Origin of the sequence: Bordetella bronchialis, from assembly GCF_001676705.1 — a bacterium.
In the GTDB taxonomy this organism is placed as follows: domain Bacteria; phylum Pseudomonadota; class Gammaproteobacteria; order Burkholderiales; family Burkholderiaceae_B; genus Bordetella_C; species Bordetella_C bronchialis.
This window is the reverse complement of the sequence record NZ_CP016170.1, coordinates 1649467-1763887: the sequence shown is the minus strand read 5'-3', so window position 1 is coordinate 1763887 and position 114421 is coordinate 1649467. Positions and strand designations below refer to the sequence as shown.

Annotated in this window: 98 protein-coding genes and 1 tRNA gene (2 of these 99 running past the window's edge); 48 read left to right on the top strand and 51 right to left on the bottom strand. The window is 67.3% G+C overall.

Features of this window, described 5'->3' with window-relative positions; translation table 11 throughout:
* From msrP to BAU06_RS07820, 3 genes are all read right to left on the bottom strand, one after another.
* Positions 1–58, bottom strand: the 5' end (the start) of a protein-coding gene (msrP, locus tag BAU06_RS07830) for a protein-methionine-sulfoxide reductase catalytic subunit MsrP (RefSeq protein ID WP_066346660.1). The gene continues 908 nt to the left of window position 1, outside the view; only the first 58 of its 966 coding nucleotides appear in the window; the start codon lies at positions 56–58; the stop codon falls past the left edge of the window.
* A gap of 172 nt (positions 59–230) precedes the next feature.
* A complete protein-coding gene (locus tag BAU06_RS07825) occupies positions 231–884 on the bottom strand; it encodes an HAD-IA family hydrolase (protein ID WP_066346657.1) in 654 nt (217 codons plus the stop codon).
* Position 885: 1 nt separating this feature from the next.
* Positions 886–1956, bottom strand: coding sequence for an RluA family pseudouridine synthase (locus tag BAU06_RS07820; protein ID WP_231934016.1), 1071 nt, complete (start codon positions 1954–1956; stop codon positions 886–888).
* 604 nt (positions 1957–2560) lie between these two features.
* On the opposite strand from BAU06_RS07820, the gene BAU06_RS07815 reads away from it, so the two are divergent.
* The gene (locus BAU06_RS07815; protein ID WP_066346654.1) at positions 2561–5812 is read left to right on the top strand and encodes an Rne/Rng family ribonuclease; all 3252 of its coding nucleotides are present in this window, start codon (positions 2561–2563) and stop codon (positions 5810–5812) included.
* A gap of 128 nt (positions 5813–5940) precedes the next feature.
* Here the strand turns inward: BAU06_RS07815 and BAU06_RS07810 are convergent, their stop codons facing one another.
* On the bottom strand, positions 5941–6864 hold the full coding sequence (locus BAU06_RS07810) for a LysR family transcriptional regulator (RefSeq protein ID WP_066346648.1): 924 nt from the start codon (positions 6862–6864) through the stop codon (positions 5941–5943).
* A 133-nt stretch (positions 6865–6997) separates the two neighbouring features.
* Here BAU06_RS07810 and BAU06_RS07805 point away from each other — a divergent pair, with 133 nt between their 5' ends.
* From BAU06_RS07805 to BAU06_RS07795, 3 genes are read left to right on the top strand one after another with little or no spacing between them, the layout of a single operon-like run.
* Complete coding sequence (locus BAU06_RS07805) at positions 6998–7738, top strand: SDR family oxidoreductase (protein ID WP_066346645.1); 741 nt, start codon at positions 6998–7000, stop codon at positions 7736–7738.
* Positions 7739–7750: 12 nt separating this feature from the next.
* Positions 7751–8254, top strand: a complete 504-nt coding sequence (locus BAU06_RS07800) for a DUF1097 domain-containing protein (protein ID WP_066346642.1) — start codon at positions 7751–7753, stop codon at positions 8252–8254.
* Between the two features lie 14 nt (positions 8255–8268).
* The gene (locus BAU06_RS07795) at positions 8269–8748 is read left to right on the top strand and encodes a DoxX family protein (RefSeq protein WP_066346639.1); all 480 of its coding nucleotides are present in this window, start codon (positions 8269–8271) and stop codon (positions 8746–8748) included.
* Between the two features lie 107 nt (positions 8749–8855).
* Here the strand turns inward: BAU06_RS07795 and BAU06_RS07790 are convergent, their stop codons facing one another.
* The 6 genes from BAU06_RS07790 to BAU06_RS07760 all read right to left on the bottom strand — a co-directional run bounded on the left by BAU06_RS07790 (position 8856) and on the right by BAU06_RS07760 (position 16319).
* Positions 8856–9404 carry an acyloxyacyl hydrolase gene (locus BAU06_RS07790; protein WP_066346633.1) on the bottom strand — a complete coding sequence of 183 codons (549 nt, stop codon included), beginning with the start codon at positions 9402–9404 and terminating at the stop codon, positions 8856–8858.
* 282 nt (positions 9405–9686) lie between these two features.
* The gene (gene accD, locus BAU06_RS07780) at positions 9687–10565 is read right to left on the bottom strand and encodes an acetyl-CoA carboxylase, carboxyltransferase subunit beta (RefSeq protein WP_066346629.1); all 879 of its coding nucleotides are present in this window, start codon (positions 10563–10565) and stop codon (positions 9687–9689) included.
* Positions 10566–10595: 30 nt separating this feature from the next.
* Positions 10596–11453, bottom strand: coding sequence for a tryptophan synthase subunit alpha (gene trpA / locus BAU06_RS07775; RefSeq protein ID WP_066346627.1), 858 nt, complete (start codon positions 11451–11453; stop codon positions 10596–10598).
* A gap of 21 nt (positions 11454–11474) precedes the next feature.
* The gene (trpB, locus tag BAU06_RS07770; protein ID WP_066358394.1) at positions 11475–12674 is read right to left on the bottom strand and encodes a tryptophan synthase subunit beta; all 1200 of its coding nucleotides are present in this window, start codon (positions 12672–12674) and stop codon (positions 11475–11477) included.
* 131 nt (positions 12675–12805) lie between these two features.
* Positions 12806–13957, bottom strand: a complete 1152-nt coding sequence (argE, locus tag BAU06_RS07765; protein ID WP_066346624.1) for an acetylornithine deacetylase — start codon at positions 13955–13957, stop codon at positions 12806–12808.
* Positions 13958–14069: 112 nt separating this feature from the next.
* Positions 14070–16319, bottom strand: coding sequence for a RelA/SpoT family protein (locus BAU06_RS07760; protein WP_066346622.1), 2250 nt, complete (start codon positions 16317–16319; stop codon positions 14070–14072).
* A 188-nt stretch (positions 16320–16507) separates the two neighbouring features.
* Between BAU06_RS07760 and BAU06_RS07755 the strand changes: the two genes are divergently transcribed.
* The gene (locus BAU06_RS07755; RefSeq protein WP_066346619.1) at positions 16508–17341 is read left to right on the top strand and encodes a M90 family metallopeptidase; all 834 of its coding nucleotides are present in this window, start codon (positions 16508–16510) and stop codon (positions 17339–17341) included.
* Between the two features lie 31 nt (positions 17342–17372).
* On the opposite strand, the gene BAU06_RS07750 is transcribed toward BAU06_RS07755, so the two are convergent.
* Entirely contained in the window at positions 17373–17726 is a 354-nt protein-coding gene (locus BAU06_RS07750) for a RidA family protein (RefSeq protein WP_066346616.1), read from the bottom strand.
* Positions 17727–17915: 189 nt separating this feature from the next.
* Positions 17916–19112, bottom strand: coding sequence for a nicotinate phosphoribosyltransferase (pncB, locus tag BAU06_RS07745; protein ID WP_066346613.1), 1197 nt, complete (start codon positions 19110–19112; stop codon positions 17916–17918).
* Positions 19113–19439: 327 nt separating this feature from the next.
* Here pncB and fdxA point away from each other — a divergent pair, with 327 nt between their 5' ends.
* The 11 genes from fdxA (at position 19440) to acnA (ending at position 31884) form a co-directional block, all read left to right on the top strand.
* The gene (gene fdxA, locus BAU06_RS07740) at positions 19440–19763 is read left to right on the top strand and encodes a ferredoxin FdxA (protein ID WP_066346610.1); all 324 of its coding nucleotides are present in this window, start codon (positions 19440–19442) and stop codon (positions 19761–19763) included.
* A gap of 120 nt (positions 19764–19883) precedes the next feature.
* Complete coding sequence (locus tag BAU06_RS07735) at positions 19884–20708, top strand: ferredoxin--NADP reductase (protein ID WP_066346604.1); 825 nt, start codon at positions 19884–19886, stop codon at positions 20706–20708.
* A gap of 348 nt (positions 20709–21056) precedes the next feature.
* Complete coding sequence (locus BAU06_RS07730; protein WP_066346595.1) at positions 21057–22280, top strand: polyhydroxyalkanoate depolymerase; 1224 nt, start codon at positions 21057–21059, stop codon at positions 22278–22280.
* A 69-nt stretch (positions 22281–22349) separates the two neighbouring features.
* The gene (gene rsxB / locus BAU06_RS07725; protein WP_066346588.1) at positions 22350–23096 is read left to right on the top strand and encodes an electron transport complex subunit RsxB; all 747 of its coding nucleotides are present in this window, start codon (positions 22350–22352) and stop codon (positions 23094–23096) included.
* Between the two features lie 81 nt (positions 23097–23177).
* Positions 23178–23822 carry an endonuclease III gene (gene nth, locus BAU06_RS07720; RefSeq protein ID WP_066346582.1) on the top strand — a complete coding sequence of 215 codons (645 nt, stop codon included), beginning with the start codon at positions 23178–23180 and terminating at the stop codon, positions 23820–23822.
* 133 nt (positions 23823–23955) lie between these two features.
* Positions 23956–24729, top strand: a complete 774-nt coding sequence (locus BAU06_RS07715; protein WP_066346580.1) for an ABC transporter ATP-binding protein — start codon at positions 23956–23958, stop codon at positions 24727–24729.
* Positions 24726–25439, top strand: a complete 714-nt coding sequence (locus BAU06_RS07710; protein WP_066346578.1) for an ABC transporter ATP-binding protein — start codon at positions 24726–24728, stop codon at positions 25437–25439. Before BAU06_RS07715 ends, BAU06_RS07710 begins: the two co-directional genes overlap by 4 nt.
* Before the next feature lie 54 nt (positions 25440–25493).
* Complete coding sequence (locus BAU06_RS07705) at positions 25494–26711, top strand: ABC transporter substrate-binding protein (protein ID WP_066346577.1); 1218 nt, start codon at positions 25494–25496, stop codon at positions 26709–26711.
* A 97-nt stretch (positions 26712–26808) separates the two neighbouring features.
* Positions 26809–27693 carry a branched-chain amino acid ABC transporter permease gene (locus tag BAU06_RS07700; protein WP_066346575.1) on the top strand — a complete coding sequence of 295 codons (885 nt, stop codon included), beginning with the start codon at positions 26809–26811 and terminating at the stop codon, positions 27691–27693.
* Entirely contained in the window at positions 27690–28667 is a 978-nt protein-coding gene (locus BAU06_RS07695; protein WP_066346567.1) for a branched-chain amino acid ABC transporter permease, read from the top strand. Before BAU06_RS07700 ends, BAU06_RS07695 begins: the two co-directional genes overlap by 4 nt.
* A gap of 511 nt (positions 28668–29178) precedes the next feature.
* Positions 29179–31884: an aconitate hydratase AcnA gene (acnA, locus tag BAU06_RS07690; RefSeq protein WP_066358392.1), complete on the top strand. Its 2706-nt coding sequence runs from the start codon at positions 29179–29181 to the stop codon at positions 31882–31884.
* Between the two features lie 731 nt (positions 31885–32615).
* Here acnA and BAU06_RS07685 read toward each other — a convergent pair.
* Complete coding sequence (locus tag BAU06_RS07685; protein WP_066346565.1) at positions 32616–33593, bottom strand: Bug family tripartite tricarboxylate transporter substrate binding protein; 978 nt, start codon at positions 33591–33593, stop codon at positions 32616–32618.
* Positions 33594–33804: 211 nt separating this feature from the next.
* Positions 33805–34575, bottom strand: a complete 771-nt coding sequence (locus BAU06_RS07680; protein ID WP_066346563.1) for a DODA-type extradiol aromatic ring-opening family dioxygenase — start codon at positions 34573–34575, stop codon at positions 33805–33807.
* Between the two features lie 242 nt (positions 34576–34817).
* Here BAU06_RS07680 and BAU06_RS07675 point away from each other — a divergent pair, with 242 nt between their 5' ends.
* From BAU06_RS07675 to BAU06_RS07650, 5 genes are all read left to right on the top strand, one after another.
* Positions 34818–36020 carry a DUF2863 family protein gene (locus BAU06_RS07675; protein ID WP_066346561.1) on the top strand — a complete coding sequence of 401 codons (1203 nt, stop codon included), beginning with the start codon at positions 34818–34820 and terminating at the stop codon, positions 36018–36020.
* 48 nt (positions 36021–36068) lie between these two features.
* A complete protein-coding gene (gene earP, locus BAU06_RS07670) occupies positions 36069–37265 on the top strand; it encodes an elongation factor P maturation arginine rhamnosyltransferase EarP (protein ID WP_066346557.1) in 1197 nt (398 codons plus the stop codon).
* A gap of 89 nt (positions 37266–37354) precedes the next feature.
* Positions 37355–37915, top strand: coding sequence for an elongation factor P (gene efp, locus BAU06_RS07665; protein WP_066346555.1), 561 nt, complete (start codon positions 37355–37357; stop codon positions 37913–37915).
* A 221-nt stretch (positions 37916–38136) separates the two neighbouring features.
* Entirely contained in the window at positions 38137–39558 is a 1422-nt protein-coding gene (locus tag BAU06_RS07655; RefSeq protein WP_156770179.1) for a hypothetical protein, read from the top strand.
* Between the two features lie 631 nt (positions 39559–40189).
* A complete protein-coding gene (locus tag BAU06_RS07650; protein ID WP_156770178.1) occupies positions 40190–41227 on the top strand; it encodes a hypothetical protein in 1038 nt (345 codons plus the stop codon).
* Positions 41228–41235: 8 nt separating this feature from the next.
* Here the strand turns inward: BAU06_RS07650 and BAU06_RS07645 are convergent, their stop codons facing one another.
* From BAU06_RS07645 to BAU06_RS07615, 7 genes are all read right to left on the bottom strand, one after another.
* Positions 41236–41694 carry a DUF1178 family protein gene (locus tag BAU06_RS07645; protein WP_066346546.1) on the bottom strand — a complete coding sequence of 153 codons (459 nt, stop codon included), beginning with the start codon at positions 41692–41694 and terminating at the stop codon, positions 41236–41238.
* A 113-nt stretch (positions 41695–41807) separates the two neighbouring features.
* Complete coding sequence (locus tag BAU06_RS07640) at positions 41808–43472, bottom strand: ABC transporter ATP-binding protein (protein WP_066346544.1); 1665 nt, start codon at positions 43470–43472, stop codon at positions 41808–41810.
* Positions 43469–44992 (bottom strand): ABC transporter permease, encoded by a 1524-nt coding sequence (locus tag BAU06_RS07635; RefSeq protein ID WP_066346541.1) that lies wholly within the window; start codon positions 44990–44992, stop codon positions 43469–43471. The genes BAU06_RS07640 and BAU06_RS07635 overlap by 4 nt, the downstream gene beginning before the upstream one ends.
* A 5-nt stretch (positions 44993–44997) precedes the next feature.
* Positions 44998–45975, bottom strand: coding sequence for an ABC transporter permease (locus tag BAU06_RS07630; protein WP_066346536.1), 978 nt, complete (start codon positions 45973–45975; stop codon positions 44998–45000).
* Entirely contained in the window at positions 45972–48209 is a 2238-nt protein-coding gene (locus tag BAU06_RS07625; RefSeq protein ID WP_066346534.1) for an ABC transporter substrate-binding protein, read from the bottom strand. The genes BAU06_RS07630 and BAU06_RS07625 overlap by 4 nt, the downstream gene beginning before the upstream one ends.
* 120 nt (positions 48210–48329) lie before the next feature.
* Positions 48330–48944: a thermonuclease family protein gene (locus BAU06_RS07620; RefSeq protein WP_231934015.1), complete on the bottom strand. Its 615-nt coding sequence runs from the start codon at positions 48942–48944 to the stop codon at positions 48330–48332.
* 5 nt (positions 48945–48949) lie between these two features.
* The gene (locus BAU06_RS07615; RefSeq protein ID WP_082993565.1) at positions 48950–49984 is read right to left on the bottom strand and encodes a magnesium and cobalt transport protein CorA; all 1035 of its coding nucleotides are present in this window, start codon (positions 49982–49984) and stop codon (positions 48950–48952) included.
* Positions 49985–50169: 185 nt separating this feature from the next.
* Here BAU06_RS07615 and BAU06_RS07610 point away from each other — a divergent pair, with 185 nt between their 5' ends.
* The gene (locus BAU06_RS07610; protein WP_066346528.1) at positions 50170–51096 is read left to right on the top strand and encodes a DUF72 domain-containing protein; all 927 of its coding nucleotides are present in this window, start codon (positions 50170–50172) and stop codon (positions 51094–51096) included.
* Positions 51097–51271: 175 nt separating this feature from the next.
* On the top strand, positions 51272–51520 hold the full coding sequence (locus BAU06_RS07605) for a hypothetical protein (protein ID WP_066346526.1): 249 nt from the start codon (positions 51272–51274) through the stop codon (positions 51518–51520).
* A 130-nt stretch (positions 51521–51650) separates the two neighbouring features.
* Here BAU06_RS07605 and BAU06_RS07600 read toward each other — a convergent pair whose 3' ends face one another.
* Positions 51651–53735, bottom strand: coding sequence for an ATP-dependent helicase (locus BAU06_RS07600; protein WP_066358379.1), 2085 nt, complete (start codon positions 53733–53735; stop codon positions 51651–51653).
* A gap of 196 nt (positions 53736–53931) precedes the next feature.
* On the opposite strand from BAU06_RS07600, the gene BAU06_RS07595 reads away from it, so the two are divergent.
* On the top strand, positions 53932–54381 hold the full coding sequence (locus tag BAU06_RS07595; RefSeq protein ID WP_066346524.1) for a PA2169 family four-helix-bundle protein: 450 nt from the start codon (positions 53932–53934) through the stop codon (positions 54379–54381).
* A 137-nt stretch (positions 54382–54518) separates the two neighbouring features.
* A complete protein-coding gene (locus BAU06_RS07590; protein WP_066346521.1) occupies positions 54519–55451 on the top strand; it encodes a DUF72 domain-containing protein in 933 nt (310 codons plus the stop codon).
* Positions 55452–55499: 48 nt separating this feature from the next.
* On the opposite strand, the gene BAU06_RS07585 is transcribed toward BAU06_RS07590, so the two are convergent.
* The gene (locus tag BAU06_RS07585) at positions 55500–57395 is read right to left on the bottom strand and encodes a TRAP transporter large permease (protein WP_082988056.1); all 1896 of its coding nucleotides are present in this window, start codon (positions 57393–57395) and stop codon (positions 55500–55502) included.
* Positions 57395–58411: a TRAP transporter substrate-binding protein gene (locus BAU06_RS07580; RefSeq protein ID WP_066346518.1), complete on the bottom strand. Its 1017-nt coding sequence runs from the start codon at positions 58409–58411 to the stop codon at positions 57395–57397. Before BAU06_RS07580 ends, BAU06_RS07585 begins: the two co-directional genes overlap by 1 nt.
* 589 nt (positions 58412–59000) lie before the next feature.
* Here BAU06_RS07580 and BAU06_RS07575 point away from each other — a divergent pair.
* The 3 genes from BAU06_RS07575 to BAU06_RS07565 all read left to right on the top strand — a co-directional run bounded on the left by BAU06_RS07575 (position 59001) and on the right by BAU06_RS07565 (position 61876).
* Entirely contained in the window at positions 59001–59837 is an 837-nt protein-coding gene (locus tag BAU06_RS07575; RefSeq protein ID WP_066346515.1) for an inositol monophosphatase family protein, read from the top strand.
* Between the two features lie 247 nt (positions 59838–60084).
* Positions 60085–61029 carry a serine O-acetyltransferase EpsC gene (gene epsC / locus BAU06_RS07570; protein WP_066346512.1) on the top strand — a complete coding sequence of 315 codons (945 nt, stop codon included), beginning with the start codon at positions 60085–60087 and terminating at the stop codon, positions 61027–61029.
* A complete protein-coding gene (locus BAU06_RS07565) occupies positions 61019–61876 on the top strand; it encodes an NAD-dependent protein deacetylase (RefSeq protein WP_066346509.1) in 858 nt (285 codons plus the stop codon). Before epsC ends, BAU06_RS07565 begins: the two co-directional genes overlap by 11 nt.
* Positions 61877–62125: 249 nt before the next feature.
* Here BAU06_RS07565 and BAU06_RS07560 read toward each other — a convergent pair whose 3' ends face one another.
* The 5 genes from BAU06_RS07560 to BAU06_RS07540 all read right to left on the bottom strand — a co-directional run bounded on the left by BAU06_RS07560 (position 62126) and on the right by BAU06_RS07540 (position 69461).
* On the bottom strand, positions 62126–63313 hold the full coding sequence (locus BAU06_RS07560; protein WP_066346500.1) for an AI-2E family transporter: 1188 nt from the start codon (positions 63311–63313) through the stop codon (positions 62126–62128).
* 176 nt (positions 63314–63489) lie between these two features.
* Complete coding sequence (gene galE / locus BAU06_RS07555) at positions 63490–64527, bottom strand: UDP-glucose 4-epimerase GalE (RefSeq protein WP_066346499.1); 1038 nt, start codon at positions 64525–64527, stop codon at positions 63490–63492.
* A 22-nt stretch (positions 64528–64549) separates the two neighbouring features.
* Positions 64550–65953 (bottom strand): phosphomannomutase/phosphoglucomutase, encoded by a 1404-nt coding sequence (locus BAU06_RS07550; RefSeq protein ID WP_066346498.1) that lies wholly within the window; start codon positions 65951–65953, stop codon positions 64550–64552.
* A 15-nt stretch (positions 65954–65968) separates the two neighbouring features.
* Positions 65969–68227 (bottom strand): polysaccharide biosynthesis tyrosine autokinase, encoded by a 2259-nt coding sequence (locus BAU06_RS07545; protein WP_066346496.1) that lies wholly within the window; start codon positions 68225–68227, stop codon positions 65969–65971.
* Between the two features lie 94 nt (positions 68228–68321).
* Entirely contained in the window at positions 68322–69461 is a 1140-nt protein-coding gene (locus BAU06_RS07540) for a polysaccharide biosynthesis/export family protein (protein WP_066346494.1), read from the bottom strand.
* 240 nt (positions 69462–69701) lie between these two features.
* Here BAU06_RS07540 and BAU06_RS07535 point away from each other — a divergent pair, with 240 nt between their 5' ends.
* From BAU06_RS07535 to BAU06_RS07480, 12 genes are all read left to right on the top strand, one after another.
* Complete coding sequence (locus BAU06_RS07535; RefSeq protein WP_066346491.1) at positions 69702–71111, top strand: undecaprenyl-phosphate glucose phosphotransferase; 1410 nt, start codon at positions 69702–69704, stop codon at positions 71109–71111.
* Complete coding sequence (locus BAU06_RS07530) at positions 71101–71604, top strand: GDP-mannose mannosyl hydrolase (protein WP_082993564.1); 504 nt, start codon at positions 71101–71103, stop codon at positions 71602–71604. The genes BAU06_RS07535 and BAU06_RS07530 overlap by 11 nt, the downstream gene beginning before the upstream one ends.
* Positions 71601–73025, top strand: a complete 1425-nt coding sequence (locus BAU06_RS07525; RefSeq protein ID WP_066346490.1) for a mannose-1-phosphate guanylyltransferase/mannose-6-phosphate isomerase — start codon at positions 71601–71603, stop codon at positions 73023–73025. The genes BAU06_RS07530 and BAU06_RS07525 overlap by 4 nt, the downstream gene beginning before the upstream one ends.
* A 139-nt stretch (positions 73026–73164) precedes the next feature.
* Entirely contained in the window at positions 73165–74277 is a 1113-nt protein-coding gene (gmd, locus tag BAU06_RS07520) for a GDP-mannose 4,6-dehydratase (protein WP_066346488.1), read from the top strand.
* A 4-nt stretch (positions 74278–74281) separates the two neighbouring features.
* Positions 74282–75235, top strand: a complete 954-nt coding sequence (gene fcl, locus BAU06_RS07515) for a GDP-L-fucose synthase (protein WP_066346484.1) — start codon at positions 74282–74284, stop codon at positions 75233–75235.
* A 67-nt stretch (positions 75236–75302) separates the two neighbouring features.
* Positions 75303–76619, top strand: a complete 1317-nt coding sequence (locus BAU06_RS07510) for a lipopolysaccharide biosynthesis protein (RefSeq protein WP_066346483.1) — start codon at positions 75303–75305, stop codon at positions 76617–76619.
* A gap of 40 nt (positions 76620–76659) precedes the next feature.
* Entirely contained in the window at positions 76660–77550 is an 891-nt protein-coding gene (locus BAU06_RS07505; RefSeq protein ID WP_231934012.1) for a glycosyltransferase family 2 protein, read from the top strand.
* A gap of 9 nt (positions 77551–77559) precedes the next feature.
* Positions 77560–78918 carry an O-antigen ligase family protein gene (locus BAU06_RS07500; protein WP_066346476.1) on the top strand — a complete coding sequence of 453 codons (1359 nt, stop codon included), beginning with the start codon at positions 77560–77562 and terminating at the stop codon, positions 78916–78918.
* On the top strand, positions 78911–80065 hold the full coding sequence (locus BAU06_RS07495) for a glycosyltransferase (RefSeq protein WP_066346471.1): 1155 nt from the start codon (positions 78911–78913) through the stop codon (positions 80063–80065). The genes BAU06_RS07500 and BAU06_RS07495 overlap by 8 nt, the downstream gene beginning before the upstream one ends.
* Positions 80062–80952 (top strand): glycosyltransferase family 2 protein, encoded by an 891-nt coding sequence (locus tag BAU06_RS07490; RefSeq protein WP_066346468.1) that lies wholly within the window; start codon positions 80062–80064, stop codon positions 80950–80952. Before BAU06_RS07495 ends, BAU06_RS07490 begins: the two co-directional genes overlap by 4 nt.
* 16 nt (positions 80953–80968) lie before the next feature.
* The gene (locus BAU06_RS07485) at positions 80969–81529 is read left to right on the top strand and encodes a putative colanic acid biosynthesis acetyltransferase (protein ID WP_066346464.1); all 561 of its coding nucleotides are present in this window, start codon (positions 80969–80971) and stop codon (positions 81527–81529) included.
* Positions 81526–82776 (top strand): glycosyltransferase WbuB, encoded by a 1251-nt coding sequence (locus BAU06_RS07480; RefSeq protein ID WP_066346457.1) that lies wholly within the window; start codon positions 81526–81528, stop codon positions 82774–82776. The genes BAU06_RS07485 and BAU06_RS07480 overlap by 4 nt, the downstream gene beginning before the upstream one ends.
* Before the next feature lie 80 nt (positions 82777–82856).
* Here the strand turns inward: BAU06_RS07480 and BAU06_RS07475 are convergent, their stop codons facing one another.
* From BAU06_RS07475 to BAU06_RS07455, 5 genes are all read right to left on the bottom strand, one after another.
* The gene (locus BAU06_RS07475) at positions 82857–83540 is read right to left on the bottom strand and encodes a helix-turn-helix transcriptional regulator (RefSeq protein ID WP_066346454.1); all 684 of its coding nucleotides are present in this window, start codon (positions 83538–83540) and stop codon (positions 82857–82859) included.
* A gap of 240 nt (positions 83541–83780) precedes the next feature.
* Positions 83781–84560, bottom strand: a complete 780-nt coding sequence (locus tag BAU06_RS07470) for a response regulator transcription factor (protein WP_066346448.1) — start codon at positions 84558–84560, stop codon at positions 83781–83783.
* A 540-nt stretch (positions 84561–85100) separates the two neighbouring features.
* Positions 85101–86729 carry a glucosamine inositolphosphorylceramide transferase family protein gene (locus tag BAU06_RS07465; RefSeq protein WP_066346445.1) on the bottom strand — a complete coding sequence of 543 codons (1629 nt, stop codon included), beginning with the start codon at positions 86727–86729 and terminating at the stop codon, positions 85101–85103.
* Between the two features lie 212 nt (positions 86730–86941).
* The gene (locus BAU06_RS07460; RefSeq protein WP_066346444.1) at positions 86942–88456 is read right to left on the bottom strand and encodes a sensor histidine kinase; all 1515 of its coding nucleotides are present in this window, start codon (positions 88454–88456) and stop codon (positions 86942–86944) included.
* Entirely contained in the window at positions 88453–89175 is a 723-nt protein-coding gene (locus tag BAU06_RS07455; protein WP_066346443.1) for a response regulator transcription factor, read from the bottom strand. Before BAU06_RS07455 ends, BAU06_RS07460 begins: the two co-directional genes overlap by 4 nt.
* Positions 89176–89337: 162 nt before the next feature.
* Between BAU06_RS07455 and msrA the strand changes: the two genes are divergently transcribed.
* A complete protein-coding gene (gene msrA, locus BAU06_RS07450) occupies positions 89338–90057 on the top strand; it encodes a peptide-methionine (S)-S-oxide reductase MsrA (RefSeq protein ID WP_066346442.1) in 720 nt (239 codons plus the stop codon).
* Positions 90058–90102: 45 nt separating this feature from the next.
* Here msrA and BAU06_RS07445 read toward each other — a convergent pair whose 3' ends face one another.
* The gene (locus tag BAU06_RS07445) at positions 90103–90429 is read right to left on the bottom strand and encodes an NIPSNAP family protein (RefSeq protein ID WP_066346436.1); all 327 of its coding nucleotides are present in this window, start codon (positions 90427–90429) and stop codon (positions 90103–90105) included.
* Between the two features lie 243 nt (positions 90430–90672).
* Between BAU06_RS07445 and BAU06_RS07440 the strand changes: the two genes are divergently transcribed.
* A complete protein-coding gene (locus BAU06_RS07440) occupies positions 90673–91467 on the top strand; it encodes an N-acyl homoserine lactonase family protein (RefSeq protein ID WP_066346433.1) in 795 nt (264 codons plus the stop codon).
* Here BAU06_RS07440 and BAU06_RS07435 read toward each other — a convergent pair.
* From BAU06_RS07435 to BAU06_RS07410, 6 genes are all read right to left on the bottom strand, one after another.
* Positions 91464–92219 (bottom strand): carboxymuconolactone decarboxylase family protein, encoded by a 756-nt coding sequence (locus BAU06_RS07435; RefSeq protein ID WP_066346431.1) that lies wholly within the window; start codon positions 92217–92219, stop codon positions 91464–91466. The two genes, BAU06_RS07440 and BAU06_RS07435, sit on opposite strands and share 4 nt — an antisense overlap.
* Before the next feature lie 11 nt (positions 92220–92230).
* Complete coding sequence (locus tag BAU06_RS07430; RefSeq protein WP_066358372.1) at positions 92231–93121, bottom strand: NAD(P)-dependent oxidoreductase; 891 nt, start codon at positions 93119–93121, stop codon at positions 92231–92233.
* 11 nt (positions 93122–93132) lie between these two features.
* Positions 93133–94491, bottom strand: coding sequence for an MFS transporter (locus BAU06_RS07425; protein WP_066346426.1), 1359 nt, complete (start codon positions 94489–94491; stop codon positions 93133–93135).
* Positions 94492–94586: 95 nt separating this feature from the next.
* Positions 94587–95486, bottom strand: coding sequence for an NAD(P)-dependent oxidoreductase (locus tag BAU06_RS07420; RefSeq protein ID WP_066346421.1), 900 nt, complete (start codon positions 95484–95486; stop codon positions 94587–94589).
* A gap of 115 nt (positions 95487–95601) precedes the next feature.
* A complete protein-coding gene (locus tag BAU06_RS07415; RefSeq protein ID WP_066346415.1) occupies positions 95602–96342 on the bottom strand; it encodes an SDR family NAD(P)-dependent oxidoreductase in 741 nt (246 codons plus the stop codon).
* Positions 96343–96487: 145 nt separating this feature from the next.
* Positions 96488–97921 carry a DUF1254 domain-containing protein gene (locus tag BAU06_RS07410; RefSeq protein ID WP_066346411.1) on the bottom strand — a complete coding sequence of 478 codons (1434 nt, stop codon included), beginning with the start codon at positions 97919–97921 and terminating at the stop codon, positions 96488–96490.
* A gap of 457 nt (positions 97922–98378) precedes the next feature.
* On the opposite strand from BAU06_RS07410, the gene BAU06_RS07405 reads away from it, so the two are divergent.
* On the top strand, positions 98379–99161 hold the full coding sequence (locus BAU06_RS07405; protein ID WP_156770177.1) for a porin family protein: 783 nt from the start codon (positions 98379–98381) through the stop codon (positions 99159–99161).
* A 111-nt stretch (positions 99162–99272) separates the two neighbouring features.
* Here BAU06_RS07405 and BAU06_RS07400 read toward each other — a convergent pair.
* A tRNA-Arg gene (locus BAU06_RS07400) sits at positions 99273–99349 on the bottom strand.
* 259 nt (positions 99350–99608) lie between these two features.
* The gene (locus BAU06_RS07395) at positions 99609–100565 is read right to left on the bottom strand and encodes a LysR family transcriptional regulator (RefSeq protein ID WP_082993561.1); all 957 of its coding nucleotides are present in this window, start codon (positions 100563–100565) and stop codon (positions 99609–99611) included.
* Positions 100566–100830: 265 nt separating this feature from the next.
* On the opposite strand from BAU06_RS07395, the gene BAU06_RS07390 reads away from it, so the two are divergent.
* From BAU06_RS07390 to BAU06_RS07380, 3 genes are read left to right on the top strand one after another with little or no spacing between them, the layout of a single operon-like run.
* A complete protein-coding gene (locus BAU06_RS07390; protein WP_066346408.1) occupies positions 100831–101835 on the top strand; it encodes a tripartite tricarboxylate transporter substrate binding protein in 1005 nt (334 codons plus the stop codon).
* A gap of 41 nt (positions 101836–101876) precedes the next feature.
* Positions 101877–103553, top strand: coding sequence for a thiamine pyrophosphate-binding protein (locus tag BAU06_RS07385; protein WP_066346403.1), 1677 nt, complete (start codon positions 101877–101879; stop codon positions 103551–103553).
* Positions 103550–104338, top strand: a complete 789-nt coding sequence (locus BAU06_RS07380) for a sulfite exporter TauE/SafE family protein (protein ID WP_082988052.1) — start codon at positions 103550–103552, stop codon at positions 104336–104338. Before BAU06_RS07385 ends, BAU06_RS07380 begins: the two co-directional genes overlap by 4 nt.
* A 66-nt stretch (positions 104339–104404) precedes the next feature.
* Here the strand turns inward: BAU06_RS07380 and BAU06_RS07375 are convergent, their stop codons facing one another.
* The 8 genes from BAU06_RS07375 to BAU06_RS07340 all read right to left on the bottom strand — a co-directional run bounded on the left by BAU06_RS07375 (position 104405) and on the right by BAU06_RS07340 (position 112734).
* A complete protein-coding gene (locus BAU06_RS07375; RefSeq protein ID WP_066346399.1) occupies positions 104405–106141 on the bottom strand; it encodes an L-aspartate oxidase in 1737 nt (578 codons plus the stop codon).
* Positions 106138–106752 carry a fumarate hydratase C-terminal domain-containing protein gene (locus tag BAU06_RS07370; RefSeq protein ID WP_066346395.1) on the bottom strand — a complete coding sequence of 205 codons (615 nt, stop codon included), beginning with the start codon at positions 106750–106752 and terminating at the stop codon, positions 106138–106140. Before BAU06_RS07370 ends, BAU06_RS07375 begins: the two co-directional genes overlap by 4 nt.
* A 2-nt stretch (positions 106753–106754) precedes the next feature.
* Positions 106755–107630 carry a fumarate hydratase gene (locus BAU06_RS07365; protein ID WP_066346391.1) on the bottom strand — a complete coding sequence of 292 codons (876 nt, stop codon included), beginning with the start codon at positions 107628–107630 and terminating at the stop codon, positions 106755–106757.
* A gap of 62 nt (positions 107631–107692) precedes the next feature.
* Positions 107693–108703: a Bug family tripartite tricarboxylate transporter substrate binding protein gene (locus BAU06_RS07360; RefSeq protein ID WP_066346386.1), complete on the bottom strand. Its 1011-nt coding sequence runs from the start codon at positions 108701–108703 to the stop codon at positions 107693–107695.
* Positions 108704–108811: 108 nt separating this feature from the next.
* Entirely contained in the window at positions 108812–109165 is a 354-nt protein-coding gene (gene sdhC, locus BAU06_RS07355) for a succinate dehydrogenase, cytochrome b556 subunit (RefSeq protein WP_082988051.1), read from the bottom strand.
* Positions 109165–109512 carry a succinate dehydrogenase gene (locus tag BAU06_RS07350; RefSeq protein ID WP_066346380.1) on the bottom strand — a complete coding sequence of 116 codons (348 nt, stop codon included), beginning with the start codon at positions 109510–109512 and terminating at the stop codon, positions 109165–109167. The genes sdhC and BAU06_RS07350 overlap by 1 nt, the downstream gene beginning before the upstream one ends.
* A complete protein-coding gene (locus BAU06_RS07345; RefSeq protein WP_066346378.1) occupies positions 109512–110225 on the bottom strand; it encodes a succinate dehydrogenase/fumarate reductase iron-sulfur subunit in 714 nt (237 codons plus the stop codon). Before BAU06_RS07345 ends, BAU06_RS07350 begins: the two co-directional genes overlap by 1 nt.
* A gap of 139 nt (positions 110226–110364) precedes the next feature.
* Positions 110365–112734: a hybrid sensor histidine kinase/response regulator gene (locus BAU06_RS07340; protein ID WP_066346372.1), complete on the bottom strand. Its 2370-nt coding sequence runs from the start codon at positions 112732–112734 to the stop codon at positions 110365–110367.
* Between the two features lie 204 nt (positions 112735–112938).
* Here BAU06_RS07340 and BAU06_RS07335 point away from each other — a divergent pair, with 204 nt between their 5' ends.
* Together BAU06_RS07335 and ctaD are read left to right on the top strand one after the other, a co-directional pair.
* A complete protein-coding gene (locus BAU06_RS07335) occupies positions 112939–113196 on the top strand; it encodes a hypothetical protein (RefSeq protein ID WP_066346366.1) in 258 nt (85 codons plus the stop codon).
* 334 nt (positions 113197–113530) lie between these two features.
* Positions 113531–114421: the 5' portion of a cytochrome c oxidase subunit I gene (gene ctaD / locus BAU06_RS07330; protein ID WP_231934068.1), read on the top strand. 648 nt of this gene lie beyond the right edge of the window; 891 of the gene's 1539 nt are visible here — the first part of the coding sequence; its start codon is at positions 113531–113533; its stop codon lies beyond the right edge, outside the window.

The window sequence follows — 114421 nt, the reverse complement described above, 5'->3', positions numbered from 1 at the left end:
AGACCGCCTCGGGCGTGATTTCCGACGCGGGGATATCGGATGGTTTACGTATCAGCATGAGGATCTCCGGCTGGCATTCTGGCGGCCCGCATGGGCCGCATGGACGTTATGACGGCATTGTGCCGCAGCCATTCGGCGCCGGAGTTCAATTTTCCGTTATAGAAGCCGGCCCGGGCCACCGCGCGGGGGTGCTCCCCGCGACCGGCGGCGGACGGCGGCGGGCGGACCGGTCAGCCGACGCGCGCAAGCAGCCATTCGCGCAGGCCGGTGACCGACTCCACCACGGTCTGGGGCGCCTGCGCTTCCAGCTCGGCGCGCGGATGGGCCCCGTAGGCCACGCCGACGCCGTGGACCTGGGCATTGCTGGCCATCTGCAAGTCGTGAGAGGTGTCGCCTATCATGACGACCCGGTCGCCCTCCACGCCGAGCTCGTCCATGATTTCGTAGAGCATGGTCGGGTTGGGCTTGCTGAAGGTCTCGTCCGCGCAGCGGGTCGCGTCGAAGGCCTGGACCAGGCCGCTGGCGGCCAGGGCGCGGTTCAGCCCCACCCGGCTCTTGCCGGTGGCCACCGCCATGCGCACGTCGCGCGCGGCCAGCTCGGCCAGCATTTCGCGCACGCCGTCGAACAGCTTCAATTCGGGATCGCGCAGCAGGTAATGCACGCGATAGCGTTCCAGGAAGCGGGGCAGCATCGCGTTGGTCAGGCTGGGCACGGCGCGGCGCAGGGCGCTTTCCAGCGACAGGCCGATGACCCAGCTGGCCTGGGAAGCCGAGGGCACCGGCAGCTCCAGGTCCCGGCAGGCGGCCTGGATCGCCGCCACGATGCTGTGCGTGGAGTCCATCAAGGTCCCATCCCAATCGAACACCACCAAGGAATAGGGCATATCAGGCAGACTCCAACGTTTTCAGAATGTCTAGGCAGGCTTGCGGCAGGGGCGCCTCCAGCGAGAGCGGCTCGCCGGTCAGGGGATGCGGCATATCGAGGCGATGCGCGTGCAGGAACATGCGCCCGAAACCTTTCCTGGCGAAAGAGAGCCGGATCGCATCGTCCCCATATTTGTCGTCCCCCACGATGGGAAAACCCACGGACGCCAGGTGCACGCGGATCTGGTGCGTGCGGCCGGTGCGGAGCTCGGCTTCCACCAGGCTGAACTTACCGTAGCGGTGTTTCAGTGTGACGATGGTATGGGCCGCCTGCCCGTCCCGATCCACGCGGACGCGCCGCTCGCCGGATGCCGTGGTCCATTTGGTAAGCGGCAGCTTGATGTGCTGCCGGTCGTTGACCCAATCGCCATAGACCAGGGCGTAATAGCGCTTGCTGCCCTGCCCTTCGCGCAGCATGCGGTGCAGGGACAACAGGGCGCTGCGCTTCTTGGCCACCATGAGCAGGCCGGAGGTTTCCCGGTCCAGCCGGTGGGCCAGTTCCAGCATGGGCGCCTGCGGGCGCGCCGCGCGCAGACGCTCGATGACGCCGAAGGCCACGCCGCTGCCCCCATGCACGGCAATGCCGGCCGGCTTATCGACCACCAGCAGGGCCTCGTCCTCGTAGACGATGGGGAATTCCGCCGGGGGAACCGGCCGCGCCGCACCCGGCGCCGGCAGCCGCAGCGGCGGCACCCGCACGATGTCGCCCGTGGCCAGCCGCTGATCCACCGCGGTACGGCCCTTGTTGACACGGACCTGGCCATCGCGGATCGCCTTGTAGATATGGCTCTTGGGCACGCCCTTGCAGAAGCGGAACAGGAAGTTGTCCAGCCGCTGGCCGTCCTGGCCTTCGTCGATTTCCACGAGGCGCACGGCGGGCGCGGGCGCCGAGGCCCGGGCCGGCGCGGCGGCGGGAGACCGCGATGCCGCGGCGGCCGGTGCCGCGCCGGCCGCGGCCGGCGTCTTGCGGGGACGTCCCGGCGACATGGGCCCGCGGCCCGCCGGCTGGGCCGGCTGATCGGCCGACGTCAAAGAGGTTTTCGGCTTTTTTCGACGGAACGGTACAGTGTCTTTGCGCATTACGAAAAGCGGCATATAATCGGGACAGCCTTAAGGGGCTGAATTGTGGGGCTGAATGGCCGCCTGGCGTAGAGATGCACGTTCAGATGCACTTTCCTGAGCAACTCCGTCGGGGGACGATTCCGTCTGGTGCGCAGGCCGTTATTGTACCGTCTGCGAAATTCAGCGCCGGGGTCATCCGGTCGCCGGCGCAACCGCGCCCTGACGAGCACGCGAAGGCACAGTTCCTGACGCGTTGCCGGTCAGGTCCGTTGCATGCCGCGCGCGGCTCTGAAGCAAACAAGCAAAACCGTCGTATTAAAGCACCAGGCGCGCGCCGTACCCCTTCGCCGCGTCTGTCGTTCACAGCAATTATTCGTCAACCACAATTCGTGAACCTGACTCCCCTGCTGACCGAACCGCGTGCCGTATGGCACGAAGTGCCTGCCTGACCGGCGCGGAAAGGCCCGGGCAGTGCTCAGGCCGATCCGCACGCTTGCCCTGCCGCAGTCCGCAGCCCGGGTGACCCGAGGTCACGCGCCGATATCGGCGTGTCATGACTACGGAGAACCCTCTCATGAAGCGCATGTTGTTCAATGCAACGCACCCTGAAGAGTTGCGCGTTGCCATTGTCGATGGGCAAAAGCTTATCGATCTGGACATCGAAACCGCCGGCCGCGAACAGCGTAAAGGCAACATCTACAAAGGCATCATCACCCGCATCGAACCCGGCCTGGAAGCCTGCTTCGTCAATTACGGCGAAGACCGCCACGGCTTCCTGCCGTTCAAGGAAATCGCCCGCAGCTACTTCAAGGAAGGCGTCGACGTCCGCACCGCCCGTATCCAGGACGCCCTGCGCGAAGGTCAGGAACTGATCGTCCAGGTCGAAAAGGAAGAACGCGGCAACAAGGGCGCCGCCCTGACCACCTTCATCTCCCTGGCCGGCCGCTACCTGGTCCTGATGCCCAACAACCCGCGTGGCGGCGGCGTATCGCGCCGTGTCGAAGGCGAAGACCGCCAGGAACTGCGCGACACGATGGAGCAGTTGCAGGTTCCCCAGGGCATGAGCATCATCGCCCGCACCGCGGGCATCGGCCGCAGCGTGGAAGAACTGCAGTGGGACCTGTCCTATCTGCTCCAGCTGTGGACGGCCATCGACGGCGCGGCCCGCGACAACTCGGCGCCCATCCTGATCTACCTGGAATCCAGCCTGGTCATCCGCGCCATTCGCGATTATTTCTCGCCCGAAATCGGCGAGATCCTGATAGATACCGACGAGATCGCGGATCAGGCCACCGCCTTCATGAGCGTGGTCATGCCGGACAACGTCCAGCGCGTGAAGCGATATCGCGACGATGTGCCGCTATTTTCGCGCTTCCAGATCGAACACCAGATCGAAACCGCCTATTCGCGCACGGTCACCCTGCCCTCGGGCGGCGCCATCGTCATCGATCACACGGAAGCGCTGGTCGCGGTGGACGTCAACTCCGCCCGTTCCACGCGCGGCGCCGATATCGAGGAAACCGCCCTGCGCACCAACCAGGAGGCGGCCGACGAAGTGGCGCGCCAGCTGCGCCTGCGCGACCTCGGTGGCCTGATCGTCATCGATTTCATCGATATGGAAGACGGCAAGAACCAGCGTGCCGTCGAACAGCGCCTGCGCGATGCCCTGCACTTCGACCGCGCCCGCGTCCAGATGGGCAAGATCTCGCGTTTCGGCCTGATGGAACTGTCGCGCCAGCGCCTGCGTCCGGCCTTGAACGAAGGCTCCCACATCACCTGCCCGCGCTGCAACGGCACCGGCGTGATCCGCGACGCGGAATCCAGCGCCTTGCACGTGCTGCGCCTGCTGCAGGAAGAAGCCATGAAGGAAAACACCGCGGCGGTCCACGCCCAGGTGCCGGTCGATGTGGCCACCTTCCTGCTGAACGAAAAGCGCGCCGACATCGCCAAGATGGAAGCCCGCCTGAAGGTCAATCTGGTGCTGATTCCCAACAAGCACCTGGAAACCCCGCATCACCATATCGAACGCCTGCGCCACGACGACCCGCGCCTGGAAGAGATGAAGACCAGCTTCGAGCTGGCCGATGCGCCGGCCACGGAAGTCGCCTGGGCACCGCGCGAACAGGAAATCAAGACTCGCCCGGAAGCCCTGGTCAAGGGCATCACCCCGGCGCAGCCGGCTCCGGTGTCCGCCACGCCGGCCCCTGCCCCCGTCGCGGCCGCCCCGGCGCCCGCTGCCCCGGGCCTGGGCGGGCTGTTCAAGCGCCTGGTCGGCTGGTTCACGGGCGGTGAAGCCGCCCCGGCCGCGCCGGCTCCCGCCCCGCAGGGCGAGGCCAAGCGCGGCAACACCCGGCCGAAATCCCGTACCCACGACGGCCAGGAGCGCCGAGGCGAACGCCACGGTTCCGAACGCAATCGCAACCGCCGCCATGAAGGCCGGCCGGAAGCCGCCGAAGGCGACGGTCTGCGCCACCACGTGCGCGGTGGACGCCGTGGCGATGGGGAACGCGCCGAGCGCCCCGAGCGTGCCGAACGGCCGGAGCGCGCCGAACGTGGCGCTCGCGCCGAAGCCCAGCAACGCGCCGAACGCGACATCATCGCCGAGGCGCAAGCGCATCCCGAACGCGCCCTGGCGCCGGAGGCCGTGGACGAGGCCGCTCCCGCCCGTGGCGGCCGCGGACGCCGCGGCCGCGGACGTGGCCGCCGCGAAGACCAGGCCGAAACGCCCATGAGCGAACAGGAAAGCATGGTCGCCGCCCTGGCCGAGACGGTCGCCGCCGCGCTGCCGCCCGAAACCGAGGACGACCGCGCCGACGCCCTGGCCGAAAGCACTGCGGCCGAGACGGATGAACAAGGCCTGGCCACGGAAGCCGGCGCCGATCCCGAGCGCAAGCGCCGCCGCCGCCGCAGCCGCCGAGGCCGCCGCGCCTCGGAGGACGGTACCGTGGTCAACGGCGAAGCCGGCCAGGACACGCTGCCCGAGGGCGAAGAAGCCCTGGCGGCGGAAGCCCAGGCCGCGCTGGCGGAAGTCGCCACGCCGGTCGAGCCCGTCCAGGCACCGCGCCATGAAACGACCGCCTCGATCGAGGAAGTGTCGGGTGCCGCCGCGTCGGGCGCCGCAGCGCCGGCCGTGGATACGCCGTTCACCGCTGCCCCCAGCCGGCCCGCGCATGCGCCGGCCGATCATGCCACGCAGCCCACGCCGGTCCAGGCCGCCGTGCCCGGTTCGACGACGCCGCAGCCCGTGGCCGCGGCGCCCTTGCAACCGGTCGCCCCGGCCGTCGTGCCGGCGCCCCTCGCCGAGCCGATACCCCAGCGCGCCGACGAAGCGGCCGCCCCGCACGCTGTGCCCGCGGCGCAGGCCGCCCCGCAGGTGCCTGCCGCCCCCGCCCCGGCGGACATCGCGGCGGCGCCCGCCCGGCCCTTGTCCGACGCGGTCCCGACGGCGACTGAAACGGCTGCCGCCGCGGCGCCCGTTGCCCCCGCTCCGGTGGCACCGGCCGTCACGGACGTCCAGCAAGCCCAGGCGCCTGCCGCGGTCCCGCCCTACGCGGCGCCGCAGCCGGCCAGCGTGCCGGACACGGCACCCGCAGGCGCATCCGCGGCCCCGGCCGTCGCGCCCGCGCGTCAGCCCGCCGCCAAGCAGAACCTGCAGGACGTGGTCAATGCGGCTGGCCTGACCTGGGTGGAAACGGACCCCGAGCGTCACGCCCAGACCCAGCAGCGCATGGCGGCCAGCCACGCTCCCATGCGCCTGGGTCGCGAGCGCAAGCCCGTGCCGCCGGTGTCCTCGGGCCCGCTGGTACAGGTGGAAACGCGCCACTAAGGCGCACACGGCGGCGCATGCGCGAGCATGCGCGCGTCGTGGCAAAGGCTGTCATGGCCAGAAGGGCTGTCCCACGAGGCAGCCCTTTTTTATTTCTCCTTGCGACGGGTCGCCGCGCAAGCCGGCCGCTATGCCGCGGGAGTCGGATGCAAGGCGCGGAAGCGCTGCGTGTACAGCGTGCTGACCCAGTCGATGAATACCCGCACCCGCGGCGAAAGCTGGCGATGATGCGGATACAAGGCGGCCAGCGGCAGGCCCGGGCTCTGCCAATCGCCCAGTACTTCCACCAGGCGGCCGTCGCGCAGCTCGTCTTCCACATGGAAACGCGGCAACTGGATCAGGCCACAGCCGCGTAGCGCGCAGACCACATAATTTTCGGCGTCGTTGACGGAGACCCAGCCGCCCAGCGAGTAGGCCTGGACCTTGCCGTCCACGCGCAGCTCCAGCGGATAGTCCGAGGCACCGCTGCTGGAAAAGAACTTCACGGCCTGGTGCGCGGACAGGTCGTCCGGATGCGCCGGGACCCCATGGCGCGCGAGGTAGTCCGGGCTGGCGCAAACCACCTGCGGCATGACGGCCAGGCGCCGGGCGACCAGCGACGAGTCGCGCGGATTGCCCGCGCGGATAACGCAATCCACGCCTTCCCGCACCAGGTCCACGAGACGGTCGCCGCTGCTCACCACCAGGTCGATGCCCGGATAACGGGCATGGAAATCGTCGATGTTGGGCATCACGATACGGGTGGCGTGGGTGCCGTGCATATCGACGCGCAGCATGCCGCGGGGGTTCGAGGCGGTATGGCGCAGCGAGGACTCGGCGTCATCCAGTTCGCTGAGCACCGACACGCAGCGTTCGTAAAAAGCCTGGCCGTCGGGCGTGGGACGGACGTGGCGGGTAGTACGTTCCAGCAGCCGGGTACCCAGCCTGGCTTCCAGGGCCTTGATCGCATGGGTCGCGGTGGCGCGCGGGACATCCAGCGAGGCGGCCGCCTGGCTGAAGCTGCCCGACTCCACGATGCGCGTGAACAGTTGCAGGGCGTCGAAGCGATCCATGGCAAGAGAGCGAAAAGACAGCGGATTGTTGAGCGCGGTTGAATTTAATTAGCAATTCAGACCCATTTATCCCATCCGCGATAACAAGAACAATGTACTCCATGCCTTCACCCTTTTCCACATGGAGCACATCATGAACGCGGACACCCTCAAGACCGCCATCGTCACCGGCGGCTCGCGCGGCATCGGGCAAGCCATCGCCCTGCGCCTGGCCGCCGACGGCTACGCCGTGGCGGTCAACTACGCGGGCAACACCCTCAAGGCCCGGGAGACCGTGGCCGCCATCGAATCGGCCGGCGGCAAGGCCGTGGCGATCCAGGGCGACGTCGCCGATCCGGACGATGTGGCGGCGCTTTTCGACAAAACCGGGCAAGCCTATGGGCGCATCGATGCCGTGGTACACAGCGCCGGCATCATGCCCATGGCGCCGATTGCCTCCGGCAGCCTGGCCGAGTTCGACCGGGTCATCGCCACGAATCTGCGCGGCGCCTTCCTGGTGCTGGCCCAGGCCGCGCAGCATGTCGCGGAAGGCGGCCGCATCATTGCGCTCTCGAGCAGCGTCATCGCCAAATCCTTTCCCGCCTATGGTCCGTATATCGCGTCCAAGGCGGGTGTCGAAGGACTGGTGCGGGTGCTGGCCAACGAGCTGCGCGGGCGCGGCATCACCGTCAACGCGGTCGCGCCCGGGCCGGTCGGCACGGAGCTGTTCCTGAATGGCAAGACGCAGGCGCAGATCGACCAGATCGCCAATATGGCGCCCTTGCAACGCCTGGGCACGCCAGAGGACATCGCCGCGGCGGTGTCTTTCCTGGCCGGGCCGGACGGCGCCTGGATTAACGCGCAAGTGCTGCGCGCCAACGGCGGCTTCGCCTGAAGGAGGCCGGCCATGGCAGCGGAATCCTGGAACAAGCACGCCCGGATCGTGTTGGGCGAATCCCTGGTGGCATCGTCGGCCGCCACCTTCAGCGCACTGGTGCTGGAACTGCCCGTATGGGCGATGTTCGTCGGCTGGATCGCCTACTTCACACGGGGACTCGACCTGCGCAGCGGCCTGGTCAACCTGGCATGCGTGCTGATCGGGCTGGCATTGGGGATGGCGGCCGCCCACGCCATGGCCGCCTTCAGCCCCCTGCTGGGCGCCTATGCGATCACCGCGGTGGTGACGGCCATCACCGCGATCGCCTTGTCGCTGGCGCGGATGCCGGTGTTCAACAACCTGCTGGGCTTCTTCCTGGGGCTCGTCGCCTACTTCGCCTCGCACATGCCGCCCTCGCCGGCCACTTTCCTCAGCCTGGGAGGGGCCGCCGCGATCGGCGCGGCGGCCGGCTTCCTGGCCCACGCCTGGCAGGGCCGCGTAAAGGCGTCCCGGCCCGGCACCGAGGGGCCCTGACCCGGAGGTTAACCATGACCAGCAAACCCCTATCGATTCCGGGCGGCGTTTTCGCCGCCCTGGGCACCCGCATGACCGGGCTCGAACCCGGGCTGTATGCCCTGTTGCGCATCGCATTCGCGGTCGTCCTGTTCACGCATGGACTGCCCAAGGCCCTGGGGGCCTCGCATGGCTCCATGGCCGATCCCATGGCGGGATCCATCAACCTGATCCGCAACGTGATCGGCCTGCCCTTCGCGCCACAGCTGGCGTTCCTGGTCATGCTGCTGGAAACCGGCGGCGCGCTCATGCTGGCGCTGGGATGGTGCACCCGCGCGATGGCGCTGCTGTTCGCGGTGGAGATGGTGGCAATCAGCTATGCCCTGGGCCCCACCTGGCCGTGGATCGACCGCGGCATCGAGTTCCCCGTCCTGATGGGTTTCCTGGCGCTGTATATGACGGCGCGCGGCGGCGGCGCCTATGCCGTGGACACGCGCCTGGGCCGGCGTCGGTAAAAGGCGATAGATAGCAAAAAGGCCTGCACGCCAGACGGAAGCACCGTCGCGCGTGCAGGCCTTTCTGCTTTCCGTTTGCGCCCGCCCTTGGCGGGAGCACGGCCCGGTCAGAACAGATAGGTGTAGGTCAGCTGGGTCACATCCAGGCCCGGGTTGGGCGTCTTGATGCTGGCATTGGAGAAATGCGAATAACGCAGGCTGATCCGGCTGGATTCCGTCAGTTGGAAACCCAGGCCGATATGGTCGCCGAACTGGAAGGCCGTGCTGATGGTCTTGTCCGCGAAGCGCGTCTTGTTGAATACCGTCGGGCCCACGCCGCCTTCGACGAAGAAGCGGTCGGTCAGCCACCAGCGGAACATGGGAATGGCGTTGAGCTGCCAGGCGCTGCTGGGATGCGCGCCTTGGTGGGCCCACCAGTAGGCGACGCCCAGTTCGCCCGTCAGGTCCAGCCGGCCCCAGCCACCGCCGAAATCGTAATTCCACAGGGGCGCGGTTTCGTAGTTCAGGGTGGTGCGGTTGTATTTCTCGCCCACGCCCATCTGCACGCTGACCCCGCCGTTGGAGCGCGTTTGTGCCTGCGCCAAAGGCATCGCACATGCCATCGCCAACGCGGTCAGCGCGCCTGCGACGATTTTGTTTTTATGACCACGGTTCATGGGCAACTCCAGCCAGAATAGAGAAAACAAAAGATTGTGTAACTTATCAGAAAACCGCGGCCTCGACCAAGCGGCACTGTGACGATTCGGCCACGTTGACGGGGAAAACAGAATTCCGCGGCTCCGACCAATCGGGGCCCGCGGTCCGCGAGATACCGATGCATGCCGCGAGGACCGCTGGCAGGGCACGATGGAAGCCGCCTTGTTGGAAGGATTCCGCGCGCATAGGCCGCGGCGGCTCCAGCAAGTAGCGGCCCCGAAGGCCTGTACGCGTCGGCCGGATCAGGCAGCCGCGACGACGTCGGCGGATTGCCGCGTCAACAGCGCCAGCAGGCGCGCGATTTCCTCGCGCAACTGCCGTCGATCCACCACCATGTCCACCGCGCCCTTCTGCAGCAGGAACTCGGCGCGCTGGAAGCCTTCAGGCAGCTTTTCCCGCACGGTCTGCTCGATGACGCGCGGCCCGGCAAAGCCGATGAGCGCCTTGGGCTCGGCGATGACGACGTCGCCCATGAAGGCGAAGCTGGCCGATACGCCACCCATGGTCGGATCCGTCAGGACGCTGATGAAAGGCAGGCCGGCCGCCGACAGGCGGGTCAGCATGGCGTTGGTCTTGGCCATCTGCATCAGCGACAGCAGGCTTTCCTGCATGCGCGCGCCGCCGGAAGCGGCGACACAGATGAAACCCGTCTTCTGATCCAGGGCAGCCTGGGCGCCTCGGGCGAAGCGCTCGCCCACCACCGAGCCCATGGAGCCACCCATGAATTCGAATTCGAAGCAGGCCACCACGGCGGGCACGCTGCGGATCGAACCGCTGACGACGACCAGGGCGTCGGTTTCGCCGGTCTGCTTGACGGCTTCCTGCAGGCGCTCCGGGTACTTGCGGCTGTCCTTGAACTTGAGCGTGTCGACGGACCGGATGGTCTGGCCGATCTCGACCCGCCCTTCCAGATCCAGCAGCGAGTCGATGCGCGCACGGGCGCCGATGCGCATGTGATGGTCGCACTTGGGGCAGACATGCAGATTGGCGGCCAGGTCCTCGTTGTACAGCACCGATTCGCAGGCCGGGCATTTGACCCACAGCCCTTCGGGCACGCGGCGCGCGCTGGGTTCGGTGGTTTTATTGATGCGCGGAGGCAGGAGTTTTTCGATCCAGCTCATTGTTTGTTTGTTGTCCTGATGATGACAGGCCTAGGCGGCGGCGGGGCCGCGCCTGGCCTGGTCCAATGCCGAGCGGATGCCGCCCAGCCATTCCCGCGCGGCCGCGATGGCCGCCTGGTCGCGCTTGTCCGCGGTGGCGCCCGCCACCGCCTGTTCCATGGTTTCGATGAGCTTGCTGCCTATCACCACCGCGTCGGCGACCTGGGCCACGCGCTGGGCGCTGGCGGCGTCGCGGATGCCGAAGCCCACGCCGATGGGAATATGAACGTGGCGGCGGATGTTGGCGAGTTGGCGGGCGACGTCATCGGTGTCCAGGTGGCCGGCGCCGGTAACGCCCTTGAGTGACACATAGTAGGCATAGCCGCGCGCCACCTTGCCGACCGCCTGGATGCGGGCATCGGTCGTGGTGGGCGCAAGCAGGAAGATCGGCGCGATGCCCTTGCCGCCGAGCAGGTCGGCGAAGGCCTGGACCTCTTCCGGCGGATAGTCGACGACCAGGACGCCATCGACGCCGGCGGCGGCCGCCGCGTCGGCGAAGGCGGCATGGCCCATGCGCTCGATGGGGTTGGCATACCCCATCAACACAACGGGGGTGTCCTGGTCGCGGGTGCGGAACTGGCGCACCGCGTCCAGCACCCCGCGCAGGCTCATGCCCTGGGCGATGGCGCGTTCGGTGGCGCGCTGGATCACCGGGCCGTCGGCCATGGGATCGGAAAAGGGCACGCCCAGTTCGATGATGTCCGCGCCCGCTTCCACCAGGGCGTGCATCAAGGGCACGCAGGACGCCGGCGAAGGATCGCCCGCGGCAACGTAGGGGATCAGCGCGGCGCGGCTGTCGGCGCGGGCACGGGAAAAAGCAGCGGCAATACGGTCTTGTCGGGATGTCATGCTGTCATTACCACTGTCGATTTACAGCGCCAGGCCCGCGCGCTCGGCCACGGTGTGCATGTCCTTGTCGCCGCGCCCCGACAGGCACACCAGGATGTGCTTGTCCTTGGGCAGGGTGGGCGCCAGGCGCACCGCGTGCGCGATGGCATGCGAGGATTCCAGCGCCGGCATGATGCCTTCGATGCGGCAGCAATCGTGGAAAGCCTTGAGGGCCTCGTCGTCGGTCACGCCCACGTAGGAGGCGCGGCCGCTGTCCTTCAGCCAGGCGTGCTCGGGACCGACGCCGGGGTAGTCCAGGCCCGCCGACACCGAATGCGTTTCCTGCACCTGGCCGTCGGCGTTCTGGATCACATAGGTGCGGTTGCCGTGCAATACCCCGACCTGGCCGGCGGCGATGGAGGCGGCATGCCGGCCGCTGTCCATGCCCTCGCCGGCGGCTTCCACGCCAATCAGTTGCACGGATTCATGCGGGATATAAGGGTGGAAAATCCCCATGGCGTTGGAGCCGCCGCCTACGGCCGCGATGACGATATCGGGCTGGCGGCCGGCTTCCTCGGGCATCTGCCACAGGCATTCATTGCCGATGACGGTCTGGAAATCGCGGACCATGCGTGGGTACGGGTCCGGCCCCGCCACCGTGCCGATGATGTAGAAGGTGTTGCCGATGTTGGTGACCCAGTCGCGCATGGCCTCGTTCAGGGCGTCCTTCAGTGTGCGCGATCCGGACTCCACAGGAACAACGGTGGCGCCCAGCAGCTTCATGCGATACATGTTGGATGCCTGGCGGCGGATGTCCTCGCTGCCCATGTAGACCACGCATTCCATGCCATAGCGCGCCGCCACCGTGGCGGTAGCCACGCCGTGCTGGCCGGCGCCGGTTTCGGCGATGACGCGGGGCTTGCCCATGCGGCGGGCCAGCAGGGCCTGGCCGATACAGTTATTGACCTTGTGCGCACCGGTGTGGTTGAGGTCTTCGCGCTTGAACCAGATCTGCGCGCCGCCCAGTTCCTGGGACCAGCGGCGGGCATGGTAGACGGGGCTGGGGCGGCCGACGAAGTGCTTGAGTTCGTAGTTGAACTCTTCGATGAACTGCGGATCGACGCGGAAACGATCGTAGGCCGCGCGCAGTTCATCGAGCGCGTGCATGAGCGTTTCCGCCACGAACACGCCGCCATAGGGACCGAAATGGCCCTGGGCGTCAGGAAAGTCGTAAGGTTTCACCACCGGTTTCACCACTTTATCCCCCCGGCACCGCGGGAAAGCGGACGGCCGGGTTTGGGGCCAGCCGCCAATTTAGCAACCCATTATTTTACCTGACCGCAAGTCGGCGGCCGTGGGCGCCGGCCGGGCGCCTAGAGCGACTGTCCGACCCGGCGCAGGAAGGTCGCGCAGGCATCGAGCTGGTCCACCGCGACGAATTCGTCCGGCTTGTGCGCCTGGGCGATGTGCCCCGGGCCGCAGACCACGGTGGGGATGCCCATGCCCTGGAACAGGCCGGCTTCCGTGCCGTAGGCGACCTTGCGCGTGGCGCTGTCGCGCATCAGGGCCCGCACCAGCTGGGTGATGGCGGCCTGTTCCGAGGCCTCCAGTCCCGGCGCCGCGGGGCCGCGCTCGATATCGATGCGGGCTTCGGGGAATTCGCTTCGCATGCGGGGCAGCAGCACCTCGTCCACGTAGCGCTGGATTTCGCGCTGGATGTCGTCGGGGGCGATACCGGGCAGGTTGCGGAATTCATAGGCGAATTCGCAGTCGTCCGGAATGGTGTTCACGGCGATGCCGCCACGGATCAGGTTGGTGGTCAAGGTGCTGAAAGGCACGTCGTAGAAGGTGTCGTAAGGCCCCTTGGCCTTATAGGCATCGGCCACGTCGCGGATATGGCAGATGAGCCGGGCGGCGTATTCGATGGCATTGCAGCCATGCGGGGTCAGCGAGGAATGCGCCGCCTTGCCGTGCACCCGGCAACGGTAGAGATTGATGCCCTTGTGCGCCACGACCACCTGCATGCCGGTAGGCTCGCCCACCACGCAGCCTTCGGGCCGGATGCCGCGGTCGCGCAGGTCCGCCAGCATGAAGGGCGCGCCGGCGCAGCCGACCTCTTCGTCGAAGGAGAACGCCAGGTGCAGGGGCTTGGCGCGGGGCATGGACAGGAATTCCGGCACCATGGCCAGGGCCGTCGCGATGAACCCCTTCATGTCGCAGGCCCCGCGGCCGTACAGGCGGCCGTCCTGTTCGCGCAGGACGAAGGGGTCGCCGCTCCATTGCTGGCCGTCCACCGGCACGACGTCCGTGTGGCCGGACAGCACGATGCCCCCTTGCTCGCCGCCATCGCGGCCGGGCAGCGTGGCGAACAGATTGGCCTTGGTCTGGTCGTCGTTGTGGACCAGCCAGGCCTGCACGCCCTGCTCCTTGAGCCAGTCGCGCGCGGTTTCGATAAGAGCCAGATTGGAATTGCGGCTGGTGGTGTCGAAACCGACCAGCGTTTCCAGCCAGCGACGGGTATCCATGGGCTTGCGCCTTGTTCGTCAAAACCGCCAGTGTAGGCCGGCGCCCCCCGCGCAGTCTATGGCGGCCCCCGGCAGGCCGCCACCTGCCCAGTGCGCGACTACCTGGCAGCTACTATTTGCGCGCCGCGCCCGTCACCCCGGGAACTTCGGCCAGGGCGGCCAGGGCCCGCGACAGGGCTTCGCCGCCATGGACCTCCACGGTGAACACCATATGGGCCAAGGAATTGCGGCTTTGCGTGTTGACCCCGATCACATTCAGCCGCAAGCGGGCGAAGACTTCGGACAGGTCGCGCAGCAGCCCGGAGCGATCGTGCGCCCGCACGCTGATGTCGACGGGATAGACGGTATTGCCGGTCTCCCCCCAGGCGACCTCGATGACCCGTTCGGGCTCGCGCTCGGCCAGGGCAGCGTAGCTGTGGCAATCGGTACGATGGATGGACACCCCGCGGCCGCGCGTGACGAAACCGACGATGGCATCCGGCGGGGCCGGCCGGCAGCAGCGCGCCAGCTGCGTCATGAGCGAACCCACGCCCACCACCAGCACCCCGCTCTTGCCGCTTTTCTCCGTGCTTTCCGCGCGGCTGGCATGCGTGATGACGCCGGGCTCTTCCGCGGGCTCCGCGGGCTGCTGGAAAACGGCGTCGATCTGCCTGAGGCTGAATTCATCCTTGGCCGCGGCCACGTACAGGTCGTCGGCCCGCGCGAAACCCAGCTGCTGCGCCAGCTGTTCCAGGTTCACCGCGGTCTTGCCCAGGCGCTGCAATTCCTTTTCGACCAGCGCCTGGCCCTGCGTGATGCGTTGCTGCAGCTCGATGGCATTGAACCAATTGCGCACCTTGGCGCGGGCGCGCGGGCTGGCCAGGAAACCCAGCTGCGGATTCAGCCAGTCGCGCGACGGGCCGCCCGCCTTGGCGGCGACGATTTCCACGGTCTGGCCCGTGGCCAGCCGGGTTTGCAGCGGCACCATCTGGCCGTCCACCCGGGCGCCGCGGCAGCGGTGGCCCAGGTCGGTATGCAGGTGATAGGCGAAATCGACAGGCGTGGAACCGGCGGGCAATTCGATCACCCGCGCCTGCGGCGTCAGCACGTAAATGTGTTCCGCGGGCCGGGGATGCGGCGCGGCGGCCGGGGCCGGTCCCGCGGCCTGCGCCGGCGGCGCGGGACCGGCGTCCAGGTCGGCATTCCAGGCCAGCAACTGCCGCATCCAGGAAAGCTGCCGGTCGTAGTCGCTGGACGCGGCCACCTGCCCGCCCTTGGCGCCGGCCTCCTTATAGCGCCAATGCGCGGCCATCCCGTATTCCGCGAACTGGTGCATGTCCTGCGTGCGGATCTGTACTTCGAACGGCCGCCCGTCCTTGTCCATCACCACCGTGTGCAGGGAACGGTAGCCATTGGGCTTGGGCCGCGAAATATAGTCGTCGAACTCGTCCAGCAAGGGCGTCCAGAGTTCGTGCACCAGCGCCAGCGCGGTATAGCACTCGCGGACGTCCCGGACGATGACCCGCAATGCACGCAGGTCGTACATCTGGTTGAAGTCCAGCTTCTTGATGCGCATCTTGTTCCAGATGCTGTAGATATGCTTGGGCCGGCCGCTGACCTCGGCCTCGATGCCGGCCTTGCGCAGGCCGCTGCGCAGGCGTTCGACGGCATCGGCGATGAAGGCCTCGCGTTCCACCCGTTTTTCTTCCAACAGGCGGGCGATCTCCTTGTAGCGGTCGGCGTCCAGGAAGCGGAACGCCAGGTCTTCCAGTTCCCACTTGAGCTGCCATATGCCCAGGCGGTTGGCCAGCGGCGCATACAGATCCAGCGTTTCCCGCGCCAGTTCCGGCGGGCAAGGCGTCTTGGACGCGGCGTGCCAGCGCAGGCTTTGCAGGCGCGACGCCAGGCGCATCAGGACGATACGCAGGTCCGCCGCCATGGCCAGCAGCATCTTGCGCTGCATCTCCTTTTGCGACCCGGTGTCGGCCGCGCTGTCGCTGGCCAGCCGCGCCACGGCGCCCAGGCGCAGCAAGGCGCGGGCGCCCTGCACCAGGCGGGCGACTTCCGGGCCGAACTCCGCGGCGGCCGGGTCATGCCGGCCCGAAGGCGCCGGCGCCGTCAGGTCCGCGGGCAGGGCCGCCAGCACGGCGGCCGCGCGCGTCGGCCCGTCGGTCTGCAAGCCTGCCAGGATGCGCGCCGCGCCCGCCGCGTGGCCGGCCAGGGGCTCGCCCGTCAGGGCCTGCTCATCGCCGAAGCGCGGCGCCGCCCATTCCACGGCCTTTTGCAGTTGTGCGCAGGCCTGCGCGTCCAGGCCAGCCGCGGCTTCGTCGAACCACGCGGCGTCGAAAGGCGTCGGAGTATCGTGATCGGAAGGCGCGGGCATCGGCGCAGGCGACAAAAACGGAACGAGGCAACAGGGACGGAATCCCGACACTCTACACTAGGGCCTGTCGCCCCTGGAAGGCGCTCGTGCGCCCCGCCCGGCCGGCGCGGCGGCGCCCCCGGTCCGGTCGCGGTGGGACCCATGCGTGGACGCCGCCGATGGGCATGAACATATGGAGAACCCGTCTTATGCTGCGATGGCTGCTAGGACGCGGCGCGCCCGCCGCCCGCGTCGCCGATGTGCAGGCGCGCATCGAACCGGCGCTCTGGGAGGACGTGTTGCGCGCCTACCCCTTCCTTGCCGGCCTGGATGCCGCGGACACCGCCGAGCTGCGCGCCCGCGCCGCCTGGCTGCTGGCCAGCAAGACCATGAACGGCGCGCGCGGACTGGCGCTGACCGATTTCATGTGCCTATCCATCGCGGTGCAGGCCGCCTTGCCCATCCTGAAGCTGCCCACGGCGCTGTACGAGGGCTGGGACGAGATCATCGTCTATCCCGGCGGCTTCGCCATTCCGCGCCGGCGCGAGGACGACATCGGCGTGGTCCACGAATATACGGAAGACGCCGCCGGCGAAGCCTGGGACGGCGGGCCGGTGGTGCTGTCCTGGGAAGACGCGCGCCTGGCCGAAGGCGCCTTCAATGTGGTCATCCACGAATTCGCCCACAAGCTGGACCTGATGGGCGGCGAGGCCGACGGCATGCCCAGCCTGGCGGGCCGGCCGGAGCTCAGCGCGCGCCTGTGGCGGCGCGTCCTGGACGACAGCCTGGACCGGTTTTCCGCGGCGCTGGAAGCGGTGGAAGCGGCGATCCCGCCGCATATCGACCCGGAAGGACCAGACGCCGACCCCTGGTACGGGCAACTGCCCATGGATCCGTACGCGGCCACCGACGAAGGCGAATTCTTCGCCGTCAGTTCGGAATCTTTTTTCGTCGATCCGGAGCCGCTGGCCGCCGCGCTGCCGGAGTGGTATGGGCTGTTGCGCACCTACTACCGGCAGGATCCGCTGTCGCGGCTGGGATGACCGGAGCCACCGCGCCGCGAGCGGCAGGAACTCAGCCGATGGCGGCGGTGACGACGATCTCGACCTTGTAGTCGGGATTGGCCAGCCGGGCTTCCACCGTGGCGCGCGGCGGCGCGTTGCCCGGGGCGACCCATGCGTCCCAGGCCTTGTTCATGCCGTCGAACTCCTTCATGTTGGCGACGAAGATCTGCGCCATCAGGATCTTGCTCTTGTCGGTGCCCGCTTCCGCCAGCAGGCGGTCGATGGTGGCCAGCACCTGCTGGGTCTGTCCGGTGATGTCCAGGGAGGCATCGTCCGGCACCTGGCCGGCCAGGTAGGCCACACCGTTGTAGATGGCCATGTCGGACAGGCGCTTTTCAACATTGACGCGCTTGATCGAACTCATGCAAGTTTCCTCTTGGTTGCAGGTTGTTTGCCGCCCGGGAACAACCCGGACGGGATCGAAGATTATCGCCGCGTCCGCATCGCGCACGCATAGGGGAAATGGAACGGCGGCCCGTCGCCGGCATGATCCGGGCGCCGGTTCCCGGCCGCCACCGGGCCGGCGCGCGCATCCGCGCCGATGGCCACGGGCCTACTTGGCCCCACTTTCCTCCGGGATGGGCGGCAACTGGAACACCTGCCGCAGGTAGGCCAGATAGGCGGGATCGTCGCACATGGTCTTTTCTGGCGAGTCCGATACCTTCGCCACGGGCTGCCCGTTGCAGCGGACCATTTTCATGACGATCTGCAGCGGCTGGTGGCCCAGGTCATTCGTGAGATTGGTGCCGATGCCGAACGATACGCGGCAGCGCCCGGCAAAGCGGCGCGCCAGCTCGATCGCGCGCGGGAAGGTCAGCGCATCGGAGAACACCAGGGTCTTGGCGCGCGGGTCGACGCGGTTGGCCTTGTAGTGCTCGATCATGCGTTCGCCCCACAGGAAGGGATCGCCGGAATCGTGGCGCGCACCGTCGAACAGCTTGCAGAAATACATATCGAAGTCGCGCAGGAAGGCATCGGTGCCGTAGACATCGGACAGCGCGATGCCCAGGTCGCCACGGTATTCCTTGGCCCAGACCTCCAGCGCGAAGACCTGCGAGTCGCGCAGGCGCGGGCCCAGCGCCTGGCAGGCCTGCAGGTATTCGTGTCCCATGGTGCCCAGCGGCAGGACATCGTATTTGCGCGCCAGGGCCACATTGCTCGTGCCGGCGAACATCTTGCCCATGGTGGCCTTCATGGTGGCCACGACCTCGTCATGCCAGGTCTTGGAAAAACGGCGCCGCGTACCGTATTCGGCCACGCGGAAATCCGCCAGGTCGGGCGCATCCACCACCAGGCCCATCTTCGACCGCAGGCGCGAGCGGCCCTCTTCCAGATCGGGATGCGCGCGCGTATTGCGGAAATAGACTTCGTTGACGATGGCCAGGACGGGGATTTCGAACAGGATCGTGTGCAGCCACGGCCCCTTGACCTCGATGGAGATTTCGCCGGGATGCTCGCCCTCGCCCACGGAGATGCAGCGTTCGGGCAAGTGGAACAGCCCCAGGAAATCGACGAAATCGCTTTTTATGAAACGCAGGCCGCGCAGATAGTCCAGCTCGTCCTCGCTGAACCGCAACTGGCACAGGTGATGGATCTCGGCGCGGATCTCGTCCATATAGGGGCGCAGGTTCACGCCCGGCGTGCGGCACTTGTAGCGGTATTCCACCTGTGCGGCAGGAAAATGATGCAGGACGACCTGCATCATGCTGAACTTGTACAGGTCGGTATCTAGCAGCGAGGTGATTATCATGATTCGCGTGATCGCTTTCGTGCGCGCCGGCGCTACGCGCCCGCGCGTTCCCGGGGCGGGACGGCGCGGTCTTCCTGCGCCAGGCGGGAAAAACCGTATTCAACCATAGTACCCGGACATGGCCGCCGGCCGCCCGCCTTCACGCCACGCCGGTTCATCGTTTCTTGTCCATCCGTGTCGCCGTTCGCCCGGCCCGGGCCCCGCACGGCAGGTTGATATGGGGCCGCGACATTACCCGCCCCAGGGTTATGCGCGGGGGCCGTCGACGCAATTGGGTAAAATCCCGTTTTTCACCAGAATAAATGACGCCCCTTCGGGAGTTGCCGCATGACTCACGTCGTCACCGAAAACTGTATCAAATGCAAGTACACCGATTGCGTCGACGTCTGCCCCGTTGATTGCTTCCGCGAAGGGCCCAATTTCCTTGTCATCGATCCGGATGAATGCATCGACTGCGCGGTCTGTATTCCCGAGTGCCCGGCCAATGCCATTTATGCCGAGGAAGACGTCCCGCAGGATCAGATGAAGTTCATCAAGATCAATGCTGAACTGTCCCAGGAGTTCGAGAGCATCAGCCGCTCCAAAACCCCGCCGGCGGATGCGGACGACTGGAACGGCAAGCCGGACAAGCTGCAGTACCTGGAAAAATAACCGCGCCCGCGTCCCGCGACGCATGAGGCTTGCTATTTCGACAGGCCGCCGCCCACGCACGCCCCTTCTTCCGGGGCGCGGTCAGCAGGCCCGCCGGCGCAGCATAAGGCTCCACTACCCATGCCCGAAAGCAAGTACACGCGCCAGACCGTTACCGAGGTTCGCACCTGGGTGCCGGGCAAATTGTTTTCCCTGCGCGTCACCCGCGATCCCGGCTTCGTCTACAAGGCGGGGCAATTCGCCCGGGTCGGCTTGCCGGAAAGCGACGCACCCGATGCGGTACCCACGCTGTGGCGCGCGTACTCCATGGTATCCGGCCCGCTGGACCATGAACTGGAGTTCTATTCCATCGTCGTTCCCGACGGCCCCTTCAGTCCCCGGCTGGCCGCGCTGAAACCGGGCGATGCGCTGTACATCGAAAAGAACCCATACGGTTTCCTTACCATAGACCGCTTCCTGGCCCCGGGATCGGCGGGGCCATCCGCCGCAGACAGCGACCTATGGCTCCTGGCCACGGGTACCGGCCTGTCGGCCTATCTATCCATCCTGCGGGATCCCGCCACCTGGACCGCCTTTCGCCGCATCATCCTGATCCATGGCGTGCGCACCGCCCAGGAACTGGCCTATCGCCAGGAGATCGAAGGCTGGTCCACCCTGCCGGAATTCGCCGACATCTATCGCGCCGATCCGCGCAAGCTGATCTATTTGCCCATCGCCACCCAGGAAGCGCTGCCCGGCATGCCGCAGGCGCGCCTCACCACCCTGATCCAGGACGGCCGGCTCGAAACGCTCGTGGGCGAAAGGCTGGACCCGGCTCATTCCAAGGTCATGCTTTGCGGCAATCCCGCAATGCTGGCCGACGCCCGTAAGCTCCTGGGAGAGAAAGGCTTCGCCCCGGGCCGCCGGGGCGTGCCGGGCAATCTGGCGGTCGAAAACTACTGGTAGCCGCGCTCGTGGCGGGCGGCGCCCTCCGCCTTTGGTCGCCCCCTGGCCGGCGGCGCCTGCAATCTTTGGCAATAAGGGCGGCACGCGCCTTGCGCGTTGCATAGTCGCCACGGAACGGAACGCGTCCCCTTCGACGAGACGGCGCGACGAACTGACAGGAAACTGAATTTCCCTTTTTGGCAACAGAATTTGGACGTCCCGAGCCCCTGGATCCGTCCCAATTACTGTCAGATCTGTTGCAGTGCGTAAAATGATCCGCACGAACGCGCCATGGCCGGGTCCAAAATGCATGAGGATAGTGCCAGGCGTGAAGGGGCCGACGGCTCCAGGTCTGGAAAGGAATTTTCGATGCTGTATCAATTGCACGAACTGCAGCGCGCCTTCTTGACGCCTTTTGCCGCCTTCACGGACGTCGGCTCGCAGTTGTTCTCCAACCCCTATAGCCCCTGGGCGTATACGCCCGTTTCCCGCCAGCTGGCTGCCGGCTACGAGCTGATGCACCGCATCGGCAAGGAATATGAAAAGCCCGCGTGGGGCCTGCCCACCACCGACATCGATGGCAAGCGCGTGAAGGTGGTCGAGAAGGTCGCCGTCGACAAACCGTTCTGCCGCCTCATCCATTTCGAACGGCAAGGGCTGAGCAAGCGCAAGGATCCCCAGGTACTGCTGGTGGCGCCGCTGTCGGGCCACCATGCGACCCTGCTGCGCGATACCGTGCGCGCCCTGTTGCCCCGGCACGATGTCTACGTCACGGACTGGGTCGATGCCCGGATGGTGCCCCTGTCGGAAGGCCCCTTCCACCTGAACGATTACGTGCGCTATGTGCAGGACTTCCTGCGCTTCCTGGGCGCCGATACGCATGTCATTTCCGTTTGCCAGCCTACCGTCCCGGTACTGGCGGCGATTTCGCTGATGGCATCGGACAACGACCCCTGCCAGCCCAAGACGATGATCATGATGGGCGGACCCATCGATCCGCGCCAAAGCCCCACGCAGGTGAATAACCTGGCGACCACCAAGCCCTATTCGTGGTTCGAGAACCAGCTCATCCACCGCGTCCCCGGCCGCTATCCCGGCGCCGGCCGCCCCGTCTACCCCGGATTCCTGCAACACGCCGGCTTCGTCGCCATGAATCCCGACCGCCACCTGAAATCGCACTACGATTTCTACCAGGACCTGGTGCGCGGCGACGACAACGACGCCGAAGCCCACCGCCGTTTCTACGACGAATACAACGCGGTGCTGGACATGGCCGCCGAGTTCTACCTGGATACCATCAAGATGGTGTTCCAGGAATACCAGCTTCCCACCGGTAAATGGAAAGTGGACGGCAAGCTGGTGAAGCCGGCCGACATCAAGAAGGTCGCCCTGCTGACGATCGAAGGCGAGCTGGACGATATTTCCGGCCTGGGACAGACGCGCGCCGCGCTGGACCTGTGCAGCGGGATCCCGGCCGACCGCAAGATGCATTACACCGCGGAGAACTGCGGCCACTACGGGATTTTCTCGGGTCGCCGCTGGCGCGAGCTGGTCTGTCCTAAAATCGCCGACTTCATCCGCCAATACGACTGAGGTCGCGACATGGCGGCCGCGGCCGCCGCTTGTTTCGATACGGGGCCGTCCAGGCCCCGCTTTTCTTTTATGCCCAGCATCACGCTCGCGGACCGTATCGACGGCCTGCTTCCCCAGACCCAATGCACCAAGTGCGGCTACGACGGCTGCCGCCCCTACGCGCGCGCCATCGCCGCCGGCGAGGTCGATATCAACCGCTGTCCGCCCGGCGGCGAAGAAGGGGTGCGGGCGCTCGCGGCCCTGCTGGGCCGTCCCGCGCCGGCGCTGGACCTGTCGCGGGGCCAGCCCGGCCCCTTGATGGTGGCGGTGGTCGACGAAGCCCATTGCATCGGCTGTACGCTGTGCATCGATGCCTGTCCGGTCGACGCCATCGTTGGCGCCGCCAAGCGCATGCACACGGTCGTGGATGAGCTGTGCACGGGCTGCGACCTTTGCGTCGCGCCCTGCCCCGTGGACTGCATCGCCATGGCGCCCGCGGGCCGCGGCTGGACGGCCGAGGACGCCGTCCGCGCGCGCGACCGCCACGAGCGCCGTGCCCGACGGCTGCTGGAAGGCGCCGGCCCCAATGCGGATACCGGCGCCGGCGCCCGCCGCGCGGGCGCCCCCCTGGCGGCCATCGCACGCCAGGCGCCGCTGCCGGCCGCCGATACGCCCCCGGCGCCGGTGCCATCGGGCGCGCGGCCGGACGGGCCGCCATCGGGCATCCCGGACCTGGCCGCGAACCCCGCGGCCGACGCCGAGGCCCAGGCCGCGGCACGCCGGCGGGCCGCGATCGAGAGCGCCCTGGCGCGCGCCCGGGCACGCCGCGCCACGTAAAAGGACACGGACAGGGCCCGGGATATGTGCGCCAGCGCGCGCGCCGGACCGGCAACAAACAGAACAGGAACCGTCCCACCGATGAATGCAGCCAAACGCCGCGAGATCTTCTCCCGCCTGCAAGCCGCCAATCCGACACCGACGACCGAACTGGAATACGCTACGCCCTTCCAGCTGCTGATCGCGGTGCTGCTGTCGGCGCAGGCCACGGACAAATCGGTCAACATCGCCACGCGCAAGTTCTTTCCCCATTACGGCACGCCGCAGGGCCTGGTGGAGCTGGGCGAAGCCGGCCTGGCCGACTACATCAAGACCATAGGCCTGTACCGCACCAAGGCGAAAAACGCCGTCGCCACCGCGCGCCTGATCCTGGAGCAGCACGGCGGCGAAGTGCCGCGCACCCGCGAAGCCCTGGAAGCCCTGCCGGGCGTCGGCCGCAAGACCGCCAACGTAGTGTTGAACACCGCCTTCGGACAAGCCACGATGGCGGTCGATACCCATATCTTCCGCGTCGCCAACCGCACCGGACTGGCGCCGGGCAAGAACGTGCTGGAAGTCGAGCTCAAGCTGACGCGGCTGGTGCCCAAGGACTACCTGCAGGACGCCCATCACTGGCTGATCCTGCACGGCCGCTACGTCTGCGTCGCGCGCACGCCCAAATGCCCGCAATGCGGGATCGCCGACTTGTGCGAATACCGGCACAAAACCCCGCCGAAGGCCGCATGAAGCCGGCCGTTTTCACACCACTGTCAAGCCCTGCCAGCCCTTAGAAAAAACCTATGTAAAACCCGCATAGTATTTTGCCCGGGCCGTCCGCATACTCGCCGCAACAATTAAGCACAATGAACGATGGTGGAGTATGGAAGACACCATTCTGGAGACCCAGGGACTGACCAAGGAATTTCGCGGCTTCGTCGCCGTGAAAGGCGTCGACCTGCGCGTGCGTCGCGGACACATCCACGCGCTCATCGGACCCAACGGGGCCGGCAAGACTACCTGCTTCAACCTGCTGACGAAATTCCTGGCGCCCAGCGCCGGCCGCATCGTTTTCAACGGCATCGACATCACCGGCGAACGGCCCGCGCAGATCGCCCGCCGCGGCATCATCCGCTCCTTCCAGATTTCGGCCGTATTCCCGCACCTGACGGTACTGGAAAACGTGCGCATCGGACTGCAGCGCAAGACGGGACTTTCCTATCATTTCTGGCGCAGCGAAAAGCCGCTGGACCGGCTCAACGAGACGGCGCGCGCGCTGCTCGATGAAGTGGACCTTGGCGGCTTCGCCGACGAAATGACGGTCAACCTGCCCTACGGACGCAAGCGGGCGCTGGAAATCGCCACCACGCTGGCCATGGAGCCGGAATTGATGCTGCTGGACGAACCCACGCAGGGCATGGGCCACGAGGATGTCGATCGCGTCACCCGGCTGATCAAGCGGGTCAGCGCCGGGCGCACCGTCCTGATGGTCGAACACAATATGAAAGTGGTGTCGTCCATCGCCGACCGCATTACCGTGCTGGCGCGTGGCGCCATCCTGGCCGAAGGCGACTACGCCGAGGTCTCGGCCAATCCGGACGTGATGCAGGCATATATGGGGACCACCGCGGGTGAATTGCAAGGAGCGCACGGATGACAGCGCCGGCACTGGAAATCTCCGATCTGCACGCCTGGTATGGCGAATCGCACATCCTGCATGGCGTGAACATGCAAGTGGCCCAGGGCGAAGTCGTGACGCTGCTGGGCCGCAACGGCGCCGGCCGCACCACCACGCTGCGCGCCATCCTGGGACTGACCGGCACGCGCCGGGGGTCGGTGCGCATCAATGGCACCGAATCCATCGGCATGCCCACTTTTCGCATCGCGCACCTGGGCGTGGGCTACTGCCCCGAGGAACGCGGCATCTTCGCCAGCCTGTCCTGCGAAGAGAACCTGCTGCTGCCGCCGGTCATCGGCGGCGCGCTGGGCGGGGGCATGTCGCTGGCCGAGATCTACGACATGTTCCCCAACCTGCACGAACGGCGGCACTCGCCCGGCACCCGCCTGTCGGGGGGCGAGCAGCAGATGCTGGCCGTCGCGCGCATCCTGCGCACGGGCGCCAGCCTGCTGCTTCTGGACGAGATCTCCGAAGGCCTGGCTCCGGTTATCGTGCAGGCGCTGGGACGCATGATCACCGCCCTGAAGCAACGGGGCTACACCATCGTCATGGTGGAACAGAATTTCCATTTCGCCGCGCCGCTGGCCGATCGCTTCTACGTCATGGAACACGGCCAGATCGTGGAGCATTTCGACGCAGCACAACTTGCTGAAAAACAGGAAACGCTCAACGACCTGTTGGGCGTTTGAATGTGCGACCCGCCGGATAACCGGCAACCCCCTACAAGAGGGAGAGGAGTAATGATGAAGCTGCATACCCTTACCGCCGCATTGGCGCTGGCCGGGCTGGGCCTGGTCGCGGCGCCCGCCGCTCACGCGCAAGGCGTCTCCAACGATGTCATCCGCATCGGCTTCATTACCGATATGTCGGGCGTGTATTCCGACATCGACGGCAAGGCCGGCGTGGAAGCCATCCGCATGGCGATCGAGGATGCCGGCGGCGCCATCAACGGCAAGAAAATCGAACTGCTGTACGCCGACCACCAGAACAAGGCCGACGTGGCGTCTTCGCGCGCGCGGGAATGGTTCGACCAGCAGCACCTGGACGTGCTGGTGGGCGGCACCAATTCCGCGACCAGCCTGGCCATGGCGGCCGTCGCGGCGGAAAAGAAGAAACCCTTCATCGCCATCGGCGCGGGCGCCTCGGACCTGACCAATGCGCAATGCACGCCCTACACCGTGCACTACGCCTATGACACCGTGGCCCTGGCGCGCGGCACCGGCTCCGCCGTGGTGAAGGACGGCGGCAAGAGTTGGTTCTTCCTGACCGCCGACTACGCCTTCGGCCACGCACTGGAACGCGACACCGCCAATGTTGTGAAGGCGGCCGGCGGCGAAGTCAAGGGCCAGGTGCGCGCACCGCTGGGCGCCTCGGACTTCTCCTCGTTCCTGCTGCAGGCGCAGGCATCCAAGGCGCAGATCCTGGGCCTGGCCAACGCGGGCGGCGACACGATCAATTCCGTCAAGGCCGCCAACGAGTTCGGCATCACCCAGTCCATGAAGCTGGCGGGCCTGCTGGTGTTCATCAACGACATCGACTCGCTGGGCCTGCAGGCCACGCAGAACATGTACCTGACCGATGGCTGGTACTGGGACCAGAACGACGCCTCGCGCGCCTGGAGCAAGAAGTTCGAGGCCAAGATCGGCCGCAAGCCCTCCATGCTGCAGGCGGGCGACTACTCGTCGGTGTCCTTCTACCTGAACGCCGTCAAGGCCACCGGTACCGACGACGCCGACACCGTCATGAAGTGGATGAAGTCGAACAAGATCAACGATATGTTCGCCCAGGGCGGCTATGTGCGCGAAGACGGCCGCATGGTCCACGACATGTACCTGATGCAGGTGAAGACGCCCAAGGAGTCCAAGGGGCGTTGGGACTACTACAAGGTGGTGGCCACCCTGCCCGGGGACCAGGTCTACACCAAGCTGTCGGAATCGACCTGCAAGCTGGTCAAGAAATAAGCCCGGCATCGCGGCGCGGCGCGTCCCGGCACGGCCCGGGGCGCCGCGCCCGCCTTCGCTTGCCTATGCATAACCGGCGCAGGATTTCCAAAAAACCATGAATTTTTTCGGCATCCCCATGCAGGCCCTGTTCGGGCAATTGCTGCTGGGCCTGGTCAACGGTTCCTTCTACGCCATGCTGTCGCTCGGCCTGGCGGTCATTTTCGGTTTGCTCAACGTCATCAACTTCGCCCATGGCGCGCTCTACATGATGGGCGCCTTCGTGGCATGGATGGGGCTGGCTTACCTGGGGCTGAACTACTGGATCATGCTGCTGCTGGCGCCGCTGGTGGTGGGCGTGTTCGGCGTGATCGTCGAACGGCTGCTGCTGCGCCACCTGTACCGCCTGGACCATCTATACGGGCTGCTGCTCACCTTCGGGCTGACGCTGCTGATCGAAGGGCTGTTCCGCAGCTTCTACGGCGTGTCGGGCCAGCCCTTTCCCACCCCGGACCTGCTGCGGGGCGCCACCAACCTGGGTTTCATGATCCTGCCCAACTATCGCGGCTGGGTGGTGGTGGCGTCGCTGGTGGTCTGCCTGGGCACGTGGTTCGTCATCGAGCGCACCCGGCTGGGCGCGCTGCTGCGCGCCGCCACGGAAAACCCCAAGCTGGTCGAGGCCTTCGGCGTCAACGTGCCGCGCATGATCATGCTGACCTACGGCTTCGGCGTCGCCCTGGCGGCCTTCGCCGGCGTGCTGGCGGCGCCGGTGCTGCAGGTCTCGCCCCTGATGGGCTCGAACCTGATCATCGTGGTATTCGCCGTGGTGGTGATCGGCGGCATGGGCTCCATCATGGGCGCGATCGTCACGGGGCTGGGCCTGGGCGTGGTGGAAGGCCTGACCAAGGTCTTCTGGCCCGAGGCATCCAATACCGTGGTCTTCGTCATCATGGCCATCGTGCTGCTGCTGCGTCCCGCGGGCCTGTTCGGGAAGGAAAAATGAATCGACACATTGCCGGCTATGCGGTGCTGGCCGTCGCGGCGGCGCTGCTGCCCTTCTTGGGCGTCTATCCCATCTTCGCCATGAAGGTCATGTGCTATGCGCTGTTCGCCTGCGCCTTCAATCTGCTGCTGGGCTTTACCGGCCTGCTGTCCTTCGGGCACGCGGCCTTCCTGGGCAGCGCAGCCTACGCCACCGGACATGCCCTGAAGGCCTGGGGCCTGACGCCCGAGGCGGGCCTGGTCTTCGGCGTCGCGGTGGCCGCCCTGCTGGGGCTGGTCGTGGGCGGCCTGGCCATCCGCCGCAGCGGCATCTACTTCGCCATGATCACGCTGGCCATGGCCCAGATGGTGTACTTCTTCTTCCTGCAGGCGCCCTTCACCGGCGGGGAGGACGGCCTGCAGCAGGTGCCGCGCGGACGCCTGTTCGGCCTGATCGACCTGAGCAGCGACCTGACGCTGTACTACCTGGTGCTGGCGCTGTTCCTGATCGGCTTCGCCATCATCTGGCGCGCCGTCAATTCCCCCTTCGGACAGGTGCTCAAGGCCTTGCGCGAGAACGAACCGCGCGCGGTTTCGCTGGGCTATGACGTCGAGCGCTTCAAGCTGCTGGCTTTCGTGCTGTCCGCGGCCATCGCCGGCCTGGCGGGCTCGGCCAAGACGCTGGTCTTCGTCTCGGCCACGCTTTCGGATGCCACGTGGCAGATGTCCGGGCTGGTGATCCTGATGACCCTGATCGGCGGCATGGGCACCTTCCTGGGCCCGGTGCTGGGCGCCTTCATCGTCGTCCTGCTGGAAAACAAGGTCGGCGATTTCGGCCAGGCGCTGACCAGCCTGACCGGCGTCGAGTGGTTCCGCCAGCTGGGCGGATCGGTCACCATCGTCATCGGCCTGATCTTCGTGGTGTGCGTCATGGCCTTCCGCCGCGGCATCGTCGGCGAATTCCAGGCCCTGCTGCGACGGCGCAAGGCGGCCTGAGGCCGCCGGCGCGGCCCTGCGACGCGGGGCCGCGGCTTTCCGCCCCATCCCGCCGAGCGGGGCGGCGGCTCCCCACGCCGCGTGGCGTCGCGACCCGCCGCAGGCCTCCCGGCAATCCCTGCCGCCCGGCGCCGCCCCTTTCCCGCGCGCGCCGTTGCGCCCCCGCGCGCCGTCCGGCCCAGCCGCCATCCGACCGAGCGCCCTTCCCATGGCGATGCGGTCTACGACCCTTGCAGGGCACGTGCCATGCGAAGGAAGGACCGCCCCGCGCCGCGCCGGCACGCCGCCGCACGAACCGCCACGTGTTTTCGCTATGCTATGGGGCGATCCGGATGAGCACGGCGCGCCCAGCCCCTCGGCGGCGTCCTGAACTTTTCCCGGTTGGCAATGTCTTATATAAGACATAAGATATAAGACCCAGGATTCCCCCGCCCTGCCGCGGTACATGACAAGCGCGGGGAAACGCATGAAAATGGCTGCTTTTTCGCGGTCCACTACATTGGAGTTCATCATGCCGCACAACGTGTTCGACACACTCAAGACATTCAAGATCGGCAACCAGACCTGTCAGTACTACTCCCTGCCGGCGCTGGGCAAGGCGCTGGGCGTGGATGTGCAACGACTGCCTGTGTCGCTGCGTATCGTGCTGGAATCGGTGCTGCGCAATTGCGACGGCCAGAAGGTGACCGAAGAGCATGTCAGGCAGTTGGCGAACTGGCAGCCCAATGCCAAGCGCGAAGAAGAAATCCCCTTCGTGGTGGCCCGCGTGGTGCTGCAGGACTTCACCGGCGTGCCCCTGCTGGCCGACATCGGCGCCATGCGCTCCGTGGCGCAGGCCATGGGCGCGGACCCCAAGCGCATCGAACCCCTGGTGCCGGTGGACCTGGTGGTGGACCACTCCGTCATGATCGATTACTTCGGTTCCAAGCAGGCCCTGGACCTGAACATGAAGCTGGAGTTCAAGCGCAACCAGGAGCGCTACCAGTTCATGAAGTGGGGCATGGAAGCCTTCGACACCTTCCGCGTCGTGCCCCCCGGCTTCGGTATCGTGCACCAGGTCAACCTGGAATACCTGGCCCGGGGCGTCCACCTGGACAAGGCCAATAACGTGTACTACCCCGACTCCCTGGTCGGTACGGACAGCCACACGACCATGATCAACGGCATCGGCGTGGTGGGCTGGGGCGTGGGCGGCATCGAAGCCGAAGCCGGCATGCTGGGCCAGCCGGTGTACTTCCTGACGCCGGACGTGGTGGGCGTGGAACTGAAAGGCCAGCTGCGCGGCGGCGTCACCGCCACCGACCTGGTGCTGACCATCACCGAGATGCTCCGCCGCGAAAAGGTGGTGGGCAAGTTCGTCGAGTTCTGCGGCGAAGGCACCGCCAGCCTGTCCGTGACCGACCGCGCCACCATCGGCAACATGGCGCCCGAGTACGGCGCCACCATGGGCTTCTTCCCGGTCGACGAGCGCACCATCGAGTATTTCAAGGGCACTGGCCGCACCGAGGAAGAAATCGCCGCCTTCGAGGCCTATTTCAAGGCGCAGAAGATGTTCGGCGTGCCGAAGGGCAAGGACATCAAGTTCACCAAGCTGCTGACGCTGGACCTCGGTTCCGTGGCGCCCTCGCTGGCCGGCCCCAAGCGCCCGCAGGACCGCATCGAGATCGGCAACGTCAAGGACACCTTCGTCTCCCTGTTCTCCAAGCCCGTGGCCGAGAACGGCTTCAACCAGCCCGCCGAAAAGCTGGAACAGGTCTTCACCACCAGCGCCGGCACCAAGGTGAAGAACGGCGACATCCTCATCGCTGCCATCACCTCCTGCACCAATACCTCCAACCCCAGCGTCATGCTGGCCGCGGGCCTGCTGGCCAAGAAGGCCGTCGAAGCCGGCCTGAAGGTATCGCCCAAGATCAAGACCTCGCTGGCGCCGGGATCGCGCGTGGTCACCGAATACCTGACCAAGACCGGCCTGCTGCCCTATCTGGAAAAACTCGGCTTCGACGTGGCCGCCTACGGCTGCACCACCTGCATCGGCAATGCCGGCGACCTGGCCGCCGACCTGAACGAAGCCATCAACGACAACGACCTGGTCTGCGCCGCGGTCCTGTCGGGCAACCGCAACTTCGAGGCACGCATCCATCCCAACATCAAGGCCAACTTCCTGGCGTCGCCCCCGCTGGTGGTCGCCTATGCCCTGGCCGGCACGATGCTGCGCGACCTGATGACCGAACCGGTCGGCAAGGGCAAGAACGGCGACGTCTGGCTGGGCGATATCTGGCCCTCCACCGAAGAAGTGCAGAACCTGCTGAAGTTCGCCCTGGACTCCGATGTCTACCGCGAAAACTACAGCGATGTGCGGACCAATCCGGGCAAGCTGTGGGAAAACATCAAAGGCGTGAGCGGCGAGGTCTATAACTGGCCGACCTCCACGTATATCGCCGAACCGCCCTTCTTCAAGGACTTCGGCATGGAACCCGCGGCCATGCCCACCGTCCGCGGCGCCCGCGCGCTGGGCATCTTCGGCGACTCGGTCACCACCGACCACATCTCGCCGGCCGGATCCATCAAGGAAACCTCGCCCGCCGGCAAGTGGCTGAAGGAACACGGCGTCATGAAGGCCGATTTCAACAGCTACGGCTCGCGCCGGGGCAACCATGAAATCATGATGCGCGGCACCTTCGCCAACGTGCGTATCAAGAACCTGATGATCCCGCCGCGCGAAGACGGCAGCCGCTTCGAAGGCGGCGAAACGCTGTACCAGCCGTCCGGCGAACAAATGCCCATCTACGATGCCGCGATGAAATACATCGAAGCGGGCGTGCCCACCGTGGTCTTCGGCGGCGAGGAATACGGCACGGGATCGTCGCGCGACTGGGCCGCCAAGGGCACCCAGCTGCTGGGCGTGAAGGCCGTCGTGGCGCGCAGCTTCGAGCGCATCCACCGCAGCAACCTGGTGGGCATGGGCGTGCTGCCCCTGCAGTTCAAGGGCGACGACAGCGTGCAATCGCTGAACATCACCGGCGAGGAAACCTTCGACGTATCCGGCCTGGAAAACGGCATCAAGCCCCAGCAGGACGTCACGCTGACCATCCACCGCAAGGACGGGTCGTCGCAACAGGTGCAAGTGCTGCTGCGCATCGATACGCCCATCGAGGTGGACTACTACCAGCACGGCGGCATCCTGCCCTTCGTGCTGCGCCAACTGCTGGCCGCCTGAACGGACGGACCGCGCAATCACCCATGGCAGCGGCGCCGCGATGCGGCGTCGCTACCTGGGGAACGCCGACGCCCGCGCTCCACGCGCGCCTTCCCTTCCACCAGCGCGCACCAGCATAGTCCGCCGTAATCCCTTCCCCTCCGCCACTACACACCCGGAGGCGCCCGCGTCTTCCCTCCCCGCAACACACCCACGTAGGCGGGCCACGGCCGCGCTGGGCGGCCGCGGCCCGCGGGCATCGCTACCTCTTCCTCCGGCAACACCCCCCACCCACGAAGCCCAAGCACCCAAACCGCCCCAGCACCCGCGATTCCGGCACGCTGGAGTTCGCAGGGGGTGATGCCTGGCGGGGCTGGCCCGTCGGAGGGCGAACGAGCGGATGCCGAAGGGAGCCGTGGCGCGGACGCCATCGAGCAGGACTACTACCCGGGAGCGCCCGGCGGACGAGGCGAGCGATGTGGTGTCCGGGGCCCGGGCCCCGGACCGCCCGACCGGGCCGGACCCGCCAGGCATCGCCCCCGGCGGACGGCCCAGGAACACAGATCCCCGCCAGCAAACAAACAGAACCGCCCGTGAACACAGAGACAGAGACAGAGACAGAGACAGAGACAGAGACAGAGACAGAGACAGAGACAGAGACAGAGACAGAGACAGAGACAGAGACAGCGACAAGGCCCGTCACCCGACGCCCCGCCGGACCTATCCCGCCAAGGTCCGCCCCACGGCAAGCATCAATCCAGCCGGATATCCGCTTTCTGCACCACCACGGCCCAGCGCTGCCGTTCCGCGGCCAGCCACTTGTCCATCTCGGCCGGCGTCATGGTCACCACGTCCGCGCCCTGCTCGGCCAGCTTCGCCTTCAGTTCCGGCACATTCATGATCCGCGCCAGTTCCTTGCTAAGACGGGCCAGCACCTCCGGCGGCATCGCCGCCGGCGCCACCACGCCCTGCCACGTCCCCGACTCGAAGCCCGGCACCCCGGACTCGGCGATGGTCGGGACGTTAGGCACCTGCGGCATGCGATTGCGGCTCGACACCGCGATGGCCTTGAGCTTGCCGCTCTGGATATGCGGCAGCGTAGCCAGCATGCCGTTCATGATGATCTGCGTCTGCCCGCCGATGGTATCCGTGATGGCCTGCGAGCCGCCCTTGTACGGCACGTACTGCCACTGCGCCTGGGTCGCCTGCTCCACCGCCACGCCCGCCACGTGAGGCGCGCTGCCCATCGCCGTCACGGCGAAATTCAGGCGCTCGCGCTTGGACAGCGCCACCAGCTCCGCCAGCGTATTCACCGGCACCGAGGGATGCACCGCCAGGATGTGCGGCGAATACGCCAGCATGCTCACCCCGCGCAAATCCTTGTTGGGATCGAAATTGAGCTTGGTATAGACGGACGGGCTGATCATCAGCGCCCCCACGTCGCACAACAGCAGCGTGTGGCGGTCCTCGCCGGACTGCGCCACGATGCCGGCGCCCAGGTTGCCGTTGGCGCCGGGCCGGTTATCGACGATGACGGTCTGCTTGAGCGTCTCCGACAGCGGCTGGCTGATCGCGCGGGCGATGATGTCGGAAGAGCCGCCCGCCGGATACGGCACCAAGAGGCGGACATTGCGATCAGGCCAATTCTGCTGGGCGCGCACGGCCGGCGCGACGCCGTACAGCGCGGCTGCGCCGGCGACGGTCAGAAAGGAACGGCGGGATGGAACCATGGGAATCTCCTCTATATCGTCGTTTGTTATAGGACATCATATAAGTGCCGCGACGATTCTGCCGACGATCGCGGTCTGCGTCAATGCTCACATTAGGGGACAATCTGGAGCGCCCGGCCCCACATCGACCAGTATCTCGCCGGTCGGATAGATCAACCCAACCTAGATGTACGACAACGTGCCGGCAATATGAAAGCCCTGGACTCGCGCGTCAGTCCAGCTCGTACGCGTCCATCGCCAAGGCACCATAAGCGACCTCGTCCACCAGGCGCGTGGCACGGCCCTCTCCCGCGCCCCACGCCACGAACAGCGGCATCAGGTGCTCGTCGTGGGGGTGGGCCTGGGCCGCGCCGGGCGCCATGGTCTGCCAGGCGAGCAGGGCCGCTGTGTCGGCCGCCGCCAGGCGATCGCCGACCCATTGCCGAAAGGCCTGGACGTACGGCAGCGGCGCCGCATCGTGGGCGGCCTGCACGTGGCGAAGATTGTGCGTCAGCGAGCCCGATGCGACGATCAGCACGCCCTCGTCCCGCAGCGGCCGTAACATCCGGCCCAGCAGGTACTGGCCGCCCGCATCGCGCCCGCCATCCAGCGCCAGCGCCACGACGGGGACATCGGCGTCGGGATAGAGGAAACGCAGCGGCCCCCACACCCCATGGTCCAGCGGCCGGGCAGGGTCCCCGGCGACGGCGACACCCTGCGCGGCCAGCAGCCCTTGCACACGCGCGGCGAGGGCGGGCGAGCCCGGGGGGCCGTAGGACAGCCGATACAGCTCCGCGGGAAACCCGCCGAAGTCGTGCCATGCGCGCTGGCGGTCCCGGGTAGCCACGGCCAACCCGTCGCGGTACCAGTGGGGAGAAATCGCCAGGATGGCGGAGGGACGCTCCCTTCCCTGCGGCCACGCCGCCAGCGCCGCGCCGGCGCGACCGGGCTCCAGCGCCAGCATGGGCGAGCCATGGGAAACGAACAGTACGGGCCACCGCATGGCACACCTCCAGCGTAACGATGGCCTATCGTAACGCCGTCGCACCGAGCGGCCGCCATGCCACCAGGCCGCGCCAGGCCACCATGCTGCCATGCTGCCGTGCTGCCGTGCTGCCGTGCTGCCGTGCTGCCGTGCTGCCGTGCGGCAAGGATACGGCAGGGATGCGGCCACGACCGTCCGGCCCGGCATGCGTGGCGGTACACTATACGGTTCTCTTTCCCCCTGACCGGTCCTTCATCCCCATGCCACGCTCCCGCAGCCATACCTCCTCACGCCTGACCCGCGACGCTTCGCGCCTGGCTACGCTGGCGCTCGCATTGAACAGTTCGGGCAGCCGGGTGGAGGACGTATTCTGGGAAGAGCAACTGCGCGCCTTCATTCCCAAACTGCTGCGCAGCGGCAATGACGCGCCACTGGAATCCGCGCTGGACCATTTGTCCCAGACCCATCCCGGCGCGTACGAAGTGCTGATCGAACAGGCGGAAACCTTTACCGAGTCCACCGTCATCGAAAAGAACGGCGTCAGCTACGACGTCCTGCTGATCGTCGCCCCCATGGTCGCGTGGACGCGCTACACCATCCCGACCGGGCCCGTGTCCCCCGCCGCGCTGCAGGCGCTGACCGCGCAGTTGCACGGCCACGTGCTGGCGCAGGGCGCGCGCCTATCCCTCATGCCGCACCTGGTCAGCATCGACCAGATGCCGCGCACCTTCTCCGAGACCTGGCAGTGGCTGCAACGCCTGGGCTCGCATGCCCTGGGCGCGGAAACCATGAAGCCGGCCATCACGGAAGACGCGGAAACGGCCAATATGCTGGCCGACACGCGCTACCTGGTGGGCGCGGTCGCCGTGCCGCGCGGCACGGCGATCTTCCGCTGGCAGGAAAGCCCCGGCGACGCCGGCGCAACCCGCGAAGCCTGCCTGGCGCGGTGGATAGAACAGGCCCAGCCCACGCTGGCCACCCTGCTGCCCGGCTGCAGCTTCGAATGCCTGCTGCCCGACGCCTACTACGTCAGCAACCGCGAAGCCGACCGGCGCGTGCGGCCGCTGGCGCTGCGCGCCGCCGTCACCTGGCTCGAAGGCGCGGTCAACCTGGAACCGGCGCGGCTGCGCGCCGTGGTGGCGGGCTGCGGCGAAGGCCGCATCGACGAGTACCGGGTCGGCTTCACGGCACGCAACAGCAACGACGTCATCTACGGCTGCGTCTGGCCGCTGTATGGCCGCGAAGACGAAACGGGCGGGGAAGAGGACAAGCCGGACCCCGTGGAGGAAATCGCCGCGCTGCTCAAGGAGCAGGGCGTGAACGATGTCCGCCGCATCCCCGGCGTGCTTCCCGCCGAGTACTGCGAGGACTGCGGAACGCCGTACTTCCCGAACCCGCTCGGCGAGATGGTGCACGCGGAGCTGCCGGAAGACGCCGAGTCCGCCCCGGCCCGGTTCCACTAGACGGGCGAGCGCCATCGATACCTCCCCATGCCCACGCCAGGCTCCGCCATGCACGCGGACATTTTCTGCCGAAGGGTGGACAACTACGGCGACATCGGCGTCTGCTGGCGGCTGGCGCGCGGGCTGAAGCAGGCCGCCGGCTGGCGGATCCGCCTGTGGATCGACGATCTGCCGGCTTTCGCCAGAATGGAGCCACGCTGTGCCCTGGACCGCCAGATCCAGGATATAGACGGGGTCGCCATTGTGGCCTGGACGTCTCCGGCACCGGCCCTGACGCCGGGCGATGTGGTGATCGAGGCGTTCGCCTGCGATCCGCCGGATGCGTTCCGTGCCGCCATGCGCCAGCGCGCCGCCGCGGCCGCGCCTGAGCCGGCCGCGCCTGAGCCGGCCGCGCCTGAGCCGGCCGCGCCCATATGGATCAACCTCGAGTACCTGAGCGCCGAGCCGTGGGTGGAGTCCCACCACCGGCTTCCATCGCCGCAGCCGGACGGCCTGATGAAGTACTTTTTCTTCCCGGGATTCACGGCGGCCACGGGCGGCCTGCTGCGCGAACCGGATCTGGCGGCGCGGCGCGACGCCTTCCAGCGCTCGCCGGACGCCCAGCGCGCTTTCCTGCAGGGATTGGGCATCGGCGCGGACCGCATGGCGGGTTGGCTGCCGGCTTGCGGCGGCGCCCATCCGGCGTCGACGCGGCTGGCGACCCTGTTCTGCTATCCCACGGCGCCCCTGGCAAGCCTGGTGGCGGCCCTGAGCGGCGACCCGCGGCCCACGCTGCTTCTGGTGCCGGAGGGCGTCGCGCCCGGCCTGGAGGCCCTGGCCGGCCCCGCTGCCACCGGTTTGGATATCGTGCGCATCCCCTTCCTGTCGCAAGACGACTACGACAGGCTGCTATGGTGCGCGGACCTGAACTTCGTGCGTGGGGAGGACTCCGTGGTCCGCGCCGGATGGGCAGGCCGCCCCCTGGTCTGGCAGATCTATCCCCAGGCCGACGACATACACCTGGATAAGCTGCACGCCTGGCTGGACCGCTACCGGCCGCCGCCACAGGCGCGGGCCCTGATCCTGGCGTGGAACACCGGCGCCGCGTCCGGTCCGCTGGCGGCGGCCTGGCGGGACGCGACCTCCGCGCCGGGCTGGGAGGCGTGGCGGCACACCGCCCGGGCATGGGACCGCGACCTGTCGGCCATGCCCGACCTGGCGGCAAACCTGATCCGATTTTGCGCAAATCTGCGCCAAAAATGTTAGAATTCTGGGTTTTTCGCCCCCTTTACTTTCCCGATCCGACACCGTAACCGGACCGGGCAGAACCAGATATCTCCCCGGAGTTTTAATCGATGAAAACCGCTCAGGAACTGCGAGTCGGCAACGTGGTCATGGTCGGCAAGGATCCCCTCGTGGTCCAGAAGGCCGAATACAACAAGTCGGGCCGCAACGCGGCCGTGGTGAAGCTGAAGTTCAAGAACCTGCTCACCGCCGCCGGCAGCGAATCGGTCTACAAGGCCGACGAAAAATTCGACGTCGTGGTGCTGGACCGCAAGGAGTGCACGTACTCCTATTTCGGCGACCCCATGTATGTCTTCATGGACGAGGAATACAACCAGTACGAGATCGAAGCCGAAAGCATGGGCGACGCGCTCAACTACCTGGAAGAAGGCATGCCCGTGGAAGTCGTCTTCTACGACGGCCGCGCCATCTCGGTGGAACTGCCCACCAGCGTCGTGCGCGAGATCACCTATACCGAGCCCGCCGTGCGCGGCGACACCTCCGGCAAGGTGCTGAAGCCGGCCAAGATCAACACCGGCTACGACATCAACGTGCCGCTGTTCTGCGAAATCGGCGACAAGATCGAAATCGACACGCGCACGGGCGAATACCGCAGCCGCGTCAACGGTTAAGCCGCGCGGCGCGCCGCAAGGCGCCACGCTCGCCGACCCGCGAAGCCCTCCCGACGGAGGGCTTTTTCTTTGGGCCGCGATTCCGCGATGGCCGCCGAAGGCGCGGACGGGGAACCGCCACGGCGGCCATCCTACCCAGTGCGTGCCACATATCCGGCCACGGCCGGCATGGCCGGCGACTATGCCCCAACCCCCGGTCGTTCATGCAAGAGGTCGGTCCCATGCACCCCATACACCCGCTCGCTCCCATCCGCGCCCAGGCCTACGACGCGCCGCCCTTGACGGCGCCGTTCCGGACGGGGACCGGCCCGTCACCCGGCCCACGCGCACGGCTGCGACGGCCCGCGAGCCAGGCGCTCAGGCTGGACTTGCCGCCCAAGCGGCCCACGACGCAGTCGCCCGCGCTGACGCCGCCATCCCGCACCCCCTCGGATCCGCCCTCGGTATCCGCCCGATTGTCCGCCCAGTCACCCGCCCCCTTGCCGGCCCACTTGCCGGCCCAGCTGTCCGCGCCCCTGTCCGCGCCCCTGCCCGCGCCCCTGTCCGCGCCCGTGACCGCCTCCCCGTCCGGGTCATACATCACGCTCGTGCCGGCTCCCACCGAGGTCCAACCCGGCTCGCCGTTGTCGCTTCCTTTCATCGAACCCCAGCAGCTGTTCAACGCCCTCAGCCCCGCCATGCATCGCATCGCCAACGAGGTGATGCGCGACGAAGCGCCCGTGTCCCGCCGCGCGAACGATGGACGGTTCCGGGGCGGTCTGGTATCCATGCACAACAACGCCTCCAAGCGCGCCGTCACGCGCGACATCGTACGAGGGGCCAGCCAGTTGCTGGCGCGGGATGCCTGCACCATGAACGCCTGCGCGAGGTCGTACGGCATATCGCATCAGGCCTTGCGTAGCTTCGTCGAACCGGATGGCCATCTGACCGCGCTGGGCCGCGCCGTCGACGATGCCACGCTGATCACGCCGCAGGACCGCAAGGCGGCGAACTTGCCGCCGACCGTGGGTCGGACGGTGCTGGACGAAAAGGATTACGCCCTGGCGGACAAGATGGTCGGGATGCGGGCGGGCCAGATGTCGCGCGCGCTGTTCTGCGAGATGTTCGGCTATGACCACGAAACCATCTATCGCGCCTACGAGGACACGGGCGCCATGACGGCCTTCGGCCGGCAGGCACGCCACGCGCTGCGCGCCGCCAACGGGCTGGAGGAATCTCCCGAGGCGGATGCCGGCCAAGTCTCCCCGGACGCCGCCGACCCCGATGTGGAGCGCACGCTTGCCGAGCAGCGCCTGACGGACCTGGCCACGCGCGGGAACATCCGCATCCGCTATTGGCGGGGCGACACCTTTCAAATGTTCGGTCCGCCCGAAGCGCCGTTGGCGGGCGACGTGGACCGCGCGGGCGGCGATTGGCGTATCCGGCCATCGCGCCTGGATGAATACCGCATGGCGCCGCGGCAGTGGGCGATGGACCACATCGTCGACATCCTGCGCCTGCATGCGCGCGGCGCGAGCGGCCGGGCTGCCCTGGCCGCTCGCTATGCGCTGACGCCGTCCGGCATCGGACGCGCCATGCTGATCGCGCCCCAGCCCGGCACGCACCTGGAAATCCTGACTGAGGATAGGATCGACACGCCCTAGTGCCCCTAGTGCCCCTCGTACCGTCAGTCCGCCTGAACGCCATCGCACCGCCTGCCCCGAGGTCCATCCCATGTACGCCATCCATGCCGCCGGCCAGGCGGCCCCCCCGCCTATCGAGACGCAACAGCCCACCCCATTTCGCGCGGGCGTCGCCCCGCCTCCCCGGGCACGCGCACGCATGCACCGGCCGACGCGGCCGCCATTGACCTTGCAGCTGCCTTCCCGGCAGGCCTACGCCACGGGCCAGGGTGCCGGCCCGGGTTCCGGTGCGGGGTCGCCGGCGGCCAGCCATTTGGATGCACCATCCTGTCCGGGGTCGGGTTCGCCGCTGTCGGCCATATCGTCGCTCTCGCTGCCCTTCCCTTTCCTGGGCGTGGATCGTCTGCTCGACGGCCTCGATCCCGAGATGCGCCTCGTCGCCCGGGACGTCATGCAGGACGACGACGTCTTCGGCGCCCCCCCATCCACCGGCGCCGGGGAGATATCCGGACCGCGCCCCGCCTCGCCGGGTGCCGCACCCGGGCGTCCGCCCAGCATGGCCGGGCGGACGCCCGAGCCGCCATCAGGCTCCGCGAGTCCGCCGGCGGTCGAGCAGGACGCCCGCCCGCCGGCCACTGCAACGAGCCATTCCGTGCCTGCCACCGCGGAAGCCCTATCGCGCCGACGCCACGAGGCATGGCGGCGATCCCTACTGGCCACGCTGAACATGGGCCCCAAGCGCGACATCACGCGCGAGGTGATCCGCGAAGCCAGCCGGCGCCTGGCCGGCCACCCGGCCAATCTGCGCGGTTTTGCCCGCGCTGCCCGGGTTTCGCAGCAGGCGCTGCGCAGCTTCGTCGATGGCTGCGGCAGGCTGACCGACCTGGGACGAGCGGTGGACCGCGGCACGCTGCTGACACCCGCCGACCGCCGCGCCGCGAACCTGCCCGACATCGAGCGCAAGACCACGCTCCAAGGCGAAGACTTCGCGTTGGCCGGCAAGCTGATCAAGCTGAATGCGGGCGGCTTGTCGCGCGCCCTGTTCTGCGATCTTTACGGCTACGACCGCGCCACGATTTACCGGGCTTACCAGGAAGACGGCACCCTGACCGAATGGGGCCGCGCGCAGCGCGACGCGCTCGGACCCGACGGCCACGCCCGCCCCGCCATGCAAACCGGCCCAGGCGCGGATGCGAATATGACGCCCCTCGCCCGCGCGGAACAACCGGGACCCGCCGCGCGGGACGGCACTGAACCGGGGATGGGCTCGCCTCTGCATGCGGACATGCAGGCACGGCAGCGCAAGGGCCACTGGGATCCGGAGACCGCGGCGCAGCGCCTGTCGACGCTGGCCTCCCAGGAAGGCATCGCCCTGGGCTACTGGCACGAGGCCAGCTTCCGCAAGCTGGGCAAGACGGACGCACCGCTGGCGGGCAATGTGGACCAGGCCGGCGAGCGGTGGCGCATATGCCCGGCCGGAGGCGGGGACTACCGCGTCCCGGCCGGCGAGCAGGCCATGGAACACATCGTCAACATCCTGCGCCTGCATGCGCACGGGCACGTGGGACGCCTGGCCTTGGCGGCGGAATACACGCTCGTCCGTCCCACCCCCCGGGGACCGATATTCGCGACGCCCAAGGCGGGCGCGCCGGACGCCGCGCGCGCCCGAGCGGCGGCGGGTGCCCGGTAGGCCGCCGGCTACTGCAGGCGCTCGTCGTCCAGGATGTCCGGCACCGCCAGGAAATCGATGCCGTCCTCGAGCAGCGCCTGCCGTTCCTCCGGCGTGGAGGTGCCGCGGATCGCACGTTCCTCGGCCTCGCCTTCATGGATGCGCCGTGCCTCTTCGGCAAAGCGGGGGCCGACGTTCTCGGCCCGGCGGACCATTTCCCGCACCTGCTTGAGCACCGCGGCCTGCAGGCGTGCCATCTGGGCCGGTCCGCCGTCCTGATCCGTCACGGGATTACCCGGGGGCGTGGGGGATTTCAGGTGCGATACGTTCAGGCGCGGCGCGGACAGGCGCTTGGAGACCTTGGTCGAACCACACATGGGGCACGACACCAGGCCGCGAGACTGCTGCTCGTCGTAGTTTTCATGCGAGGCGAACCAGCCTTCGAACAAATGGCCCTGCTCGTCGCATTGAAGGTCGAATACTTTCATGACAGGGAATATGGCGACGCTCGATGCCTATGCAAGCCCTTCCGGCTTCCAGGCGGGCTACCGCCCTTGCGGGTCCCGCCGGGATACGCATCATACACGGCCCCGCGCCGCGGTCAGCCGAAATGCAGGCGCGGTACCGCGGCCAGCAGGCGCCGGGTGATCTCGTGCCTGGGCTGCCGCAGGACGGTGGCGGTGTCGTCCAGTTCCACGATACGGCCGCCATGCATGACCGCGATACGGTCGGCCAGGTATTCGACCACGCTGAAGTTGTGGGTGATGAACAGATAGGCGATGCCCAGCTCGCGTTGCAGGTCGCGCAGCAGGTCCAGGATCTGTGCCTGGATGGATACGTCCAGCGCCGACGTGGGCTCGTCGCAGATCAGCACCTTGGGCTCCACGGCCAGGGCCCGCGCGATGGCGATGCGTTGGCGCTGGCCGCCGGAAAACTCGTGCGGATAGCGCGTCGCGGTGTCCTCCGGCAGGCCGACGCGGGCCAGCAGCCGCGCCACGCGATCGGCGCAGGCCTGCCTGGGCAGGTCGCGCCGCAGCGCCAGCACGCCTTCCAGCAGGATCTCGCCCACCCGCATGCGCGGGTTGAGCGACGCGAACGGGTCCTGGAACACGATCTGGATGTTCTCGCGCAGGCGGGCCAGTTCGCGCCCACGCGCATGCATCAGGTCCGCGCCGTCCAGCATGGCGTGGCCGCGTATGCGGGCCCCCTCGATCAGCCTCAGCAGCGCCTTGCCCGTGGTGGTCTTGCCGCAGCCGGATTCGCCCAGCAGCGCCAGCGTTTCGCCGGCGCGCAGGCTGAAGCTCAAGCCATCGACCGCCTTCACCCAGGACTTGATGCGGCGCAGGGGCCCCTTGCGTACCGGGTAATGGACGGACAGGTCGCGCACTTCCAGAACGGTCGGGCCGATATCGGGCGCGGGCGTGGCGGGCTGGCCGATCGCCGGGCCGCCGGACAGCGGCCGGCCGCGTTTTTCGAAGGCCGGGATGGCGTCGAACAATTGCCGCGCGTAGGGATGGCGCGGCGCGGTGAAGAACTGTTCGGCCGGCGCGCATTCGACGATCTCGCCGGCCCGCATCAGCGCCACGTGCTGCGCCACGTTGCGCACCACGGCCAGGTCGTGGGTGATCAGCAGCATGGCCATGCCCATATCGCGCTGGATGCCGGCCAGCAGGTCCAGCACCTGGGCCTGCACCGTGACGTCCAGCGCGGTGGTGGGTTCGTCGGCGATCAGCAGCAGCGGCTCGGCGGCCAGCGCGATGGCGATCATGATGCGCTGTTTCTGGCCCCCGGAGAACTGCATGGGATAGTCGTCGATCCGCCGTTCCGGCTCCGGGATGCCGACGCGCCGCAGCCAGTCGATGGCGCGGGCGCGTGCCGCCTCGCCGCGCAGCCGCGTATGGGCGCGCAAGGTCTCGACGATCTGGTCGCCCACGCGCATGACGGGATTCAGGCTGGTGGAAGGCTCCTGGAAGATGATGCCGATGCGCCCCCCGCGCACCCGGCGCATCGCGCTTTCCGGCAGCCGGGTCAGGTCCTCGTCCGCCAGCTCCACCTGGCCCGCGACAATGCGGCCCGCGTCCGGCAGCAGCCGCAGCAAGGCCATGGCGGTGATGCTCTTGCCGCTGCCTGACTCGCCGACCAGCGCGAAGGTTTCGCCGCGCGAGATCGCCAGGGCCAGGCGCTGGACGGCGACCGCGATGCCGCGCTCGCCGGCGATTTCGACGCGCAGGTCCTGCACCCGCAAAACGCTGTCCGCGGCGCTCATCGCCCTTCTCCCTGCCGCGTGGCCTCGCGCGTTTCGGCGGCCACGGGCGATACGGCGAACAGGCCGCCCGTGGGCGGCGGCGCCAGCACGGGAAGGCGCCGCGCGCGGAACTTGCGCGCGCGCGGATCGAAGGCCGCGCGCACGCCGTCGGCGAACAGGTTGGCCGCCAGCACCAGCGCCAGCATGAAGACGAAAGCCGTGCCGAGGTTCCACCAGATCATGGGGTCCATGGACATTTCCAGGCGCGCGGAGTTGATCATCGAACCATACGAATTCATGCTGGGATCCACCCCTATACCGAGATAGGACAGCACGGCCTCGTACAGGACCAGGGAGGAGAACTCCAGCACCACGGTAATCAACACGATATGCATCACATTCGGCACCAGGTGGCGGCGCATGATGCCCCACCGGGACACGCCGAAGGCCCGCGCGGCCTGCACGTATTCCAGCTCGCGCAGCTTCAGGACCTCCGCGCGCACCAGGCGGCACAGCCCGGCCCAGCCGGTCAGCCCCAGTATCAGGCATAGCAGGAACAGGCGCAGGTCGGCACGCTCGGCGGAAGTGGGAAAGCGCGAGGGATTGTTGTCGATGTACACCTGCATCATCAGCACGCATGCCGCCACCAGCAGGACGCCCGGGATGGAGGTCAGCGTGGTGTAGAGGTAGGTAATGGCATCGTCGACCTTGCCCTTGAAATAGCCGGCGGCGATACCGAAGCCCAGGGCCGGCGGCAGCATGGCCAGGGTGGTCAGGCTGCCGATGACCAGCGCCGTGCGCACGCTCTTGATGGCCTGCCACAGGACGTCGTTGCCGGTGCGGTCCGTGCCCAGGGGATGGTAGCCCGTGGCCAGGCCGGCCAGGACGCCCGCCACCAGGCACAGCACGCACAGCGTCAGATACATCGGCCGCCAGCGTATGTCGGTATCGCCGCGCAGCAGGTCGCGCATGGCGGCCCGCCATGAAGCACGGCGCCGCGCCAGCACCGCGCCCAATGCCACGCCCAGGACCAGCGCGGCCAGCACGCCACCCGCCAGGCCGGCGGCCGCGCGCTTGGCCACGTCGGGCCAGCGTTCCTTGTCGGGATCGGCCAGATGAGCCGCACCCGCCCGCAAGCGTGGGAAGTCGCGCACGGGCCGACCGTCGACCAGCATGCTTTCCTTGGTGAACTGGCGCGCCGCCAGCGGCGCGGAATAGGTCTTCTCCGGACGGGTCAGCACGGTGCCTGCCAGCGCGGCGTCCAGCAGCGAACGCACCGAGGGCGCGTAGGCCACCGGCGCGTCGGCGGCCGCGCCGGGCAAGGGCGGCAGGCGCGGGCGGTAGTGCACCGAATCCAGAAGTCCGGCCACGACGAAAACCGCCAGCACGGCCGCGGCGCACATGGCCGGGCCGTCCTGCGCCACCCTCAGCCAGGTCGCGCGCAGGGTCGGCGTGCGCCGCACGTGCCAGGCATACGCCAGCACGCCGGCCACGATCAGGTACAGGGCGACGTCGGTCCAGAGCAGAACGATCAAGGGCATGGCGGTCACTCGAAACGCACGCGGGGATCGGCCAGCGTGTAGGAGATGTCGGCCAGGATCAGGCCGACGATGTACAGCGCCGATCCCAGGAACACCATGGCGCGCACGATAGAGAAATCCTGCGCATTGATCGCGTCGATGGTGTAGCTGCCCAGGCCGGGAATGCCGAAAAAGGATTCCGCGATCAGGCTGCCCATGAACAACAGCGGCAGCGTGGCGACGGTGCCGGTCAGGATGGGCAGCAAGGCGTTGCGCAGCACATGGCGGAACAGCACGGCGGCTTCCGTCAGGCCCTTGGCGCGCGCGGTGCGCACATAATCCTTGCCGATCTCCTCCAGGAAGAGCGTGCGGTAGAAGCGGGCCTCCGGCCCCAGCCGCGAGACCACGGCCACCGCCACCGGCAGCGCCAGGAACTTGACCGCATCCCAACCGCCCGCAAAACCCGAATACGGCACCAGCCGTAGCAGCTTGGAGAACATCCACTGTCCGGCGATGATGTAGAACAGCCCCGATATCGATAGCAGCACCACGCAAAGCACGACGCCCCAGAAATCCAGGCGGGTGGCGCGGAAAAACACCAGCAGCAGCGAGAAAACGATGCTCGCCCACAGGCCCAGGAAAAACGTCGGCACCGCCAGCGCCAGGCTGGGCCACATGCGGGTGCGTATCTCGCGGCCGATGTCGCGGCCCGCGTCGGACGCGCCGAAATCCATGCGCAGCAGCGGCACCGAGCGCTGGTAGAAGATGGTGTCGGTAAGGCGCCGCGCGCCTTCGGCCTGTGCGTTGTAGAACAGCGGCTTATCGTAGCCCCGCTCGGTCTTCCATTTGTCGATGGCGTCCTGGCTGACGCGCTGTCCGCCGATGGACAGGCGCGCCATATCGTCCGGCGTGTTCACCGCGAAGAACAGCACGAAGGTGAACAGGTTCACGCCGATCAGGATGAGCACGCCGTACAACAGGCGGCGAACGATATATGCACTCATGTCGACTCCCTGGCCGCGACGGTCCGATCGCCGAACGCCGTCTGTTTCTCGCGGCGGCGCAAGGCACGGTAGGACGGCCAGATCGCCAGCGCGATCAGCACGAGCAGCAGCCACAGGGGCCACCAGATCGGCCGGTTCCATTCATCTATCTTGCGGTCCCGCAGGGCCGTATCCAGCTTCATGTATTGCAGCGTGTTGCGGACCATCTGCGTCGGCTTGGCATTGCCCACCCATTGCTGGTAGGCGCCGCCGGACATCGGGAAGTAGCCGAACATCCAGGGCGCGTCGCGCTGCACGATGGCGACCATGCGGTCGATGATGGCCGCCTTTTCCGGACCGTCGTCCAGGAACTTCATCTGGTCGAACAGCTTGTCGAACTCCGGGTTGACGTAGTTGGAGGCGTTCTCCCCGCCCGACGTGGCCTTGGCATTGGGGCCGTACAGCAGGAACAGGAAGTTCTCCGCGTCGGGGTAATCGGCGTTCCAGCCCCACATGAACATCTGCGCGGTACCGCGCCGCATCTTGTCCTGGAAGCGGCTGTAGTCGGTGGAGCGCACATCCAGCTGGATGCCCAGCTTTTCCAGCTGGCGCCGCATCCAGTCGAACATCGGGCTGGCGCCCATGCCGGTCATCGCGTCGTAATGCAGGACCAGCGGTTCGCCGGTTACGGCATCGCGGCCGCCCGGATAGCCGGCCTCGGCCAGCAGCTGTTTCGCCACATCGATGGACTTGCGCACCGGCTTGCCGTCGACCACGTCATAGACCACGGGATTGATCCCCTCGGGCGCCGGCTTGTAGCCCAGCACGCCGGGCGGCACGGGACCATAGGCGACGGCGGCCTGGCTGTTCTCGAAAATGGCGACGTACTCTTCCCAGTCGAAGGCGATACTCAGGGCCTGCCTGAGCTTGCGGTTGCGCTCCTGCTTCTGCGGGGTATCGCCCTTGCCCACCACCGGGTCGTTCCAGTTGAATCCCAGGTACCAGTTCTGGGTCTCTACCGTGGTCGGCAGCTGGATGCCATGCTCCCGATAGCGGGCGGCCTTGTCCGGGGAATCGCCCGCGGCCACCAGCATGGCGACGCCGTACTCCCCGCGCTCAACCTGCGGGATGTCGTAATAGCCCTGCATGAATTTGCCGGCGAGCGGGGTGGACTCTTTTTCGATGCTGAACACCACGCGGTCGATGAAGGGCGTGGGTTTGCCGCAATCGGCCAGGCGTCCCGCGGCGCGATCGGCGGGCTCGCCATCGCAGGGATAGGGCTCCCCGTGGAAATTGGGATTGCGCGCCAGCACGTGCCGCCGGTTCTGCAGCGACTCCACCATCATGTAGGGGCCCGTCCCCACCGGCCAGGTATTCAAGGACAGGTTGCGCGTGGCCATGCCGGGCTGGCTGTAGAAGCGCTCGGCTTCCCAGGGCACGGGCGCGGTGAAGGTCATCGCCAGCCAATACTTGAACTGCGGGTACTTGCCCTTGATGCGGATGCGCAGCGTGTGCGGATCCGGCGCCGTGACGCCGTCGAAGCCGGACTGGCGCAAGTCCAGCCAAGGCAGGTCGCGCGCATCGGGCGGCAGCTTGGCCCGGGCCTGCTGGTCCTGCGCGCGCAGGCGATCGCCATATTCCTTCATCCCCACCACGTAATCGGCCATCAGCGAATAGATGGGCGATGGCAGTCGCGGGCTGGCGAGGCGGCGGAAGGCGTAGACGTAATCGTCCGCGGTCAATTCCCGGGTGCCGGTCAGCGGGAAGTCCGGAATCGCCGACTTATCGTCCAGCTCGCCGGGACGCAGCGGGTAATACGCATAGCTGCCGTCCGGATTCCGGGCGAAGGCGGGATGCGGCTGGAAGCGGATGCCTGGGCGGAGACGCACCTCGTACACGCTTTCGGCGATGGTCTCGCCTGGCGCATCCGCCGGCAGCACCCGGCCCTGCGCATCCAGGTAGGTGGGAGGATCGATACTGGCCGCGGCCCGGGGGATCAGCTTGTACGGACGCGCCAGGTAATCGTAGCCGTACAGCGGCTCGTAGACGTTGTACGTGAAGGGCGTTTCGTCGACCGAATAGGAACTGGCCGGGTCCAGGTATTTGGGCGAATTGCGGGTAAAGGCGGTGTAAAGGGTGTTGTCCTTTTCCGCGCCCGAGCGGTACGGACTGTTGATCGGGCTTTCCTGCCCGCAGCCCGCCAGCGCCGCCACGCACAGCGCCGCCAGCAACCAAAGCCGCCTGATGCTCCCCATTTTTTTTCCGGTCCTGCCCGCAAGTCGATGTCGGGGCAAGGATAGCAAACTGGGATAACGAGCAGGCCGGCCAGGGCCGGGCAGCCGGCCGGAATCGTCAAACCCGCGGGAAATCCCGTATCAGGGCGCCGCCTGGCCGGCGGGCGCGGCGCATTTGCGCTCGTTCCAGCAAGCGAAGCGCCATTCCCAGGGCGGGACCGCGCCCGGCTGGCCCCACAGGCCCTTGCCGGCCTTGCGGGCTTCGCGTTCCAGCGCCGGCAGCGCGGTATCGCGCAGGTACTCGCCGTTGCGGACGGTGTTGGCCCAGGCATAGCCCGCGGCCACCTGCTTGCGGTTGGCGGTCTCGCCGCCGTCCGCCGGCAGGTCGCAGACGTCGCGTCCGTAGCGGTCCTGCTCGTAGCAATGGGCGGTCAGGGTGCGCCCCGCCACCAGGGCTTCCAGGTTGCGCCGCGCGGCCTGGGCGTAGGGCTGGCCGGGCTTGTCCTTGCCATGGCCGGTTTCCGGCGCGTCGATGCTGGCCAGGCGGATGCGGTACTGGCGGTTGTTGGCCCCCAGCAGCGTCACGGTGTCGCCATCGGCGACGCGCACGATGCGCCCTTGCAGCGTGTACGCCTGCCCTTTTCCCGCCGCCGGCCCGCGCGGCGAGGAGCAATACGCCACCCCGGCGCCCATCAGCGCGACCGTCAACGCGATGACGGGACGCGTTACCCCCATGCGCCGCAACGCGGCGTGCACTGCCTTTACAACCACCCGGCCCTCCGGAAACGCCAGTACAACAACCCGCACGCCACGCCGATGCCGGCCAGCGTCATGGGGTACCCATAAGTCCAATCCAATTCGGGCATGTACTTGAAGTTCATGCCGTAGATGCCCGCTACCGCCGTCGGCACGGCCAGGATGGCCGCCCAGGACGCCAGCCGGCGCGTCGTGTCGTTCTGCTGCGACTGCCCCATCATCAGGCTGGCCTCGAAGGCGAAAGCCAGCGCGTCGCGCAAGGCGGCCACCAGTTCGTCGATGCGCATGACGCGGTCGGCGACTTCGGCGAAGTACGGCCGCGCGTGCTCGTCGATCGCGGTCATCTCGACCCGCGCCAGGCGCCGGCAGATTTCCGCCATCGGCGCGATGGCATTGTGGATGCGCAGCAGGTCCCGCCGCTGGCGGTACAACCGGCGGATGTCCGCGTCCTTGGCGCCGCGTATCAGGAGCTTCTGTTCGGCGTTTTCGACCACGCCTTCCAGCTTGGTGACGGCATGGACATAGCGGTCCACCAGAAAGTCGAGCAGCTCGGACGCCACGTAGTCGCTGCCGCGCGCCAGCAGATCCGGCGCGGCCTCCAGCCTTTCGCGCAGCGCGCTGTACGGCGCCGTGGAGCCACGCCGGATGGTGAACAGGAAACCGTCGCCGATGACCAGCTGCGTTTCGCCGAACAGCGGCCGGTCGCCGTCCAGTTCCAGCGTGACGGCCACGACCAGGACCACATTCCCGTAGTCGATGATCTTCGGGCGCTTGTGCGGCTCGTGGATTTCCTCCATCGCCTTGGGGCCCAGGCGCAGCTCTTCGCCCACCCGGGTGAGCAGCTCGGGATGGGGGTTCTTCACGCCCAGCCACAGCAGGCGTTCGGACTGGCCCACGTAGGAATGGATTTGTTCGATCGGCACGGCGGCGTCGCGGCGGCCCTTCACGTACGAGATCGATGCGACGACCTCGCCGTTGTACTCGCCCGCGCCTTGCGCCACGGCGGGCGCCGCGGGGGCACTGGATCCGGGATCCTGCATAAACAATTCCTTCCTGTCTCTTGACGAGGCCACGCACGCCGCACGGCGGGCCCGCCCCTGTTTCGAGCAGCCGACGATGATAGCACCGGGGTGCGGAGCGGCCGCTTCCATGCCCCGGGGCACGGCCTTGCATGGCATGCGGCTTGCACAACCGTGGCCGACATTGTCCCGCAGGGATCCCACGCATGCCTGAACAACGACAACGATCCGCCGTGCGCATCGGCATCTCGGGTTGGCGCTACGCGCCCTGGCGCGGCCGCTTCTATCCCAAGGGATTGCCGCAAGACCAGGAATTGGCCTATGCCTCGCACCAGGTCAGCACGGTGGAAATCAACGGTACCTTCTATTCCTTGCAGCGGCCCGAATCCTTTGCCCGCTGGCGCGACGAAACGCCGGGCGGCTTCGTGTTCGCCGTAAAGGGACCGCGCTTCCTGACGCACACCCTGCGGCTGCGGAACGTCGAGGAACCGCTGGCCAACTTCCTCGCATCCGGCGTGCTCGGCCTCAACGAAAAACTGGGGCCCTTCCTATGGCAGCTGCCCCCCACCCTGCAGTGGGAGCCGGCGCGCATCGAGCCCTTCCTGGATCTGCTGCCCCGCGATACCCAGGCCGCCGCCGCCATGGCGCGTCGCCACGGCCCGCGCATGCGCGGCCGCAGCCTGACGGAAACCGATGCCCGCCGCCCCTTGCGCCATGCCTTCGAGGTGCGGCATGCCAGTTTCGCCTGCCCGGAGTTCGTGGCCGCGCTGCGGCGGCGCGGCATGGCGCTGGTGACGGCGGACACCGCGGGGAAGTGGCCGCTGCTGGAAGACGCCACCGCCGACTTCGCCTATGTCCGCCTGCATGGGGACAAGGCGCTATACAGCAGCGGCTACAGCGAAGCGGCCATCGCAGACTGGGCCCGGCGCATCGACGCCTGGTCGCGCGGGACGACGCCACGCGGCGCGCGGCTGGCCGGCCCCCGGGGCCGCGCCACCGGCCCGCGCGATATCTATTGCTATTTCGACAACGACATGAAGGTGATGGCGCCGCGTGACGCGCGTGCGCTGATGAGCGCCCTGCGCCTGCCCATGCAGCCGGTGGAGGACGCCCCGGCGAGGCCGCCGTCGTAGCGGCGGCCGGTTTTGCCGCCGCGCCTGCATTCATCCCGGCGCGGCCGGGCGCCCTCCCGGAAGGCACGCCGGTTGCTGATGGGCAACCGGTGGGGTCGGACCAATCCGGCCCCGTGTTTCCAGAGAATCGCGGCGGCCGGTGCGGGCCGGCCGCCGCGCCAGCCGGAGGAATGCCATGACGCGTGACAAAGCCAAGCACAGCGGCCAGGACAAGGACCCCAATCATCCCGGAGACAAGGTTCCCACCTACCAGGAGGCCTTGGACGAAGCCGTGGAGGAAACCTTCCCTGCCAGCGATCCGATCTCGCCCGGCGTAGCGGAAAAAGCCGACCGGGAAGTGTCCACGCCCAAGGACGATGTCGATTGGAAGGCCTCGCACGACAAGCGCGGCGAACAGGGCAAGGACGCCGGCCGGAAAAAGTAGGTGGGCGAACAGTGCCGTGGAAAGCCCGGCGCGGGATCGCCGGGCGGCCGGGCCGCCGGACCGCCGGACCGCTGGAATTCCAGCCGGCGTCGCGGCGCTGGCCGGCGGGTCCTCCGCGGCGCCGGGCCGGCTAGAACAGTTTGCGCAGCCGTGCCCCGACATCCAGTTGCGCCACCGGCGATGGCGCCGCCGCCCGGGACGCGGGCAGCTCGGGCAGCCTGGGCAGCGACTCGAACAAGGGCACCATGCCATCGGGAATGAAGCGCGTACGCGACCCATACACGTGGCGGTCGCCCATCCCCGTCTGCTGGTGCACATAAAAGCGCTGCGGCACGATCAGATGCAGTTCTTCCTTGGCGCGCGTCATCGCGACATACAGCAGGCGCCGCTCTTCCTCGATTTCCTCCGCCGAGCCGGTGGCCATGTCGGAGGGGATGCAGCCGTCCACGACATTCAGCACGTAAACGGATTTCCATTCCTGCCCCTTGGCCGAATGGATGGTGGACAGGATCATGTAGTCCTCGTCGCGCAGCGGCGCGCCGGACTCCGCGCTGGTGGCGTCGGGCGGGTCCAGCGTGAGCTCCGTCAGGAAGCGCTCGCGCGAGGCGTAGCCCGCGGCGATGCGCGCCAGCTGGTCCAGGTCGGCCTTGCGCACGCGCGCATCCTCGTACAGCCGCTCCAGATGCGGCGCATACCAGCGCAAGGCCACGTCCAGGTCCGCCGGCCATGCCAGGCCGGGCGCGCACAAATCCTTGTAGGCCTTCGCGAAAGCCTGCCAGTCTTCGCGCGCCGCGTTGCCGGGCTTGAAATCGTCCAGGACCGCCAGGGGATCGGGCGCCGCGTCCATGGCGTCCAGCAGCCGTCCGGCCGTCGCGGGACCGATGCCGGGCACCAGTTGCGCCACGCGAAAGCCCGACATGCGGCCGCGCGGGTTCTGGGCCCAGCGCAGCAGGGCCAGCAAGTCCTTGATATGCGCCGCTTCCAGGAAGCGCAGGCCGCCGAATTTCACGAAGGGGATATTGCGGCGGGTCAGTTCCAGTTCCACCGCCGCGCTGTGGCCGGAGGCGCGAAACAGCACGGCCTGGGACTTCAACGAGGCGCCGGCTTCGCGCTGCGCCAGCACCTGGTCCGCCACCCAGCGCGCCTGGCCGGCTTCGTCGCTGACCGTCACCAGCTTGGGCAGGTTGGACGATTTGCGCTCCGTCCATAGCTGCTTGGCGTGGCGTTCCCGCGCCAGCGCGATGACCGCGTTGGAGGCATCCAGGATAGGCTGCGTCGACCGGTAATTGCGCGCCAGCGTGACGACCTTGGCCGGCACGGCGAACTGCCCGGGAAAGTCCAGGATGTTGCGCACCGTTGCCGCGCGGAAGGAATAGATGGCTTGCGCATCGTCGCCCACCACGGTCAGGCCCCTGCCGTCCGGCTTCATCGCCAGCAGTATCGCGGCCTGCAGCCGGTTGGTGTCCTGGTATTCGTCCACCATGACGTGGTCGAAACGCCCGCCGACATCCGCGGCGATCTCCGGGTGGACCATCATTTCGGACCAGTAGAGCAGCAGGTCGTCGTAATCGAGCACCTGCTGCGCCTGCTTGGCCTGCACATAGGCGCGGAACAGCCGCTTGAGCTCGTCTTCCCATTGGGCGCACCAGGGATAGACGTCTTTCAGGATGCCGTCCAGCGCGGTCTGGCTGTTCACCACGCGCGAATAAATGGACAGGCAGGTGCCTTTCAGCGGGAAACGCGACTCGGTGGAAGACAGGCCCAGCTCATGGCGCAGCATGCCCATCAAGTCTTCGGAATCGCCGCGGTCGTGGATGGTGAAGGCTTCCGCCAGGCCGATGCGGGGGGCGAATTCGCGCAGCAGGCGCGCGCCGATGGCGTGGAAGGTGCCTGCCCAGGGCAAGGCGGGCGGCGCGTGCCCGGCGCCTTGCTTCAAGACCTTGCGCAAGACCGTGCCCGCGCGCCGTTCCATTTCGATGGCCGCGCGGCGCGAGAAGGTCAGCAGCAGCATGCGCTGCGGGTCGGCGCCCTTCAGGATGAGATTGGCCACCCGATGCGCCAGCGTACTGGTCTTGCCCGATCCGGCGCCCGCGATGACCAGCAGCGGACCCGCCTCGGACGTGCCGGCGCCGTACTCGGCCGCTTCGCGCTGGCTGGGGTTGAGGTCTCCGAGGGGGTCGGGCGCGTCGGCGCCGGCGGCGGAAAGTTCGGACATGGACAAGGACTGGCCGCGATTCATGGATGGGCAGAAGCCGCATGGCGCGGCTTCGACAGCCCGCCATGATACTGGATAAAACCTCAGCCTTGCCGGGCGGACCCGGACTGCCCAGCCGGGTACGGGGTTTGCAATCGGGAGAGACACGCGCCACCGCGGCGGGCGGTGCGCGAGTCCCAACCCTAAGGAGAATGCCATGGCCGATCGCATCGTCAAGCTCTTGAACAACCTGACCGAAACCTGCAAGAACGGCGAAAAGGGTTTCCTGGCGGCCGCCGACGACACCAAGGACGCCGAGTTGCGTGGCCTGTTCCAGAACCGCGCGAACGACTGCGCCGCGGGCGCGGCGGAGCTCCAGGCCATCGTCTCGCGACTGGGCGGCAAGCCTGAAACCGGCGGCAGCGTGGCCGGCGCGGTGCACCGCGGCTGGGTGCACCTGAAAGCCGCCGTGGCCGGTCGCACCGACGCCGCCATCCTGGAGGAATGCGAACGCGGCGAGGACGTCGCCAAGCAGGACTACACCGACGCCCTGCGCGAACCGCTGCCGGAAGACATCCGCGCCGTCGTGCAGAAGCAGTACGAAGGCGTGCTGCGCAATCACGATCAGATCCGCGCCCTGCGGGATCGCTATCGCGCCAGCACCTGACCGGCGGCGGGGCGCCCGCGCCCCGCTTCCCGTGACACGTTCCACGCGATAATGCGTCGACCGTCGGCGGCGGGTTCCACCCGGGAACCCGCCGCCGACGCGCATCCAGGAGACGCCATGCCGAAGCAGGACCCGACATGAATGCGAGCGACGCCGCCGGGCCGGCGCGCGAGGACTCCGGCGCCATCCTGGTCGGCACGGCCTCCTGGACCGATCCCACCTTGCTGGCCTGCGGGCGCTTTTATCCCCCGGGCACGGTCACCGCCGAAGCGCGCCTGCGCTATTACGCATCGCGCTTTCCCATCGCCGAAGTCGATTCCAGCTACTACGCCCTGCCCACCGCGCGCAACGCCCACGCCTGGGCCACGCGCACGCCGCCCGCCTACGTGATCAGCATCAAGGCATTCCGCCTGTTCACCGGACACCAGACGCCGCTGGCGGCCCTGGATGCGGACCTGCGCGAGGGGCTGCCCGAAGACGGGCCCGACGTGGTCTTCATCGACCGGCTGCCCCGCGATATCGTCGACGAAGCCTGGCGCCGCTTCGTCTTCGCGCTGGAGCCCTTGCGCATGGCGGGCAAGCTGGGCACGGTGCATTTCCAGTTCCCGCGCTGGGTCGAACCCGATGCGCGCGGACGCGCCCGCGTGGCCGAGTGCGTCGCCCGGCTGGAGGACCACATCGCTTCGGTCGAATTCCGCCACCGCGGCTGGCTACGCGGCACGGCGGCCCCGGCCACGCTGGATTTCCTGCGCGACCTGGGCGCAGCCCATACCGTGGTGGACGCCCCGCAGGGTTTCGAGGACAGCGTACCGGCGGTATGGGACAACACGCGCGACGACGTGGCCGTGGTCCGCATGCATGGACGCAACGCGGCGGCCTGGCATGCTTCCGGCAGCGCGTCGTCCAGCCGCTTCAACTACGAATACAGCGTGGCCGAACTCGAGGACATGGCGCGCCGCGTGCGCGCGCTGGCGCAGCGCGTGCGCCGCACCCACGTCATCCTGAACACGAATTTCCAGGACCAGGGCATGCGCAACGCGCAGGGGCTGATGCAGGCATTGCAAGCCTGAAGCGGGCGCGCGCATCGCCCCACGCGCGCAGGACCGCCGCGCCGCCCGCTACTTCAGGAAGCCGATGGAAAGCCAGGGCACGGCCGCGACGATGGCCAGGCCGATGGCGATCGATACCAGGTATCCCACGATGGCCCGCATGCCGCGCTCCGGCGCCACGCGGCTGATCGCGCAGGCCGCGTAATAGCCGACGCCGAACGGCGGCGCGAACAGCCCGATGCCCATGGCCAGGATGACCACCATGGCGTAGTGCACCTCGTGCACGCCCAGTTGCCGCGCGATGGGAAACAGCAAGGGGCCGAACAGCACGATGGCCGGAATGCCTTCCAGCACGCTGCCCAGGATCACGAAGGCGACGATGGATACCGCCATGAAGGTGAACGCGCCGCCGGGCAGCCTGGCCATCATGTCCGCCAGCTGGTGCGAGAAACCGGATTGCGTCAGCGCCCACGCCATGCTGGTGGCCGCCCCGATGATCAACAGGATGGCGCCCGACAGGCTGGCCGTATCCACCAGCATGGGCCACAGGCGCTTCCAGTCGAAGCGGCGGTACACCAGCAGGCCGACCAGGGCGGAATACACGATGCCGATGGTGGAGACCTCGGTGGCGGTGGCCACGCCTTCGACCACGGCCGCGCGGATCACGAAGGGCAGCGCCAGCGCCGGCAGCGCGACCAGCAGGGCGCGCCCGATATCGGCGCGCGTGGCGCGCGCGATGCCGCCGGTATGCTCGTGGCGGCTGCGGCGCCACACCACGAAGCACAGCATCAGGCCCAGGACCAGCCCCGGCAGCAGGCCGCCGGTGAACAGGGCCGTGATCGACACGCCGGTGACCGAGCCGATGGTGATCAGCACCAGGCTGGGCGGTATGGTTTCGGTCTGCGCGCCGGTGGCCGACAAGAGCGCCACCAGATCGCCCTCATCCGAGCCGCGCTTGCGCATTTCGGGAAAGAGCACCGGCGCCACCGCCGCCATGTCGGCGGCCTTGGCGCCAGAGATGCCGGAAACCAGGTACATGGCGCCGATCAGGACATACGACAGGCCCCCGCGCACATGCCCCAGCAAGCTGGCCAGGAAGCCCACCATGCGCTCGGCCATGCCGGTCATTTCGATCAGGACGCCCAGGAATACGAACATGGGCACCGCCAGCAGGATCAGGTGCGACATGCCCTCGTCCATGCGGCCCACCACCACCATCATCGGGGTGCCGGTGGTCAGCGCCAGATAGCCGAAGGTCGCCAGCCCGAAACAGAAGGCGATGGGCACGCCGGCGAATACGCACACGGCGACGACGCCGACGAAGAACACCACCAGGTTCGCATTGCCGAGCCCGGCGAATACCGGCTGCAGCGCCGTCATGGCGGCGATGATGGCCGCCACCGTGGCCACCGCGCCCAGCGTGAGCTTCCACGGCGCGCGCACCGCCAGGCGCAGCAAGGCGATCAGCATCATCAGCGCCGTGCCCACCGGCAGCGCGGCGGCGCGCCAGATATTGGAGATCTCCAGGGCCGGCGTGGTGACGTACTGCTCCTCCACGGCGTATTCATAGCCCGGCATCGCGATCATCAGCAGGAAGGCCAGCGCGGCCGCCACCGCCACGACGTCCAGGAAGGCCCGCGCGCCGGGCGACGCGCGGCTGACCAGCGCCGTCATGCGCATGTGCTCGCCGCGCCGGAAGGCGACGACGGCACCCAGCATGGCCAGCCACAGGAACAGGATGGAAGCCAGTTCGTCCGACCACACCAGCGGCGTGTGGAACACGTAGCGCGCGACGATGCCGGCGAACAGCACGACGATTTCCGCGACCACCAGCAAGGCCGCCGGGATGTCCACCAGCCAGCCCAGCGCCGCGTCGGCGGCCGCGATCCAGGACGGACGCGCGGCCACGCCGCCGTCCGTCGCCGCGATGGCGGGCGCGGCCGCCCGCGTCGGCGTGTCGTGCATCACGACAGCTTGCCGACCGACTGTTCCAGGATGGCCCAGGCTTTTTCGCCGTACTTGCCCTGCCACTCCTTGTAGAAGCCTGCCTTGCGCAGGGCATCGCGGATGGGAGCGGGATCGGGCGTGTTGAAAGCCAGGCCCTGTTGCGCCAATTGCGATTGCAATTCGCCGTTCAGCTTGAACGTATCGGCACGCATCTTCATGCCGGCATCGTTGATGTGGGCGGTGACGATGCCCTGGATGTCCTTGGGCAGTTTTTCCCAGGCGCGCCGGTTCATCAGGAACCAGAAGCCGTCCCACATGTGGTTGGTCATGGAGCAGTACTTCTGCACTTCGTACAGCTTGGCCGTCTGGATAATGGCCAGGGGATTCTCCTGGCCGTCCACCACCTTGGTCTGCAGCGCCGAATACGTCTCGTTGAAATTGATGCTGGCCGGCGCAGCGCCCAATGCCTGGAACATGGATGTCCACAGCGGGCTCACCGGCACGCGGATCTTCATGTCCTTGAAGTCGCCAGGCCCATTGATGGGCCGGGTGCTGGTCGTGACCTGGCGGAAGCCGTTATCCCAGATCTTGTCCATGACCAGCAGGCCCTTGGCCTGGATCTCCTGGCGGATGAAGGCGCCCAGCGGGCCGTCCATGGCCTTCCACACCGTGTCGTAATCCGGGAAGGCGAAGCCCACGCCGCTGATGGACGCCGTCGGCACCAGCGTGGAAAGGATCAGCCCGGACAAGGTAAAGAATTCCACCGCGCCGGAACGCAGCTGGCTCAGGGTATCGGTGTCCGAACCCAGCTGGCTGCTGGGAAAGACGTCGAGCTGGAAGCGGCCGTTCGTCTCCTTCGCGATGGCGGCGGCGGCTTCGCGCGCCCGCACGTTCATGGGATGCGTGGCGGGCAGATTGTTGGCGTACTTGTAGCGAAACTCGGGCGCGGCGATGGCGCGGCGCACGGGCGTGGCGGCGAGCATCGCGCCGCCACCGGCGGCGGCAAGCATCAATTTCCGGCGTGTGGTGTCCATCCTGTGTCCTCTCTCGTCTCCGTTTTGTTTTTTTCCCGCGGCATCGCGCGGCGATGTGCGGGTATCCGCGCACGCGCCGCGGCACTGCATCGCTCCTGCCCTCCCCGCGCGTGGCGAAGGCATTAGATCATAGAGACATTGCACGCGGCTTAAGAATGTTCCCGCAGTATTACAAGGCGGCAGCCTGAACTTCAACGCCTGAGCGCTACCTGTCCCGCGTGGCGCCCGCGCCGCCGGACGCGGCGGCCACGTGCCGCCGAAACGCTGTGCGCGCACGGCCGGATTATCCCCACATTGTGTGGACAACCCTTGGGACAGTCGCTGCGCAATTTCAAAATAGCCTTATGCCGCAAGGACTTGCCGGGACCGGGCAGGAATGGCCCAGGCGATGGCAGGCTGCTTATCCCCACCTTTTGTGGACAACCCTTGGGATAGCTGCTGAGCAGATCCAAAAATGCCTTGCGGCTCAAGAACTTGCCGGAGCCGGTCAGATCCGGCGCAGGCATGCGGCGCGCGCGCCGGCCGCCCGGACAGCGTCATCTCGTGGTAGATTCGGCTCCCTTCCCGCGGGACAGAAGCGTCATTCATCATGCTCCGAACGATCAGCCGTGAAGACACCCGCCGCATCGCCGCGCTGATGGCCGAGGCGGCGGACGCCGAGATCATGCCGCGTTTCCGCCAGCTGGCCGCCGATGCGGTACGCAGCAAGACATCGCCGCTGGACGTCGTCACCGATGCCGACGAGTCCGCCGAACGGCTGATCGGCGAACGGCTGGCGCGCGCCTATCCCGGTGCCGTGCTGGTCGGCGAGGAAGCCTGCTCGCGCAATCCGGCGCTGCTCAATGTGTGGATCGATGCCGAGCTGGCCTTCCTGATCGATCCCATCGACGGCACGCGCAATTACGTGGCGGGACTGCCGCTTTTCGGGGTGATGGTGGCCGCCGTCAGCCGCGGCGAAGTCATGGCCGGCGTGATCTACGATCCGGTTTGCCGCGATGCCGCGATCGCCGTGCGCGGCGAAGGCGCCTGGCTGGAGAACGAACATGGCGTCCAGACGCCGTTGCGGGTGGCGGATCCGCTGCCGGTGCAGGACATGACCGGCCTGATCGCCGTGCGGCACCTGGACGATCCGCTGCGCGCCACGGTGAACGCCAATGCGCTGGGGCTGGCGTCCTCGACGATACTCAATTGCTCCGCGCACGAGTACCGCATGATCGCCGGCGGACACGCGCACCTGTTGATGTACGGCCGGCTGATGCCCTGGGACCACGCGGCCGGCTGGCTGCTGCACCACGAGGCGGGCGGCTACGGCGCGCACTTCGACGGCACGCCCTACAAGCCCACCCATCGCGGCGGCGGCCTGCTGTACGCGCCGGATGCCGGCAGCTGGAAGGCAGCCCGCCGGCTGCTGCTGGGCGAGGACTAGCCGGCGCGCCGCAGGCGCGGCACGGCAGCGCGCCCGGCTTGCCCCGGGGCACGGGCGAGACCCGCCCGCCCGATATCTCGAAGCGCCGGACGCGGCCCCGATAAACCCTGCCCCCCACAAGGTTTGCCGCGCCGCCGCACCGGCCATCGGGGTACATTTGTATTCCTTTACGGTATTGCCCGACGCGGGCCGCGCGCCATCGGCGCCGTCCATGCGTCCGTCCTCTTCCACTCGCAGCACAAGCGCCATGAACGCACCCTTGAACCACCACAGCGCCTCCTGGAACCTGGACCGCATCGTTTCGGAACTGCGCGCCGTCCGCACCGAATGGCGGCAGCCGCTGGGACGGCTGCGCGACGCCGGGGGACGCGAATTCCCGTCGCAGGAAAGCATCCGCGAGATCGTCAAGGCGCTCTGTGGCGCCCTGTTCCCCATGCGGCTGGGGCCCATCGACCTGCGCGAAGAGCTGGAGGACTTCTACGTCGGTCATACCATCGGCACCGCGCTGGATGCGCTGCTGCACCAGGTCAGGCTGGAACTGAACCATGCCGCGCGCAATCACGGCCCGATCCAGGCGGAGACCGAACAGCGCGCGCAGGAAATCGTGCGCGCCTTCGGGGCGCAATTGCCGGCCATCCGCCGCAAGCTGGACGCCGACGTGATCGCCGCCTACCAGGGCGATCCCGCGGCGCGCAGCGTGGATGAAGTGCTGCTGTGCTATCCCGGCGTGCTGGCGATGATCCACCATCGCCTGGCGCACGAACTCTACCTGCTGGGGGCGCCGCTGCTGGCGCGCATCATCGCCGAAATCGCGCACGCGGATACGGGCATCGACATTCATCCGGGCGCGACCATCGGCCGCAGTTTCTTCATCGATCACGGCACCGGCGTGGTGATCGGCGAAACCGCCGTCATCGGCGACCGCGTCCGCCTGTACCAGATGGTGACGCTGGGCGCCAAGCGCTTTCCCCCCGGCGAGAACGGCGAACTCAAGAAAGGCCTGCCGCGCCACCCCGTCCTGGAGGACGATGTCGTGGTCTATGCCGGCGCCACCATCCTGGGCCGCATCACCATCGGCCGCGGCTCGGTCATCGGCGGCAACGTCTGGCTGACGCGCGATGTGCCGGCCGGCTCCAACGTCACGCAGGCGGGTACGCTCAATACCTCGCCCGACGCCGGCCTTGGCGGCTGACGGCGTGACGGCGGCCGGCGACTTGTCCGCGCTGCGCGACTTCGTGCTGGCGCATCCGCGCCTGTTCGTGTTGACCGGCGCGGGCTGCAGCACGGGCTCGGGCATCCCCGATTACCGCGATAGCGAAGGCGCCTGGAAACGCCGGCCGCCCATGAACTTCAGCACCTTCATGGGCAGCGCCCTGGCGCGTTCCCGCTACTGGGCGCGCGGCATGATAGGGTGGCGCATGTTCGGCAACGTCAGTCCCAATGCCGCCCACCTGGCCCTGGCGCGGATGGAACGGCAGGACAGGTTCTCGCTGCTGGTCACGCAAAACGTCGACGGCCTGCACGAGAAAGCCGGCAGCCGCGACACCGTCGACCTGCATGGCCGCATGGATCGCGTCATCTGTACCCAGTGCGGCCACACCCTGCCCCGCACGCAGATGCAGGAATGGCTGGAATCGCTCAATCCCACGTGGCGGGACCTGGCGGCCAACGATGCGCCGGACGGCGACGCCGACCTGGAAGACCTCGATTTCTCCAGCTTCCAGGTGCCGCCCTGCCCCGTGTGCGGCGGCATACTCAAGCCCGATGTCGTCTTCTTCGGCGAAACCGTGCCCCGGGACCGGGTGGCGCGCGCCAATGACGGCCTGGCACGCGCCGACGCCGTGCTCGTGGTGGGTTCGTCCCTGATGGTTTATTCCGGCTACCGCTTCGTCGCCGCGGCATCGCGCGCCGCGCTGCCCATCGCCGCGATCAACCTGGGCCGGACCCGGGCCGATTCCCTGCTGGCCCTCAAGATCGAGCAGCCTTGCGCCGAGGCACTGGCGAATCTGCTGTCGCTATTGCCCGAGCCCGGCGCTTAGCGCGCCAACATGGGAAGCGAATGAAAATCGCGCGCCGCGCCCGCGGCGTGGGAGGATTTTGACCTCCGGGCCCAAGCCCTTGCCGCGCAAGGGTTTTTTCCGCCTGTTCGCAGACTATCCATAGGGTTGTCCACAGAACCTGGGGATAACATCGGGCCGAATCGGAACCGGGTCGCATGCGCCGTGCCCGCAATCCGTGGCTCGCGGCCCGCGGCCGAGCGCCGCGGTGGCCGATGCCCGTGACGGCCGCTATTCCCCCAGGAATTCCGCCACGCCCTGGAAGCCCTCTACGTGATCGGCCACCACCTTGACGATGACGGCGATGGGAATGGACAGCAGCGTGCCCCACAGTCCCCAGGCCCAGGTGAATAGCAGCAGGATGACGAAGACAGCGACCGGGTTCATTTTGGCGATGCGGCCGGTCATCCAGGTCTGCACCACGAAACCGATCAGGGCCGCGATCAGCAGGGACACGCCCGCCACCAGCAAGGCCGGGCCGAGTTCGCCGAACTGCACCACGGCGGCCACGCCGGTAAAGACGGCGACCAGCAGCGGACCGAAATAGGGAATCACGTGCAAGGCGCCGGCGACCACCGCCCACATCCCGGCGTTCTCCAGGCCTATCCAGCGGAAGGCCGCCCAGGTCAGCAGCGCCAGCAGCACGTTGGTGACCACCATCATCATCATGTACAGCCGGATGGAGCGATGGATCTCGCCCAGCATATGCACGCTGATTTTTTTCTCGCTCAAATTGCGGCCGCATACGTGCACGAATTTGCGCTTGAAGGTGTCGCCCGCCAGCAGCAGGAAGAACACCAGGAAGATCACCATCAAGGTCTGCCCGAGGAATTCCGCCACGCCCATGGAGCCGGCCAGCAGCATTTCCTCCAGCTTGTCGGCCGGTCGCGTCACCACCACGCGTTCGCCGCCCGGCCGCGGCTTCTCGGGCGTACTGACGGTATTCGCGGCCGCGCGCAACTTGTCCATGATGGAGCCGCCGCCGCCGCTGAAGCTTTCCACCGAGCGCGCCACCTTCTGCGCCGTATAGGGCAGGTTGTCGACGATGGACATGACCTGGCCGCGCAATGACAGGACGCCGAACACCACGACGGCCACCAGCGCCGTCACCACCACCGTGGCCGATATGACGCGCGGCATGCGCAGCCTGCGTGTCAGGAAGCCCACGGGACCGTCCAGCGCGTACGACAGGATGATCGAGAGCACCAGCGGGATGACGAAGTCGCGCGCGAAGTGCAAGGCGAAAACGACGGCCAGCACGGCGATGATGGACAAAGGCGCGTGCCGCCGGTCGAACGCGCGCGGCGGTGGCGGCGCGGCGGGATCGGTGTTTCCCGAGGCGGCGGCCTGGACCGTCTGTATCGCCGTATCGGACACGCTCGCCGCGGGGGCGGGCGTCACGCGGGGCTGGGAGCTCATAGGGAACGAAGGGGCCGGGTGATCATGCTCGGGTGGCGGCTCCGCGCCGCCATGGACAGGGGGTCGCCGGCCGGCGCCCAGCGGGATGCCGAGGGCGCCTGCGCGGCAGGTGGCGCGCCTTTAGCAACCGCCGTGCCCGCGCGGCGCACCCGCGCCTTCCCCACGATCCCGCCGCGTCAGTGCAGCGCGCCGTAGCCTTCCGGGTTCGCCTGCTGCCACCGCCAGCCGTCCTTGCACATGTGCTCGACTTCGTAGGTCGTCCGCCAGTTCAAGAGGCGGCGGGCCAGGCTGGCATCGGCCCAGACGCGGTCCACGTCGCCCGGCCGGCGCGGCTCGATGCGGCAGGGAATGCGCAGGCCGTTGACGCGCTCGAAGGTGCGAACGAGCTGCATGACGCTGGTGCCCTTGCCCGTTCCCAGGTTGACCGCGACGAAGCCGGAATGCCGCAGCGCGTAATCCACGGCGCGCACATGGCCCGCGGCCAGGTCCATGACGTGCAGGTAATCGCGCACGCCCGTGCCGTCTTCGGTTTCGTAATCGTCGCCGAATACCTTCAGGTGCGGCTGCCTGCCCACCGCCACCTGGGTGATGTACGGGAACAGATTGTTGGGCACGTCGCGCGGGTTCTCGCCGATCAGGCCGCTGGGATGCGCGCCGATGGGATTGAAGTAGCGCAAGGTGACCGCGCTGAACCCCGCATCCGCGGCGCAGGCATCCTGCAGCATCTGTTCCACGATCAGCTTCGAGCGCCCGTACGGATTGGTCGGCTGCAGCGGATGTTCTTCCGTAAAGGGCAGGAAACGCGGCACGCCGTACACCGTGGCGGACGAACTGAACACCAGGCGGCGCACGCCGTGCTCGCGCATCGCCGACAGCAGCGCCACCGTGCCGGAGACATTGTTGTCGAAGTACTTGACGGGATCGCGCACCGATTCGCCCACCGCCTTCACACCCGCCAGATGCAGCACGCATTCGATGGGCTGGCCCTGCCGCTTCTGCAGCGAGAACAGTCCGTCCAGCAAAGCCGCTGAACGGATATCCCCCTCGACGAAGGCGATGCGCGTGCCGACGATGCGTTCGACGCGGCGCACGGCCGCGCGGCTGCCGTTGCACAGGTTATCGATGACGATGGGGCGGTATCCCGCGCCCACCAGTTCTATCAGGGTATGGCTGCCGATATAGCCGGCGCCGCCGGTGACCAATAGCGTCGTCATTGCCGCTCCGTGGGACAACTGATTAAAAAGGCAGTCGCAATCCTGGTGCCACGCTAAGCAGCTGGCGGCGGAAGTCTTCCTGGATGCGCGACAGTGCCATGCCGTTGTCGCCCTCGAAGCGCAGCATCACCGCCGGTTGCGCGGCCGCGGGCCGCGCCAGGCCGAAGCCGTCGTCGTATTCGACGCGCACGCCGTCCAGGTGAATGATCTCGCGCGCGCCCAGGAAGCGGCCGCTGGCGCGCAGCGCCTCGACCAGCCGGTACTGCTCGCCTTCGGCGGTGTCCAGCCGGAGCTCCGGCGTGGCGCAGGACTGCGGCAGCGCATCCAGCGCCTGCGACGCATCGCGATGGCGCGACAGCAGCTCCAGCAAGCGGGCCGCGGCGTACAGGCCGTCGCTATCGCCGTGCCAGCGGTCCTTGAAGCGGATGCCGCCGCCGGTCTCGCCGCCCAGCAGCGCGCCGGTCTCGCGCATCTTGTCGGCGATCTGCGCATCGCCGCCACGGCTGACCACGGACGTGCCGCCCAGCGCCTGGATCTCGCGTGCCAGATTGCGGCTGCTCTTGATGTCGTGCACCACCGCGCCACGGCGGCCCGACCCCAGTATGTCGCGGGCGAACAGGATGAGCAGGCGGTCCGCGCAGATACGCGCGCCCGAGCGGGTCAGCACCGAGACCTTGTCGCCGTCCCCCGCGATCGAAAGCGCCAGCTCGCAGCCGCTGTAGCGCAGGCGGGCGGCCAGGTCGGCCACGTAGCGGGCTTCCCCGGGCCGCGGCTCATCCGCCGGGTAGCTGCCCGTCATGTCGCAGGACAACTCGGTGACTTCGCAACCCAGTTCGCGCAGCGCATCGGGCGCCAGGCTGCCCGCGACGCCGTGGCCGCAGTCGAGCGCGACTTTCACCGACCGTTCCAGCCGGATATCGCTGACCAGGCGCGAGACATAGCACTGCGCGGCGTTGATCTGTGCCCGCGCGCCGGGGCGCGCCGCGCCGGGCTGCGGCGACCGCATGCGGCCGCGCAAGGCGTGCAGGGCGGCCTGCCCCAGCGTGTGGCCGTCCAGCATGATCTTGAAGCCGTTGTAGCCGTCGTCGTCGTGGCCGCCGGTCACCGCCACCGCGGCCCCGCTCTCGGTCAGGCGCGCCGCGAACCAGGTCAAGGGCGTGGCCGCCATGCCGATGTCGATCACCGCCATGCCGGATTCGCGCACGCCCGCCTGCAGCGCCGCGCCCAGCGCGACGCTGCTCAACCGCGCGTCCTTGCCGACCACCACCGCGCGCCGGCCCAGTTCAGCCGCGTAGCGTCCCACCGCCACGCCCAGGGCGTGCGCGAAGCGGGCATCGATTTCCTGGCCGACCCGGCCACGTATCTCATCTGCGCGGAAGACGTGCGGCGGGAATCCGGAAGCATCCGGAACACCCAGGGAATCCATGTCGTCTCCAATGCGCTATGGCTGGTTCTCGCCGTAATACGAGGCACGCGAGTAGCGGTACGGCCCGTACTTCGAGCGGTAGCCCCATCCCTCCGACTGCAGCTTCAAGCCGTTGAAGACGACACCGGCGACCGGCGCGCCCGCCTGCTGCAGGCGCTTGTTGGTCTCGCGGATTTCACCCACCGTGTTCATGCCGGAACGCACCACGACCATGACGGCCGCGGCATGCGCGCCCACCACCGCCGCGTCGGACGACGACAGCACCGGCGCCGTGTCGACGATGACGATGTCATAGTCGGCCGCCAGCGCATGCAGGCATTCGCCGAAGGCCTCGGAGGCCAGCAATTCGGAGGGATCGAAGGTGACCCGTCCCGTTGAGATGAAATCCACGCCGTTCATGATATTGCGCTTGGTCACGGCTTCCAGCGGCACGGTGCCCGCCAGGACCTCGAACAGGCCGTTCTCCGCGGAGGTCGCGAAATAGCGGTTCAGCGTGCCGCGGCGGAAGTCGGCGTCGATCAGCAGTACCCGCTTGCCCACCGCCGCCTGGATGAAGGCGAAGTTGGCCGACAGGAAGGACTTGCCCACGCCGGCCAGCGGCCCGGTGAACACCACGATGTTGTTGGACGAATCGCGCATGGCTACCTGCAGTACCGTGCGGAAGCTGCGCAGGCTTTCTATCGGCGGCGTACTGCCGTTGCTCTGCGCCAGCAGCGCCGGGATGCGGGCGTTCTTGCGCCGGGCGCGCCGCCACAAGCGGTCCTGCAGGTCGCTGTAGGGCACGGTCGCCAGCACCGGCAGGCCGGTGTAGCGTTCGATCTCGTCGGGGTCGGTCAGGCCGCCGAACAAGGCGTTGCGCAGGAAGGCGGCGATCACCCCCAGGATGAGCCCGGCCAGCGCCGCCACGCCGATCACAATGGGCGCCTTGGGGCTGAGCGGGCGTTCGGCCGGAATGGCGGTATCGACCACGCGCACGCTGCCCACCTTGCCGGCGCGTATCATGCGCAGCTGCTGCGCGTTGGCCAGCAGGCCCGTGTACAGGTCGGTGTTGACCTTCACGTCGCGGGTCAGGCGCACCACGTCCTGCTCCAGGTCGGGCAGCTCGCGGATCTTGCTGTTCAGCTTGTTCATATCGCCGGTCAGCGAGGCGATCTGCCGGTCGATGGCGGCGATGCTGGGATGCGAGGACGCGAAGCGGGTCACGAGTTCCTGGCGCCGCGCCTTCAGTTCGAAAATGCGGTTCTGGGTTTCCACGGACTGGCCCAGGACCAGCTTGGCCTCTTCGGTCAGGTCGATGGTGCCGCGCGAATTACGCAGCGCGTTGTAGCGCGTTTCCGATTCTTCCAGCTGCTTCTTCAGCACGGGCAGTTGCTGATCCAGGAAGGCCAGGGACTTTTCCGCCTGGGCCGTCTTGCGGTTGATGTTCTGCCGCACGTATTCCTGGCCGATCTCGTTCAGCACGGCCGCGGTCAGCACCGGTTCCTGCCCCTGCAGGGTGACGCCTATCACATTGGATTGGCGGCCGCGCTCGAAAATCCCCATGCGCGCCTGCAGCGACTCGATGGCCTCCAGGCGCGAATCGCGCACGATGGTGAAGTTGGTTTCGGGCCGCGCCTGCAGCGTGTCGATCTGCACTTCGATCGCGCCGCCCGGCACTTCGAAGCGCTCCAGCTGGCCCACCCTGCCCTCGAAGCGGCGGTCGTGCACGGGATCGATAAGCTCATAGGCGCCGCCGCCCAGCGCCACCACGCGCAGCTTCTTGCCTATCAGGTCGTCGGGGACGTCGATGCGGTTGACCTGGATGCGCTCGCCGCCCCATGCCCAGCCGCCGGGGATGGCGCTGGTGACCGCTTCCGGCAAGGCAAAGCTCTCGTGCCGCTTGGCCAGCCAGCGGCCGATCACGGGAAAGTAGTCGGGACTCGCATGCACGTAGAGCTGGTAATAGTCCACGGCGTGGCCGACGACCATGCGCGAACGCAGGATCTCCATTTCCCCCGAGGCGGCCTGCTTGATGTCGAAGATCGACGACACGTCGCTCAGCGTGCTCGTCCTTTGCCCGGTCGGCAACTCCTCTTCCACCTGTACCGCGATGTCGGATTGGTAGACGGGTGGCTTGACCATGTAGTACGCGACGCCGATCAGTGTGGCGAGCACGGTCACGACGATGATCATGAAACGGTTCGCCAGCAATACATCCACATACGACATCATCGGCGTGTCGGGCGTGGCGGCGCCGGTATTGGCGTATTCCAGCTGGAGAGGAGGCTGCTTCATTGTCGACTCGCTAGTAGGAAGAAACAACGCGCCGGCCCTGACCGGCACGCGGCGGCCCGCATCGCAACACCATGCGGGCCGCGTGCGGAGGGGGTTAGTCGCGGCGCACGGCGTCCACGGTCTGGACGGTCTGCGCGCTGGGGAACAAGAGCGAAATAAAGCGATTCCACCGCACCAGGTTGCCCGCGTCGACAAACACCACGTCCTTGGACTGCAACGGGAATTTCTGGGCAACCGCCATGGCTTGCGGTGATGCGCTGTCCAGTCTGAATACCTCCGGTGTGGCGTTCGGCATGGAGCGGACCACATAGATGTCCGCCGGTTCACTGGTCAACTGGCTGGGGCCGCCGGTTTCGCCCAAGGCGTCGCCCAGCGACAGCACACCGTCGCGCATCGTCAGCGCCAGCGGCTGCGTCACTTCTCCCATCACATACACCTTGTTCTCGTCGCGCGGCACGACGCGGACGATATCGTTGGAGTGCAGCAGGATGGACGTCGGATCGATGCCCGCCTGCTGCAGCGCCGGCAAATCCACACGCGTCGTCTGCCCGTTTCGGGTCACATAGACACGGCTGCGATCCGCGGTGGGCAGCACGCCGCCCGCCGTGTTGATCGCCTGCGGCAGGGTCATGGGCACATCAGTGATGGGCAGCGGTCCCGGCGTCTTCACCTCGCCTTCAACGAATACGCGTTTGCTGCGATAACCTAGCACGCGCACCGTGATTTGAGGATCCTGAATATAGTTGGCCGAGCCGCGTATCAAGCTGCTGCGGACCTGGGCCTCCGTCAACCCGGCTACCTTCACAAGACCGACATAGGGGAACTGAATGTAGCCATCCGAGGACACCGGATAGCCCGGAATACCTGCACCCGTATCGCCAAAGGTGAGTTCGGTCGGCCCCGTACCGATACTGTAGGTTTGCGTCGGAAGCACTAGTTCGGGGTGGTCCCAGACCACAATCGAAAGGATGTCGCCCGGGCCGATGACATACGGCGACGGCGTGCCGAGAAGTTTACGAACGTTATCGCCCACCGGCTGTTCGTTCGCCTTGGTCTGTTCCATCGCGACCCGCGGCGTTATGGCGGTGACTTGCACCTTCGAATTCGGATCGTTGGGATCGACCAGAAAGTCGGGCTTGTACCGCATGCCCGGCGCGAACGCGCAAGCGCCCAATAACGAAACGAGCGCCACCATAAGGGCGCCCCGGCACAGCGTGCGTAGTGTCGTGTTCATTGGCTTTCCACGGTTGATGACCTGTCAGGGCCTACTGTTTCGCGGTACTACGGCCGCGTAACGGGTTGCGACATTCCACGCGATTTCCGCGGTGCCGCACATTGGGCTGATGGCCTAATACCTCGCATAAGCCCTTTGGACGTTTCGACCTGCATGAGGGCTCCCTATGATTTTTCGGTCGCCATACTGCGGCGCCGCGCAGCCTGCCGGCCGCGCCGAGGAATCGCCTTGGAGCTCGTCATGGACACTTCGTCGGTGTACGCATCCGGCAGGCTGGCCGATACCAGCCTGCTGTTTCGATTAACCGATGCCGCGGTCGTCGCCGCGGTGGGATTGGCCGCGACCACATGGCTGGACGCGCGGCAAGGACCGGAAGTCGCGCCCATCCACGCGATGCTGGTTTATCTATGCAGCTTCGGCACGATCGCGCTGTTCCCGGCCTTCCGCCTGTACACGTCATGGCGCGGCCGCAGCCTGTTCGACCTGTCCGTGCGCAGTTTCGCCGCGTGGACGGCGGTGTTCGCGCTGGGCATTCTTATCAGCTTCCTCAATCACCAGGTGGGCGCGATATCGCGCTTGTGGGCGCTGGTGTGGTACGGCGGCACCGCGGCGGGCCTGGTGGGCCTGCGGCTGGTCGTGCACGGCATCCTGCGCGAGGCGCGCGACCGCGGGCTGGACCGCAAGCGCGTCGTGATGATCGGCTTCGGCACGCTGGGCCATGATCTGTGGCGGCGCGCGGCCATGGCGCGCAGCAGCGGCTACGAGATCGCGGGCATCTACGTCAACACCAAGGAACATCTGCCCGCCAAGGCGCACCACCTGACATCGCTGAGCGAGCTGTCGCCCTTCATCCGCGAGCACGAGGTGCGGGAGGTCTGGATCGCCCTGCCGGTGGAATCCAGCCAGCTGGTGCGCGAGGCCATCTATCACCTGCGCCACGACCCCATCGACGTGCGCTGGATTCCGGATGTGATGTCCGTGCGGCTGCTGGGCCATCGCGTCGACGAATTCCTGGGCGTGCCGGCGATCGAACTGAACAGCCTGCCCGCGGCGGGCATACGCGGCATGGCCAAGGAGGTATTCGATCGCGTCTTCGCCTTCTGCGTGCTGCTTGGCCTGTCGCCGCTGCTCCTGACCATCGCCCTGTTGATCAAGCTGACTTCGCGCGGGCCCGTGCTGTTCACCCAGGCGCGCCTGGGCGTGGACGGCAAGGTGTTCCGCGTCTACAAGTTCCGCAGCATGACGGTGCATCGCGAGCAGCATGGCACGGTGACGCAGGCCACGCGCAACGACGCGCGCGTGACATCGATCGGCGCCTTCCTGCGGCGGACCAGCCTGGACGAGCTGCCGCAGTTCATCAATGTGCTGCGCGGCGAGATGTCCGTGGTCGGACCGCGTCCGCACGCGCTCGAACACAACGAGCAATACAAGGATGTGGTGGCCCGCTACATGATGCGCCATCGCGTCAAGCCGGGCATCACGGGCTGGGCCCAGGTGAACGGCTTCCGCGGCCAGACCGATACCGTCCACAAAATGCGCGACCGCGTGGAGTTCGATCTGTACTACATCCAGAACTGGACCTTCCTGATGGACCTGCGCATCATCGCCAAGACCGCCGTGTCGGGCTGGACCGGGAAAAATGTCTATTGAAGGGGCATTGCCATCCGCCGCGGGCCGGCTCAGCCCCGAACGCTTCCGTGCCGCGGTGGACATGCTGCCGCTGGTCTCCATCGATCTGCTGGTGCGCGACCACCGCGGACGCTACCTGCTGGGCCTGCGCGGCAATCCGCCGGCGCAGGGCCGCTGGTTCGTGCCGGGCGGTCGCATACGCAAGGGCGAGGCGCTGGCCGGTGCGCTGCAACGCCTGGCGCGGGAAGAACTGGGCATGGCGCTGCCGCCGGCGGACTGGCGGCTGCATGGCGTCTACGAACACTTCTACGACATCAACTTCGCCGGCGAGGCCGGCATGACCACGCACTACGTAGTGCTCGCATACCGGACGCAATTGCCGCCCGGCCCGCTGGCCGCGGCGCTGCCCGCCGCCCAGCACCTGGGCTACCGCTGGGACACCCCCCAGGATGCCGCGGCCGACGCGGACGTCCATCCCTATACGAAGGCCTATTTCACGGAGCAACATCCATGACTGGACCCTATCCCGAGTTTCGCCCCGTCATTCTTTGCGGCGGATCCGGTTCGCGCCTGTGGCCGCTTTCGCGCGAGCTGCTGCCCAAGCAGTTCATCCGCCTGACCGGGGAACGCAGCCTGCTGCAGAACACCGTGATGCGCCTGGCCAATAACGCCGACGCCCGCCGCCCGCTGCTGGTGTGCAACGATGCGCACCGCTTCATCGCGGCCGAGCAGCTGCAGGAACTGGAGGGCATCCAGGCCGAGCTGCTGCTGGAGCCCTGCGCGCGCAATACCGCGCCCGCCATCGCCGCGGCCGCGCTGCGCGCCATGCGCGACGGCGAGGATCCCGTCATGCTGGTGGTGCCTTCGGACCACGTCATGGAGGAAGGCGAGGCGCTGCGCGAGGCCTTCCGCGCCGCGTACCAGGCCGCCTGCCAGGGCGCCCTGGTGACGTTCGGCGTACGCCCCACGGCGCCGCTGACGGGCTATGGCTATCTGCGGACCGAGGCCTCGGACGGCGCCTGGCGCCGCGTGCAGGCCTTCGTCGAAAAGCCCGATGCGGAACGGGCGGCGCAATTCCTGCGCGACGGCGGCTACTACTGGAACAGCGGCATGTTCGCCTTCCGCGCCTCGGTCTTCATCCACGAATTGCAGCGGCTGGCGCCGGACATGCTGGCCGCCGTACAGGCGGCGGTACGGGCCGGCGCGGGCGACGACGCGGCCTTCCGCCTGGACGCCGCCGCCTTTGCCGCCTGCCCCAGCGATTCCATCGACTACGCGGTCATGGAACGCACCGACAGCGCGGTCGCCGTGCCGCTGGACGCGGGCTGGAGCGACGTCGGCGCCTGGGACGCGGTATGGGACATCGCCACCAAGTGCCCGGACGGCAACTCCACCGCGGGCGATGTGCTGATCGAGGATTCGCGCAATTGCCTGGTCCATGCCACCAACCGCCTGGTGGCCACGATAGGCCTGGACAACATCGTCGTCATCGAAACCGCGGACGCCGTGCTGGTGGTGCACAAGGACCACACCCAGGACGTCAAGCGCGTGGTGGAGACCTTCCGCGCCCAGCATCGCTGCGAGATGACGCACCATCGCGAAGTCCGGCGCCCCTGGGGCTCCTACGATTCCATCGGCCAGGGCCCGCGCTACCAGATCAAGCGCATCACCGTGAAGCCGGGCGCCCGCCTGTCGTCGCAAATGCATCATCATCGCGCGGAACATTGGGTGGTGGTGTCGGGCACCGCGCGCATCCACAACGGCGACCGCACGTTCCTGCTTACCGAGAACCAGTCCACCTACATCCCGCTGGGCGAGGTCCATTGCCTGGAAAACCCCGGCAAGATCCCGCTGGAGCTCATCGAAGTCCAGTCCGGCGCCTACCTGGGCGAGGACGACATCGTGCGTTTCGAAGACATGTACGGACGGGTATGACCCCGCCGGCGCCCCTGCCCGACGCGGCGGGGCGCCGGCTCCACCGGCCGCGCCGCCGCGCCTTACACCTTAAGGCCGATACCCCGGCTACCGCGGCCTCAGTAATCTTCTTGGACCTCTCAGCCTTAAGGACACAGCCATGCCAAAACGGGCACTGATTACGGGAATCACCGGCCAGGACGGCGCCTATCTCGCCGAATTCCTCCTGGACAAAGGCTATGAGGTGCACGGCATCAAGCGCCGCGCCTCGTTGTTCAATACCGCCCGCATCGACCACCTGTACCAGGATCCCCATACCAGCCCGCGCAACTTCGTACTGCACCATGGCGACATGACGGACGCCTGCAGCCTGATCCGCATCGTGCAGGCGGTGCAGCCGGATGAGATCTACAACCTGGCCGCGCAGAGCCACGTCGGCGTTTCGTTCGAGGAACCGGAGTACACCGCCAACGCCGACGGCCTGGGCGCGCTGCGCCTGCTGGAAGCCATGCGCATCCTGAAGATGGAGGACCGCACCCGCCTGTACCAGGCGTCGACCTCCGAACTCTACGGCCTGGTGCAGGAAGTGCCGCAGCGCGAGACCACGCCCTTCTATCCGCGCAGCCCCTACGCGGTGGCCAAGCTGTATGCCTACTGGATCTGCGTCAACTATCGCGAGGCCTACGGCATGTACGCCTGCAACGGGATCCTGTTCAACCACGAATCGCCGCGCCGTGGCGAGACCTTCGTCACCCGCAAGATCACCCGCGCGCTGGCGCGCATCGCGCTGGGCCTGGAGGACTGCCTGTACCTGGGCAACCTGTCGGCCCTGCGCGACTGGGGACATGCGCGGGACTATGTGGAAATGCAGTGGCTGATGCTGCAGCAGGACAAGCCCGAGGATTTCGTCATCGCCACCGGCATGCAGTACAGCGTGCGCGACTTCATCAACGTCGCCGCGCGCGAACTGGGCCTGCTGCTGGCCTGGGAAGGCGAAGGCGTCAACGAGACCGCCACCGTCCTGCTGAGCCCGGCCTACGAGGCGGTCAAGCCCGGCCAGGTGATCGTGCGCGTGGACCCGCGCTATTTCCGCCCGACGGAGGTCGACACCCTGCTGGGCGACCCCACCAAGGCCCGCGAAAAGCTGGGCTGGACGCCGCGCACCACCTTCGACGGCCTGGTCAAGGAAATGATCGCCAGCGATCTGAAGGAAGCCCAGCGCGATGCGCTGGTCGAGCAGAACGGCTACGAAGTGTACGCCTACAAGGAGTAGCGCCATGGCGGACCTGGATCAGCACGTCTACATCGCCGGCCATCGCGGCATGGTCGGTTCGGCCATCGAGCGCGAGCTGCGCCGGCGCGGCTACCGCAACATCGTCACGCGGACCCACACCGAACTGGACCTGGAAAACCAGAACCAGGTGAACCGTTTCTTCTGCACCCAGCGGGTGGACACGGTCTACCTGGCCGCCGCCAAAGTAGGCGGCATCCTGGCCAACCAGAACTATCCGGTGGACTTCCTGTACCGCAACCTGATGATGGAATGCAATGTCATCCGCGCGGCCCATTCCGCCGGCGTGCGGCGCCTGCTGTTCCTGGGATCGTCCTGCATCTACCCCAAGCTGGCCCCGCAGCCGATGCGCGAGGACGCCCTGCTGACCGGCCCCCTGGAGCCGACCAACGAGCCCTACGCCATCGCCAAGATCGCCGGCCTGAAACTGTGCGAGGCCTACAACCGCCAGTACGGCGCGCGCTACCTGTGCGCCATGCCGACGAACCTGTACGGCCCCAACGACAACTACGACCTGGAAAACAGCCACGTGCTGCCCGCCCTGATCCGCAAGTTCCACGAGGCGCGCGAACAGGGCGCGCCCTCGGTGCCGATCTGGGGAACCGGCAAGCCCCGGCGCGAGTTCCTGCACGTGGACGACCTGGCCCGCGCCTGCGTCATGCTGGCCGAGTCCGACCGGGCGGAAGGCGTCTACAACATCGGCGTGGGCAACGATGTCTCCATCGCGGAACTGGCCGCCATGGTGGCCCAGGTGGTGGGCTACCAGGGCGATCTGGTGTACGACGCCAGCAAGCCGGACGGCACGCCGCGCAAGCTGCTGGACGTCAGCCGCATCCACGCGCTGGGCTGGCGCGCGGAGATGGGCCTGCGCCAGGGGATCGAATCCACCTACCACGACTATGTACGCCATGCCGCGCGGCAGGCGCTGCCCATGGCCTAGGGCCTGTTAACGCCAGGGGCTGGCCCGGGTAAGGGATACGCGCCATCGACAGGGGGGAATCGCGCTCATGCGTGCGCTCGTCAGGAAGTACATCGCCGGCAATGCCTCGTTCTGGGGCTTGATGGAATACGGTCTGGGGCCACTGATCGCCCTGGCGGCCACGCCCATCCTGCTGCGCCAGCTGGGCACGGTGGGCTTCGGCCAGTTCGCCATGATCATGGCGCTGGCCGGATTCGGCAACGTCGCCAACCTGGGCGCGGCCGTCACCGGCACCAAACTCGTATCCGAACGGCTGCACGAGGCCGGCGGCGCCATGCGGGGCGCCGGGGTCAGTTTCGCCCTGGTCGGCTGCGCGCTGGCGTTCGTCATGGCCCTGGCGCTGGCCGCCTGGGGCGGCGTGTCCTGGCTATGGCCCGACGCCACCTTCGGCGGCATACCGGTTTCGACGCTGGCCCTGCCGGCGATGGTGGTCTACCTGAGCCAGCAATTCGACCAGTTGTTCACCGGCTGCCTGAAGGGGCGCGAGGCCTTCGCGACGACCGCGCTGTGCGAGGTGGGCGGCCGTTTCACGGCCTACGGCGCTACATGCACCGTGGCCATGCTGACGCATTCCCCCACACTGGCCAGCCTGACCCAGGCCGGCGGGCTGCTGGCCACCGGGCTGATCAAGATGCACGTCTTCGCCCGCCGCGACGGCCATTACGTCGTGCGGCCACTGCTGGACCGCACCGCCATGGGCGCGGCCTTCCGCTTCTCGCGCTGGTCCTGGCTGAATAGCCTGAGCGCCGTGGCCTTCGGATCGGTGGACCGCATCCTGGTGGGCTCGCTGCTGGGCCCCGCCACCCTCGCGATCTACACCGTCGGCGCGCAGATCGGCCAGATGATCCACACCGCGTCGGTGGCGGTATTCCAGAAAACCATGCCGCGGGTCAGCCACCTGGCGGCGGGCGCCGACGGCGAGCGCGCGGTATCCCGCGAGGTGCGCCGCCTGATGGCCGTCAACCTGACGCTGTCGGTGCTGGGCACGGCGGTGGCGCTGGCGGCAAGCGGCCCCGTCCTGTCGCTGATGCTGGGCCACGCCTATACCGCCGGCCACCTGGCCACCTTCCGCCTGCTGATACTGGCCGCCGGACTCTTGTCCCTGAACGTCGTGGCGCACTTCTCGCTACTGGGCATGGGCAATAGCCGGGCCGTGGCCGTGCTGAACGGCCTGGCCGGCGTCAGCATGGTCTGCGTGCTTTTCATGCTGGTGGCGCCGGTGGGCGAAAGCGCCGCCGGCTGGGCCCGCATCGCCTATTCGCTGACGACGCTCTACGGCATATATCTTGCCTTGCGGCAATCCCGCCCGCCGCCTTTCGTCCCTGCCCGCACCGCAACACGGTAGTTTCCCGCCCATGCTGAGGTCCTTGATGCGCAAGCGCCATTTGAAATCCACCCGTAGCCTGGTCGACTTCGTCAGCCGGCTGCAGATCCCGCCGCCCCCGCCGGACAGCGACAGCCTGCCCACGGTGACGGTCGTCACGCCGTCGTACAACCAGGCGCGCTTCCTGGAACGCACCATCCTTTCGGTCCTGAACCAAGGCTATCCCAAGCTGGAATACATCATCATGGACGGCGGCTCCACGGACGGCAGCGTGGACATCATCCGCAAGTACGAATCGCACCTGGCCTATTGGGAGAGCAAGCCGGATCGCGGCCAGTCGCATGCCATCAACAAGGGGTTCGCGATGGCCACCGGCGACTATGTCGGCTGGCAGAACTCCGACGACCTGTATTGCCCGGGCGCGCTGGTCAAGCTGGGCCGCGCCGCGGCCAAGCGCCGGCCGCCCATCGTCAACGGCCACCTGTACATCGCCGATGCCGACAACCGCATCTTCCGGCAGGTCTATTACATCCCGCTCACGCGGGCCAAGCTGACGGTGGTGCGCGCCTCCATTCCCAACCAGGTGGCGCTGTTCCGCCGCGACAGCCTGGAGCGCCATGGCCTGCTGAAGGAAGAAATGCGCTATTGCATGGACCTGGAGCTCTGGAGCCGGCTGCTTCAAGACGGCCCCAACCTGATCGTGCCTTCGGCCATGGGCGTCTATACCGCGCATGAAGAAACCAAGACGGCGCTGCTGCAGGACGTGCTGGAGCGCGAGCGCGACCAGATCGTCGGCAACATCCGCGCCACCGAAACGGGCATGGGACCGCTTTTCGGCCTGTCCTGCCGGGCGGCCAAGGTGGCGGCGCATGCGCGGCAGGGCGACCTGGATTACCTGTTCGACAAGCTGCTGCACAAAGTGGTCGGCCGCGACGACTGGAACGCCCACTAGGGAGCCGCCATGCGCCACGTCCAAAGGCATTATTCGACCGTCCCGCTGCTGTGCGCCTTCGTGTTCTCGGCCCTGGCGCTGAGCAACGAAGCGCTGGTCATCGCGGTGGGCGGCTTCAAGCTGTCGGGCTTCGACCTGCTTTTCGTCGCCATCCTCGCCGTGAAATTCCTGCGGCTGGCCGATCCGGAGGCCTACCGCCTGCCGCCGGCGCGCATCACCGTGCTGATGGGACTGAACCTGCTGGCCTGGTGCTACCTGATCTATATGGCCCCGCCGCCTCCGGGCATAGAAGTCGGCGATATGGCGCGCGACATGCGCATCGTCGTGTACTTCCTGATCACGCCCTACCTTTGCTACAAGGACATCGACGGCCCGGACGCCTACCGCAAGCTGCAATGGGCCATCGTCGCGTCGGGCCTGGCCGTATCGATCCAGATGATCGTCAAGGTCGCCATCGGCTTCAGCACCGTGGACCCGGTGCGGGATGTCAACCTGGGCATCTGGGCGCTGCCCATGTCCATAACGTCCATCCTGTATTTCCGCGAAGTCCTGGGGCTCAAGTCCCGCACGGCCTACCTGATGATCATGTTCATGTTCGTCGCGCTGGTGTTCTCGCTGAATCGCAGCCAGTACCTGCAGCTGGGGATCACGGTAAGCATCGCGGTCCTGCTGGGCGGCAAAGTGGGGGCGCTGCGCCGGGCCACGGTCATCTTCGCGCCGGCGATCGTCGCCGGCCTGCTGGTGTTCTACGTGATCGGCTACCTGGATGTGCTGGCCGACCGGATACTGACCGTGGAGTCGCTGGACGACGATTCCAGCTATGGCGCGCGCGTGCAGGAATACGAAGGCCAGATGGGGCAGTTCCGGGAGAAGCCCTTTTTCGGCCATGGCGCCGGCTACCGCTACTGGGTCATGGGGGAAGAAGGCTTCGAACTGGGCACCTTCGCGCATAACTCCTGGGCGTTCTACCTGATGAAGTTCGGCCTGGTCGGCACCATCGCCATCATGGGCCCGCCCCTGCTGCTGATGCTGCTGGCCCTGGGGCGGCGCAACGGCAACGCCGGGCTGGACATGCATCGCCGCTACCTGATCGCCTGCATGCCCGTCTATATCCTGATCGATTCCATGTCCGGCGGCCTGGCCTACGCGCCCAAAACCGCCCTGACCGGTTTCCTGTTGACCTACTGCCTATCCCTGTTGCGCAACTACCGTCCGCCGATCTCGCCCTACGAGGCGAGCGCCGTCCGGCCCGTGGCGCCGGTACGGCCCGTTGCGCCCGCGTGGCCGCCCCATCGCGACCCGCGTCCGATCCTTCCCGGGCAAACACCCGGACGAACCGCCATCCCGAGGTTGCCGCATCATGGTTGATATCCTATTCGTTGTTCCCGATCTGCATCGCGGTGGCGTGGGCCGATGCGTGTACTTCATGCTGGAAGAGCTGCCCCGGCATGGGCTCAGCACCTCGCTGTTCTGCATGCGGGAGATCGAGCATGAGTTCACGCCCAGCAAGGCCACCGTCACGCGCGGCATCGCGCGCAAGCTCAGCAATCGCGCCATGCAGCTTTCCTCGCCCTGGAGCCTGTTCAAGCTGATGGCCACCATCCGCCGCCAGCAACCGGCCGTGGTCTGTTCCCACGGCCTGATCTGCAACATCCTGGTGGCCGCGGCGCGCACCCTGATGCCCGGCACCTTCCGCACCGTCGCCTTCGAGCACAACAGCCCGTCCGCGCACTATCGCTCGACCAGCCTGGGGCGGCTGAAGCGCACGCTGCTGCGGCTGTGCTACGGCGCCCACGACGACGTGGTGGGCGTCTCGCGCGGCGTGGTCCGCGACCTGGTCGACATGGTGCCGTCCCTCAAGGACAAATGCCGGCACATCTACAACGGCATCCCGCTGGACGACGTGCGCGCGCAGGCCCGGGCGGAGGGCCAGACCCTGCCGCGCGACGGCCGCGTGCACGTCGTTTCGGTGGGCCGGCTGGTCAGCAACAAGGGCTTCCAGACGCTGATCGACGCGGCCTGCCTGCTGAACGACCCCGGCATCGCCTTTACCATCGTCGGGGAAGGGCCGCAGCGCGCCGACTTCGAGGCCCAGATCGCCGAACGCCTGCCGGGCAGCCCCGTGCGCCTGGTCGGACACGTGGACAACCCCTTCCCCATGCTGGCCGGCGCCGATATCTTCCTGTCGGTCTCGGAGCGCGAAAGCTTCGGCATCGTGCTGGTGGAAGCCCTGTGCCTGGGCGTGCCGGTCGTGGCCACCGATTGCCCGTCCGGCCCGGCGGAGATCCTGGAGGACGGCAAATTCGGCGAGCTCGTTCCCGTCGGCGACGCGGCCGCCGTGGCCAGCGCCGTGCGCGCGCTGGCCCGCGACAGCTCGCGCCGCCAGCATCTCTCGGACCTCGGCCCCCAGCGGGCCGCGGACTTCTCGCTGGAACGCCATTGCCGCAATGTGGCCGACCTCTTCCAACCCTTGCTGCGCAAACAGGCGCTAGACCGCGTAGGAGCACGCACATGAGCCGCGTACCGGTATCCGTCATCGTGATGACCAAGAACGAGGAACGGAACATCGACAAATGCCTGCGGGCGCTCTCGGACTTCGACGAAGTGTTCGTCGTCGACTCCCATAGCACCGACCGCACCGTGGAGATCGCCACCAGCCTGGGGGCACGCGTCGTGCAATTCCAATGGAACCGGCGCTATCCCAAGAAAAAGCAGTGGTGCCTGGACAACCTGCCCTTCTCGCACGAAGTCGTGCTGTACGTCGATGCCGACGAAGTGATGACGCCCGAGCTGGCGCGGGAAATCAACGACTGCCTGCCGCGATTCGCCCAGGGCGCCGGCGGCGCCTTCGTCGGCTTCAACTATGTGTTCTGCGGCAAGCAGCTGAACCACGGCCACCGCGTGTACAAGCTGGTCCTGCTGCCGCGCTCACGGTCGCGCTTCCTGGACTACAACGACCTGGACGTGGCCAATATGTGGGAAGTCGAAGGGCATTACCAGCCGCAGGTCGACGGCCCGGTGTTCCTGCTCAAGCACCGCATGGCGCATCACGACCACGACGGCCTGTATCACTATTTCGACAAGCACAACAAGTATTCGGATTGGGAAGCCAATCTACGGGTCAAGGGGCTGCTGAACGACCCGCGCGAAGCCAACATCGGACTGCGCTCCATGATGAAACGGATCTTCGCGGCCATGCCCTTCAAGGCCCCCGCCGCCTTCGTGCATTGCTACATCCTGCGCCTGGGGTTCCTGGACGGCAAGACCGGCCTGGACTACGCGGTGGCCCGTTCCATGTACTACTGGCAGATCGGCATAAAATCGCGCGAACTCCGCGCCGCGATGGCCGCTGCCGCCCCTGCCGCCACGGGCGTGGATGCCGTCCGCGGCGGCACACACTGACCAGAAGGAGCCGGCCATGGATACGTTCCAAAGACTCAACCTTTTCCAGGTGCCGGCCGGCTTCCGCGGCAGGAGTGCCCTCTACGTGCAGCTATGGTGGATGGTGCAAAGCACGGCTTTCCGCTATTCCCCGCAGTTCGCGTACGGCTTCCGCCGCTTCCTGCTGCGCCTGTTCGGCGCGCAGGTGGGCCGCAAGGTGCTGGTTCGCGCCAGCGCCAAGATCACCTACCCCTGGAAGGTCCACATCGGCGACTATTCCTGGATCGGCGACGACGTGGTCCTGTACAGCCTGGCCGATATCCACATCGGCCAGCATGCCGTGGTTTCGCAACGAGGCTATCTGTGCGCCGGCGACCACGACGCGGCGCTGCCCGAGTTCCCCATCCGCGGCCGGCCCATCGTGATCGAGGATGGCGCCTGGATCGCCACGGATGTCTTCATCGCGCCCGGCGTCACGATCCGGCACAACGCCGTCATCGGCGCGCGCAGCTCGGTCTTCAAGGACATGCCGTCCAATATGATCTGCCACGGTACGCCCTGCCGCCCGATACGGCCGCGCGTGCGGACGCTTCCATGAAGATCGTCCTGTATGGCATCAACTTCGCGCCCGAACTGACCGGCACCGGCAAATACACGGGCGAAATGGCCGCGTGGCTGGCGGCGCGCGGCCATCGGGTCACCGCCATCACGGCCCCGCCCTACTATCCCCAATGGCGCGTGCAGCCGGGCTACCGCGCGGGCCGCTACGCCATCCAGTCCTGGCAAGGCGTCCGCGTGCTGCGCGCGCCGCTATGGGTACCGCCCAAGCCGGGCGGACTCAAGCGCCTGCTGCACCTTGCCAGCTTCGCGCTGAGCAGCCTGCCGCTGTTGCTGGCCGCGGCGGTACGCCGGCCGGACGTCATCCTGGTCGTCGAGCCGCCGCTGTTCTGCGCGCCGGCCGCCGCCGCCGCGGCCCGCCTGTGCGGGGCGCGCGCATGGCTGCACATCCAGGACTACGAGGTCGACGCCGCCTTCGAGCTGGGGCTGCTCAAGGGTGGGACATTGAAGCGCCTGGTGGGGGGCATGGAACGCTGGCTGATGCGCCGCTTCGATCGCGTCTCCACCATCTCCACCCGCATGCTGGCCCTGGCCCGCGCCAAGGGTGTCGACGACGCGCGGCTGGTGCTCTTTCCCAACTGGATCGATGTGGCCGCGGCCCGAGCGGGCCACGGCGCCGTCGACTATCGCGCGCAGCTCGGTATCCCGCCCGGCGATATCGTCGCCCTGTACTCGGGCAATATGGGCGGCAAGCAGGGCCTGGAAACCCTGGCGGACCTCGCCCGCATCCTGAAGCGGCGCCAGGGGATCCAGTTCATTTTCTGCGGCGAAGGCCACCAGCGCGACGAGTTGCAGCGCCGCTGCGCCGACCTGCCCAACGTGCGCTTCCTGCCTTTGCAGCCCGCCGAACAGCTGCCGGCGCTGCTCGCGACCGCCGACGTCCACCTGCTGCCGCAGCGCGCCGGCGCGGCCGATCTCGTCATGCCGTCCAAGCTGACCGGCATGCTGGCCAGCGGCCGGCCCGTGATCTGCGGTACGGCGCCCGGCACGGAGCTCGCGCAGGTCGTGTCCCTGTGCGGCCTGACCGTACAGCCGGAGAATCCCCGCGCCATGGCGCGGGCGCTGCTGCGCCTGGCGGCATCGCCCGCCCTGCGCGCCGCGATGGGCGAGGCGGCGCTGCGCTACGCGCAAACGCAACTGCACACCGACACGGTGCTCGGCCGCCTTGAACAGCAGCTGATGGCGCTGTGCGAGCCGGGGCGTTCAGCCCTGCAGAAAACCCCTTAGCAAACCCCTTAGCGCGCCGCACGCACGAAAAAGCGGGGCCGATATCGAATGTATCGGCCCCTGGGGCAGGCCCGCGCGCCTCATCCGGAGGACGGCGGCTCCTCGTTCTGGCTGGCCGCCGGCGGCTCGTCCCGCAGCAAACCTTCCTGTACCGCGATGTACGCGGCCTCGGCCTGGTTGCGTGCGTTCAGTTTCCAGTACAGCGTGCGCGCATGGCTCTTCACGGTCGCCACCGAAATGCCGATCTCGCGGCTGATTTCGCGCATCGTGCGGCCCTTGGCCAGCAGGCGCAGGATTTCCTCCTGCCGCGGCGTCAGCATGCGTATGGCCGCATGCCCGCGTCCCGGCATGGATGGCGTGGCCTGCGTGGCCTCGACGATGGTGCGCGGAAAACACTGCCCACCCGCCAGGACCAGATGCACGGCCGCCGTGATCGCCTCCGGCGTCGATGACTTGGGCAGCAAGCCACAGACCCCGGTGCGGGCGGCCTCCAGCATAAAGCGCGGATCCAGCGTATCGTGCAGCACCAGCGTGTGCCGCGGCGCCAGCAGCGTCATCGACACGGACAACATGTGCAGATCGTTTTCGGTCGTCCCCGTGATGCCCAGCACCAGTAGCTCCACGGGCCGTACCGCGGACAGGGATAACTCGTTCAATTTCTGGGGCGCCATGGCCATGACGCTTTCAGGGCTGCGCGCCGTCTCCAGTATGTGTTGGATGGCGATGCGCAGAATGGCGTATTCCTCGATCAGGACGGTAGTCATTCGCCGGGAGCCTCTCACGATAAGCTGAGCGTCCCAGCCATGGCGCGGATCGGGTCGATCACGGCTTGCTAGGGAACGGCCTGCGCCATCGTATCAGCGGCAGGTGCCCGCGCATCTCCGTCGTGCGGATGACGGCAGACGCATGGCTGCGATGACCGTGCTCCCCAAGCAAAAAAGCAAGCCCCGGCTCACGCCGGAAGGCTTGCTTCGAAGGGCGACCTGTACTGCGATCCTGGTGCGCTAGAGCCGGTTGCGCTCATAACTGGATCCATTGGCGCCGCCTGAATCCCAATCCAGCGTGGCGCCACGTTGCAAGGCCGTATATACCGCCTCCCCCTTGTTTTTCACCTGCAGCCGCTGGTACAGCGTGCAAGCGTGGGTCTTCGCCGTCGCCACCGAAATGTTCAGCATGCGGCTTACCGTTTTGATCGGATAGCCGCGCGACAGCAGCACCAGGACTTCGTATTGACGCGGGGTGATCTTCAGCAACTGCGCCCCGGCGGTGATGGGCATGGCCATCTTCGGGCTGGCGCCATGATCGCCGTCGGCCGCCATCAGCATCGCGCTGGCCGGCGCCGCATGTTGCACGGCGGCGGTGGCGGAGGTTTCGGCGGCCGTGGACGGCTGTCCCATTTGCCCGCTCGGAAAACATTGGCCGCCAGCCATGACCAGCCGTATGGCGGCTTCGAGAACCTCGATCGAGGCCGTCTTCAGCAGGCAGCCGTGGATGCTTCCTTCCGGCAGCCGCGACAGCGCCTGCATCGGCATGTTGTCCACCAGCAGGAGGATGCGCTTGGGCGCCAGCACCCTGCGCACATCGGCCAGTGCCTGCCAACCCGTTTCGGTTTCAATCGGCAGGCCGAAGATCAGCAATTCGGCACCGCGGTTCTGCTCGGCGGCTTCGTCCAGATTCGCCAGATCCAATCCGACGATTTCCCACACGCCTTCGACCTTGCCCAGAATTTGACGCAGGCCCAGCCTCAAGAGTGGATGAGCCTCGATCAAGACCATTTTCGACATAGCTTTCCCCATAAGACATCGTTCGATGCGACAAGAGTGCAGCAGTGAATGGTACGTAGCGCAAACACACGGCGGCTAATTTTTTTGTTCGGTGTGCCTGCCGACCACTTGGACGAGACGTTGGCGAAACCGACCGAAACTTGAGTAGTCATCGTTTGGATGACGCACTCATGTTATGGGTAGCCTAGTTCAAAATCAAGCTTGTCCAATCGACATAAACCGACAGGAAGCGAAGTCATCCGTTAGTATCAATCGGGTGGCTCCGACCGCCCTTCCTGATTTTTTCGGCACCAATAAACACCCGCGCCACGCTGGTTTAAAAGCGGAACTAAAAAAGTTTTGAATGGAGTCGGACTGCAAGTGTTTGCAAGCGGTCCAGGGCGAAATGTGTCGTCATGTTGAGCTCCAAGCCTTGATTGACGCGGGTTTCCAGGGGGATCGGCGAAACGCTGCTACGGCCGGGCGTGATTCGCCGCGATTATGCTGCGCGGGAAAAAACTTTACTGTCGCGGCTCGCGCCGTAACGTTTCCCAGTATTTGTTATTCCATAAATGCAAAGTCGAAGACAGTGTGGCCGCCGTGATGATGCCAGTGATGCATCGAGGCGTACGGCTTGCGCAGGAAGCTGGGGTAATGCACCGGCCCGTCCGCTTCCCGATAGGTGTGCGGCGTCAGCTCTTCGATGCGGTTCAGCGATACCCCTTTACCGTAATGCTGGAAGCCCTGCGACTGCGCGCAGCGCACCACGCTGCCGTCCGGGGCCAGGATCATGCCCGCATTGCGGGCCTTGACCGGGCTGTGCACGATCGGGTTCAGGGTATGCGGCGTCCAGCGGTCGGAATCCGGCCGCTCGGCATGGAAGGCGAACAGCTCGTCGCAATGGCTCACGCCATCCGTGCGGTCGATGTTGGTGAACAGCCACCAGCGGCCCTCGTAAGGGAAAACGATGGTATCGACCGCGGAAATATTATTCATCAGCGTACGGTGCAACTCCCATTTCAGCGGAAATTCGCTGCATTTCCACAATTCGATGGTTCGGTTACCGCAGGTTTCCGGGACCATATAAGTATCCCCGTCATACTCGAAAATGTAGGGGAAACTCAGGTGGTAGGGCAGGTCCAGGACGACGCCCAGGAATCGGAAGGCGCCGTCGATATACGTCGCCACCGAGATCTTCCCTTTACGCTCGCGGAAGTAATAATCCTCGAAAAAAATATAGGGTTGTCCATTACGGGTATACACGAAGGGATCGGCGAAAAAACGCCCCTTGGGCGGCACCATCACGGCCGCTTCCGAGGTCACCACCTCCTGCCGCCCGGTCGGGCACATGCCGATCCGCCAGCGCACGTTGCGCTTCATCGCGCGGCGCAGCACCATGCTGGATGCCAGCCAGGCCTGGCGGGCAAGATAGGCCGCGCCGTCCCATTGCGCCGGCCGGGGCGGCGTCATGGCGGTGTGGATCTGCAGCGATGAAGACGGCTGCTTGCGGCGCTCCGGACTGACCGTGGCCTGCAGCGTGTCGAAAATCATCAGATTGGCCAGGCTCAGGGCACGGGCGCGGTTTTTCAGCCAGAACACCTCGGTGTTGAAGCTGCGGGCGTCGATCAGCTCGTCGGCCTGTTCGGTGGCGCCCAGCCTCCACAACTTGACGGTGGTATGGTCGGCGCGCTGGTAGACCTCCCAGAAGCCCGCATGGGCCACATCCTGCTGGTCCTTGAGCTCGGAATGCACGGGCATCCACACGCCATGCGTCGGCAGCGAGGCCAGCTCGCCGCGCACGGCGGGCCCGCCCAGGATAAGGATGACGTCCAGCCGCAGCGCCATCAGCGCGCGCAGCTGTTCCGCATCCGCGGCCACGCGGGCGCCCGCCCGGCCGGTGATCGCCAGGTCCAGTACCGGCGTATCCGGCGGCATCGAGGCGCTCAGGTCGCTCGTCGCCAGCTGCGCGCGGTGGCGGGTATCCAGCATGCGCGATTCCAGCCTGGCGACGGTCCCCAAGGGGTCGCGGCTCCACGGCAGGCTGCGCTCGGTGGACTGCGTATCGTCCCAGGCCACGATAAGGGCAGCCAGGTGGAAGTTTTCCTCGTGTGCTAGCCACTGGGCGACGTCATGCACCCATCCGGCCTGATTCGTGGCATTCACGAGCAACGCAACGGTCTTCTTTTCCATGTCGTATCCGGTTCCGGGGGCTTCGTGTCATACCTACTCCGCGCAGATAGTGCGCGCAGTAATGCGAGAGCTCCAGAATGCGTTCATCCTAGGCCGGACGAGCGACCGCGCGATCGGCGTTCCCTACATCGAAAGCACGGCCATACACCTATCGGTGTACAGGCGCTTTCTCGCTGGCCCTTGTGCCTACTGTGGGCAGGCCCGGCAAGCGTTCAGGGCTGCGGGATCGCCGTCACGGCCGCCGGCGCGGGAAGCCGGATTTCGAAGACCGCGCCGCGGTCCGCGCGCGGCACCAGGCGTATAACGCCGCCGTGCAGCGCCAGGATGCGGTGCACGGTCAGCAGGCCCAGGCCGCCGTTCTGGCCGGCGGGCTGGCCGCGTTCCGTGCGCCAGGCGGAGGCGCGCGTGAACAGTCCATCGCGCAGCGATGGCGGGATGCCCGGGCCGTCGTCGCCGACCGTGACCACGGCGGCGCCATCGGCCGCCGTCATGCGAACGTCGACGGTGCCGCCCGATGGACTATGGCGGATGGCGTTGTCGAGCAGGTTGGTCAGTACGCGCTCGATCATCCCCACGTCGGCCTCCACCGGCGGTAGATCGCGGTCGAAGCCCGCCACCAGGCGTACGCCGCGCGCCTCGGCCGCGAGTTCGAACTTCTGGAAAACGTCCTGGACCAGATCGGGTAGGACGAACACTTCCTTGTCCGGCTGGATCAGGCCCGACTCCAGACGGGCCAGGTCGAACAGGGACTGCGCCAGGCGGCCTACCTTGCGGCTCTGCCCCAGCGCGGTTTCCAGATAGCGGCGGCGATCGGCGGCATCCAGGGTGTCGGCCTTCATCAGCAGCGTCTCCAGGTAGCCGTGCAGAGAGGTCAACGGCGTGCGCAGATCGTGCGAAATGTTGGCGACCAGCTCGCGCCGCTGCTGGTCCTGGCGGCTGAGCTCGCGCCATTGCTCGGCGATGCGCGCCGCCATCTGGCGAAAGGCCTGCTCCAGGACGCCGATTTCGTCGCCCCCCGCGGGCGGCATGGGCGTGGCCCGGGAGGCCCGCAAGGCGGCGGTGGCGACGACCTCGTTGCCGTCGAAGTCCCGCACCACCGCCGTCAGGCGGCGCAAGGGCCGCGTGATCAGGGCGAAGGCGACCAGGCCCGCGATCAGGCAGCACAGCGCCACCAATCCCAGGGAGAGCAGCGTCGTGCGCGTGGCGACGCTGGCCCCCAGATTGGCGGCCAGGGCATCGCGGCGTTCGCCCTGCAGGACCACGTAGACGTAGCCGTGCTCCTGCCCGTCGACCATCAGCGGGGCCGCGTCGAAGACCTTGCGTCCGTTCTCGCTGCGCGGATCGTCGCCGAAGATCGGCAGGGGCGCGCCGGCCAGCAGTCGCCGCACCGGTTCGATATCCACGCGCTCGCGCTTGAGGTGGCCGCGCGGCGCGGCGTCGCCGATGATGCGGCCGTCCCGCGACAACAGATAGACCTCCACACTGGGGTTCACCGCCATCAGCTTGTCGAACAGCTCGCGCACCGCGGCCGGCCGCAAGCCGGCGGCGTCCATCAAGGAGCCGCTGTCGGCGATATGCCGCGCCAGGCCGCTGGACAGGCGCTGGGTGGTTTCAACTTCGCGCAAGTGGTTGGCGCTGATCTGCAGCCAGGCAGCCGCCGCCGTGCACGCCAGCAGCAGGACGGCGAAAACCACTGACAGGCGCTGCGACAGGCTCAGGCGTTTCATGCTTCGTCTCCGCTGCCGGGCGTGGCGAAACGGTAGCCCTTGCCCCATACGGTGAGGATGCGCCGCGGTTCCGCGGGATCGGCCTCCACCTTCAGGCGCAGACGGTTGATGTGGGTATTGACGGTGTGCTCGTAGCCATCGTGCTGGTAGCCCCACACCTGGTTGAGCAGCGCCATGCGGGAAAACACCTTGCCCGGATGACGGGCAAAGAAATACAGCAGGTCGAACTCGCGCGGCGTCAGGTCCACCGCGTTGCCGTCGACGGTGGCCACGCGCGACAAGGGATCGATGCGCAGGCCGGCGATCTCCAGCACGCCACCGTCCAGGCGGGCATCGCGGGCCAGGGCCTCCACGCGCCGGAGCAAGGCTTTTACGCGGGCCACCAGTTCCATCATCGAGAACGGCTTGGCCAGGTAGTCGTCCGCGCCCAGCTCCAGGCCGATGATCCGGTGCACTTCGCTGGCGCGGGCGCTGGTCACGATGATGGGCGTATAGCGGATCATGGCGCGCGCGCGGCGGCAGATCTCCAGCCCGTCCACGCCGGGCAGCATCAGGTCCAGCACCAGCAGGTCCCAGCCGCCGCCCTCGAGCAGGCGCAGCCCGCTGTCCCCGTCGGCCGCATGGACGACTTCGTAGCCTTCGTCGCGCAGGTGCAGGCCCAGCAGCTCGGCGATATGGGCATCGTCTTCGACGATGAGAATGCGTTTCGGATCGGTCATGGCGGCAAAGGGTGGATACGCGCGCCGGTTCGCCCGGCGCCGCTATTGTCGCGCAGCCACCGCCGCCCGGCGGCGGCGCGGCCGGAATATCACGGAGAATTTAAGTTTGGCCGCGCGCCGCCGCCGCATAATCCGATCGCACCCTGCCCTCGGAGCCCCATCATGACGCTCGCAGCACGATCCCTGGCCAAGTGGCCCTTCCTGGCGCTGGCCGCCGGCGCCGCCGCCCTGTCCCTGTTCGGCGGCCATGGCCGCGCCGCCGCCGCCGAGGAAGCCGTCGCCATCCCGCCCCCGGCCCTGGACGAACCCGCCACGGCCGCCGCCAGCGAGACTGCCGTGTTCGCCGGCGGCTGCTTCTGGGGCGTCCAGGGTGTATTCCAGCACGTGCGCGGCGTGACGCAGGCCGTCTCCGGCTATGCCGGCGGCAAGGCCGCCACGGCGCGCTACGACGAGGTCAGCGGCGGCGACACCGGGCACGCCGAGTCGGTGCGGGTCACCTACGACCCGCGCCAGATCACCTACGGGCAGTTGCTGCAGGTGTATTTTTCGGTGGCGCACGACCCCACGCAGCTCAACCGCCAGGGCCCGGATACCGGCACGCAATACCGGTCCACGGTGTTCGTGGCCAACGATATGCAGCGCAAGGTGGCCCAGGCCTATATCGCGCAGCTGGACCAGGCGGGCGTATACGGCAAGCCCATCGTCACCACGCTGGAGAACCTGCAGGGCTTCTATCCCGCCGAGGCCTATCACCAGAACTTCCTGGTGAACAATCCGCGCTATCCGTACATCGTGTTCAACGACCTGCCCAAGATCGCCAACCTGAAGCAGATGTTCGCCGGCCTGTATCGCGAAGACCCGGTGCTGGTGTCGCTGAAATAAGCGGCGCGGGCGCGCGGCCAGGTGCCGCGCGCCCGGCCTCGCGCGCTAGCGCATGGCCGAATAGGCGGTGGGGGTCAGGAACTGGTTCTCCACCCTTTCGACGATGGGCTTTTCCGCCTCGGTCGCATTGCGTTGGCGGATCCAGTCCGCGTCCGCCTGGAAGGCGTTCCACTTCTGCTCGCGCTCGGCCAGGCTTTCCCATTTCAGCAGATAGGTCAGCGCGTGGTTGCTGGGGCCGATCAGGGTCGTCCAGAAGCCGATGGGTTCTATCCCATACTTCTTGAAGAAACCCAGCGTGATGTTGGTGAAACGCTCGTTCAGGGCCGGCAGCCGGCCCGGAGCGCAGTGGTAGACACGCATTTCGACGATCATCCCTTCATCTCCTTAGATCCCGGAACAGCCCCCGGCCGCTCCGCCATGTCCCCCCGGCGGCGCGCCTTCGCGCGTGCCGGCGGATTTCCTCCACCTGGCGCCAAGAAGGCACGGCCGGTGGCACCATCGAACCGCGGACGCATGATAACCGCGCCGTCCGGGCATAAATTGTATTATTGACTGACTGTACTACATTGCCTATGATCACCCCGTCCCACATTACAAAGACGGAGGAGACCCGCCATGCTTCCCGAGTACGAAGTCTTTGCCATCAAGTACGGCGAGCACCAGCGCACGGCCAGCGCCAACTTCATCGGCGGCGACCCGCACAACGGCCCCATGCCCATGGATTATTTCGTGTGGCTGATCCGCGATGGCGCGCGCGTCTGGGTGGTCGACGCCGGCTTCGACGCCGAGGAAGCGCGCGCCCGGGGCCGCAAGCTGATTCATCCGATGCGCGACGCGATGAAACTGATGGATGTCGACGTCGATGCGGTGCCCGAGCTGATCGTCACGCACATGCACTACGACCATATCGGCAACCTGGCGGCCTATCCCAATGCCATCTTCCATCTGCAGGACCGCGAGATGGAATACGCCACCGGCCGCTATATGGCGCACCGCTGCATCGCCGAGGCCTTCAACCTGCGCGACGTCGTGCAGATGGTCGAACAGGTCTATCGCGGGCGCGTCCGCTTCCATGACGGCGATGCCGAAATCGCGCCGGGAATCACCGTGCACCACGTGGGCGGCCATACCAAGGGCCTGCAGGTGGTACGGGTGCATACGGCGCGCGGCTGGGTCGTGCTGGCGAGCGACGCCTCGCACTATTACCGCAATATGGAGGAAGGCCGGCCCTTCCCCGCCGTCTTCAATGTGGGCGATATGCTGGAGGGACATCGCCGCCTGGAGGCGCTGGCCGATAGCCATGACCACATCGTGCCCGGCCACGACCCGCAGGTGCTGCTGCGCTATCCACCGCCCAGTCCGGCGCTGGCGGGCCAGGTGGCGGCGCTGCACATGCCGCCGCGTCACTAGGGCCGCGCGGCCCACGCCTCTTCCAGGATGGGCGCGGCTTCCGCCGCCGCATGGATGCCTATCGTGCTGACGATCTCCAGCATTTCCATGATCTCCTGCGGCGTGGCGCCGTAGCCGATGGCATTGCGCATATGCAGCTTCAGGCCCGGCAGGTACAAGTGGGTCGCCGAGGCGTCGAAGGCGCAATAGATCAGTTCCTTGACCTTGGGCGGCAGCACTCCGCCGCGCCAGGGCACGGACGAAAAATCCAGATAGGCCTGGAAGAACTCCGGATCCAGTTCCAGCAGGCCGTCGAAGGTCTCGTGCCAGTAACCGCGGTGCTTGCGGAAGTCCTGCTTGAGCGCCTCCTGCCGCGCATCCAGCGGCGCGGGGCCGTCGCGCAGGCCCTCCTCCCGCAGCACTTCGATCAACAGGGGCACGCCGACATTGGCGGCGTGGATGCCCAGGGTGCTGGTCAGGGCCAGTACCTCCATCAGTTCTTCCCGCGTCGCGCCGTGGCGGATGGCCGCCTCGATATGCACGCGGATGCCGGGACGGTAAAGATGCGTGGCGGCCGCGTCGGCGGCGATATGGATGAACTCCTTGACCTTGGCCTCCAGGTGGTTTTTCTTCCACGGCACGGCAGCCAGGTTCAGGTACGCCTCGAAAAACCCCGGGTCCAGCCGCAGGATGCTTTCCCATTCCGGCGCCCAGGTGCCGCGCAGGCGCACATAGGCATCGCGAAGGTCCTGCTGTCTTTGCGTCAATTCCATGGCGATTCTCCCTAGTCCTTGAGCCGGATGCCGCCGGAGACGTCGCCGATGGCATCGACCACGCGATTGCTTATCTTGTCGCCGTAGCCCAGGGCGGTGGCCAGCCCGAAGCAGGAGAGCGGACCCGCCGCATTGAGCGAGGCCACGCCCAGCTCCCGCGCCAGGTCCACGTACAGCACCACGTCCTTGGTCATCAGCTTGCTGGTCAGGCCGCCTTCCAGGTAATTGCCGTCGACGATATGCGGGAAGCGGTTCTGGGTGGCGAAGTTCACGCCGCTGCTGCTGTTCAGCACGTCCAGCAACTGGTGCAGGTCCAGTCCGGCCTTCTTGCCCGCGACCATGACCTCGGCGGTGGCCGCCAGGCTGACCGCGTTCAGGAAGTTGTTCAGCAGCTTGGTGGTATGCCCGGCGCCGCTGGCGCCCATGTGCAGCGCCTTGGTGCTGAAGGGTTGGAACACCCAGCGCACGGCGTCCACGGCATCGGCGTCGCCGCCTATCATCAGCGTCAGCGTGCCCTTCTCGGCCGCGGCGGCGCCCCCGGATATGCCGGCATCGATGTAGTGCGCGCCCTTGTCGCGGAAGCGCCCCTGCAGGCGCATGGTGGAACTGGCCGCGGCGGTACTCAGGTCGATGACGGTCTGGCCGGCGCGGCAGTGCGCCAGCACGCCGTCCGGGCCCTCCACCACCGCTTCCACGACATGGCTGTCCGGCAGCGACATCAGCACCACATCGCCGGCCTGCACGGCCTCGCGCACGCTGCCCGCGGCGTCCGCCCCGCAGGCGGCCGCCCGCGAGGGATCCGTGTCGTAGCCGGCGACCGCGATGCCGGCGTCCACCAGGCGCCGCGTCATGCGGCCGCCCATATTGCCCAAACCGATGAAACCCACTTTGTCCTTGCGCATGGCCACCATCCTCAAAAGTCCACGTCACGGGTCTCCGGACCCATCATCGCGCCTATCGTCCCTATCACCGCGCCGATCACCAGCAAGGCCACCGGCGCCATCCGCATGGGCATGATGCGCCCAAGCCAGTTCATATAGAACGCGTAGAAGGATGGGATGATCACCGACAGGCTGAATCCCACGCCGAAGCCCGTGGCCCGCACGTCGGTCACGAAACGCTCGTTGATGTAGGTCACGATGACGCCCCAGGGCGATGTCACCAGTACCGACAACAGCACCACCAGCAGCATGATCGCGGGCAAGGGCATGCCCGCCGAGCGCGACAGCGCGTAGAACAGGACGGCGCCCACGGTGGCGATCAACGGACCGGCCAGCAGGAAGAATCGCCGGCGGCCTATGCGCTGGCCCAGCACGCCGGATGCGATATAGCTGAAGAACAGCGCGGCATAGCAGACCAGCAGCGTCGCCGCGGTATCGAAGGCCCCCAGGTGCAGGGTTCCCGCCAGCAGCCCGGTGGGCATGTAGATGGTGATCAGGTTCTGCGTCAGCCAGAAGCCCGTCATCAGCAGCAGGACTTGCAGCAGGTTGCGGCCGCTGCGGCCCCGCACCAGATCCATCAAGGGCAGCTTTTCCTTATCGCGCGCCGCGGCGGCGCCGTCTTTCTTGACCTCGGTCTGCCAGATCTCGGATTCGGCGACCTTGTACACGTAGTACCAGGCCAGCACGCCAGCCAGCGCCGCGCCGATCAGGAAGGGAATGCGCCAGCCCACCTGGGCGTACGGCGACTGCGCGCCGTCCAGCGGGAAGACGGCGAACATCAGCATCGCGACCAGGTTGATGCAGACGTAGGCCGCCGGAAAGCCGGCCAGGATCAGGCCGCCGACGAAGCCGCGCTGCGATTTGCGCGAGTACTCGATCGCGAGCGGCATGGCACCCGTGTAGCCGCCGCCCAGGAAGATGCCATCGATGAAACGCAGCACCACCAGCAACAGATACGAGGCGATGCCTATGCTGTCGTAGCCCGGCAGCAGGCCGATCAGCAGCGTCACCACGCCGAACCCCGACACCGACCAGATCGATGCCTTGCGCCGGCCGATGCGGTCGGCGACCATGCCGAAGATCAGCGCGCCGATGGGACGGCCCAGCAGCGTGGTGATGAACACCAGGGATGCCAGGATGGCCTCGGTGGCCGGCGCCACACCGCGCGGCTGGAAGTAGAAAAGGACCGGCGCCAGCACCACCACCGGCAGGTAGATATCGAACATATCGATGAATTCAGAGAAGAACGCGCCCTTGATGGCATTCCTCCGCTTCTGTTCGACGGATGCGTCGGCCAACGATGCCGGCGCGGCTTGCACGAATGAAGCCATTTCGCTCCTTCCTCCTTATTGATGTTATTGACGGATTGTCTGACGACAATCCGGATAAAAAAATGCCGCCGTGGGCCGGCGGTCTCAAACGCGACTCAGGACCGGCCCGCGTCGGGGTCCAGCATGCGGTACATCTCGGTGTGATCGGTGGACGGCGTGGCGCCCTGGGATACCTGGTCCCAGACGTCGGTGACCGTCGTCCCCACCCGCAGCGGATAACCCACCGTCCCGGCCAGGGCGCGGGCGATCTTCAGGTCCTTGTTCATCAGCTGCATCGCGAATCCCGATGCGTAACTGCCATTCAGCATGAATTGCTTGACCTTGTTCTCCGACGTATTGCTGCGGCCCGTGGAGGCATTCAGCACGTCCGTCATGACGGCGGGGTCGATGCCGAAGCGCTCGGCCACGTGCAGGGCCTCCACCGTGGCCATCAGGGCGGCGGCGGATACATAGTTGTTCAAGGCCTTGGCGGCGTGTCCGGACCCGGCCTCGCCGATATGCAGAATGCTCTTGCCCATGGCGCCCAGCAGCGGCATGCAGCGTTCCAGGGTCGCCGCGTCCCCGCCCACCAGGATGGCCAGGCTGCCATCCCGGGCGCGCTTCACGCCGCCGGAGACGGGCGCGTCCAGGTAGGCCAGGCCCATCGCGCGCAGCGTCGCGCCCAGCTGGCGCGAGCGGGCCGGTTCCGAGGAGCTCATATCGATGACCACGGCGCCGGGCCGCAGCCGGCGGGCCCAGCCCGCCACGCCATCGCCCAGCAGCACGGTTTCGACGATCGACGAGTTGGGCAGCATGGTGATCAGGACGTCCAGCGAGGCCGCGCCATCGTCGATCAAGGGGGCGGCGTTCAGCTCCTGGCGCAGGGCGTCGGTGCGGGCCGCGTCGGCATCCGACAGGAACAGCGTAAAGCCGGCGTTCGCCAGGCAGCGCGACATGGGCGCGCCCATCATCCCCAGGCCGATGAAACCGATACGTTGGGGGGGCGATTGCGTCATGGGGCAGCTCCTGTAGGCGAGGCGAATTAGCGGGCCGCATGGATCGCGGCCCGGCTAAAGACTAAATCGCGTCATACAATCGGTCAATATTATTGACCTAGGGTATACCCTTGCCCTATCCGTTCACCATGCCTCCGTCGATATTGATGATCTGGCCCGTAACGTAGCTGGCCGCGTCGCTGCAAAGGAACACGACGACGCCGGCGACCTCGTCGGCCGTCCCCCAGCGTCCCAGCGGGATCTCGCGGCGGATGGCGTCGCCTCGCGCCGCGATCAGTTGCGCCGGCATGGCGGTGTCGATGATGCCCGGCGCCACCGCGTTGACCAGCACATCGGGCGCCAGCCGGCGCGACAGCGCGCGGGTCAGGCCGGCGATGCCGCCCTTGGACGCGGAATACGCCAGATGATCGAAGGACCCGCGCCGATAGGCCAGCGATGCCGCCATGACGATGCGCGCGCCGCGCCCGCCCTGCCCCCGCAGGCGGGGCGCCGCGGCGCTGGCCAGGTCGAAGGCCATGTCCAGGTTGACCGCCATGGTGCGGTCCCAGATATCGCGGCTTTCCGGGGCAAGGTCGTCGGCCAGGTAGATGCCGGCCATGTGGATCAGGCCGTACAGCGAGTCGATGCCGTCGAAGACCCGGCGGCAGGCTTGCGGGTCACCGAGATCCGCGGCGATGGCGCGGTGGCCGCCGTCCCGGCGCAACGTGGCCGCCAGGCCGTGCAGCGCCGCTTCGTCGCGATCCAGCAGCACGAGGGAAGCACCCAGCGCGTCCAGTTGCCGTGCGCACGCCGCGCCTATGCCGCCCGCGGCGCCGGTAATCAATATCGTCCGGCCCGACCAGATTTCCGTCGTCATTTTGTCTCCTGCCCCGGTTATGCATACCGCCTGGTTCTCGCCCATCATAACCATGGCACGGCGGCGGGCATAACGGCGGGCAGGATGGCGCCACCGGACGTGGCGCCGCCAAGACACCTTGCCGGGCGGCACGCGGGTCCGCCGCCTATTGCGCGGTCACCGGGAGGGGACCATCCGCCCTGCCCACGGCCGGAGGCACCCATTTCCCGTTGAGCGCTTCGGCCTTCGGCGCATAAAGTCGCATCGTCAGGTTGAACGGCCCTTTCGGCGCGGGCAGCCAGTTCGCTTCCTTGTCCTTGCCGGGGCTTTCATTCTGGAAGTAGAGCTCCAGGGAACCGTCGGGGTTGTACTTGAATGGCATCCAACTGCTGACCGCGAAGCGGTTCAGGCTGTTCGGCACCTGGAAACCATCGGCGTCATAGAGCGTGATCGACCAGAAGGCGTATGCCGGCGGCAGATCCGCGGGCGTGAAACGGATCACGTACTTGTTGGCGCCGTCCAGTGGCCTGCCATCGCGGTCCGCGATGTTCAGGGGATAGATCGCGTCTTCCACCAGATTGGCGCCCAGGCCCTGCTGCGCGATGATTGCCCGCTTCAGGTAATAGTCGCCATACACGCCCATCGTCGTGGTGTTCATCAGCCAGCCATTGCTGACGGGGGCGAGCGTGGACAACTTCCACAGCATGAGCTGCCTGGCCGCTTCAGGCGCCGCGGCCATCGCCTGCCGCGCCACCGGGTCCAGAGAAGCCGCGTCCAGGCTTTTGCCGGCCTCGATGCCGATGCGCTTCATCCTGGCGATGATGGGCTGGTCCGTCAGGTGCGGGGGATGCAGCTTCATCAGTTCCGCCGCATATGCAAAATACTTGTCGGCGGGCATGGTGTCGACCTGCGTCTTGGGCGGTGTCTTCATGTCGACGTCGGGATCGACCTTGCCGGTGATGACGACGCCGTTGCCGCCCCATTGCGAGAGCGGAGTGATCTTATAGCCGGCCTGGATCTTGTGGACCGCGGCGTAATCCTCCGGGCCGTCGGTCTTGGTACGGCCGATGACCAGCACGTAGGGCGTCGGGGCATCGATCCGGGTGGTCCCCGCGGGCAGCTTGTACTCGTCGAAGCGGTCGCGCAGGTCGGGTCTCCAGTTGGCTTGCGCGACCAGGAAATGGCCGGCCTGCGTACCGGTGGTGCGCCAGCCCGGCGAGGCGAATACGTCGGTCCACATGTCCAGCATCGGCAGCAGGTAGTAGCGGCCGCCGGTGTCCGGCACCGACACCACGACGGGCTCGCGCGTCAGGTCCAGGAAAGCCGACGAGTACAGGGTATCGAAGTTCGGCCGCACCACCAGCTTCACATCCGCCGCGGGAAACGCGGGCCAATTCGAGATCACGTTCGGCGGCGCGAAACCGGGCTTCTCGCCCCCGCTGGCGACATTGGTGGATTGCTTGCGCGTGACGTCCATCGAGACCAGCGGATAGAAATACACATAGGCGTCGAGCGCGATGGCGTTGGCTTCGTCCTGGGATAGTTTCTGGCCGCGCGCGGCCATGGATGCCATCGCAAGGGCGAGCGCCAGAAGAAACATGGACACCCATCTTGGGTGCGCGTGTCCATCCCTAACCACATCGTGCAGTCGCATGGCATCCTCCCGGTTGGAAATAAGCTTGGTTGCGGCAACCCTCAAGGGAAAGCCATCGGCTGGCCCGCCCGGTTTTTCTTCATGTATGCCAACGCGCCAGCGCGGCTCGGGTCGCACCCCTTCCAAGGACATGCGCGCTGTCGCCATGTTCGGCCGTCCCGAGGATATGCCCGCCATGGGGACGCGAACAATACGAAAACGGTCATAGTCCACCCACGGGCATCGAAGGAGCGAGACAGCGTCCGTCGCGCCCCGGCCATCGACCGTCTCTCCATCTTCAAGCCTAAGGCAGGGAAAACCATCGCTGTGGGGCGATGAGCGCACCGCTACACTTCCGCGTTCGTTCCAGGCGGGCAATGCGTGCTCTCGCCCGTCCCGCGTATCGATACCCGGAGACTGGCCAATGGATAAGTCGTACAAGCGACGGTCTGTGATGTGGGCGCTCCGCGCGGCCGCCGGCCTGGTGGCCGTGGCACCGGCGGCCGCCGAGGAAGCGCCCAAGAGCGATGGCTGGCAGTTCGAAATCACCCCTTACTTCTGGGCCGCGGGCCTGAACGGCTGGACGCGTGTCGGCTCGCGCGCGCCCACCATGAGCGTGGACACGGACTTCTCCAAGATCTGGGATCACCTGGACTTCGGCGGCATGGGCAGTTTCGAAGCGCGCAAGGGCCGCTGGGGCATCCTGATGGACGCCATCTACATCAAGGTCAGCCAGCGCTCCGAACCGCTGGCGCGCGGCCTGCTGGGGACGGCGGACGCCACCTTGCAGCAGACCATCCTGCAGGGCGCCGGCGCCTACCGCGTCCTGGATAGCGAGAAGACACCGGTCGATCTCCTGGCCGGCGTGCGCTACGTGTACATCGACGGCGACCTGGAATTCTCGCGCAGCCGGCTCCTGCCGGCGGGCCGCGACTTCAGCGGCAACGTCGACTGGCTCGACGGATTCGTCGGCGTGCGCGCCCAGTACGCCCTGGCGGACAAATGGCGGCTGATCGGCTATGCCGATGCCGGTACGGGGGGCAGCGATTATTCCTGGCAGTTGGCGGCAGGCGTGAATTACGACTTCAGCAAATCCGTGGTGGGCAAGTTCGGCTACCGCATCATCGGCATGAAGTACGAGTCGAACAACTTCCTGTACAACCTGAAGACCGCGGGGCTGTACCTGGGCGTGGGCATCCGGTTCTAGTCCCGGAATGCCGGCCTTTGCGGGGCGAAGGTCCACCCAAAGTCACCGGACAAGAAAAAAGCCGCTTAGAGTGGCGATCTCTAAACGGCTTTCTTGATACAGCAGAAATTCTGGCGCGCCCGGCAGGATTCGAACCCACGACCCCTTGGTTCGTAGCCAAGTACTCTATCCAACTGAGCTACGGGCGCTTTGGTACTGCATCTGAAGTTTCACCGGAAATCGCCGTGTCCACAACCGGGTTGTTTACACAAGTTTCCTGTGCCGCCTCAGCAAAGAAGAAAGATTATAGCACGCTTTTCTTTCCCTTCAAGCCCCCGGCGGATCGCTCGCTCTTTCCAGGAAAGAAGTGCCGCCGCCGCGGAAGGGCGCAACTATAGCAGAAAGGCAGCCCGCCTTCACGCAAGGGGCTGGCTACACGCAAAGGCCCGCCTTCGCAAGCGCCCGCCTTCATGCGGGCCGGCGATGGGCGGCGGCCGCGCGCCGCGCCGCCCTGCCCTTGCCCGCCCTGCCCTTGCCATCCTCGCCCGTCACCTGGCTGAAGTAATCCTTGATGGCTTCGGTGAACGCCGTGCGGCTGTGGCGGGCCCGTTCCAGCAGACCCACCCGGCGATGCACGTCGACATCCGGCAAGGGGATGACCCGCAGGGCGCGGTCTTCGCGCCAGGCCACATTGGCCAGGCGCGGCACGATGGACACGCCGAACCCGTGCCGCACCAGTTCGATAATGGCCTCGACCGAATTCAGCTCCATGCTTTCGCGCACCGGGGTCTCCAGCCGGTCCAGCACTTCCTGGACCAGGATACCCGTCCAGGTATTGCGATCGAAGCGCATGAAGGGGGATTCGGGCAGTACGCGCTCAATCTTCGCGGGCAGTGAAAAATGCGGCTGGCGCGGCACGATCAGGATCATGGGCTCGCTGTACAGCGGCGTCCACACCAGGTTCGACGACAAGGGACGCGGCGGTTGCGTGACGATGGCGGCGTCCAGTTCGCCGCGCTCCACGCGCAGGGCGAAATCGCTGGACAGGCCGGCGAACAGGCGCACGTCCAGGCGCGGATAGCGTTGCCGCACCGTCCACAGGGCGTCCGCGAAGGCGCCCATCAGGGCCGACACCAGCGCGCCCACCACCATGGTGCCCGACATGCCGTCGCCGCCGGCCACCGCGCCCAGCGATTCGTAGCGGCGAACCAGGTCGGAGATCTCCGGCACCAGCGCGCGGCCGGCCGGGTTCAGCACCGCGGCGCGCGCGCTGCGGTCGAACAGCTGGCAATTCAGGCTCTCCTCCAGCGCGCGTATTTGCAGGCCCACCGCGGCTGGCGTCAGGCCGATCTCCTTGCCGGCGGCGGCGAAGGTACCGTGGCGGGCCACGGCCAGGAAGGTCTTCAGCGTGCGTATCGAGGACATGGAGAGGCGTCTTCCACCGGAATGCGGCGGCGGCGGGACGCCCGGCGGCCGCAAGTTTTGCTTTTGCTGAACCGAAGAATTATTAGCTTTTACTTTACTCCAGCCCCATAGAACAATGAGGCGGGCCCTGCCAGGCGGCAGTACCACTCCGGCCCGCCAAGAACATATCCATAACAGCGTGGCGCACGACGCCCGGCATGAGCGGCACCGCGACACCCGCCGCACGCCTGGCGCGGCGGGGCAAGGCGCCGCCGGAGGAGACCCTATGACACGCATCGCCCTGCTGGCCCGCGCCAGGGCCGCGGCCTGTGCCGCCATCCTGGCCTGTACGGCCGCGGCGCCCGCCATGGCCGCCGAAGCCCGCTATCCCGATCACCCCATTACCGTCGTCGTGCCTTTCAGCGCGGGCGGCGACGCGGACCTGGCCGCGCGCAATCTGGCCAAGGCCGTACAAGGCATCTTGCCGCAGCCCATGGTGGTCCTGAACAAGGGCGGCGCCAACGGTGCGATCGGCTCGATGTTCGTGCGCGAGGCCGCGCCGGACGGCTACACCCTGCTGCTGGCCCGCGTCGGTTCGCAGGCCATCCTGCCGGCGCTGCAGGCCGACCTGAAATACAAGTGGGACGACTTCACGCCGCTCGGCTTGCTGGACCTGAACCCCATGGTCTGCGTGGTCAATGGGGACTCCCCCATCCGCACGCTGCGCGAGCTGGTGGACGCCATCCGGGCACAGCCAGGCAAGCTGAACTACAGTACGTCCGGGCCGGCGACCGTCCTGAACCTGGCGACGCAGATCCTGCTGGATGCCGCCGGCCTGCCGCCGCAGGCCGCCGCGCAGATCGTCTACAAAGGCGGTGGCGAAGCAACCGCGGCGGTGCTGTCCAAGGAGGTCCAGTTCAGCTGCAATAACGTCACGGCACTCATCGGCAATGTGAAAGCGGGCCGGCTGCGGGCCTTGGTGACCACCACCGCGCAGCGCCTGCCGGAACTGCCCGACGTGCCGACGGCCAAGGAAACGGGTTATCCGCAGCTGGAACGCATCAGCGGCTGGAGCGCCCTGTATGGCCCGCCCGGCATGCCGGCGCCGCTGGTGCGCCAGTGGGCCGACGTGCTGCAACGCCTGTCCCGGGACGAAGCCTGGCTGGCCGGGGTGCAGAATATCGGTTCCGTGCCCAAGGTCATGGCGCCGGCCGAGACCGCGCGCTTCGCCCAGGAGCAATACCAGTTGTTCCGCGACCTGGGCAAGAAGCTGGACATACAGATCAAATAAGGCATGCGACACGCAGGCCGCAGAAGGAGGAAGACCGCACCATGACCCGATCCCGCAACGGCGCCGCCGCGCTCGTGCAGACCCTGGCGAGCGCCGGCGTCAAGCATATCTTCACGCTCTCGGGGAATCACATCATGCCGGTGTTCGATGCCTGCATCGACGCCGGGATCGACCTGATCCATGTGCGCCACGAGGGCGCCGCCGTGCATATGGCCGACGCCTGGGCGCGCCTGACGGGACAGGTCGGGGTGGCCATGGTCACCGGCGGACCGGGCCATGCCAATGCGGTCTCCGCGCTGTACACCGCGGCCATGGCCGAGTCCCCGGTGCTGCTGCTGTCCGGCCATGCGCCCAACGGGCAATCGGGCATGGGGGCCTTCCAGGAGATGCGCCAGGCCGATGTGGCGGAACCGCTCACGAAATGGTCCGCCACCGTGGCCAGCGCCGACCGCATGGCGCAGGACGTGGGCCAGGCGCTGCGCATCGCGCGCTCCGGGCGGCCCGGGCCCGTCAGCCTCAGCCTGCCGACCGATGCGCTGGAGACCGCCTGCACCGCGGCGGCGGACGCCCCCCAGTCCTTCGAACCCATCCCGCAAGCCCTCGACCCCGACACCGCCGCCTCGCTGGTCCGGCGGCTGCAGGCCGCCAAGCGCCCGCTGATCCTGACCGGTCCGGCCGCCATGATGGGCGCCGCGCTGGCGCGCGCGCGCGAACTCGAATCCGCCTGCGGCATTCCCGTCATCGGCATGGAGAGCCCGCGCGGCGTGGCCGATCCGGCCCTGGGCGCCTTCGCGCAAATGCTGGCCCGGGCGGACTGCATCCTGCTGCTGGGCAAACGCGTGGATTTCACATTGAAGTTCGGCAAGGCGCCGGCCATCGCGGCGGATTGCGCCTTCCTGCAGGTGGATGCCGAGGCCGGGGAATTCGAACGCACACGCCGCGCGGTGGGCCCGCGCCTGCTGGAATGCGCCCTGGCGGATACCCCGTCGGCGCTGGACGCCCTGCTGCGCGCCGGCGCCGCGGCGTCGGGCTGGCACGATGCCTGGACCCGCGACGTGCGCGACGCCGTGGCCTACCGTCCGCCGGCCTGGAAAACCGCCAGCTCGGCCATGCCGGAACGCATGCATCCGGTACAGGCGCTGGCGCCCTTGCAAGAGCTGCTGGACAGCCATCCCGACTCCGTCTTCATCGCCGATGGCGGCGAGATCGGGCAATGGGCCCAGGCCTGCCTGCGCGCGCCCAACCGCGTCATCAACGGGGTGGCCGGCTCCATCGGCGCCGCCCTGCCCTTCGCGCTGGCGGCACGGCTGGCGCGGCCGGACGCGCCCGTGGTTGCCGTCATGGGCGACGGCACCTTCGGCTTCCACACGGCGGAAATCGATACCGCCGTCCGCTACAAGCTGCCGTTCGTGGTCGTCGTCGGCAACGATGCGCGCTGGAACGCCGAATACCAGATCCAGCTGCGCGACTACGGCAAGGACCGCCTGATCGGCTGCGAGCTGCTGCCCGCCCGCTACGATGCCGTCACGGCGGCATTCGGCGGTTTCGGCAGACTCGTGACCGATCCCGCCCAGGTCGCGCCCGCCATCCAGGCAGCGCACCGCAGCGGGCTGCCGGCCTGCCTGAATATCATGATCGAAGGCTTGCCGGCGCCCAGCGTATCGCTGCCCACGGCAAACGCAGCAAACGCAGCAAACGCAGCAGCAGGACAGCCATGACCATCCTGGAGTTCCTGGCCGCGCACCTGGGCGCGGCCGCCACCGGCATCGATGGCGCCTCGCTGCTGGTGGCAGGCCTGGCCTTGGCCGGCGGCTACGTCATCTTCGGCATGACGGGCTTCGGCTCCGCCATCGTCGCCATGCCCCTGTTGACACAGGTCATGCCGCTGCACCGCGCCGTGCCGGTGATGCTGGTCTGCGACATGGTTTGCGGCCTGCTCCTGGGGGCCACCAGCCGCAGCAACGTGCACGTCGGCGAGCTGCGGCGCATCGTCCCCTGGATGCTGGCCGGCATGGTGGCGGGGCTGGCCTTGCTCATATACGTGCCGGAACGGCCGCTGCTGATCGTACTGGGCGTGGGCGTACTGGCGTATTCGCTGTGGCGCCTGCGCGGCGGCGACGGATTCCGGGAACTTCGCCCGACCTGGGCCATACCGCTGGGCCTGGGCGGCGGCGGCTTCACCGCGATGTTCGGCACGGGCGGCCCGCTCTACACCATCTACCTGGCGGGCCGGCTGGAGGACCGCAATGCGCTGCGGGCCACCGTCAGCACGCTCATCATGCTGACCGGCTTCACGCGCTTGGTGATGTTCGCCGTTACCGGCCTGCTGCTGCAGCCCGCGGCGCTCGCCCTGATGGTATGGCTGGTTCCCTGCGGCCTGATCGGCGTGCGGCTCGGATCCTGGCTGCGGCACCGCATACCGCCGGCATATATCTTCCGCCTGTTGTGGACGGTGCTGATCGCGGGCAGCATCAGCCTGCTGGTGAAGTCCATCGGCGGTTGACCGCGCGCCGCCCGTGCCGCCGCCCCGGGCGCGCGGCGCCACGAGTACCCCGCGGCACGCGGGCCCTCAAGCCGCATCCTTCAGCAGGCTTTGCCCCGGCGCCACCCGCGTGAACACCACCGGTTCGCGGTCGATGCGGGCGCCGCCGTCGCGCCAGCGGACCACGGTATAGAAGGAGCTGTCCAGGTCGCCGGTCTGCGGGAAGTCCTCGCGGAAGTGCGCGCCGCGCGAGTTCTCGCGCGCCAGCGCGGCCTCGGTAATTACCTGGCTGACCATGACCAGGCTGCGCAGGTTCAGCCAGTCGTGCCAAGTGGGATTGAAGGCGCGCCCGGCGCCGCCCACGCCGACCCGCGACAGCGTATCGGCCAGGCCCGCCAGGGTATCGCGCGCGCGCAGCAGCCCCGCCTGGTCGCGCATGATGCCGACGTCGTCCCACATGCACCCGTACAAGGCCTCGCGCAGCGGATGCAGCCCTTCGGCCGGCCTGGCGAAGGGCGCCAGCGCGTCGTCGACGGCGGCCGCGATCGCGGCCTCGTCCGGCGCCTGCCAGCCGCCTTCGCGCCGCACCCAGTCGGCCATGCTGTCGCCGGCGATGCCGCCGAACACGGTGGAATTCGCCACGCCGTTGCCGCCCAGGCGGTTGGCTCCGTGCACGCCGCCGGTGTCCTCGCCCGCGGCGAACAGGCCGTGCAGCGCCGTGCGGCAATCGGGCTGGAACATGACGCCGCCCATCATGTAATGGGCCGTGGGCACGACTTCCACCAAACCGCCGGCCAGATCGAAGCCGCAGTCCGCGCAGCGCTCCACCATGCCCTTGAACTGCCTGCGCACCGCGTCCACGCCCAGGTGGTGCATCTGGATATAGACGCCGCCGTTGGGCGAGGTCCGTCCCTCGCGCATCTCCGCATAAATGCCGCGCGAGACGATGTCGCGCGTGGCGCGCTCGCCGCGCGGATCGTAGCGCTGCATGAAACGCTCTTGCGCGCCGTTCAACAGGTAGCCGCCGGCGCCGCGCAGGCCTTCCTCCAGCACCGTGCCCGTCATGCGCGTCTGCGTGCCCGCCAGCAGCCCCGTGGGATGGAACTGCACCATTTCCATATCGCGCAGCGGCAGTCCGGCCGACAAGGCCATCGCGAGCCCGTCGCAGCTCTTGTCGCCGGATGGCGTGTGGTACTTGTACATGGTCGGGCCGCCGCCCGTGGCCAGCAATACCGCGCGCGCCTGCACGAAGACGAACTCGCCGCTGCGCACGTCTATCATCAGCACGCCGGCCAGCGCCTGCCCGTCGGGCGTGCGGATCAGGCTCAGGGCGCGATGTTCCTCCAGCCGCCCGATGCCGCGCCGCCAGACCTGTTCGGACAGGCGGTTGATGATCTCGATGCCCGTCAGGTCGCCCTTGTGCACGGTGCGGTCGAAGGTCTGTCCCGCGAAGGCCTTCTGGTGCACGGTACCGTCGGGATTGCGATCGAAGAAGCAGCCCAGCTCGTTCTCGAGCTCATGGATGCGTTCTATGGCCGTGCTGACCAGCGTCCACGCCAGCTCCTGGTTGGACAACCATTTGCTGCCTTCTATGGTGTCCATGAAATGGCGTTCGACGGAATCGCCCGGCGCCAGCGCCACGTTGTAGCCGCCTTGCACCATGCGGGTACAGCCGCACTTGCCCAGCAAGCCCTTGACGGCCACGGTGATGGACAATTCCGGCGCGCGCTGGTGCGCATGCAGCGCGGCGAACAGGCCCGCGCCGCCAGCGCCCAGAATCAGGATATCGGTCTTCAGCCGCTTGACCGGCAGGGCGTGGCTCATGGCGCCGTCACTCCCAGGCTGGCCAGGACCGCCGCCCGGCGGCCCTCGGTGTCCCGGCGGACGGTGTCGTACAGGCTGCCGCCATGGCTGTCCATGGCAACCAGCAAGGGGCCGAAGTCGCGTATGCGGAAGCGCCACAGCGATTCCGGGTTCAGGTCGTCCAGGTCCACGTCCTCGATCTGTTCTATCCAGGTGGTTTCCAATGCGGCGGTACCGCCGATGATGGCGAGGTAGGCGCCGCCCAGCTCGCGGAAGGCATCCTGCGAGCCCTGGCGCAATCCGCCCTTGCCGATGACCAGGCGCACGCCATACTGCGCCATCAGCGGCCGCGTGAAGCGCTCCATGCGGTCGGATGTGGTCGTGCCGATACACACCGCCTCGTAGCCGGCCGGATTGGCTGCGCCGGGCGTCACCTTGCGCACGTTGGGCGCGGTGTGGATGACGGCGTGGCCAGCCAGGTCGAAGCGCGTCTTGCGCCCCTTGTCGAACATATGGATCTGCGTGGCGTCGCGGATGCCGTACAGCGTGCGCTGCAGCGTGACCGTATCGTTGATGCGCAGCTGCCTGGCCTGCGCCTCGGTGATGGGCATGGTGAGTTCGTGGTGCGCCATGGTCAGAATCCGTATTCGATGCCTTGCGGCGTGAGAACCGCGCGGGCGCGCCGCGCCGAGTGGCATTGCATGTTGACCGCCACGGGATTCATGGTGATATGCGTATGCGCCAGTTCGATATGCACGGCGAAGGCCGTGCCGTCGCCGCCCAGTCCTTGCGGGCCGACTCCCAGCTGGTTGACGGCCGCCGACAGCACGCGCTCGAGTTCCGCGCCTTCCGGGTCCTGGCAGCGGGTGCCCAGCGGCCGCGTGGCGGCGCGCTTGGCAAGCGCGACGCAAAGGTCGGAAGTGCCGCCCACGCCCACGCCGACGATGGTGGGCGGACAGGTCTTGCCGCCCGCGGCGATCACGCAATCCACCACGAAGGCCTTGATGGCATCGATGCCTTCCGCCGGCACGGCCATCTTCAGGAAGGAGTTGTTCTCCGAGCCGCTGCCCTTGGGGATCATCTCGATGGACAGGCGCTCCGGCGCCTCGTCGAAATCGATGTGGATCACCGGCACGTCGAAGCCGCAGGAAGTATGGTTGTTCCGCCGCGTCAGCGGATGCACCACGGACGAGCGCAGCGGATGTTCGCGGGTGGCGCGCTCGCAGCCCTTGCGTATCGCCTGCTTCAGCGCATGCCCGTCCACCTGCACGCCACGGCCGATGGCGACGTTGTAGATGGGAATGCCCGTGTCCTGGCACAGCAGGTTTTCCTGGTCCTCGGCCACCCGGATATTGGTGCGCATGGTCTCCAGGACCCCGCGCGCCACCGCCGAGGTTTCGTCGGCGGCCAGCCGGTCTATGCCGGCCTTGATATCCGGCGGCAGGATTTTCAGCGCCCGTATGTAAAGGTCTTTGGCGGCTTCTTCCACCGCCGCGAGGTCTGCTTGCATGCTGCGTCTCCCAGCGCGCCGCGACGCCCCGGGGCGGCATGCCGCCGGGGCGGTGGCCGCCTTCAATCGATGGAAAGATTGCGGCGCTCGACGATCGCCTTCCACTTTCCGGATTCGTCCTGGATGCTCTTGACTAGCTCCGCCGGCGTATTGCCCACCGGCGTCATGCCCTGGCCGGCCAGTTTCTCGCGCACGGCGGGCTGCTGCAGGACCTTGGCCGTATCGCGCTGGATTTTGTCGATGACGGATTTGGGCGTGCCCGCCGCCGTGACCAGGGCGAACCAGCCCGTCGTCTCGTAGCCGGGCAGGCCCGCCTCTTTGGCGGTGGGCACGTCCGGCATCATGGGCGAGCGCGTGGGACCGGTGACGGCCAGGGCGCGCGCCTTGCCGCTTTTCGCGAACACCGACGCCGCCGCGATATTGCCCACCACCAGTTGCACCTGCCCGGCCAGCAGATCGTTATAGGCCAGCGCCTCGCCCTTGTACGGGACATGGGTGATCTGGATGCCGGCCGCATCGGCCAGCGCCTCGCCCGCCATGTGCACCTGGCTGCCGTTGCCGGCCGAGCCGAAGTTCAGCTTCTTGGGCTGGGCCTTGGCCAGGGCGATCAGCTCCTTCAGGTCCTTCGCGGGCAAGGACTCGTTGACCAGCACCAGCATCGGCCCGCTGGCGACATTGGTGATGTAGTCGAAGTCCTTCAGCGTATACGGCAGGTTCCGGTACAGGTAGGGATTGACCGTGAACATGCTGCCGGAAGCCATCAGCAGGGTGTAGCCGTCGGGTGGCGACTTGGCGGTCAGCGTGGCGCCGATCGCGCCGCCGGCGCCCGGACGGTTGTCGATGACCACCGACTGGTGCCACATCTGGCCCAGCTCCGCGCCCACCACGCGCGCCACGACATCGGTAGTGCCGCCCGCGGTGAAGGGAACGATGATCCGTACCGGTTTGTCGGGCCAGGGCGCGTCGGCATGGACAAGGCCCGGCATCGCCATCGCGGTGGACGCGAGGGCCAGAATACAGGTGTGCAGCCAATGCCTGGGACGTCTGGACAGCTCGTACAGATACTCATGCATGATGGTTGTCTCCGTTGGTTTGCGGCTTCGCATCTGCGGCGAAGCTCGTGCCGCGATTGGGGGCGGCGCGTCAGCGTCGCACCTTGGCCCCGGGGCGTCAATGCGCGATTACCGCAGCAACGCCAGTAAAAACGCCAATCCGGTGCCCGCGCCCACGCCCAGGCCCACGGCCAGCCAGTCCTTGCGTAAATGGGTCCAGGGCGCGAACTCGATCACCAGCAGCCGCAGGCCGCCCATCAGGTGCAGGGAAAGCAGCACCACCAGGCCCCATTCCGCGAACTTGAAAAGCGGGCGGTCGGCGAAGCGCAGGAAACCGTCCAGCGCCTGCTCGCCCGCGATCGCCTGCCCCAGCGCCCAGAAGTGAATGGGCAGGAACAGCGCCAGCGCCAGGCCGGAGATGCGGTGGACCAGGAAGGCCCAATACGCCGGGTGGTTGCGCGCGCGCGCATCGTTGCGCCGCATCATGCCACTACCCCGTAAACGGCGCGCAGGCCCAGGAAGACCAGCAGGACGGCAAAGGCCAGCGCGGCCGCCACCGCCGACGGGCCCCGCCAACGCAGCCATTCCTCCGCGATGCGCAGCAGGCCGATCGGCACGTGCACCGCGCAAGCCAGCACGAACAGGCCGTAGAACGCGGCGAAGCCGATACTGCCCCGCGTGCGCTCCAGGATCTCCGCGCCGCTGAGCCCGCCGCGCACCGCATACACGATGATGCCGATGTGGACGGCGACGAACAGCGCCAGGACCATCGCGCTGACACGCTGCAAGTACCACAGGCGCGCCTGTGTGCGCACGCTGGGGCCGGCCATCACAATTCCCCTTTCATCGCGGCCTTGGCCGCCATGCGCTTCAGGCCGGCGATGCCTGCCGTCGGCGCCAGGGCCTTGGGACAGCGCTCGGTACAGCTGCCCTGGGTATGACAGGCGTGGCAGCCGGCATCGCCCGCCACGGCGCGCAGGCGTTCGGCGCCCTGCACGTCGCGTTCATCGTTCATCAGCGTCCAGGCGCGGTTCAGCGCCGCGGGACCCAGGTAGTCGGGACGCCAGGTGACCACGTCGCAGGATGCGTAGCACACGCCGCAGCCTATGCATTCGATGCCCGCGTCCACCGCCTGCCGGCGTGGCGAGGACGGCGGCACGCGGGCGAAATCGTCGTGGCGCGACAGCGTGCCGGCGAAACTGCCCTGGGCCTGGCTCCACTTGTCGAAAAACGCGCTCATGTCGGTGACCAGGTCCTTGATGACCGGCAGATTGGAGAGCGGCGCGACCTCCAGCCGGCCGCGGTCCGCGACCTTCGCCACGTGGGTGCGGCAGGTCCAGCGCGCCTTGCCGTTGACCGTCATGGCGCAGGAACCGCACATGCCGACGCGGCAAGCGTAGCGATAGCCCAGGTCGGGCTGCAGCTCGCGCTGTATGTAGGTCACGACGTCCAGCACCGTCTGGCTGGTGTGGCGCGGCACCCGGTAGGTCGCGAATCCGCCGCCGTCGGCGCTGCGCCATACCTTGACTTCCAACATATCCATGGCGTTCCCGTCCGCAATGCGGGGAGCGCGCCGATGGCTGGCGCCGGGCGGCGCGCCCTCTCCCGGTGCCGTATTGTCGGGCGGGGCCTATAAAAAGCAAAAGCGAATAATTATCGCATCGGAACAAAGAAATTCTTTATCAAGTGGCGAGTACGGCCATGATCCGCCGCGTGATCTCGTCGATGCCGAAGGGCTTGGTGACGAGCTCCATGCGGGGATCCCGCAGTCCCTCCGTCAAGGCGAGGCTGTGCGCATAGCCGGTCATCAGGATGACCTTCAGCTCGGGATGGATCGCCCGCGCCTCTTCAACCATGCGGCGGCCGTCCATGCCGGGCAGGCCGATATCGCTCACCACCAGCTCGATGCCGGGCGTCTCCTTCAGGATGCGCAGTCCCGACAGGCCGTCGGCCGCTTCCACCACCCGGCATTGCTGGTCGCGCAGCACTTCCACCAGCAGGTCGCGCACACGCGGATCGTCCTCCACCACCAGGACCAGCGGCTGCTGTCCCGGCGCCAGGGCGGAGTGCGTTTCGGCCGACGGATCGGCGGCATGCTCGGCGATCAGCGGCCCGGTATATCGGGGCAGGTACAGCCGTATCGACGTGCCCTCGCCCGGCTTGCTGTCCAGTTCCGTATAGCCCCCGGACTGGCGCACGAAGCCGTACACCATGGACAGGCCCAGGCCGGTGCCCTCGCCCTGCGGCTTGGTACTGAAGAAGGGTTCGAAAGCCTTGGCGGCAACCTCCGGCGCCATCCCCGTCCCGGTATCGGCGACGCAAAGGCACACGTACTCGCCCGCCGTCAGGATGACGGCATTCGCCACCGCGATGTTGTCCAGGTCCACGTTGCGCGCCGTGATGGTCAGCGTGCCGCCCTCGGGCATGGCGTCGCGCGCGTTGATCACCAGGTTCAGGATGGCGTTCTCCAGCTGGTGAGCATCGCACAGCACATTCCACAAGCCATCCTGGACGTCCACGTCCAGGGCGATGCGCTCGCCCAGCGTGCGTTCGAACAGTTCGATCAGGGAACGGATCAGCTGGGCGGGCTGCGTGGGCTTGGGCGCCAGCGGCTGCCGCCGCGAGAAGGCCAGCAGCCGGTGCGTAAGCGCCGCGGCGCGCTTGGCCGACTCCATCGCCATGTCCGTGTAGCGCGTGATATCGACCAGCATGCCGCGCTCGGCGCGCTTCTGCATGAGCTGCAGGGCGCCGATGATGCCCGTCAGCAGGTTATTGAAGTCGTGGGCGATGCCCCCGGTGAGCTGGCCCACGGCCTCCATCTTCTGCGACTGGCGCAGCGCTTCCTGCGCCAGCTCCAGCTCCGCCGTGGCCACGTTCTCGGCGGTGACGTCCTGGGCGACGGCATGGACCAGGCCGTCGCCCGGCACGGCCGTCCACGACAAGGTCCGGTAGCTCCCGTCCCGGTGCCGGCATTCGCACACGAAACGCGAGGTCGCGTGGCCGCGATGCAGCCGCTTGAGCTGGTTCTGCGCCAGCGACATATAGTCGGGATGGACCAGCCCGAGCACATTGTTGCCCAGCAGCTCTTCGTGCTTCCACCCCAGGCGGGCGGTCCATGCGGGGTTGGCGTCCAGCACGTAGCCGTCGAAGTCGGTCACCACCATCAGGTCGTTGGCCAGCTGCCACGTACGATCGCGTTCCGCCCGGCCCCGCGCGACTTCGTTGAGCAGCAGCTTCTGGCTGCGGCGCAAGTCGTTGCGCGCCGCCACGACGAGGTCGATGTCGAAGGCAATGATGAGCCAGCCGCCCAGGCGGCCGTCCTCTTCCAGGATGGGAGCGGCGCGCGCCATGAACCAGCGCCAGCTGTTGTCGGCGGCGCACAGGAAGCGCATTTCCATCTCGCAGCCCACGCCGCGCTGCATGGCATCCCGCCAGGCCTCCTGCATGGGCAGGCGGTCTTCGGGATGGATGGATTCCGTCCAATCGTCGCGCCGCGCCGCATCCCGGTCGCGGCCCGTGTAGCGGGCCCAATAGGGACTGGTATAGACCACGCGCCCGCTGGCGTCCGTGAAGAAAGTCATCTGCGGCGAGCCCTCCACCAGGGCGCGGAAGCGCGCGTCGACCGCCTTGGCGCGGCTCTCGGCCAAGTGCTGCTCGGTACGGTCGCGCACGATCTTCAGATAGCCGATGTGCTCGCCGGTGCGGTCGTCCACGAAGCGCTGCATCAGGCCGGACGCCCACATACGCGAGCCATCCTTGCGCATATGCCAGCGCTCGTCCTCGGCGCGGCCGCGCACCCTGGCGGTCTCCGCTTCCAGCAAATGATCGTTCCGCTCGCGGGACTCCGGCGTGAATATCATCGCCGAGTCGGCGCCCAGGGCTTCCTCTTCCGTCCAGCCGAACAACTTGCAGGCCCCCACGTTCCAGCTGGTGACGCGCAGGGAGAGGTCGACGGTGAAGATGGCGAAATCGGTGGCGCTTTCCAGCAGCGCACGGGCGACGCGATCGGTCGACACGCGGCGCTTGCGGCTGTCGCTCCTGGCTTGGTTCATCACCGCTTCCTCCTTGTGCCGGGACGTCCAGCAAGTTGCCTGCCGTCCGTTGCACGATGGGCCTGGAACCCGGATGGCTCCCTAAGGACTAGCCACGCGCCCGAGCGTGCGGCCCGGGCCGGGTTGTTCACCGTTGGTAGCACAGTTTGCCGCGAAACCGGGTAACGTGGGTACGCGCCATGCATCGACACGGGGGAGACCGACATGGATGGAAATAGCGAAATACTGATCGATGGCCATCGGGTCATCTGCAAAATAACTCAACAAGGGGACAGGAGCTTTTCAGTCGCCATCGCAACCTCCCGAGAGGGGCTTGTATGCGGGCTGGAACAATTGTCGTGGCGCTCGGCCGCGACGCAGAATTTCGACACACGAGAGGACGCCGAACGGCACGCGCGCTACGTGCTGCTAGGCATTTGCAGCGTCAGGCAGGACGGCGAGCCGGTCTTGTCCGTTACCTGAGCGGCACTCCCCGCCGCAGCCAAACACGCGCCGGCACGACAAATGCCGGCGCGTTTTTTTGCGCGCGCGGATCGCCGGGGGAAGCCCCGGCCAAGGCGGCCATGGCTAAGCATATTTTGGTTCGCATCCCGGGGAAGCCGCGGATCATGGGTCGGGGTGCATACAAGAATGCGGACTCGCGCCAGTCCGTCGGCACGCCAGCCCGGGCAGTCGCAGGGCCGAGGTCTCTTCCAAGGAGAGAGGAATGAGCAGCTATACGGACGGACAGAACCTGGTGCACAGGCCGGGACATGCGGATCGCGATCTCGCCGCGCACGAGGACCACGGGCACGGCATGCCGCACGGATGGCGGCGCTGGCTGATGGCGACGAACCACAAGGACATCGGTACGATGTACCTGATTTTCTCGTTCGTCATGCTGCTGGAGGGCGGCGTCCTGGCCCTGCTCCTGCGCACGGAACTGTTCGAGCCCGGCATCCAATTCTTCCAGCCGGAGCTGTTCAACCAGTTCACCACCATGCACGGGTTGATCATGGTGTTCGGCGCGATCATGCCGGCCTTCGTCGGCTTCGCCAACTGGATGGTGCCCCTGCAGATAGGCGCTGCCGACATGGCCTTCGCCCGCATGAACAACTTCAGTTTCTGGATCCTGCCGATGGCGGCCATCCTGCTGACCGCCTCCTTTTTCGTGCCGGGCGGCGCGACCGCCGCCGGCTGGACGCTGTACGCGCCGCTGTCCCTGCAGATGGGGCCGGGGATGGACCTGGCCATCTTCGCGTTGCACATCATGGGCGCGTCGTCCATCATGGGTTCCATCAACATCATCGTGACCATCCTGAACATGCGGGCGCCCGGCATGACGCTGATGAAGATGCCCCTGTTCTGCTGGACGTGGCTGATCACCGCCTTCCTGCTGCTGGGGGTGATGCCGGTGCTGGCGGCCACCATCACGATGGTCCTGACGGACCGGCATTTCGGCACGGACTTCTTCAATGCCGCCGCGGGCGGCGATCCCGTGCTCTTCCAGCACCTATTCTGGTTCTTCGGCCACCCGGAGGTCTACATCATGATCCTGCCGGCATTCGGGATCATCTCGTCCGTGGTGCCGACGTTCTCGCGCAAGCCCTTGTTCGGCTACGCATCCATGGTGTACGCCGTCGCGGCCATCGCGGTGCTGTCCTTCATCGTCTGGGCGCACCACATGTTCGCCACGGGGATGCCGGTC

What these genes read in the sequence shown, in the direction of transcription:
- BAU06_RS07825 (WP_066346657.1), bottom strand. Translation starts at nt 884, where the DNA reads ATGCCCTATTCCTTGGTGGTGTTCGATTGGGATGGGACCTTGATGGAC.
- BAU06_RS07815 (WP_066346654.1), top strand. Translation starts at nt 2,561, where the DNA reads ATGAAGCGCATGTTGTTCAATGCAACGCACCCTGAAGAGTTGCGCGTT.
- BAU06_RS07810 (WP_066346648.1), bottom strand. Translation starts at nt 6,864, where the DNA reads ATGGATCGCTTCGACGCCCTGCAACTGTTCACGCGCATCGTGGAGTCG.
- BAU06_RS07805 (WP_066346645.1), top strand. Translation starts at nt 6,998, where the DNA reads ATGAACGCGGACACCCTCAAGACCGCCATCGTCACCGGCGGCTCGCGC.
- BAU06_RS07800 (WP_066346642.1), top strand. Translation starts at nt 7,751, where the DNA reads ATGGCAGCGGAATCCTGGAACAAGCACGCCCGGATCGTGTTGGGCGAA.
- BAU06_RS07795 (WP_066346639.1), top strand. Translation starts at nt 8,269, where the DNA reads ATGACCAGCAAACCCCTATCGATTCCGGGCGGCGTTTTCGCCGCCCTG.
- BAU06_RS07790 (WP_066346633.1), bottom strand. Translation starts at nt 9,404, where the DNA reads ATGAACCGTGGTCATAAAAACAAAATCGTCGCAGGCGCGCTGACCGCG.
- accD (WP_066346629.1), bottom strand. Translation starts at nt 10,565, where the DNA reads ATGAGCTGGATCGAAAAACTCCTGCCTCCGCGCATCAATAAAACCACC.
- trpA (WP_066346627.1), bottom strand. Translation starts at nt 11,453, where the DNA reads ATGACATCCCGACAAGACCGTATTGCCGCTGCTTTTTCCCGTGCCCGC.
- argE (WP_066346624.1), bottom strand. Translation starts at nt 13,957, where the DNA reads ATGGATACCCGTCGCTGGCTGGAAACGCTGGTCGGTTTCGACACCACC.
- BAU06_RS07760 (WP_066346622.1), bottom strand. Translation starts at nt 16,319, where the DNA reads ATGCCCGCGCCTTCCGATCACGATACTCCGACGCCTTTCGACGCCGCG.
- BAU06_RS07755 (WP_066346619.1), top strand. Translation starts at nt 16,508, where the DNA reads ATGCTGCGATGGCTGCTAGGACGCGGCGCGCCCGCCGCCCGCGTCGCC.
- BAU06_RS07750 (WP_066346616.1), bottom strand. Translation starts at nt 17,726, where the DNA reads ATGAGTTCGATCAAGCGCGTCAATGTTGAAAAGCGCCTGTCCGACATG.
- pncB (WP_066346613.1), bottom strand. Translation starts at nt 19,112, where the DNA reads ATGATAATCACCTCGCTGCTAGATACCGACCTGTACAAGTTCAGCATG.
- fdxA (WP_066346610.1), top strand. Translation starts at nt 19,440, where the DNA reads ATGACTCACGTCGTCACCGAAAACTGTATCAAATGCAAGTACACCGAT.
- BAU06_RS07735 (WP_066346604.1), top strand. Translation starts at nt 19,884, where the DNA reads ATGCCCGAAAGCAAGTACACGCGCCAGACCGTTACCGAGGTTCGCACC.
- BAU06_RS07730 (WP_066346595.1), top strand. Translation starts at nt 21,057, where the DNA reads ATGCTGTATCAATTGCACGAACTGCAGCGCGCCTTCTTGACGCCTTTT.
- rsxB (WP_066346588.1), top strand. Translation starts at nt 22,350, where the DNA reads ATGCCCAGCATCACGCTCGCGGACCGTATCGACGGCCTGCTTCCCCAG.
- nth (WP_066346582.1), top strand. Translation starts at nt 23,178, where the DNA reads ATGAATGCAGCCAAACGCCGCGAGATCTTCTCCCGCCTGCAAGCCGCC.
- BAU06_RS07715 (WP_066346580.1), top strand. Translation starts at nt 23,956, where the DNA reads ATGGAAGACACCATTCTGGAGACCCAGGGACTGACCAAGGAATTTCGC.
- BAU06_RS07710 (WP_066346578.1), top strand. Translation starts at nt 24,726, where the DNA reads ATGACAGCGCCGGCACTGGAAATCTCCGATCTGCACGCCTGGTATGGC.
- BAU06_RS07705 (WP_066346577.1), top strand. Translation starts at nt 25,494, where the DNA reads ATGAAGCTGCATACCCTTACCGCCGCATTGGCGCTGGCCGGGCTGGGC.
- BAU06_RS07700 (WP_066346575.1), top strand. Translation starts at nt 26,809, where the DNA reads ATGAATTTTTTCGGCATCCCCATGCAGGCCCTGTTCGGGCAATTGCTG.
- BAU06_RS07695 (WP_066346567.1), top strand. Translation starts at nt 27,690, where the DNA reads ATGAATCGACACATTGCCGGCTATGCGGTGCTGGCCGTCGCGGCGGCG.
- acnA (WP_066358392.1), top strand. Translation starts at nt 29,179, where the DNA reads ATGCCGCACAACGTGTTCGACACACTCAAGACATTCAAGATCGGCAAC.
- BAU06_RS07685 (WP_066346565.1), bottom strand. Translation starts at nt 33,593, where the DNA reads ATGGTTCCATCCCGCCGTTCCTTTCTGACCGTCGCCGGCGCAGCCGCG.
- BAU06_RS07680 (WP_066346563.1), bottom strand. Translation starts at nt 34,575, where the DNA reads ATGCGGTGGCCCGTACTGTTCGTTTCCCATGGCTCGCCCATGCTGGCG.
- BAU06_RS07675 (WP_066346561.1), top strand. Translation starts at nt 34,818, where the DNA reads ATGCCACGCTCCCGCAGCCATACCTCCTCACGCCTGACCCGCGACGCT.
- earP (WP_066346557.1), top strand. Translation starts at nt 36,069, where the DNA reads ATGCACGCGGACATTTTCTGCCGAAGGGTGGACAACTACGGCGACATC.
- efp (WP_066346555.1), top strand. Translation starts at nt 37,355, where the DNA reads ATGAAAACCGCTCAGGAACTGCGAGTCGGCAACGTGGTCATGGTCGGC.
- BAU06_RS07655 (WP_156770179.1), top strand. Translation starts at nt 38,137, where the DNA reads ATGCACCCCATACACCCGCTCGCTCCCATCCGCGCCCAGGCCTACGAC.
- BAU06_RS07645 (WP_066346546.1), bottom strand. Translation starts at nt 41,694, where the DNA reads ATGAAAGTATTCGACCTTCAATGCGACGAGCAGGGCCATTTGTTCGAA.
- BAU06_RS07640 (WP_066346544.1), bottom strand. Translation starts at nt 43,472, where the DNA reads ATGAGCGCCGCGGACAGCGTTTTGCGGGTGCAGGACCTGCGCGTCGAA.
- BAU06_RS07635 (WP_066346541.1), bottom strand. Translation starts at nt 44,992, where the DNA reads ATGCCCTTGATCGTTCTGCTCTGGACCGACGTCGCCCTGTACCTGATC.
- BAU06_RS07630 (WP_066346536.1), bottom strand. Translation starts at nt 45,975, where the DNA reads ATGAGTGCATATATCGTTCGCCGCCTGTTGTACGGCGTGCTCATCCTG.
- BAU06_RS07625 (WP_066346534.1), bottom strand. Translation starts at nt 48,209, where the DNA reads ATGGGGAGCATCAGGCGGCTTTGGTTGCTGGCGGCGCTGTGCGTGGCG.
- BAU06_RS07615 (WP_082993565.1), bottom strand. Translation starts at nt 49,984, where the DNA reads ATGCAGGATCCCGGATCCAGTGCCCCCGCGGCGCCCGCCGTGGCGCAA.
- BAU06_RS07610 (WP_066346528.1), top strand. Translation starts at nt 50,170, where the DNA reads ATGCCTGAACAACGACAACGATCCGCCGTGCGCATCGGCATCTCGGGT.
- BAU06_RS07605 (WP_066346526.1), top strand. Translation starts at nt 51,272, where the DNA reads ATGACGCGTGACAAAGCCAAGCACAGCGGCCAGGACAAGGACCCCAAT.
- BAU06_RS07600 (WP_066358379.1), bottom strand. Translation starts at nt 53,735, where the DNA reads ATGTCCGAACTTTCCGCCGCCGGCGCCGACGCGCCCGACCCCCTCGGA.
- BAU06_RS07595 (WP_066346524.1), top strand. Translation starts at nt 53,932, where the DNA reads ATGGCCGATCGCATCGTCAAGCTCTTGAACAACCTGACCGAAACCTGC.
- BAU06_RS07590 (WP_066346521.1), top strand. Translation starts at nt 54,519, where the DNA reads ATGAATGCGAGCGACGCCGCCGGGCCGGCGCGCGAGGACTCCGGCGCC.
- BAU06_RS07585 (WP_082988056.1), bottom strand. Translation starts at nt 57,395, where the DNA reads ATGCACGACACGCCGACGCGGGCGGCCGCGCCCGCCATCGCGGCGACG.
- BAU06_RS07580 (WP_066346518.1), bottom strand. Translation starts at nt 58,411, where the DNA reads ATGGACACCACACGCCGGAAATTGATGCTTGCCGCCGCCGGTGGCGGC.
- BAU06_RS07575 (WP_066346515.1), top strand. Translation starts at nt 59,001, where the DNA reads ATGCTCCGAACGATCAGCCGTGAAGACACCCGCCGCATCGCCGCGCTG.
- epsC (WP_066346512.1), top strand. Translation starts at nt 60,085, where the DNA reads ATGAACGCACCCTTGAACCACCACAGCGCCTCCTGGAACCTGGACCGC.
- BAU06_RS07560 (WP_066346500.1), bottom strand. Translation starts at nt 63,313, where the DNA reads ATGAGCTCCCAGCCCCGCGTGACGCCCGCCCCCGCGGCGAGCGTGTCC.
- galE (WP_066346499.1), bottom strand. Translation starts at nt 64,527, where the DNA reads ATGACGACGCTATTGGTCACCGGCGGCGCCGGCTATATCGGCAGCCAT.
- BAU06_RS07550 (WP_066346498.1), bottom strand. Translation starts at nt 65,953, where the DNA reads ATGGATTCCCTGGGTGTTCCGGATGCTTCCGGATTCCCGCCGCACGTC.
- BAU06_RS07545 (WP_066346496.1), bottom strand. Translation starts at nt 68,227, where the DNA reads ATGAAGCAGCCTCCTCTCCAGCTGGAATACGCCAATACCGGCGCCGCC.
- BAU06_RS07540 (WP_066346494.1), bottom strand. Translation starts at nt 69,461, where the DNA reads ATGAACACGACACTACGCACGCTGTGCCGGGGCGCCCTTATGGTGGCG.
- BAU06_RS07535 (WP_066346491.1), top strand. Translation starts at nt 69,702, where the DNA reads ATGGACACTTCGTCGGTGTACGCATCCGGCAGGCTGGCCGATACCAGC.
- BAU06_RS07530 (WP_082993564.1), top strand. Translation starts at nt 71,101, where the DNA reads ATGTCTATTGAAGGGGCATTGCCATCCGCCGCGGGCCGGCTCAGCCCC.
- BAU06_RS07525 (WP_066346490.1), top strand. Translation starts at nt 71,601, where the DNA reads ATGACTGGACCCTATCCCGAGTTTCGCCCCGTCATTCTTTGCGGCGGA.
- gmd (WP_066346488.1), top strand. Translation starts at nt 73,165, where the DNA reads ATGCCAAAACGGGCACTGATTACGGGAATCACCGGCCAGGACGGCGCC.
- fcl (WP_066346484.1), top strand. Translation starts at nt 74,282, where the DNA reads ATGGCGGACCTGGATCAGCACGTCTACATCGCCGGCCATCGCGGCATG.
- BAU06_RS07510 (WP_066346483.1), top strand. Translation starts at nt 75,303, where the DNA reads ATGCGTGCGCTCGTCAGGAAGTACATCGCCGGCAATGCCTCGTTCTGG.
- BAU06_RS07500 (WP_066346476.1), top strand. Translation starts at nt 77,560, where the DNA reads ATGCGCCACGTCCAAAGGCATTATTCGACCGTCCCGCTGCTGTGCGCC.
- BAU06_RS07495 (WP_066346471.1), top strand. Translation starts at nt 78,911, where the DNA reads ATGGTTGATATCCTATTCGTTGTTCCCGATCTGCATCGCGGTGGCGTG.
- BAU06_RS07490 (WP_066346468.1), top strand. Translation starts at nt 80,062, where the DNA reads ATGAGCCGCGTACCGGTATCCGTCATCGTGATGACCAAGAACGAGGAA.
- BAU06_RS07485 (WP_066346464.1), top strand. Translation starts at nt 80,969, where the DNA reads ATGGATACGTTCCAAAGACTCAACCTTTTCCAGGTGCCGGCCGGCTTC.
- BAU06_RS07480 (WP_066346457.1), top strand. Translation starts at nt 81,526, where the DNA reads ATGAAGATCGTCCTGTATGGCATCAACTTCGCGCCCGAACTGACCGGC.
- BAU06_RS07475 (WP_066346454.1), bottom strand. Translation starts at nt 83,540, where the DNA reads ATGACTACCGTCCTGATCGAGGAATACGCCATTCTGCGCATCGCCATC.
- BAU06_RS07470 (WP_066346448.1), bottom strand. Translation starts at nt 84,560, where the DNA reads ATGTCGAAAATGGTCTTGATCGAGGCTCATCCACTCTTGAGGCTGGGC.
- BAU06_RS07465 (WP_066346445.1), bottom strand. Translation starts at nt 86,729, where the DNA reads ATGGAAAAGAAGACCGTTGCGTTGCTCGTGAATGCCACGAATCAGGCC.
- BAU06_RS07460 (WP_066346444.1), bottom strand. Translation starts at nt 88,456, where the DNA reads ATGAAACGCCTGAGCCTGTCGCAGCGCCTGTCAGTGGTTTTCGCCGTC.
- BAU06_RS07455 (WP_066346443.1), bottom strand. Translation starts at nt 89,175, where the DNA reads ATGACCGATCCGAAACGCATTCTCATCGTCGAAGACGATGCCCATATC.
- msrA (WP_066346442.1), top strand. Translation starts at nt 89,338, where the DNA reads ATGACGCTCGCAGCACGATCCCTGGCCAAGTGGCCCTTCCTGGCGCTG.
- BAU06_RS07445 (WP_066346436.1), bottom strand. Translation starts at nt 90,429, where the DNA reads ATGATCGTCGAAATGCGTGTCTACCACTGCGCTCCGGGCCGGCTGCCG.
- BAU06_RS07440 (WP_066346433.1), top strand. Translation starts at nt 90,673, where the DNA reads ATGCTTCCCGAGTACGAAGTCTTTGCCATCAAGTACGGCGAGCACCAG.
- BAU06_RS07435 (WP_066346431.1), bottom strand. Translation starts at nt 92,219, where the DNA reads ATGGAATTGACGCAAAGACAGCAGGACCTTCGCGATGCCTATGTGCGC.
- BAU06_RS07430 (WP_066358372.1), bottom strand. Translation starts at nt 93,121, where the DNA reads ATGCGCAAGGACAAAGTGGGTTTCATCGGTTTGGGCAATATGGGCGGC.
- BAU06_RS07425 (WP_066346426.1), bottom strand. Translation starts at nt 94,491, where the DNA reads ATGGCTTCATTCGTGCAAGCCGCGCCGGCATCGTTGGCCGACGCATCC.
- BAU06_RS07420 (WP_066346421.1), bottom strand. Translation starts at nt 95,486, where the DNA reads ATGACGCAATCGCCCCCCCAACGTATCGGTTTCATCGGCCTGGGGATG.
- BAU06_RS07415 (WP_066346415.1), bottom strand. Translation starts at nt 96,342, where the DNA reads ATGACGACGGAAATCTGGTCGGGCCGGACGATATTGATTACCGGCGCC.
- BAU06_RS07410 (WP_066346411.1), bottom strand. Translation starts at nt 97,921, where the DNA reads ATGTTTCTTCTGGCGCTCGCCCTTGCGATGGCATCCATGGCCGCGCGC.
- BAU06_RS07405 (WP_156770177.1), top strand. Translation starts at nt 98,379, where the DNA reads ATGGATAAGTCGTACAAGCGACGGTCTGTGATGTGGGCGCTCCGCGCG.
- BAU06_RS07395 (WP_082993561.1), bottom strand. Translation starts at nt 100,565, where the DNA reads ATGTCCTCGATACGCACGCTGAAGACCTTCCTGGCCGTGGCCCGCCAC.
- BAU06_RS07390 (WP_066346408.1), top strand. Translation starts at nt 100,831, where the DNA reads ATGACACGCATCGCCCTGCTGGCCCGCGCCAGGGCCGCGGCCTGTGCC.
- BAU06_RS07385 (WP_066346403.1), top strand. Translation starts at nt 101,877, where the DNA reads ATGACCCGATCCCGCAACGGCGCCGCCGCGCTCGTGCAGACCCTGGCG.
- BAU06_RS07380 (WP_082988052.1), top strand. Translation starts at nt 103,550, where the DNA reads ATGACCATCCTGGAGTTCCTGGCCGCGCACCTGGGCGCGGCCGCCACC.
- BAU06_RS07375 (WP_066346399.1), bottom strand. Translation starts at nt 106,141, where the DNA reads ATGAGCCACGCCCTGCCGGTCAAGCGGCTGAAGACCGATATCCTGATT.
- BAU06_RS07370 (WP_066346395.1), bottom strand. Translation starts at nt 106,752, where the DNA reads ATGGCGCACCACGAACTCACCATGCCCATCACCGAGGCGCAGGCCAGG.
- BAU06_RS07365 (WP_066346391.1), bottom strand. Translation starts at nt 107,630, where the DNA reads ATGCAAGCAGACCTCGCGGCGGTGGAAGAAGCCGCCAAAGACCTTTAC.
- BAU06_RS07360 (WP_066346386.1), bottom strand. Translation starts at nt 108,703, where the DNA reads ATGCATGAGTATCTGTACGAGCTGTCCAGACGTCCCAGGCATTGGCTG.
- sdhC (WP_082988051.1), bottom strand. Translation starts at nt 109,165, where the DNA reads ATGCGGCGCAACGATGCGCGCGCGCGCAACCACCCGGCGTATTGGGCC.
- BAU06_RS07350 (WP_066346380.1), bottom strand. Translation starts at nt 109,512, where the DNA reads ATGGCCGGCCCCAGCGTGCGCACACAGGCGCGCCTGTGGTACTTGCAG.
- BAU06_RS07345 (WP_066346378.1), bottom strand. Translation starts at nt 110,225, where the DNA reads ATGGATATGTTGGAAGTCAAGGTATGGCGCAGCGCCGACGGCGGCGGA.
- BAU06_RS07340 (WP_066346372.1), bottom strand. Translation starts at nt 112,734, where the DNA reads ATGAACCAAGCCAGGAGCGACAGCCGCAAGCGCCGCGTGTCGACCGAT.
- BAU06_RS07335 (WP_066346366.1), top strand. Translation starts at nt 112,939, where the DNA reads ATGGATGGAAATAGCGAAATACTGATCGATGGCCATCGGGTCATCTGC.